This is a genomic window from Novosphingobium flavum, from assembly GCF_014230315.1.
Lineage (GTDB): Bacteria > Pseudomonadota > Alphaproteobacteria > Sphingomonadales > Sphingomonadaceae > Novosphingobium > Novosphingobium flavum.
This window is the reverse complement of sequence record NZ_JACLAW010000001.1, coordinates 171,449-285,235: the sequence shown is the minus strand read 5'-3', so window position 1 is coordinate 285,235 and position 113,787 is coordinate 171,449. Positions and strand designations below refer to the sequence as shown.

General features: G+C 68.0%; 100 protein-coding genes and 1 tRNA gene (2 of these 101 only partly in view). 38 read left to right on the top strand and 63 right to left on the bottom strand.

Annotated features, from left to right (window positions below; genetic code table 11):
- From H7F51_RS01265 to H7F51_RS01240, 6 genes are all read right to left on the bottom strand, one after another.
- Window positions 1–2,323, bottom strand: the 5' portion of a protein-coding gene (locus H7F51_RS01265; protein WP_185662384.1) for a sensor histidine kinase. The gene continues 29 nt to the left of window position 1, outside the view; the window shows 2,323 of its 2,352 coding nt (coding positions 1–2,323); it begins with the start codon at window positions 2,321–2,323; its stop codon lies beyond the left edge, outside the window.
- A gap of 119 nt (window positions 2,324–2,442) precedes the next feature.
- Complete coding sequence (locus tag H7F51_RS01260) at window positions 2,443–2,616, bottom strand: hypothetical protein (protein ID WP_185662383.1); 174 nt, start codon at window positions 2,614–2,616, stop codon at window positions 2,443–2,445.
- A 53-nt stretch (window positions 2,617–2,669) separates the two neighbouring features.
- A complete protein-coding gene (locus H7F51_RS01255) occupies window positions 2,670–2,900 on the bottom strand; it encodes a hypothetical protein (RefSeq protein ID WP_185662382.1) in 231 nt (76 codons plus the stop codon).
- 56 nt (window positions 2,901–2,956) lie between these two features.
- On the bottom strand, window positions 2,957–3,106 hold the full coding sequence (locus tag H7F51_RS01250) for a hypothetical protein (protein ID WP_185662381.1): 150 nt from the start codon (window positions 3,104–3,106) through the stop codon (window positions 2,957–2,959).
- A gap of 47 nt (window positions 3,107–3,153) precedes the next feature.
- Window positions 3,154–3,408 (bottom strand): translation initiation factor IF-1, encoded by a 255-nt coding sequence (infA, locus tag H7F51_RS01245; RefSeq protein WP_185662380.1) that lies wholly within the window; start codon window positions 3,406–3,408, stop codon window positions 3,154–3,156.
- Window positions 3,409–3,411: 3 nt separating this feature from the next.
- Window positions 3,412–3,618 carry a cold-shock protein gene (locus H7F51_RS01240; RefSeq protein ID WP_185662379.1) on the bottom strand — a complete coding sequence of 69 codons (207 nt, stop codon included), beginning with the start codon at window positions 3,616–3,618 and terminating at the stop codon, window positions 3,412–3,414.
- Between the two features lie 285 nt (window positions 3,619–3,903).
- Here H7F51_RS01240 and H7F51_RS01235 point away from each other — a divergent pair, with 285 nt between their 5' ends.
- Window positions 3,904–4,719, top strand: coding sequence for a hypothetical protein (locus H7F51_RS01235; RefSeq protein WP_185662378.1), 816 nt, complete (start codon window positions 3,904–3,906; stop codon window positions 4,717–4,719).
- Window positions 4,720–4,768: 49 nt separating this feature from the next.
- On the opposite strand, the gene H7F51_RS01230 is transcribed toward H7F51_RS01235, so the two are convergent.
- From H7F51_RS01230 to H7F51_RS01215, 4 genes are all read right to left on the bottom strand, one after another.
- Window positions 4,769–5,803: a rhodanese-like domain-containing protein gene (locus H7F51_RS01230; protein WP_185662377.1), complete on the bottom strand. Its 1,035-nt coding sequence runs from the start codon at window positions 5,801–5,803 to the stop codon at window positions 4,769–4,771.
- 5 nt (window positions 5,804–5,808) lie between these two features.
- A complete protein-coding gene (locus H7F51_RS01225; protein WP_185662376.1) occupies window positions 5,809–6,471 on the bottom strand; it encodes a peroxiredoxin in 663 nt (220 codons plus the stop codon).
- Window positions 6,472–6,580: 109 nt separating this feature from the next.
- Window positions 6,581–7,993: an adenosylhomocysteinase gene (ahcY, locus tag H7F51_RS01220; RefSeq protein ID WP_185662375.1), complete on the bottom strand. Its 1,413-nt coding sequence runs from the start codon at window positions 7,991–7,993 to the stop codon at window positions 6,581–6,583.
- A 131-nt stretch (window positions 7,994–8,124) separates the two neighbouring features.
- Complete coding sequence (locus H7F51_RS01215; protein ID WP_185662374.1) at window positions 8,125–8,586, bottom strand: S-adenosyl-L-homocysteine hydrolase; 462 nt, start codon at window positions 8,584–8,586, stop codon at window positions 8,125–8,127.
- Window positions 8,587–8,814: 228 nt separating this feature from the next.
- On the opposite strand from H7F51_RS01215, the gene H7F51_RS01210 reads away from it, so the two are divergent.
- The gene (locus H7F51_RS01210) at window positions 8,815–9,294 is read left to right on the top strand and encodes a peroxiredoxin (RefSeq protein ID WP_185662373.1); all 480 of its coding nucleotides are present in this window, start codon (window positions 8,815–8,817) and stop codon (window positions 9,292–9,294) included.
- Between the two features lie 550 nt (window positions 9,295–9,844).
- Here H7F51_RS01210 and folE read toward each other — a convergent pair.
- The 5 genes from folE to H7F51_RS01185 all read right to left on the bottom strand — a co-directional run bounded on the left by folE (window position 9,845) and on the right by H7F51_RS01185 (window position 14,470).
- The gene (gene folE, locus H7F51_RS01205) at window positions 9,845–10,471 is read right to left on the bottom strand and encodes a GTP cyclohydrolase I FolE (protein WP_185662372.1); all 627 of its coding nucleotides are present in this window, start codon (window positions 10,469–10,471) and stop codon (window positions 9,845–9,847) included.
- Window positions 10,472–10,494: 23 nt separating this feature from the next.
- Entirely contained in the window at window positions 10,495–12,000 is a 1,506-nt protein-coding gene (locus H7F51_RS01200; RefSeq protein ID WP_185662371.1) for a phospholipase D-like domain-containing protein, read from the bottom strand.
- Window positions 12,001–12,088: 88 nt separating this feature from the next.
- Window positions 12,089–13,693, bottom strand: a complete 1,605-nt coding sequence (locus H7F51_RS01195; protein ID WP_221773935.1) for a carboxylesterase/lipase family protein — start codon at window positions 13,691–13,693, stop codon at window positions 12,089–12,091.
- A gap of 192 nt (window positions 13,694–13,885) precedes the next feature.
- A tRNA-Arg gene (locus H7F51_RS01190) sits at window positions 13,886–13,962 on the bottom strand.
- Between the two features lie 46 nt (window positions 13,963–14,008).
- The gene (locus H7F51_RS01185) at window positions 14,009–14,470 is read right to left on the bottom strand and encodes an NUDIX domain-containing protein (RefSeq protein WP_185662538.1); all 462 of its coding nucleotides are present in this window, start codon (window positions 14,468–14,470) and stop codon (window positions 14,009–14,011) included.
- 206 nt (window positions 14,471–14,676) lie between these two features.
- Here H7F51_RS01185 and H7F51_RS01180 point away from each other — a divergent pair, with 206 nt between their 5' ends.
- Window positions 14,677–14,862, top strand: a complete 186-nt coding sequence (locus tag H7F51_RS01180; protein WP_185662370.1) for a Flp family type IVb pilin — start codon at window positions 14,677–14,679, stop codon at window positions 14,860–14,862.
- Between the two features lie 104 nt (window positions 14,863–14,966).
- On the top strand, window positions 14,967–15,140 hold the full coding sequence (locus H7F51_RS01175; protein WP_185662369.1) for a Flp family type IVb pilin: 174 nt from the start codon (window positions 14,967–14,969) through the stop codon (window positions 15,138–15,140).
- 187 nt (window positions 15,141–15,327) lie between these two features.
- On the opposite strand, the gene H7F51_RS01170 is transcribed toward H7F51_RS01175, so the two are convergent.
- The 4 genes from H7F51_RS01170 to H7F51_RS01155 are packed head-to-tail and all read right to left on the bottom strand — an operon-like array spanning window position 15,328 to window position 19,168.
- Window positions 15,328–16,272 (bottom strand): acetyl-CoA carboxylase carboxyltransferase subunit alpha, encoded by a 945-nt coding sequence (locus tag H7F51_RS01170; protein ID WP_185662368.1) that lies wholly within the window; start codon window positions 16,270–16,272, stop codon window positions 15,328–15,330.
- A 10-nt stretch (window positions 16,273–16,282) separates the two neighbouring features.
- Window positions 16,283–17,194: a tyrosine recombinase gene (locus tag H7F51_RS01165; protein WP_185662367.1), complete on the bottom strand. Its 912-nt coding sequence runs from the start codon at window positions 17,192–17,194 to the stop codon at window positions 16,283–16,285.
- Between the two features lie 10 nt (window positions 17,195–17,204).
- Window positions 17,205–19,034: a hypothetical protein gene (locus tag H7F51_RS01160; protein WP_185662366.1), complete on the bottom strand. Its 1,830-nt coding sequence runs from the start codon at window positions 19,032–19,034 to the stop codon at window positions 17,205–17,207.
- Window positions 19,031–19,168, bottom strand: a complete 138-nt coding sequence (locus H7F51_RS01155) for a hypothetical protein (protein WP_185662365.1) — start codon at window positions 19,166–19,168, stop codon at window positions 19,031–19,033. Before H7F51_RS01155 ends, H7F51_RS01160 begins: the two co-directional genes overlap by 4 nt.
- 171 nt (window positions 19,169–19,339) lie before the next feature.
- On the opposite strand from H7F51_RS01155, the gene H7F51_RS01150 reads away from it, so the two are divergent.
- Genes H7F51_RS01150 through H7F51_RS01140 form a run of 3 tightly spaced genes read left to right on the top strand, consistent with a single transcriptional unit; the run spans window position 19,340 to window position 22,436 of the window.
- On the top strand, window positions 19,340–19,918 hold the full coding sequence (locus tag H7F51_RS01150; RefSeq protein ID WP_185662364.1) for a shikimate kinase: 579 nt from the start codon (window positions 19,340–19,342) through the stop codon (window positions 19,916–19,918).
- A complete protein-coding gene (gene aroB / locus H7F51_RS01145; protein ID WP_185662363.1) occupies window positions 19,909–21,012 on the top strand; it encodes a 3-dehydroquinate synthase in 1,104 nt (367 codons plus the stop codon). Before H7F51_RS01150 ends, aroB begins: the two co-directional genes overlap by 10 nt.
- A 35-nt stretch (window positions 21,013–21,047) precedes the next feature.
- The gene (locus H7F51_RS01140; protein WP_185662362.1) at window positions 21,048–22,436 is read left to right on the top strand and encodes a peptide MFS transporter; all 1,389 of its coding nucleotides are present in this window, start codon (window positions 21,048–21,050) and stop codon (window positions 22,434–22,436) included.
- Between the two features lie 20 nt (window positions 22,437–22,456).
- Here the strand turns inward: H7F51_RS01140 and gor are convergent, their stop codons facing one another.
- From gor to pgi, 5 genes are all read right to left on the bottom strand, one after another.
- The gene (gor, locus tag H7F51_RS01135; protein ID WP_185662361.1) at window positions 22,457–23,803 is read right to left on the bottom strand and encodes a glutathione-disulfide reductase; all 1,347 of its coding nucleotides are present in this window, start codon (window positions 23,801–23,803) and stop codon (window positions 22,457–22,459) included.
- A gap of 77 nt (window positions 23,804–23,880) precedes the next feature.
- A complete protein-coding gene (locus H7F51_RS01130) occupies window positions 23,881–24,345 on the bottom strand; it encodes a TadE/TadG family type IV pilus assembly protein (protein WP_185662360.1) in 465 nt (154 codons plus the stop codon).
- Window positions 24,342–24,815, bottom strand: a complete 474-nt coding sequence (locus H7F51_RS01125) for a TadE/TadG family type IV pilus assembly protein (RefSeq protein ID WP_185662359.1) — start codon at window positions 24,813–24,815, stop codon at window positions 24,342–24,344. The genes H7F51_RS01130 and H7F51_RS01125 overlap by 4 nt, the downstream gene beginning before the upstream one ends.
- Before the next feature lie 52 nt (window positions 24,816–24,867).
- Window positions 24,868–26,115: a Tad domain-containing protein gene (locus H7F51_RS01120; protein ID WP_185662358.1), complete on the bottom strand. Its 1,248-nt coding sequence runs from the start codon at window positions 26,113–26,115 to the stop codon at window positions 24,868–24,870.
- 150 nt (window positions 26,116–26,265) lie between these two features.
- On the bottom strand, window positions 26,266–27,780 hold the full coding sequence (pgi, locus tag H7F51_RS01115) for a glucose-6-phosphate isomerase (RefSeq protein WP_185662357.1): 1,515 nt from the start codon (window positions 27,778–27,780) through the stop codon (window positions 26,266–26,268).
- A gap of 228 nt (window positions 27,781–28,008) precedes the next feature.
- On the opposite strand from pgi, the gene lepB reads away from it, so the two are divergent.
- Genes lepB through era form a run of 3 tightly spaced genes read left to right on the top strand, consistent with a single transcriptional unit; the run spans window position 28,009 to window position 30,475 of the window.
- Window positions 28,009–28,863, top strand: coding sequence for a signal peptidase I (gene lepB / locus H7F51_RS01110; RefSeq protein ID WP_185662356.1), 855 nt, complete (start codon window positions 28,009–28,011; stop codon window positions 28,861–28,863).
- Complete coding sequence (gene rnc, locus H7F51_RS01105) at window positions 28,818–29,537, top strand: ribonuclease III (RefSeq protein ID WP_425490990.1); 720 nt, start codon at window positions 28,818–28,820, stop codon at window positions 29,535–29,537. Before lepB ends, rnc begins: the two co-directional genes overlap by 46 nt.
- Window positions 29,538–29,551: 14 nt before the next feature.
- Window positions 29,552–30,475: a GTPase Era gene (gene era, locus H7F51_RS01100; protein WP_185662354.1), complete on the top strand. Its 924-nt coding sequence runs from the start codon at window positions 29,552–29,554 to the stop codon at window positions 30,473–30,475.
- Between the two features lie 29 nt (window positions 30,476–30,504).
- Here era and H7F51_RS18845 read toward each other — a convergent pair whose 3' ends face one another.
- From H7F51_RS18845 to plsY, 5 genes are all read right to left on the bottom strand, one after another.
- Window positions 30,505–32,370 (bottom strand): DUF2141 domain-containing protein, encoded by a 1,866-nt coding sequence (locus H7F51_RS18845; RefSeq protein ID WP_343061158.1) that lies wholly within the window; start codon window positions 32,368–32,370, stop codon window positions 30,505–30,507.
- Window positions 32,371–32,455: 85 nt separating this feature from the next.
- Window positions 32,456–32,635 (bottom strand): hypothetical protein, encoded by a 180-nt coding sequence (locus tag H7F51_RS01090; protein WP_185662353.1) that lies wholly within the window; start codon window positions 32,633–32,635, stop codon window positions 32,456–32,458.
- Window positions 32,632–35,214 (bottom strand): type I DNA topoisomerase, encoded by a 2,583-nt coding sequence (gene topA, locus H7F51_RS01085; RefSeq protein ID WP_185662352.1) that lies wholly within the window; start codon window positions 35,212–35,214, stop codon window positions 32,632–32,634. Before topA ends, H7F51_RS01090 begins: the two co-directional genes overlap by 4 nt.
- A gap of 63 nt (window positions 35,215–35,277) precedes the next feature.
- The gene (dprA, locus tag H7F51_RS01080; protein WP_185662351.1) at window positions 35,278–36,405 is read right to left on the bottom strand and encodes a DNA-processing protein DprA; all 1,128 of its coding nucleotides are present in this window, start codon (window positions 36,403–36,405) and stop codon (window positions 35,278–35,280) included.
- 10 nt (window positions 36,406–36,415) lie between these two features.
- Window positions 36,416–37,006 (bottom strand): glycerol-3-phosphate 1-O-acyltransferase PlsY, encoded by a 591-nt coding sequence (gene plsY / locus H7F51_RS01075; RefSeq protein WP_246447571.1) that lies wholly within the window; start codon window positions 37,004–37,006, stop codon window positions 36,416–36,418.
- A gap of 91 nt (window positions 37,007–37,097) precedes the next feature.
- Between plsY and murI the strand changes: the two genes are divergently transcribed.
- The 15 genes from murI (at window position 37,098) to H7F51_RS01000 (ending at window position 51,104) form a co-directional block, all read left to right on the top strand.
- Window positions 37,098–37,949, top strand: coding sequence for a glutamate racemase (murI, locus tag H7F51_RS01070; protein ID WP_185662350.1), 852 nt, complete (start codon window positions 37,098–37,100; stop codon window positions 37,947–37,949).
- A 37-nt stretch (window positions 37,950–37,986) separates the two neighbouring features.
- Complete coding sequence (locus H7F51_RS01065) at window positions 37,987–38,925, top strand: MBL fold metallo-hydrolase (protein ID WP_185662349.1); 939 nt, start codon at window positions 37,987–37,989, stop codon at window positions 38,923–38,925.
- A gap of 89 nt (window positions 38,926–39,014) precedes the next feature.
- Entirely contained in the window at window positions 39,015–40,229 is a 1,215-nt protein-coding gene (gene hemA, locus H7F51_RS01060) for a 5-aminolevulinate synthase (RefSeq protein WP_185662348.1), read from the top strand.
- Between the two features lie 143 nt (window positions 40,230–40,372).
- Window positions 40,373–40,558: a hypothetical protein gene (locus tag H7F51_RS01055; protein ID WP_185662347.1), complete on the top strand. Its 186-nt coding sequence runs from the start codon at window positions 40,373–40,375 to the stop codon at window positions 40,556–40,558.
- Between the two features lie 199 nt (window positions 40,559–40,757).
- The gene (locus H7F51_RS01050; RefSeq protein WP_425490984.1) at window positions 40,758–41,330 is read left to right on the top strand and encodes a lytic transglycosylase domain-containing protein; all 573 of its coding nucleotides are present in this window, start codon (window positions 40,758–40,760) and stop codon (window positions 41,328–41,330) included.
- Between the two features lie 7 nt (window positions 41,331–41,337).
- Complete coding sequence (locus tag H7F51_RS01045) at window positions 41,338–41,637, top strand: TrbC/VirB2 family protein (protein WP_185662346.1); 300 nt, start codon at window positions 41,338–41,340, stop codon at window positions 41,635–41,637.
- Window positions 41,634–41,915 (top strand): VirB3 family type IV secretion system protein, encoded by a 282-nt coding sequence (locus H7F51_RS01040; protein WP_185662345.1) that lies wholly within the window; start codon window positions 41,634–41,636, stop codon window positions 41,913–41,915. Before H7F51_RS01045 ends, H7F51_RS01040 begins: the two co-directional genes overlap by 4 nt.
- 17 nt (window positions 41,916–41,932) lie before the next feature.
- Window positions 41,933–44,326, top strand: coding sequence for a VirB4 family type IV secretion/conjugal transfer ATPase (locus tag H7F51_RS01035; RefSeq protein ID WP_185662344.1), 2,394 nt, complete (start codon window positions 41,933–41,935; stop codon window positions 44,324–44,326).
- Entirely contained in the window at window positions 44,323–45,519 is a 1,197-nt protein-coding gene (locus H7F51_RS01030; protein ID WP_185662343.1) for a TrbL/VirB6 family protein, read from the top strand. The genes H7F51_RS01035 and H7F51_RS01030 overlap by 4 nt, the downstream gene beginning before the upstream one ends.
- The gene (locus H7F51_RS01025; protein WP_343061156.1) at window positions 45,516–46,280 is read left to right on the top strand and encodes a TrbG/VirB9 family P-type conjugative transfer protein; all 765 of its coding nucleotides are present in this window, start codon (window positions 45,516–45,518) and stop codon (window positions 46,278–46,280) included. The genes H7F51_RS01030 and H7F51_RS01025 overlap by 4 nt, the downstream gene beginning before the upstream one ends.
- A gap of 3 nt (window positions 46,281–46,283) precedes the next feature.
- Window positions 46,284–47,378, top strand: a complete 1,095-nt coding sequence (locus H7F51_RS01020; RefSeq protein WP_185662342.1) for a TrbI/VirB10 family protein — start codon at window positions 46,284–46,286, stop codon at window positions 47,376–47,378.
- Window positions 47,375–48,379 carry a P-type DNA transfer ATPase VirB11 gene (gene virB11, locus H7F51_RS01015; protein WP_185662341.1) on the top strand — a complete coding sequence of 335 codons (1,005 nt, stop codon included), beginning with the start codon at window positions 47,375–47,377 and terminating at the stop codon, window positions 48,377–48,379. The genes H7F51_RS01020 and virB11 overlap by 4 nt, the downstream gene beginning before the upstream one ends.
- Before the next feature lie 88 nt (window positions 48,380–48,467).
- Window positions 48,468–49,823, top strand: a complete 1,356-nt coding sequence (gdhA, locus tag H7F51_RS01010; RefSeq protein WP_185662340.1) for an NADP-specific glutamate dehydrogenase — start codon at window positions 48,468–48,470, stop codon at window positions 49,821–49,823.
- 4 nt (window positions 49,824–49,827) lie between these two features.
- Window positions 49,828–50,358 carry a Pycsar system effector family protein gene (locus tag H7F51_RS01005; RefSeq protein WP_185662339.1) on the top strand — a complete coding sequence of 177 codons (531 nt, stop codon included), beginning with the start codon at window positions 49,828–49,830 and terminating at the stop codon, window positions 50,356–50,358.
- Window positions 50,359–50,690: 332 nt separating this feature from the next.
- Window positions 50,691–51,104: a hypothetical protein gene (locus tag H7F51_RS01000; protein WP_185662338.1), complete on the top strand. Its 414-nt coding sequence runs from the start codon at window positions 50,691–50,693 to the stop codon at window positions 51,102–51,104.
- Window positions 51,105–51,269: 165 nt separating this feature from the next.
- Here the strand turns inward: H7F51_RS01000 and H7F51_RS00995 are convergent, their stop codons facing one another.
- A complete protein-coding gene (locus tag H7F51_RS00995; RefSeq protein WP_185662337.1) occupies window positions 51,270–52,190 on the bottom strand; it encodes a tetratricopeptide repeat protein in 921 nt (306 codons plus the stop codon).
- A 155-nt stretch (window positions 52,191–52,345) separates the two neighbouring features.
- Here H7F51_RS00995 and H7F51_RS00990 point away from each other — a divergent pair, with 155 nt between their 5' ends.
- The 4 genes from H7F51_RS00990 to H7F51_RS00975 are packed head-to-tail and all read left to right on the top strand — an operon-like array spanning window position 52,346 to window position 58,300.
- Complete coding sequence (locus H7F51_RS00990; protein WP_185662336.1) at window positions 52,346–54,805, top strand: cyclic nucleotide-binding domain-containing protein; 2,460 nt, start codon at window positions 52,346–52,348, stop codon at window positions 54,803–54,805.
- The gene (locus tag H7F51_RS00985) at window positions 54,805–55,695 is read left to right on the top strand and encodes a hypothetical protein (protein ID WP_185662335.1); all 891 of its coding nucleotides are present in this window, start codon (window positions 54,805–54,807) and stop codon (window positions 55,693–55,695) included. Before H7F51_RS00990 ends, H7F51_RS00985 begins: the two co-directional genes overlap by 1 nt.
- A 10-nt stretch (window positions 55,696–55,705) precedes the next feature.
- A complete protein-coding gene (locus H7F51_RS00980) occupies window positions 55,706–57,427 on the top strand; it encodes a cytochrome c3 family protein (RefSeq protein WP_185662334.1) in 1,722 nt (573 codons plus the stop codon).
- Window positions 57,428–57,445: 18 nt separating this feature from the next.
- Window positions 57,446–58,300 (top strand): phosphodiesterase, encoded by an 855-nt coding sequence (locus tag H7F51_RS00975; RefSeq protein ID WP_185662333.1) that lies wholly within the window; start codon window positions 57,446–57,448, stop codon window positions 58,298–58,300.
- A gap of 278 nt (window positions 58,301–58,578) precedes the next feature.
- Here the strand turns inward: H7F51_RS00975 and H7F51_RS00970 are convergent, their stop codons facing one another.
- The 10 genes from H7F51_RS00970 to H7F51_RS00925 all read right to left on the bottom strand — a co-directional run bounded on the left by H7F51_RS00970 (window position 58,579) and on the right by H7F51_RS00925 (window position 81,808).
- Entirely contained in the window at window positions 58,579–59,469 is an 891-nt protein-coding gene (locus H7F51_RS00970; protein WP_185662332.1) for a hypothetical protein, read from the bottom strand.
- 117 nt (window positions 59,470–59,586) lie between these two features.
- The gene (locus tag H7F51_RS00965; protein WP_185662331.1) at window positions 59,587–63,576 is read right to left on the bottom strand and encodes a hypothetical protein; all 3,990 of its coding nucleotides are present in this window, start codon (window positions 63,574–63,576) and stop codon (window positions 59,587–59,589) included.
- On the bottom strand, window positions 63,576–65,453 hold the full coding sequence (locus tag H7F51_RS00960) for a hypothetical protein (RefSeq protein ID WP_185662330.1): 1,878 nt from the start codon (window positions 65,451–65,453) through the stop codon (window positions 63,576–63,578). Before H7F51_RS00960 ends, H7F51_RS00965 begins: the two co-directional genes overlap by 1 nt.
- Window position 65,454: 1 nt before the next feature.
- Complete coding sequence (locus H7F51_RS00955) at window positions 65,455–67,410, bottom strand: heme-binding protein (RefSeq protein WP_185662329.1); 1,956 nt, start codon at window positions 67,408–67,410, stop codon at window positions 65,455–65,457.
- Window positions 67,407–68,777, bottom strand: coding sequence for a multiheme c-type cytochrome (locus H7F51_RS00950; protein ID WP_185662328.1), 1,371 nt, complete (start codon window positions 68,775–68,777; stop codon window positions 67,407–67,409). The genes H7F51_RS00955 and H7F51_RS00950 overlap by 4 nt, the downstream gene beginning before the upstream one ends.
- 24 nt (window positions 68,778–68,801) lie before the next feature.
- Window positions 68,802–74,132 (bottom strand): beta strand repeat-containing protein, encoded by a 5,331-nt coding sequence (locus tag H7F51_RS00945; protein WP_185662327.1) that lies wholly within the window; start codon window positions 74,130–74,132, stop codon window positions 68,802–68,804.
- 14 nt (window positions 74,133–74,146) lie between these two features.
- Window positions 74,147–75,925 carry a ShlB/FhaC/HecB family hemolysin secretion/activation protein gene (locus H7F51_RS00940; protein WP_185662326.1) on the bottom strand — a complete coding sequence of 593 codons (1,779 nt, stop codon included), beginning with the start codon at window positions 75,923–75,925 and terminating at the stop codon, window positions 74,147–74,149.
- A 22-nt stretch (window positions 75,926–75,947) separates the two neighbouring features.
- Window positions 75,948–76,676: a hypothetical protein gene (locus tag H7F51_RS00935; protein ID WP_185662325.1), complete on the bottom strand. Its 729-nt coding sequence runs from the start codon at window positions 76,674–76,676 to the stop codon at window positions 75,948–75,950.
- On the bottom strand, window positions 76,663–78,687 hold the full coding sequence (locus H7F51_RS00930; RefSeq protein WP_343061154.1) for a CHASE2 domain-containing protein: 2,025 nt from the start codon (window positions 78,685–78,687) through the stop codon (window positions 76,663–76,665). The genes H7F51_RS00935 and H7F51_RS00930 overlap by 14 nt, the downstream gene beginning before the upstream one ends.
- A gap of 37 nt (window positions 78,688–78,724) precedes the next feature.
- A complete protein-coding gene (locus H7F51_RS00925) occupies window positions 78,725–81,808 on the bottom strand; it encodes a CHAT domain-containing protein (protein ID WP_246447565.1) in 3,084 nt (1,027 codons plus the stop codon).
- A 293-nt stretch (window positions 81,809–82,101) separates the two neighbouring features.
- Between H7F51_RS00925 and H7F51_RS00920 the strand changes: the two genes are divergently transcribed.
- Together H7F51_RS00920 and H7F51_RS00915 are read left to right on the top strand one after the other, a co-directional pair.
- Complete coding sequence (locus H7F51_RS00920; protein ID WP_185662323.1) at window positions 82,102–82,746, top strand: murein L,D-transpeptidase catalytic domain family protein; 645 nt, start codon at window positions 82,102–82,104, stop codon at window positions 82,744–82,746.
- 44 nt (window positions 82,747–82,790) lie between these two features.
- Window positions 82,791–83,948: an aminotransferase class I/II-fold pyridoxal phosphate-dependent enzyme gene (locus H7F51_RS00915; RefSeq protein WP_185662322.1), complete on the top strand. Its 1,158-nt coding sequence runs from the start codon at window positions 82,791–82,793 to the stop codon at window positions 83,946–83,948.
- A gap of 193 nt (window positions 83,949–84,141) precedes the next feature.
- On the opposite strand, the gene H7F51_RS00910 is transcribed toward H7F51_RS00915, so the two are convergent.
- Window positions 84,142–85,611 carry a helicase HerA domain-containing protein gene (locus H7F51_RS00910; protein WP_425490982.1) on the bottom strand — a complete coding sequence of 490 codons (1,470 nt, stop codon included), beginning with the start codon at window positions 85,609–85,611 and terminating at the stop codon, window positions 84,142–84,144.
- A 95-nt stretch (window positions 85,612–85,706) separates the two neighbouring features.
- On the opposite strand from H7F51_RS00910, the gene H7F51_RS00905 reads away from it, so the two are divergent.
- From H7F51_RS00905 to H7F51_RS00890, 4 genes are all read left to right on the top strand, one after another.
- The gene (locus H7F51_RS00905) at window positions 85,707–85,904 is read left to right on the top strand and encodes a DUF4169 family protein (RefSeq protein WP_185662320.1); all 198 of its coding nucleotides are present in this window, start codon (window positions 85,707–85,709) and stop codon (window positions 85,902–85,904) included.
- Window positions 85,904–86,107, top strand: a complete 204-nt coding sequence (locus tag H7F51_RS00900; protein ID WP_185662319.1) for a hypothetical protein — start codon at window positions 85,904–85,906, stop codon at window positions 86,105–86,107. The genes H7F51_RS00905 and H7F51_RS00900 overlap by 1 nt, the downstream gene beginning before the upstream one ends.
- A 144-nt stretch (window positions 86,108–86,251) precedes the next feature.
- Window positions 86,252–86,932: a response regulator transcription factor gene (locus H7F51_RS00895; protein WP_185662318.1), complete on the top strand. Its 681-nt coding sequence runs from the start codon at window positions 86,252–86,254 to the stop codon at window positions 86,930–86,932.
- A gap of 89 nt (window positions 86,933–87,021) precedes the next feature.
- The gene (locus tag H7F51_RS00890) at window positions 87,022–87,174 is read left to right on the top strand and encodes a hypothetical protein (protein ID WP_185662317.1); all 153 of its coding nucleotides are present in this window, start codon (window positions 87,022–87,024) and stop codon (window positions 87,172–87,174) included.
- 9 nt (window positions 87,175–87,183) lie between these two features.
- On the opposite strand, the gene H7F51_RS00885 is transcribed toward H7F51_RS00890, so the two are convergent.
- Genes H7F51_RS00885 through H7F51_RS00870 form a run of 4 tightly spaced genes read right to left on the bottom strand, consistent with a single transcriptional unit; the run spans window position 87,184 to window position 89,756 of the window.
- Entirely contained in the window at window positions 87,184–87,606 is a 423-nt protein-coding gene (locus H7F51_RS00885; protein ID WP_185662316.1) for a ketosteroid isomerase-related protein, read from the bottom strand.
- Window positions 87,603–87,806, bottom strand: coding sequence for a formate dehydrogenase subunit delta (locus tag H7F51_RS00880; RefSeq protein WP_246447563.1), 204 nt, complete (start codon window positions 87,804–87,806; stop codon window positions 87,603–87,605). The genes H7F51_RS00885 and H7F51_RS00880 overlap by 4 nt, the downstream gene beginning before the upstream one ends.
- 4 nt (window positions 87,807–87,810) lie before the next feature.
- The gene (gene fghA, locus H7F51_RS00875) at window positions 87,811–88,644 is read right to left on the bottom strand and encodes an S-formylglutathione hydrolase (RefSeq protein WP_185662315.1); all 834 of its coding nucleotides are present in this window, start codon (window positions 88,642–88,644) and stop codon (window positions 87,811–87,813) included.
- A complete protein-coding gene (locus H7F51_RS00870) occupies window positions 88,644–89,756 on the bottom strand; it encodes an S-(hydroxymethyl)glutathione dehydrogenase/class III alcohol dehydrogenase (protein ID WP_185662314.1) in 1,113 nt (370 codons plus the stop codon). Before H7F51_RS00870 ends, fghA begins: the two co-directional genes overlap by 1 nt.
- Window positions 89,757–89,853: 97 nt before the next feature.
- Here H7F51_RS00870 and H7F51_RS00865 point away from each other — a divergent pair, with 97 nt between their 5' ends.
- Window positions 89,854–90,735, top strand: a complete 882-nt coding sequence (locus H7F51_RS00865; RefSeq protein ID WP_185662313.1) for a LysR family transcriptional regulator — start codon at window positions 89,854–89,856, stop codon at window positions 90,733–90,735.
- Window positions 90,736–90,901: 166 nt separating this feature from the next.
- Here H7F51_RS00865 and cobA read toward each other — a convergent pair whose 3' ends face one another.
- From cobA to H7F51_RS00810, 11 genes are all read right to left on the bottom strand, one after another.
- Complete coding sequence (gene cobA / locus H7F51_RS00860; RefSeq protein ID WP_185662312.1) at window positions 90,902–91,678, bottom strand: uroporphyrinogen-III C-methyltransferase; 777 nt, start codon at window positions 91,676–91,678, stop codon at window positions 90,902–90,904.
- On the bottom strand, window positions 91,675–94,242 hold the full coding sequence (locus tag H7F51_RS00855) for a nitrate reductase (RefSeq protein ID WP_185662531.1): 2,568 nt from the start codon (window positions 94,240–94,242) through the stop codon (window positions 91,675–91,677). Before H7F51_RS00855 ends, cobA begins: the two co-directional genes overlap by 4 nt.
- Window positions 94,243–94,244: 2 nt before the next feature.
- Entirely contained in the window at window positions 94,245–94,601 is a 357-nt protein-coding gene (gene nirD / locus H7F51_RS00850; RefSeq protein WP_185662311.1) for a nitrite reductase small subunit NirD, read from the bottom strand.
- The gene (gene nirB / locus H7F51_RS00845) at window positions 94,601–97,078 is read right to left on the bottom strand and encodes a nitrite reductase large subunit NirB (RefSeq protein ID WP_425490981.1); all 2,478 of its coding nucleotides are present in this window, start codon (window positions 97,076–97,078) and stop codon (window positions 94,601–94,603) included. The genes nirD and nirB overlap by 1 nt, the downstream gene beginning before the upstream one ends.
- A 333-nt stretch (window positions 97,079–97,411) precedes the next feature.
- A complete protein-coding gene (locus H7F51_RS00840; protein ID WP_185662309.1) occupies window positions 97,412–98,671 on the bottom strand; it encodes an alginate export family protein in 1,260 nt (419 codons plus the stop codon).
- Window positions 98,672–98,742: 71 nt separating this feature from the next.
- Complete coding sequence (locus H7F51_RS00835) at window positions 98,743–100,419, bottom strand: ABC transporter ATP-binding protein (RefSeq protein WP_185662308.1); 1,677 nt, start codon at window positions 100,417–100,419, stop codon at window positions 98,743–98,745.
- Between the two features lie 30 nt (window positions 100,420–100,449).
- Complete coding sequence (locus H7F51_RS00830) at window positions 100,450–101,460, bottom strand: ABC transporter permease (protein ID WP_246447560.1); 1,011 nt, start codon at window positions 101,458–101,460, stop codon at window positions 100,450–100,452.
- 28 nt (window positions 101,461–101,488) lie between these two features.
- A complete protein-coding gene (locus H7F51_RS00825) occupies window positions 101,489–102,904 on the bottom strand; it encodes a CmpA/NrtA family ABC transporter substrate-binding protein (RefSeq protein WP_246447558.1) in 1,416 nt (471 codons plus the stop codon).
- A 246-nt stretch (window positions 102,905–103,150) separates the two neighbouring features.
- Window positions 103,151–104,350 carry an ABC transporter substrate-binding protein gene (locus tag H7F51_RS00820; protein WP_185662307.1) on the bottom strand — a complete coding sequence of 400 codons (1,200 nt, stop codon included), beginning with the start codon at window positions 104,348–104,350 and terminating at the stop codon, window positions 103,151–103,153.
- Window positions 104,350–104,928: an ANTAR domain-containing response regulator gene (locus H7F51_RS00815; protein WP_185662306.1), complete on the bottom strand. Its 579-nt coding sequence runs from the start codon at window positions 104,926–104,928 to the stop codon at window positions 104,350–104,352. The genes H7F51_RS00820 and H7F51_RS00815 overlap by 1 nt, the downstream gene beginning before the upstream one ends.
- 114 nt (window positions 104,929–105,042) lie before the next feature.
- Window positions 105,043–106,158: a Rossmann-fold NAD(P)-binding domain-containing protein gene (locus tag H7F51_RS00810; protein ID WP_185662305.1), complete on the bottom strand. Its 1,116-nt coding sequence runs from the start codon at window positions 106,156–106,158 to the stop codon at window positions 105,043–105,045.
- Between the two features lie 233 nt (window positions 106,159–106,391).
- Here H7F51_RS00810 and H7F51_RS00805 point away from each other — a divergent pair, with 233 nt between their 5' ends.
- Complete coding sequence (locus H7F51_RS00805) at window positions 106,392–107,570, top strand: hypothetical protein (RefSeq protein WP_185662304.1); 1,179 nt, start codon at window positions 106,392–106,394, stop codon at window positions 107,568–107,570.
- A 24-nt stretch (window positions 107,571–107,594) separates the two neighbouring features.
- On the top strand, window positions 107,595–108,467 hold the full coding sequence (locus H7F51_RS00800) for a bestrophin-like domain (protein WP_185662303.1): 873 nt from the start codon (window positions 107,595–107,597) through the stop codon (window positions 108,465–108,467).
- Window positions 108,468–108,540: 73 nt separating this feature from the next.
- Here H7F51_RS00800 and H7F51_RS00795 read toward each other — a convergent pair whose 3' ends face one another.
- The 7 genes from H7F51_RS00795 to H7F51_RS00765 form a co-directional block, all read right to left on the bottom strand.
- Window positions 108,541–109,497 (bottom strand): Gfo/Idh/MocA family oxidoreductase, encoded by a 957-nt coding sequence (locus tag H7F51_RS00795; RefSeq protein ID WP_185662302.1) that lies wholly within the window; start codon window positions 109,495–109,497, stop codon window positions 108,541–108,543.
- 38 nt (window positions 109,498–109,535) lie between these two features.
- Window positions 109,536–110,378, bottom strand: a complete 843-nt coding sequence (locus tag H7F51_RS00790; protein WP_185662301.1) for a class III extradiol dioxygenase subunit beta — start codon at window positions 110,376–110,378, stop codon at window positions 109,536–109,538.
- Window positions 110,379–110,380: 2 nt separating this feature from the next.
- A complete protein-coding gene (gene ligA / locus H7F51_RS00785; protein ID WP_185662300.1) occupies window positions 110,381–110,788 on the bottom strand; it encodes a protocatechuate 4,5-dioxygenase subunit alpha in 408 nt (135 codons plus the stop codon).
- 10 nt (window positions 110,789–110,798) lie between these two features.
- Window positions 110,799–111,857 carry an aromatic ring-hydroxylating oxygenase subunit alpha gene (locus tag H7F51_RS00780; RefSeq protein WP_185662528.1) on the bottom strand — a complete coding sequence of 353 codons (1,059 nt, stop codon included), beginning with the start codon at window positions 111,855–111,857 and terminating at the stop codon, window positions 110,799–110,801.
- Window positions 111,857–112,879: an amidohydrolase family protein gene (locus H7F51_RS00775; protein ID WP_185662299.1), complete on the bottom strand. Its 1,023-nt coding sequence runs from the start codon at window positions 112,877–112,879 to the stop codon at window positions 111,857–111,859. The genes H7F51_RS00780 and H7F51_RS00775 overlap by 1 nt, the downstream gene beginning before the upstream one ends.
- Entirely contained in the window at window positions 112,876–113,682 is an 807-nt protein-coding gene (locus H7F51_RS00770) for an NAD(P)-dependent oxidoreductase (RefSeq protein ID WP_185662298.1), read from the bottom strand. The genes H7F51_RS00775 and H7F51_RS00770 overlap by 4 nt, the downstream gene beginning before the upstream one ends.
- A gap of 63 nt (window positions 113,683–113,745) precedes the next feature.
- Window positions 113,746–113,787 carry the end of a LysR family transcriptional regulator gene (locus H7F51_RS00765; RefSeq protein WP_185662297.1) on the bottom strand. It continues 1,134 nt past the right edge of the window, so the window shows 42 of its 1,176 coding nt (coding positions 1,135–1,176); the start codon falls outside the window, past its right edge — the gene reads right to left on this strand; the stop codon is at window positions 113,746–113,748.

Sequence of the window (113,787 nt, the reverse complement as noted above, 5' to 3'; positions counted from 1 at the left end):
CCTGCCCCGGCTCCGACAGCAGTTCGAGCGTGCCGCCATGCGCCTCGATCAGCTGGCGGGCGAGCGGGAGGCCGAGGCCCTGGCGGCGCTCGAACCCGGCGCCGTCAGCGCTGGGCTTGAGGCCCTGCATGGCGCGGGCGAGCGTGGCCGTGTCCATGCCGGCGCCATTGTCGGAAATCACCACGCGCGGCCCCTGCTTCGTGGGCGTCAGGTCGACCAGGATGCGGCCGCCGCGCGGGGTGGCGGCGATGGCATTGTCGACTAGGTGGCCGATCGCACGGGCGAGGCGGCGACGGTCCCCCTTCACCCGGCCCGCGCCGCGATCGCCGCGCAGGTCGAGGGTCAGGCCGCCGTCGCGGATCGCGTGGACGCGCTCTTCCACCACCTTGGTAACGAAGGGCATCAGCTCGATCTCTTCCTCGGCCAGCGGAAGCAGTCCCGCTTCGCTCTGCGAAAGGTCGAGCACGGTCTCGATCTGCTCGCCCAGCCGCTGGACCGAGGTGAGGATCGCGGCAACATATTCGTGGCCCTGCGGGGTCAGGTCTCCGCCGATCCCGGCCTCGAGCAATTCGGCAAAACCGCCGATCGAGGTCAACGGCGTGCGGAATTCGTAGCTCATGTTGGCGAGGAAGCGGGTCTTGACGGCGTCCGCCTCGGTCAGCGCGGCATTGCGTTCGCGCAGGGCCGCTTCGGCCTTCTGGCTGTCGGTAATGTCGAGCACGGTCAGCAGGCCATTGCCGTCCGGCAGGGGAACCCCGGCAAATTCGAGGGTGCGGCCATCGGCGAGGACGACCCGGCCGCTGGTCTGCACCCGGTCGAGCGTGGCGGCGCGGATGACGTCTCCGACCTGCTTCGACTGGACCGGGCGCTTGAGCCGGGCGCCGATCCGTTCGAGCAGGACGTCGACCTTGGGATGGGTGTCGAGGAAATCGGCGTCCAGCCCCCAGTCCTGTGCGAAGCGGCGGTTCCACAGCTGCATCTTGCCGTCGGGCGAAAAGACGCCGATCGATTCGAACAGGCTGTCGAACGTCGCGGCGCGGGTGCGCAGCAGGGTGTCGCGGCTGGCGGAGAGGCGCAATTGCTCGGTCTGGTCCTCCGCGATCAGCATCAGCCCGCCATCGGGCATCGGCTGTGCGACGACGCGCAGATGCGTGCCGTCGGCCAGGGTCCAGGCTTCCTCCTGCGCGGCACTGTGGCGGAACCACCCGGCGCGTTCGCGGCGCCATGCGGGAAAATCACGCACTTCCGGCACCCGGCCGCCATCGCGGGCCATGTCGAGCAACCGCTCGAACGGCTGGGGATCGAGCAGGATCGCCGGCTTCAATCCGAAGATGCGCAGGAACGGCTGGTTGGCGAAAACCAGTTGGCGCCCCGCATCGAACTGGGCGACCCCGGCCGACAGCTGGTCGAGCATCGAGCGCTGGGCATCGCGGAAAGCGCGGAACGAGCGGGCAAGTTCCTCCATGTCCTCGACGTCGACCGCGTAGCCGGCCACCCCTTCCTCGCCCAGCGGCAGGTCGGAGATGCGGTGCGTGCGGCGCTGACCGCCGATCGTGGCGGCGACCATCCGCTCGATCGGGGTGTGGCGTTCGGCCGCCTGCAGCGCGATCTGGGCGGCGGAAAGCCCGTCGATCACTTCGACCAGTTCCGTCCCCGCGGCCACCACGGCTTCGGCGCTTTCGCCCTGCACTGCCGTCACATAGGCGCGGTTGACGAGGCGCAGGCGCCCCTGCCGGTCGCGGAACCACATCGGCATCGGCGCGGCCTCGATCAGGCCGACGAGGGCAACGAAATCGGCGCGGGCGCCGGAAGCTTCCTCGCGCAGGCGAACCAGTTCGCCCTCGCTCTCCGAAAAGTCGAAGACCCAGACCAGCGCGGCGCCGCCGGGCGAGACCTGCGGATCGGCCAGGTGGCCGCGCAGGGACAGCGAACGACGCGAGCCCGCCGGCGTGACGACCATGCGGAACGGCGCGCCGGTTTTCTGGGTGCGGCGAACCGCAGCGATCAGTTCGCCCAGTTGGAGCTGGGGGATGCCCCCGTCCCCGCCATCGGCCTGGCCGAGTTCGGTAAGGTATTGCGGGACCTGGTCGAGCCCGAGCCACTTGGCCAGTTTCGGCGCAGCCTCAATCCGGCCGTCAGCCCGGACGAGCAGCGGAATGGTGGGCGATTCTTCAACCATCCGGGCCAGGCGGCGCCCCGAGCGCATCGCGCTTTCGGCCTTTTTCATCCGGACGCGTGCCGACACCATGACCCAGACCGCCGCAACCGCCCAAGCAGCCAGCAGCAGGCCGATCAGCACCAGCATGGTTTGGGAGAGGATCATCTCCGCTTGGCTATGCAAGCGGCCGCCCGAAGGCAAGCGGGGGATGCCCGGAAATGGGGGAGATCGGCAATCTCGCGGTTACAGGGGCGCCACGAGACGGTGGCCGCCCTGCCCTGCGATCAGCGCAAGGCCGGGCCGGGCCAGACGCTGACGCCGAGTTCGCTGCGCAGGCGGCGGATCCGTTCGGCATAGTGGCCGACAAGATCGAAGCGGCTTCCCGCCAATGCGATGGGCACGAGCGAGGCAGTCATCAGCGCCCGCTGGTGCTGATAGAGCAGTTCGTTGAGGTCCATGACAATTCTCCCGGGATCACCGAGTCAGAGCGTCAACTCATAAACGGCGCGGCTTATGAGATTACGGCTTCGATCGGCGCGCCGTTTTCGGCGAGTTTACGTTCGGCTTCCACGGCAAGACGATTGGCACGGGTTTCGGCAATTCGCGTCTCGCGCTGGGCCAGTGCCTGCCAGGCGGCCCCGGCCGCCTCGTATTTCTGGCGCAGCATGGGCAGATCGGCGCGTTCGGCGGCCTGAGCGCAGAGGTCGGCCTGCAACTGGTAGAAATCACCCGAAACGCTCATTGGCATTCTCCGATCGTGCCTGGGCAGGGCCGGCCTTTCGGCACGGCCCGGCCGGTTCAACCGAGAATGGCAAGCACCTCGCGGCGCAATTCCCGGGCGGTAAGTGCCCCGGCCGAGGGTCGGATCCGGGGAATGTTGCTCAGCTCGCTCAGGCGCTGGGCATAGCGCAGCGCAGAACGGTGAGGGGTATTTCTGGTATCGATCATTGTATCCTGAACGCGTCTTGGCGCGTTTTCTTATGGGTTTGCGGGCGCTAGCGCCTGCGCTGTCCCGGAGGGCCGCCACCCGGTCCGCGTTCGCGGAAGACAATGCGGCCCTTTTGCAGGTCGTAAGGCGTCATTTCGACGCGCACGTGATCACCGACGACCGAGCGGATGCGAAACTTGCGCATCTTGCCTGCGGTATAGGCGATGATCCGGTGGTCGTTTTCGAGGATTACGGCGAAACGGCCGTCGGGGAGGATTTCATCAATCCGCCCCTCCAGCGTGAGAAGGGCCTCCTTGGCCACTCCTCAGGCGTTCTCGAGATTGACCGCCGCCAACTTGCCACGGCGATCGGTTTCGAGCTCGTACTTGACGCGCTGGTCCTTGACCAGGGTACCAAGGCCGGAACGCTCGACCGCGCTGATGTGGACGAAATTGTCAGGTTCGCCGCCATCAGGAGCGATGAAACCGAAACCCTTGTCGGGATTGAAGAACTTGACGGTGCCGATAGGCATGGGATGTTTCCTTCACGAAAACAGTTACCCGCCCGCAACAGCGCGGGCGGAGCTGGCAGCGTGAAATGGAAGGAGGCGCCTTCGCGGCGTCAAATTCCGTCGCAGGCGACGTTAGCCTTGCCCATATGGCGCAAAGCCTGCGAAAAGTCAAGGATTTGGCCAGATCACCGCAAATCGCCATCGCTGAAGCTATTGCATGGAGGTGCAAAAGCATCCGTGCCTGCGCGGCCTGAATTAGCAACTGGGTAAGCCGTCCTGTTGCATGATGTCGACAAAAGCCCGAGTATGCACGCCCTAAAGGGAGAAGAGGATATTCCCGATTTCGTCATCAAGGCTGCGGATCTGCCGGTCCTGAACTACATGTCTTCAGGATACCCGCGACCGCAAACCCTCGAATGGATCGACCGGGGAACGGACCGCAAGCTGCGCCGCTCGACCATCGACATGCTGGCGCGCACCCTGTTCACCCCCGGCATCTCGCCCAGCGTGGCCAAGTTGCACGAGCGGGCGGGGCTGAGGATTTCGTTCGAGACCGAGGCCGAGCGGCTGCGTTTTTCCCATGAGTTCCGCGCGGGTCAAGCCGTGCGCGCCGATGCTTCGGGCCGGGTGGTGACCGCCGTGTTCCGCGACCGCGCGGGGGCCGAACACGCGGTGATCGACCTCAAGGCGGCGGGGGTGCCGGAAGGGGCGATCTCGCTGCTGTGGCGCACCGGCCAGTTCCTCGAGCCCGAGCCGGTCCTGCCGCGCGGGCATTCCCTGCTCAGCGTGGCCGGGGCGACGACAGGCGGCGGCATCGCCGGGGCCCTGCTCGGCATGACCATGCTAATGATCCCCGGCATTGGCGGGGTGGCGGCGGCAGGGGCGCTGGCGGCCACGGCGATCAGCAGCATCGCGGCTTTCGGCTCGGCGCTGGGCGCGACCGGCGGCGCCATCGCGCGGATGCTGACCGACATGGACGTTGACGGGCGCGAGGCCGAGTACTTCGAGGAGCAGGTCGTGCATGGCCGGGTCTTCGTGGCGATCGAACTGGGCAAGACCACGGTGCCGCGCGGGTTCATCCAGGACGTTTTGCTCAAGAGCCGGGGCGTGATGCATTTCTGAGGGCGCGGGTTGCAGCCCGGCGCGTTGTCAGGAGATGCCGCTGCCCGCCCTAGCCCGCCTCGACCGGATGGCCGGCGCCGCGCCAGGCGGCCATGCCGCCATCCAGTGCGACCGCGCGGGTGTAGCCGAGCTCACGCAGGGTGGCCGCCGCGAGGGTGGAGATCTTGCCGAATTCGCAGACGGCGAGGATCTCGATGCTCGGGTCAGGCAGGGCCTCGTTGACGCGCAGTTCGAGCTGGCCGCGCGGGACGTGGATCGCGCCGGGGACGTGGCCGGCGGCATAGGCGTCTTTCTCACGCACATCGAGGATCACGAAATCGTTGCCGCGGCGGCCGAGCCGCAGGCGCAGTTCGTCCATCGGCATGAAGGGTACGCGGGCGCCGGCCTCGGCAAGGAGTTGGCGCACAGTCTTGCCGCCCGACATGTTGGTGCGCAGCGCCTCGGTCAGGTGCGTGGGCGCGGAGAGGTTGAGGCTGTTCATCAGTTCGACGAAGTCCGCCCGCTCGGTCTTGGCGAGGCGGGGATTGGCCAGTCGTTCGTCACCGATCGTGGTGTTGTCTCGGCCCTTGTAGTCATGCGCCGGGAAAACCAGCGTTTCGTCAGGAAGGGTCAGCAGCTTGCCGAACAGGCTTTCATAGAGCTGGTCGGGATCGCCGCTCGGCAGGTCGCTGCGCCCGGTGCCGCCGATGAGCAGGGTGTCTCCGGTGAAGACCCGGTCCTCGACATGGATCGCCATCGAATCGCGGGTGTGGCCGGGCGTGTGAATGATCCGCAGCCGCATCTTGCCGAGGGGGAGCGCATGGCCGTCCTCGACGTGGAGATCGACGTAGGGCGCGGGCGAGTAGCGGTGCATGACCACCGGCACGCCGAACTTCTGGCCGAGCGCGCGGGCGCCGGAGAAGTGATCGGCGTGGGTGTGAGTATCGATCACGAAGCTGACGTGGAGGCCCTGTTTCGCCACTTCGCCGATGTAGCGGTCGACCAGGTCGAGCGCCGGATCGATGATCGCGGCATGGCAGGTTTCGGCGCAGGCGATGATGTAGGACTTGCAGCCCTCCCCATCCCGAAAGACCGCGAAAAACACGCCGCTCAGCCCTTGGGCTGGGGGACGACGCGCAGGTAGGGCGTGACCGCGTTCCAGCCATCGGGGAAGCGCTCGCGCGCCTCGTCGTCGGACACGGCGGGGACGATGATGACGTCTTCGCCCCACTTCCAGTTCACCGGGGTGGCCACCTTGTGCTTTGCCGTCAGCTGGCAGGAATCGAGCAGGCGCAGCACTTCGTCGAAATTGCGGCCCGAGCTCATCGGGTAATTGAGGCTGGCCTTGATCAGCTTGTCGGGCCCGATGAGATAGACCGTGCGGACCGTGGCGTTGTCTGCCGCGGTGCGGCCTTCGGAGGTGCTGCCGGCATCGGCGGGGAGCATCTGGTAGAGCTTGGCCACGGCAAGGTCGCTGTCACCGATGATCGGATAGGTCACCTCTCCGCCGGTCGCCGCGCGGATATCGCCGAGCCAGCGCTCGTGATTGCCCACAGGGTCGACCGAGAGGCCGATGACCTTGCAATTGCGCTTGGCGAATTCGGGCGCGAGGCGGGCGAGATAACCCAGTTCGGTGGTGCAGACCGGCGTGAAATCCTTGGGGTGCGAGAACAGGATGCCCCAGCTGTCCCCCAGCCAATCGTGGAAGCGAATCTCGCCCTGCGTGGTCTGGGCGGTAAAATCGGGCGCGGTACTTCCGATCGAGAGTGTCATGCCATTTCTCCCAGCGCGCCCCAGGCGCAGGGTTCTAGCATGGCGCCCCGATACGGAAAAGGGCGAGGCTGGCGCCCCGCCCTTTCGTTCGCGGCTATTCGCCGGGCGATCAGTAGCGGTAATGGTCCGGCTTGAAGGGCCCTTCCGAGGACACGCCGATATAGTCGGCCTGCTTCTTCGACAGCTTGGTCAGCTTGACGCCCAGCTTTTCGAGGTGAAGGGCGGCGACCTTCTCGTCGAGGTGCTTGGGCAGGACGTAGACGCGGTTTTCGTAAGCGTCGTTGCGGGTGAACAGCTCGATCTGGGCGAGGGTCTGGTTGGTGAAGCTCGACGACATGACGAAGCTCGGGTGGCCCGTGGCGCAGCCGAGGTTGACCAGGCGGCCCTTGGCCAGGACGATGATCTGCTTGCCATCAGGAAATTCGACCAGATCGGTGCCCGGCTTGACCTCGGTCCACTTGTAGTTGCCCAGCGCCGAGATCTGGATCTCGCTGTCGAAGTGGCCGATATTGCAGACGATGGCCATCGGCTTCATCGCCTTCATGTGCTCGGCGGTGATCACGTCTTCGTTGCCGGTGGCGGTGACGAAGATGTCGCAGCGTTTCACCGCTTCTTCCATGGTCACGACCTCATAGCCTTCCATGGCGGCCTGGAGGGCGCAGATCGGGTCGATCTCGGTGACCATGACGCGGGCGCCGCCCTGGCGCAGCGAAGCGGCAGAGCCCTTGCCGACATCGCCGAAACCGGCGACGCAGGCGACCTTGCCGGCCAGCATCACGTCGGTCGCACGGCGGATCGCGTCGACCAGCGATTCCTTGCAGCCGTAGAGGTTGTCGAACTTCGACTTGGTGACCGAATCGTTCACGTTGATCGCGGGGAACGGCAGCTTGCCGTCCTTGGCGATCTGGTAGAGGCGGTGGACGCCGGTGGTGGTCTCTTCCGAAACGCCCTTGATGTGGGCGACCGAGGCCGAGAGATAGCCCGGCTTGCGCTTGAGGAATTCCTTGAGCGCGCGGACGAACTCGATTTCCTCGGCATTGCTCGGCTCGAACAGCGGCTCGCCGGCTTCGACGCGGGCGCCCCACAGGGCGAACATGGTGGCATCGCCGCCATCGTCGAGGATCATGTTGGCGGTCTGGCCAGTGCCGTCATCCCAGTCGAAGATGCGGCCGACATAGTCCCAGTATTCGGCCAGGCTTTCGCCCTTCACGGCGAAGACCGGGATGCCGGCGGCGGCAATCGCGGCGGCGGCGTGGTCCTGCGTGGAATAGATGTTGCAGGTGGCCCAGCGGACATCGGCGCCGAGGGCCACGAGGGTCTCGATCAGCACCGCGGTCTGGATGGTCATGTGCAGCGAGCCGGTGATCCGCGCGCCCTTGAGCGGCTGGGACGCGCCGAATTCGTCGCGCAGCGCCATCAGGCCGGGCATCTCGGTTTCGGCGATACGGATTTCGGCGCGGCCGAAGTCAGCGAGGCCGAGATCGGCGACAACATGATCGGGGGCGACGGCGAGTGTGGTCACGGCAAGCTTCTCCTGAACGGCTCGGCAGCGCGCCGCCCAACGGAAAAGGCGGCGCCATCATGGCACCGCCCTTACCCGTTCCGTCCAAGAATATAAAGATGTCTTTATATGCGACTCGAAGGGTGGCCGGTTCAGCGCCCGGCCATGGCGAATTCGCCGCGCGCATCCGGCGCGAGAAGCTGGTCGGCAGCCTCGTTCAGGGCATCGCGGCCGCGCATGTTGGTAAGGATGCGGGTTGCGACCTTGAGCTCGGCGCAGCCCAGCCACGGGTGCCCCTGCCCGTACTGGTTGGCCATCGAAGTGCTGATCCGGTCAAGCGCGCGGTCTGCCCCCTTCGCGCCGTACTGGGAGACGAGGCCCAAGCGCAGGTCCTTGGCCGCGCCGTTCAGCTCAGCGAGGTGCGCGGCCTCGAAGCGCTGGAATTCGGGCTGAAAATTATCGCGCCCGGTGCGGCAGCGCAGCGACGTTACCATCAGCATGATATCCAGCCGGCGCAGCTTCTCCGCCTCGCCTCCGCGAGCGGCCGAAGCCGGCATGGCGCACAACATTCCCCCTGCGGCAAGCGCCGCGAATGCGATCCCGATCCTGTTCATGTCCCTGGTCTCCACAACGTGGTTTCCCCCACGTGCAGAGGATTGCGGCCGCAACGGTTAATTCCGCTTCACCGGGTGGGTTTAAATCGAAAGAAACCATATTCGGTTCGTCGCATTTTACCTCGGCGGGCGACGCGCGGATGAGTTGTTGCGAATTGCTCGCGCAAGCGCCTATGCCAGCGCCCAGAGATTCAGACCCCGATTCAAACCCTGGAAGGACACAGAACAATGACCATTGCAGTTGGCGACAAGCTGCCCGACGTGAAGCTGATCAAGGCCGGCGCCGAAGGAAACGAGCCGGTGCAGACCGGCGAATATTTCGCGGGCAAGAAGGTGGCGCTGTTCTCCGTCCCCGGCGCCTTCACCCCGACCTGCTCGGCCAAGCACCTGCCGGGCTATGTTGACAAGGCCGCCGAGCTCAAGGCCAAGGGCGTGGACGAGATCGTCTGCACCGCGGTCAACGATGCCTTCGTGATGAAGAACTGGGGCGCGGCCAGCGGTTCGGCCGATGTGACCATGTTGGCCGACGGCAACGGCGACTTCGTAAAGGCGCTGGACCTGACCATGGACGGCACCGGCTTCGGCATGGGCCTGCGCGGCAAGCGCTTCTCGATGATCGTCAACGACGGCACCGTGGAAGAGCTGAACGTGGAAGGCCCGGGCGAATTCAAGGTGAGCGCGGCCGAGTACATGCTCGAGCAGCTGTAAGACTTGGTGCCCCGGTTATGGCCGGGGTGTGCTTGCTTTCCTTCCCGATTACGGGAGGAATTGAGGAGGGCCTGCTCGCGGGCCCTCCTTTTTTGTGGGCGGGGTGGGGCTGCGTGGTTGAATGCAGCGCGCATGGGAAACGTCCGCTATTTGGGTTTCCTCGCCGGAAGCGGCCGTTCCGGAAACGCCGACATTGCGGTCAAAATCCTACCAACCCCGCTCAGCCTGAGCCTGTCGAAGGCCACGCGCTGCCCTCTGAAATGTGCCGACCGTCTGCGGACTGGCCGCATGTCTCGGAGTTGGCGTGCAAGGTAGGGCGACTGGGGCGAGACTTGGCGCGTGGCCTTCGACAGGCTCAGGCTGAGCGGGGTTGGTAGTGGGGCAAGAAGGTCCATTTCCCCCGACTTTCCGGCCTTTCACTCGACGTAGCGCGTGTTCTGAAAGCTGCCGTTGGCGCTCTGCCTCGGACTCGTCGCACCGGGTAGCTGTTGCAGGCCCACCCCCGGCCCCTCCCGCCTGCGGGAGGGGAGTTAAGCGTCGCGCGTGGGGCTCAGCCGTAGCCCATCAGGCTGAGGACTTCCTTGCGGCTGCGCTCGTCCTTGAGGAAGGTGCCCATCATCCGGCTGGTGACCATGCCGACGCCCGGCGTGCGCACGCCGCGCGCGGTCATGCAGGCGTGGTTGGCCTCGATCACGACCGCCACGCCGTGGGGCTTCAGGTTGTCCCAGATGCACTGGGCGACCTCGGCGGTGAGGCGTTCCTGGATCTGGAGGCGGCGGGCGAAGCCGTGGAGGACGCGGGCGAGCTTGGAGATGCCGACCACGTGATCGCGCGGCAGGTAGGCGATGGCCGCCTTGCCGATGATCGGGGCCATGTGATGTTCGCAGTGGCTCTGGAACGGGATGTCCTTGAGCAGGACGACCTCGTCGTAGCCGCCGACTTCCTCGAAGATGCGAGACAGGTGGACCGCCGGGTCCTCGCCGTAACCCTGGCAATATTCCTTCCACGCGCGGGCGACCCGACGCGGGGTATCGAGCAGGCCCTCGCGCGCCGGATCGTCGCCCGACCAGCGGATCAGGGTGCGGATCGCCTCCTGCACGTTCTCGGGCACGATGATCTTGCCGTCGGCGCCCACCGGGCCGGTGCCGTCCTCGTCGGGGCCATCGATACTGCTCATGCGAAACCTCCCTCGAGCCAGCCCTAGCGCGGCCGGCGCAGAAAACCGCCACGGCGAAACAGGCCGCGCCGGCCGCGCATCGGCTCGAACAGTTCGTCGGGACGTTCTGGATCGAGCAGGGCGCTGTCGGCAATCGCCTTTTCAGCCTCGGTGAGCGGACGCAAGTGGAAAGGCTCGAGCCGCTTGGCCGTGCGGGGCCTCTGCTCGATCATTTCGGCCATCGAACCGTGCTCGGCCAGCAAGGGGCCGATCGCCTCGACCGGCAGGCCGCAATGCTCGGCCAGCAGGCGGTGGCGAACATGAGTGATCGTCTCGCGCACCTCGGGCCGATCGTTCGCCGGGCGGCGTGCGTCGATGAACACGTCGGCCTCGGTATCGAGACCCATCGAGCGGTTGTTCCAGTTGGCCGAGCCGATTCGCAGGATCTCGTCATCGACGATCATCAGCTTGGCGTGGACGTAGATCGGCACCGAGCCGGTATAGGGCACGAAGACCCGCATGCGTTTCGCGGGATCGCGCTCGGCCACGGCATGGAGCAGGCGCACGCGGGCCCCGTCCATCGCCGCCTGTTCGAGCCAGCCCTCGGCATTGAAGGGATTGATCAGGATGACCTCGGGCGGATTGGGGCGGGACAGGCGGTGAGCGAGGGCCTCGGCGATGCGGCGCGAGGCGAAGTACTGGCTCTCGGCATAGATCAGGCGCTGGCTGGCGGCGATGTGCTGGACGAACAGGGCCTCGATCTCGCGCACCTCTTCATAGCGGCCGTATTTCGCGGACGTGCGCGAGATGCCGACCTCGACATCGCGGAACTCGGCCTCGAGCCGGGCCGGCCAGGCGCTTTCTTCCTGCGGGGCGCAGGGCTCGATCGGCCGGCCCCCGGCCCGCTTCCAGCGCGCCCGGCCAAGGTCGCCCAGCGCGCGGGCGGCATCGCCTTCCATCAACATCGTCATGTCGTGCCACGGGCCGTAGGGGCGCCGGCTGGGCTTGAGCCGGCGCGGGTCGTGCTCACGGTGCTCGGGCGTGTCCCAGCGGCTGGTGGTCATGTCGATCCCGCCGCAGACCGCAAACCGGTCGTCGATCACCACGATCTTCTGGTGATGCGCGCAGCCGAGCGGATGGGCCGAGTCGAACTTGAAGTCGATCTGCGGGTGGCGGAACCAGCGGATCAGGTCGAAGATCATCGTGCCGCGGAAGACAAACTTGAGCGCGCCGAAATTCCACTTGAGCACGCGCACCTGAAGTGTCCGGTTGCGGTTGACGAGCCACACCACCAGCGCCCCGAGGCGGGCGGGGTGGCGCTTGCGGCTCGGCCGGTTCCACCAGCGGCGGCCGGGCCCGATGCGGACGCGGGTATCGAAATCCCAGCCGATCATCATGATCCGCTGGCGCGCGCGCAGCATGGCATCCTGCATCAGCGAGAAATAAGCGGCGGCATCGACCACGACATGGGCGCGGCTGGCCATGGCGAAGCGCCAGACGCCGGCCTCTGTGCCCTGGTCTTCCGAATCCCCCTGCGGCGGCGAAGTCATCGCATCTCCCTCGACGGCCACGTCTAGCCTTCGCTCTGCATCGGGGAAACCCGGCGCGGACGGGAGCGGTTCCCGCCCGCGACACGGATCAGTGCCCGCGCAGCCGGGCGATCGCCTCGATCCGGGCGTGATAGGGATCGTCGCTCCCCGCATTGCTGCCATCGGGGTTGAACCGCATCAGACGATCCGCAGCGGGATCCTCGCGCGGCCAGGGGGCGAGTTGCTCGCCGCTCGCGGTCTTGCCGTTGGGGTCGAGCGTCTTGACGAAGTTGACCCAGTAGGCGTGGAGCCGGGCGGCGACGGACCTGTCCTCGGCCGTGGTGGCCGCGCCATATTTGGCCGTGACCATGTCCATCGCAAAGGGGATGTCAGTCGCGTGCGGCGGGCCCTCGGTCCATTCGCCCCGCATGGCGTTCGCCACATAGCCGAAGCGGTAGCGCCAGACGGGCAAGCCCTGTGCCGTCATCAGCCGGGCGATGTTGCGGGCATTCTCGTTATAGGAAAGGTCGCGACCCATCTCGCGCAAGACACGGCCCGGATCGGCGGCCGGGGCGACGAGATAGGCGGCCCGCGCTGCTGGCCCGACCGGGGCGAAGGTCGTGGCGAATGCCTCGTCGAGCGTCGGCGCGGTCATCGCGGCGAAGTTGTCGGCCGTGGTCGACCCGATGATCAGCGGGACGCGGGCCTCGCGCGCGGCCTTGACCACTTCCACCAGGCCGCCGGTCAGCAACTTGCCGTCGCCGACCGCGCCGGCAAAGGTCGGGCGCTGGGCGGCGGCGGTGCCGATGTGGATGCCGTCGGTCACTTGCGCCGCCGAGAGGGCGCGCAGCCGGGCAAGGGTCTCGCTGCCCTCGCCCGCGATGCCCCAGCGCGCGGCAAAGGCGAGCCCGGCCTTGTCCGCCTCGGCCGCCGGGGTGGGCGCATTGTTGGCATTGCCGCCCGACTGGATGATCGCCCCGCGGAACAGGCCGCGCGCCAGCGGACTGCCGAGCAGCATGGCGACCTGCCCGGCCCCGGCCGACTGGCCGTAGATCGTCACCTTGGCCGGATCGCCGCCGAAGGCCGCGACGTTGCGCCGGACCCATTGCAAGGCTGCCACGCTGTCCATGTAGCCGTAGTTATAAAGCAGGCCCTTGTCGGCATCGCCGCGGGCGAGCGCGGGAAAGCCGAAGAAGCCGAACCGGCCGACGCGGTAGTTGTAACTGACGAAGACCACCCCGTCGCGGGCGAAGGCATCGCCGGAATAGACATCGGGCGAGGCCCCGCCGTTGACGCTGCCGCCGCCGTAGATCCAGACCATGACCGGAAGCCTGGCCCCGGCGCGGGCGCCCTTGGGCCGCCAGACGTTGATCGTCAGGCAATCCTCGGCGGGAGCCGTGCCGAGCGGGGCGGCATCGCTGGGATAGGGCTCCTGCATGCAATCGTGCCCGAAAGCGGTGGCCGGGCGCAGGCCTTTCCACGATGACGGCGGCTGCGGCGCGCGCCAGCGCAGGGGGCCAACCGGCGCCGCGGCATAGGGAATGCCCAGAAAGCGCTCGCCGCCTGGCGATGCCTCGCCCGCGACCATGCCGGACTGGGTCATGGCCGTGGGCGAAGGATGCGCCGGGGCGGCCGGGACCGGAGCGGCCGAGGCCATGGCAAGAATGGAAATCAGGGCAAGGGGCGCAAGCAGGCCCTTGGGGTAGCGCATCATCCGGTCTCCCGCTTGGTGGTCAGCCCCGGCGTCTTTGCGCCGGTCCGGGCTGCTATAGCAGGGTATGTGCAGGATGTGTCCGGGGCCGGCAGGCAAGTCTATTGCCGGGGCCGCGCGATCAATCACCGGCGGGGCCGGCCCAGGGCGGGAATCAAAAAGGGCGGCACCGCAGTGCCGCCCTGATTTTCCCTATGGCGCGCCCGGAACGATTCGAACGTCCGACCCTCAGATTCGTAGTCTGATGCTCTATCCAGCTGAGCTACGGGCGCCCTTGGGAGCGCCGCCTCTAGGACCGACTCTCCGGCTTGGCAATACCTAAATCGACCCTTGGCCAAGAACTTTTTCAAGCTGCTCCGCCAGCGGGTAATCGAGCGGCGGCATGGCCAGCGCCGAGACCTCGCCGGGGGCGTACCAGCCGATTGCCTCGCCCTCGAGGCAGCGCACTTCGCCCCTCCAGGAGCGGCAGGCATAGAGCAGGATGACCAGTCCAGCCCCTGCCCCGGGCGCCGAATCGGCAAAGCCCACGGGGACAAGCGCGGCTTCGTCGAGCCGGGCACCCAGTTCCTCCTCGATCTCGCGCACAAGGGCGGCGCGGGGGCCCTCGCCCGCCTCGACCTTGCCGCCGGGAAACTCCCATAGCCCGCCGTGATTCTTGCCCAGGGGGCGCTGCTGCATGCAGATCCGGCCATCGGCGGATATGAGGGCCGCCGCGACCACGAGCAGGGTGCTTCGTAGTTGCGCTGGGGAAGAAGTTAAGACTGTCGGGAAATCTTGCATCGTTTGCACCTGCCCGGGCCGCTTCCGCACACTGGCGGCAAAATCGGTTTTTTGCGAGGCTTTAAGCAAAGGGCAACCCCTGCACCTCTAACCTTTCGGCCTGTCCCTGTCGGCATTTTTTGCACGTTAACCCTGCGGTCTAACCCGGCGGTAACGAAACTGGTGCGAAACCAATCTCACAGCGAAATATTCGACGGAACCAACCCATGAAACTCCTGCAGACGCTCCAGTCTCTGTTGCGCGACCAGCGAGGGGCCACGGCCATCGAATACGGGCTGATCTGTTCGCTAATCATGATTGCCATCATGGTAGCGGTCCAGGGCGTTGCCAGTGAAACCAACATCATGTGGGGCCGTGTGGGATCCACGTTGGCCAACGCAACGTCCGGGTGAGAGTGCTTAACCTTTTAATAAGACCTCATAGTTAGAAACACTCTTGCTCCTACCGGTGGGACGGGAAGAGCCGGGTACTTAGACTGCAAACCAGGAGACTAGACATGACCTTCTTCAGCAAGCTGATCCGCGACGAAGCTGGCGCCACCGCGATCGAATACGGCCTGATCGCCGCCCTCATCGCCGTCGCCATCATGACCACGGTTTCGGGCCTCGGCTCGCAGCTCAACACCACCTTCTCGAAGACCTCGTCGCAGCTGGGTACGGCCAACTCGTAATCCGCCGACGCAAGTCACGAAAAGATTGGGGCGGCGGGAATTTCCCGCCGCCTTTTTCTTTGTCTGCAAGAGCTTGCGCCAAAACGCGGGCGACAAAAGAAAACGGGCGCCCGAGGGCGCCCGTTCTGCTTGTGCCTTAATTGCGCCCTGTCGAGCCTGCCTAGCCCTGTCGAGCCTGCTTACAGGTTCAGGCGCCGATGGCGAGGAAGCGTTCCTCGCGCAGCTTGACCAGTTCCGACGGCTTCTTGCGCGACAGACCGTCGAGTTCCTCGCCGATCGCGCGGGCGAGCGCCGCGGCAGTTGCGGCGGGATCGCGGTGGGCGCCGCCGACCGGCTCCGGCACGATCCGGTCGATCACCTTGAGCGCGAGGAGATCCTGCGCGGTCACTTTCATCGCCTCGGCAGCGTCAGGCGCCTTGTCGGCCGTGCGCCAGAGAATCGACGATGCGCCTTCGGGCGAGATCACCGAATAGACCGCATGTTCTAGCATCAGCACGCGCTCGGCGCTGGCCAGCGCCACGGCGCCGCCCGAGCCGCCCTCACCCACGATCGCGGCGACCATCGGCACTTCGAGCGCGAGGCAGGCCTCGGTCGACCGGGCGATGGCTTCCGCCTGGCCGCGCTCTTCGGCCTCGACCCCGGGAAAAGCGCCCGAGGTGTCGACCAGCGTTACAACCGGCAGGCCGAATCGGCTGGCCAGTTCCATCAGGCGAATCGCCTTGCGGTAACCCTCCGGCTTGCCCATGCCGAAATTGTGCTTGATCCGGCTCTGGGTATCGTTGCCCTTTTCATGGCCGATCAGCACGATGCGGCGATTGCCGAGCCGGGCGAAGCCGCCGATGATCGCCTGATCGTCGCCATAGAGCCGGTCTCCGCCCAGCGGCATGAAATCGGTGAAGGCATAGCCGACATAGTCGAGGAAGTGCGGGCGCGCCGGATGGCGGGCGACCTGGGTCTTCTGCCAGGGCGAGAGCGCGGCATAAGTACTGGCCAGCAGGCCCGCGCTCTTCTTTTCCAGCTTCTCGATCTCGGCGGCGAGGTCGATATCGCCATCGACCGCCGTGGCGCGCAGCTCGGCAATGCGCGCTTCGAGCGCGGCAACCGGCTTTTCGAATTCAAGGAAGGAAATCATGCCTGCGCGATTAGTCGCGCTCTGGCCGCTGGGCAAGGAAATTGGCTCTCGAATCCCCCGTAGCCAGCGGATGGCGGGCATTCACCAGCGCCACAAGCCGCGCCGAATCGACGTGAGTGTAGATCTGGGTCGTGGCGATGTCGGCATGGCCGAGCAGGGTCTGGAGCACGCGCAGGTCGGCCCCGCCTTCGAGCAGGTGGGTGGCGAAGGCATGGCGCAGGACGTGTGGCGAGATCTTTTCGGGGGCGATGCCGGTGCGCAGGGCAAGCTCGCGCAGCAGTTGGAACAGGCGCACGCGGGTGAGATGCCCGCCCGCCCCGCGCGAGGGGAACAGATGGCGGCCGCCGGCAGGGCGCAGGGCCAGCCAGCGCGACAGGGCCTGCCGGGCGCGGGTCGAAACCGGGACCATGCGCTGCTGCCCGCCCTTGCCGGTGATCGTGAGGAACGGCGCATCGCGCGGGACGGCATTCAGAGGCAGCGAGACCAGCTCGGTCGCGCGCAGGCCCGAGCCATAGAGCAGTTCGAGCAGCGTCAGCATCCGCACCGCCTCGGCCCGGTCTCCGGCCGCCTCTTCCTCGGCGCGCACCAGCAGGGCCTCGACCTCGGCGTGGGAGAGCAGGCGCGGCAGCGGGCGGCGGGCGCGCGGGCGCGGCAGGGCGGGCGACGGATCGTCGGCGCGCAGGCCTTCATCGACCAGAAATCCGTAGAACTGGCGCAGGGCCGAGCATTTTCGGGCGAGGCTCGACGGGGCAAGGTCGGCCCAGCCCTGTCCGAGCCGGGCCAGCGCCGCGCCGTCGGCCCGGGCGAGATCGCCGATCAGTTCGCCCGCTCCTTCGAGATCGCGGCGATAGGCGGCCAGCGTGTTGGCCGCCGCGCCGCGTTCGGCAGCGAGCATGGCGAGGAAGGTATCGACCGGGTTCATCCGGCCGTTCTCATCCCCGCGCCACGGCCTCGGCGGCGATCATCCGCGCTTCGGCGGAGAGCCCGGCGCGGCTGAGCGCCGCGACGATGTGATAGAGGTTGCGCGCCGTCATCTTGTCCCACCCGTCGCCCTGCATGCCGAGCCCGGCGAGCAGCGCCACCAGCGCGGGATTGCGGTACTGGGCGGCAAGGTCGATCGCCTTCGACCAACGCGTGGCATAGTCCAGCCGGAAGCCGTACTTGCCGGCAAGATCGTTGGCATTGTTCAGCGGCAGCCGGCCGAGCCCGGCCAGTGCGGCGACAAGGAACTGGCTGCGGCGCGAATCGGTGCTCTGGTCGCCGTCGTGGAACTCGTCGATCGCGCCGGTATCGACCGCGGCGCCCCCCGGCGTGCCGACGGCGAGCAGGGCCCAGCCCGCGCTGCCCTTTTCCAGGACCGGCGCCCAGCGCGCGGCATTGGCGTCGAGCCCGGCGGTGAGCATCGAGGAGATCAGGTCGGGCGCATCGTCGGCATAGGCCTTGTCGACCGGGAAGCGCGCGGCGCAATAGGCGGTGAGGACCTGCCGCGAGTGGAGCCGCAGCGGATCGGCGGCATCGCCCCAGATCTCACGCATGGCGGCGAGACGGTCGGCCGGGTCCTGCGCGACATAGGCATCGCGCAGGCGCGCGGCACGGGTGGCCCATTCGCTGTTGTCGGCGTCCTCGTCGTAAACCTGCCCGTAGAGATCGACCAGGGCGGTGGACGAAAGCAGGCCGCGGCCTGCGGCGACATCGGCGGCCGAAGCACGGCCATCGAGCGACAGCATCGGGGCCGTGGCGGCCATGTAGGAATAGGTCGGCGCCGCGTCCTTCATCAGGGCGGCCGGGGGCTGGAGCCCGACCGCGAGGGTCATGGCATAGCGCCACGGGGTCATGTCCTTGACCCCGTCCCACTCGATCTTGACCGCGCGGCGCGCCTTGCCCGCGGCGCCCGCGTATTTCTGGGCCAGCAGCATGTCGATCCGCGACATGGCACCGTAGTAGAACAGCCGGTCGAGCGATGCCATCGAGCGGCTGTCCTCGCCCGAGAAGGCATCGCAGACGGCCTGCAGGACCTGCCACGGCTTGTCTTTCTTCGCCGTGCCCTGCAGCGCGATGACCGGGCAGATGCCGGTGAAGTCGGACGTGGCGACGTAGGAATCGAGGGCCGACTGGGTCAGCGCCGGGCTGAAATTGGCTGTGTCGACATCTTGGACGAGGGCGCGGGCGGCGCTCCCCTCGCCCATCCGCACCAGCAGGGCGGCGCGCATGGCGGCAAAGTCGGCCGGTTCCATCCCGGCCGGGGCATCGAGCCGCGAGGCCAGTGCGCGGCGCACGAGGATATGGCCCCAGCGCGAGACGAAATGCCCCGAATCCCCTTCGAGCAGGGTGCGCACGAGGTCCGGGTTCTGTTTGCGCAGGCCCCACCAGGGCAGGCCGCCCTCACCCTCGTCGATCACGCCGACGCGCAGCATGGCGTGGCGGGCGGCGGGGGGAATGTCGTCCTTGGGCTTGAGCCCGAGCACGCTGTCCAGTTCGTCCGGGCTCATCGCCTCGAGCGCCTCGAGCGAAGGCAGGCCGGACGGCAGGGCGACCGGGCCAGAGCGAGCGGCAAGGCCGGAGGGGATCTGCTGGATGACGGGGGTGGCGGCCGGGTTTGCCGCGGCGGCGGGCGCGGCGGCGCGCGGCGGCGCGGCAGCGGCAGGGCGCGCCGGCTTGTCGAACCCCGGCGGCAGGAGCGATTCGGGCGCGTCCTGCGCAAGGGCGAAAGCCGAGGTGAGCGCGAGGGCAGCGCCGGCGAGGTAGAGGTGGACGTGCTTCACTGCGCCGCTCCCGGTACCGGGATCTCGACCGCGATCTCGCGCACCGGCTCACGCCCGCCATCAACCCAGGCATAGGCGAGGAACGCCGCGAACGCGGCCAAGGCCACAATCAGCCAGAGCTTGCGGGAACGCATCTCTTCTCCTCTGCCAGCTTCATTCGGGAAAGCGGTGAGCGACAATGTGCCTTGCGACATAAGACGCGACTTACGACCGGCCAACCTTCGCAACCTTCCTCAAGCATCTGGGCCGCGCGCGAGAGCGCGACGCTTGCACAGGCGAGTAGCGCAACTATAGGCAGCGCTGCAATGGAAGTCGACGAAACCCGCCTGACGAACGAGGAGATTGCCGCGCTGGCGCGGCGGATCGACCGTCCGCTCGTCCTGGTGGGGATGATGGGCTGCGGCAAGAGCTCGATCGGGCGCAAGCTGGCCCAGGTGCTGGACCTGCCCTTCGTCGATGCCGACGAGGAAATCGAGCGCGCCGCGCAGATGACCATTCCCGAGATTTTCGCGGCCTATGGCGAGCCCTATTTCCGCGACGGCGAGCGGCGGGTGATCGCGCGCCTGCTCGAGAACCCCGGCGCCCGGCCGCGGGTGATCGCCACTGGCGGCGGCGCCTTCGTCAATGACCAGACGCGCGGTCTGATCCTGCAGCGGGCGATCACGATCTGGCTCGATTCGGATGTCGAAACGCTGGTCGAGCGGGTGGGCCGCAAGGACCATCGCCCCCTGCTGCGCGGCGGCGATCCCGCCGAGATCCTGCGCAATCTCAAGTCAGTGCGCGATCCGTACTATTCAGAGGCGCCGATCAAGGTGGTCAGCGGCAAGGCTCCGCAGACCCGGACCCTCGGCAAGGTTCTCAAGGAAATCGATTCATGGCTGTGATCCCGGTCGGCATCGCCGGACGTCCCTACGAAGTGCGCGTGGGCGTGGGCCTTCTCGCCAATGTCGCCGCCGAATGCGGCCCGCTGCTGCGCAAGCAGCGCGTGCCGATCGTGACCGACGACAAGGTTTTCGCGGCCTGGGGCGGCACCGTTGCCGCCTCGCTGGAGGGGGCGGGATTCGAGCCGCGCTGGAAGATCCTGCCAAGCGGCGAGGCGACCAAATCGTGGGCGCACCTTGCCGAGGTGATCGACTGGTTGCTGGCCGAGGAAGTGGAGCGCAAGGACCATGTGCTCGCGCTCGGCGGCGGGGTTATCGGCGACCTGACCGGCTTTGCCGCCGCCGTGCTCAAGCGCGGGTGCAATTTCATCCAGTTGCCGACGACCCTGCTGTCCCAGGTCGATTCGAGCGTGGGCGGCAAGACCGCGATCAACACCGGGGCCGGCAAGAACCTCGTCGGCGCGTTCCACCAGCCTTCGCTGGTGCTGGCCGATCCCTCGACGCTGGACACCCTGCCCCCGCGCGAAGTGGGCGCGGGCTATGCAGAGGTGTTCAAGTACGGCGCGCTGGGCGATGCGGACTTCTTCGCATGGTGCGAGGCCAATGGGCCCGCGCTCATGGCGGGCGATCCGGCGGCGCGCGAATTGGCGATTGCCCGTTCGGTCGCGGCCAAGGCGGCGATCGTGGCGCAGGACGAGTTCGAGACCACCGGCTTGCGCGCCCTGCTCAACCTTGGCCACACCTTCGGCCATGCGCTGGAGGCCGAGACCGGCTTTTCCGACCGCCTGCTGCACGGCGAGGGCGTGGCGCTCGGCATGGTGCTGGCGGCCCGCTATTCGGCGCGGCTCGGGCTCTTGCCCGCCAGCGAGGCCGAGCGCATTCCCGCCCATTTGAAGGCGGTGGGGATGAAGTCGGAACTGGCCGAGCTGGGGCTGGACGTCGACGGTCAGGCGCTGGTTTCCCACATGCTGCACGACAAGAAGATGGACGCGGGCACCCTGCCCTTCATCCTGCTGCGCTCCATCGGCGAGGCCTTCCTCGCCAAGGACGTGAAGCTGGACGACGTCGCCCGGTTTCTTGACGAGCAGTTGAAATAGGATACCCCGGCTCATCAGACCGTTATGGTGAGCCGATGACCCTTTCCGAAGCGACGCCCGAACTCGACCCGGCAACGATCGAGAAGGCGGCCCACGACCGGGCCTTTCTCGGCCACCCCAAGGGTCTGGGCTATCTCGCCTTCGTCGGAGGGTGCGAGCGGTTTTCCTACTATTCCATGCAGACCCTGCTGGTGCTCTACATGGTCAAGTTCCTGCTGCTGCCCGAGCATATCGGCACGGTCTGGGGGCTCGAGTGGCTGCAGGGCGGCTGGTATGGCGGCAAGCAGGGCCAGCCGCTCGCCTCGGCCGTGTTCGGGGACTATACCTCACTGGTCTATCTGACCCCGATCGCGGGCGGCTATATCGCTGACCGGTTCCTCGGACGGCGAACCACCCTGATCCTTGGCGCGCTGGTCATGGCGCTGGGCCACTTCCTGATGGCCTTCCAACCGACCTTCCTGCTCGCCCTCATCTGCCTTGTCATCGGCGTCGGCCTGTTCAAGGGCAATATCGCCAGCCAGGTCGGCGAGCTGTACGCCGCCGAAGACAGCCGCCGGGCCATGGCCTTCCAGATCTTCTACATCGCGATCAACGTCTCGGTGATCGGCGCGCCGCTCATCTCGGGCACGCTGGGCGAGAAGGTCGGCTGGCACTGGGGCTTCGGCACGGCCGGCGTGGTGATGGTGGCGGGGCTGCTGCTCTACCTGAAGGCAGGGCCGTGGCTGCCGGCGGACAATGCGCCCGTGCGCGGCGCGGCGCGCGAACGGCCCGGCCTTGAGCCGGGCGACGGAGCGCGGCTGCTCGCCGTGGTCCTGCTGGTGCCGGCACTGGCCGTGGCGCTGATCACCAACAACCAGATCTTCAACGCCTACCTCGTCTGGGCCGATGAGAAATTCGCGCTGACCTTCTTCGGCCACACCCTGCCGACCAGCTGGATGATCACGATCGACGCGGCGCTCTCTTTCGCCATGCTGGTCTGCGTGGCCGCCTTCTGGAAATGGCGGGCGGCGCGCACCGGCACGGAGCCGGACGAGCTGGGCAAGATGATCATCGGCAGCCTGTTCTCGATCGCCGGCGGGCTGTGCCTGGTGATCGCGGCGGCGACTGCGGGGGGCGGCAAGATCGGGCTGTTCTGGCCGGTCCTGTTCCACCTGCTCAACTCGATCGGCTTTTCCAACATGCTGCCGGTGAGCCTGGCCCTGTTCACCCGCCTCGCCCCGCGCGCGATGAACGCGACCGTGCTGGGGGTCTATTACCTCGCCTTCTTCGCCGCCAACAAGATGGTCGGCGAGATCGGCGGCTGGTATTCGGACATGGACACGGTGCAGTTCTGGCTGCTCCATGTCGGCACGGCCGCGATCGGGCTGGTGGCCTTTGCGGGCTTCCGGCTCTTCGCCGCCCCCCGACTGCTGGCTCACGCCTAGCCGCCGGGGGCAGACCCGGATCAGCGCATCAGCACGAGTTCCTCGGCCATTGAGGGGTGGATCGCCACGGTATCGTCGAACTGGGCCTTGGTCAGCCCGGCCTTGACCGCGATCGCGGCGGCCTGGAGGATTTCCGGGGCATCCGGGCCGATGAGGTGGACGCCCAGAACCCTGTCGCTGTTGGCATCGACCACCAGCTTGTAGAGCCCGCGCTCCATCCGGTCGGCGAAGACGTTCTTCATCGGCCGGAAGTCCGAGGTGTAGACCTTGATATTGCCATAGGCATTGCGCGCCTGCCCCTCGGTCAGGCCGACCCCGGCGAGCGGAGGCTGCGAGAATACCGCGCTGGGAATGCACGAATAGTCCACCGTGCGCGGCTTGCCGCCGAACACGGTGTCGGCAAAGGCATGGCCTTCGCGGATCGCCACCGGGGTGAGCTGGACCCGGTCGGTCACGTCGCCCACGGCATAGATGCTCGGGCAGGAGGTGCGGCTGTATTCGTCGACCGGGATCTCGCCCTTTTCGCCGAGCTGGACCCCGGCACTCTCCAGCCCGAGCCCGTCGGTCTTGGGGCGGCGGCCGGTGGCGACCAGCACGGCATCGGCCGGGAAAGGATCGCGGTTACCGGCCGTGACCATCAGCGAACCGTCCTCCTGCTTCTCCACCTTCCGGATCGGGCACTGGAACTTGTACTCGATCCCGCGCGCCATGGTGATCTGGAGCAGGCGGTCGCGCAGCGATTCGTCATAGCCGCGGAGGATCTGGTCGCTGCGGTTGACGACGGTGACCTGGCTGCCGAGCGCGTTGAAGATCCCGGCGAATTCGAGCGCGATATAGCCCGCGCCCTGGATCACCACGCGGCGCGGCAGTTCGGGCAGATGGAACACCTCATTCGAAGTGATGCAGTGCTCCACGCCTTCGAACTCGGGCAGGACCGGCCAGGCGCCGACCGCGACGAGGATGTATTTCGCGCTGATCTCCCGCCCCGAGGCGAGGCGGACCGCGTTCGGCCCGGTAATCTCCGCCCGTTCGAGGAAGCGTTCGACCTTGTTGTTGCTCAGCGTCTGTTCGTAGAGCCCGTTGAGCCGATCGACATCGCGCAGGACGGTATCGCGCAGCCGCGCCCAGTCGAAGCTCATGCCCTCTACCGACCAGCCATAATGGGCCGCGTCCTGCAGTTCCTCGGCGAAGTGCGATCCGTAGACCAGCAGCTTCTTGGGCACGCAGCCGCGGATCACGCAGGTGCCGCCGACCCGGAACTCTTCCGCCACGGCCACGCGCGCGCCGTGCGAGGCGGCGATGCGGCTCGCCCGGACCCCGCCCGACCCGGCACCGATGACGAAGAGGTCGTAGTCGTATTCAGCCATCTGCCGCTCCTTGTTGCGGAGCGCGATATGGCAAGGGGGGGCGCGTTTTGCCAGTCGGAAACGGCCCGAGCGGCTGCCTACTGCTGGTAGACCCGCCGGGTGTAGGACATGGTGTAGCCCGGCGTGGAGACGAACACCAAGCTCATCGAGATCGTGTAGCTGAGCGAAACGTCGACGTAGCAGGCGCCGTTGTTGTTGCCGAGGGTCACGGTGGGCGTGGTAAGCAGGGCCGTATTGACCCCGAACACGCTCGCGGTGACCTTGCTCTTGATCTGGTCGTTGGTGGGATAGCCGCTCCTGGTCAGGGTCGAGCCCGTGCCGCAGGTTGCCGTGTTGGCCTGACCGGTAAAGACGCTGGCATAGCGCGCGCCCACCTCGACCGCGTTACGCACACCGGCATAGGCCTGAATCGCCATGCCGAGCTGGATCACTCCGAAGATCACCACACCCAGCGCGGGGAAGGTGAGCGCGAATTCCACGGCGGGGCTTCCGGCCTCGTCGCGCCACAGTGCGGCCAGTCGGCGGCGAAGCGGAACGATCATTGGACCCTCACTTCGGCAAAGCCCTTGAGGGCGACCGACGTAACCGCCGACGCATTCGGGTTGCCCACCCTGAGCCGGGACGTGAAAATGGTGCCGAACAGCCAGGTATAGGTGTCGGTGATGGTGATCGAGGCATAGCGCGCCGGCGAGCCGGTAGCGCAGGTTCCGGAATAGGTGCTCTGCCGGGTGCCACCGCATTCGAGCCACATATCCGCCACGACATTGGTGTTGTTGGTGGTGGGATAGCCATAGGCCGTGGCGGCCTCGTCATGGATGATCGTCGTGCTCAGGGAGGTCGTCGACGATTTGTAGGCCAAGGCCATTTCCATCGTCCGCGCCGCCGCCTGCTGGATCTTGATCTGCTGGAGGAAGGCCATCCCGAGGTCCGCGGCCACGCAGGCGAGCATGACCAGAACCGGCAAGATGAAGCTCATCTCGATCACGCTGGACCCGCACTGGTCTCGCCACAAGTCAGCGAGCCTTGGGCAGGCGGGGCGACGGGGTGCGATCGAGCGGCTCATCTCAGTCGACCAGCCGGACCTGGGTGCCAGTGATCGACTGCGATCCGGAGTTGGTGCAATTGTTCTGGATCGTGCTGTTGCCGGTGAAGGTGACCTGCCGCGCCACGATCTGGATGCACTTGGTGTCCATTCCCGTAGTGCCGTTGAACGTCACGTACTGCTTGGGGAAATAGATCGCCCCATCGAGGACCGAGCTGGAATTGCCGTTGATCTTGTTGGTCGTGCCGGCCACGGCGTTACGGTCCTGGTAGAACAGGATCCCCTTGTAGGTGCCGCTGGTCGGCGCGGTGATGTTCAACTTGGCGCCGCCGTTGATATCGGCCGTGGCGACCGTGCTCGCCGCGCCATCTGTCGTCAGCAGGAAGACGCAGCCGGAGCAGTTCACCTCGGCCTGGGCGCCGATGTTGAAGGAGCCCCCGTTGATGATGTAGATGCCCGGGTCCATGTTGGCCGTGCCCTGGATATCCATGCTGGTGTAGCACTGGGTTGCCGGGTTACCGCTGGTATTGACCGACTTGGTCTTATTGGAACCGATCGAGAGCGCCTGGTTGCAGCCGTTGGGGACCGACATCATCGGGAGGCTGGCATAGGGATCGGCCTGGGCGATCGAATAGGAAATCAGCGTGGTGCCGGTCTGGTAATTGCTCGATGCGGGCACATTGCCGACTGCCGAAATAGGCGAGGCGGTCACCTGAGAGCTACCGCCGGCGTAGACCGCAGTAGTGCCCTGCGAATTGGTGGCCACTCCGCAGCCAAGCGTGGCGGTGGTGTTACCGCCGAAGCTGACGCCGGTGGCCGTCGTCGTTTCCAGCGAGATCACGCAATATTGCCCGAACCCGACCGCCGCCCCGGTGGCCTCGGCCGTGATCGTCGGCGTGGACGACATGAACAGGCTGGAGAACGGCAGCGCACGCGAGGTGGAAAGCGCGACCCGCAGAGCCATGGCATTGTTGGCATAAGTGCCGGTGGTCGGCATGGCGTTGTAGGTGACTGTGTTAGTGATGTAGGAATAGCGGCCGAGTTCGGTGGTTGCCGCCGCCGGCCCGGCAGAACCTGCAGCCAAGGCATAGGCGCCCGACAGCGCGGCCGAATCGGCCATCCGCTGAAGCTGGCGCTTCCACAGGGTCCACTGCACCGTATCGGTGGCCAGTCCCGCCCCGCCAATCATCGACATCATGGCAAAGGCGGAGACCACCAGGGCATTGGCCGAGGTGTCCTTCAACAATGCGCGCAAGATCGAGCCAAGCATGGGAACCCCCAGAATCGCGGAAAGACCGAAAAACCTAGCCTGCAGATGGAACAGGCGTCGTTTCGGTTTCCCTCCGAAGGCTGCTTAATCCCAGAGTAAGGTTGCCAAACCGTTTAGATTGTTCCCCATCCGCCTCAGGAAATGCCCTGATCAGGAGATCCCGGCAGCAGCCAGCAAGGCCTCGGTCGAAGGATCGAAGCGGGCGTTCCCCTGCTCGATCTGCTTGGCGATGGCCTTGCCCAGCTCGACCCCGAACTGGTCGAACGGATTGATCCCGAGCAGGACCGCATTGGCGAAAGTGCGATGCTCGTGGAAGGCGATCAGCGCGCCGAGCGTGGCGGCGCCCAGTTCGTCGCAAAGGATCGTGGCCGAGGGCCGGTCGCCCGGATAGGCGCGGGCCGGATCGTCGTTGCCCTGCCCGGCCATCAGCGCCGCCCCTTGCGCGAAGCAGTTGGAGAGCAGGATGCGGTGGTGTGCCGGATCGAGCGTATCGCCCGGCTGGATCGCGGCGATGAAGTCCACCGGCACGATCACCGTGCCCTGGTGAAGCAGCTGGAACACCGCGTGCTGGGCGTCGGTGCCCACGCCGCCCCAGGTGATCGGCGAGGTCGGCCCGTCCACCGGCGCGCCTTCGGCGGTGACGCGCTTGCCGTTCGATTCCATCTCGAGCTGCTGGAGATAGTCGGGCAGCAGTGCGAGGCGTTCGTCATAGGCGAAGACCGCGCGGGTCTGGCAGCCGCGCAGCGCAGAGTACAGCTGGTCGGCAAAGGCGGCGCGCAGCGGCAGGTTGGCGATCCCGTCCGTGTCGCGGAAATGGCGGTCGATCGCCGCGGCGCCTTCGAGCATGGCAGCGAATTCATCCCAGCCAACCGCGATCGCCACCGGGAAGCCGATCGAGGACCACAGCGAGTAGCGCCCGCCGACGCTTTCCGAAAAGGGCAGGATGCGGGTCTCGTCCACCCCCCATTCCACCGCCTTGTCCGGCGCGGCGGTGAGCGCGACGACCCGGCCATAAGGGTCGGTCACCCCGTTCTCGCTGAGCCAGGCCAGGGCCGAATGGGCATTGGTCATGGTCTCGATCGTGGTGAAGGTCTTGGAAGCCACGGCGATCATCGTGGTCGCCGGATCACAGGCGGCGAAGGCGGCTTCCAGCGCCACGCCGTCGATGTTGGAAACAACGTGGACGTCGACCATCGCCCCGTCGCGGGTCAGGGCATCGATCGCAAGGGCCGGGCCGAGTGCCGAACCGCCGATGCCGATGTGGATGAGGTGACGCACTTCGCCCAGAGCGCCTAGGTGGATCGCCTCGACCAGCATGTGCATCCGCTCGTGGAACGTCGCGGCCAGTTCGACCGCCTCTTCGCTCCCCACGCCGCGCTGGGCCGTGTGCTCGGCCGCGCGGCCTTCGGTGACGTTGACGACTTCGCCCGCGAACAGGGCCCGGCGCCGCTCGGCAAAGCCGCGCGCCTCGGCCAGGGCGAGGAAGCCCTCGACATGGGCGGCATCGAGGTGAGTCTTCGACCAGTCGAACAGGATCTTGCCGTCCGGCAGGTCGAGCGAAGTGGCGAAGGCGCCCAGCCGGTCACCGGCGGCGAACAGCTCGGCCAGGCTCGGACGCGGCAGGGCGCGGAGCGTTTCGAGGGCGGCGTGAGCGGCGTCGGTCATCACGGGAACTCCAAGGCAAAGGCACCGGGCGCGCGAATCCACCGGCCGGGCAATTGTCCTTCGCTGGCCGATCTGGCGCCCGCGAGCAAGGCCGCGCGGATGGGCGAGCCTGCAAGCAGACGTATTCGCGGCGCGGCGCGCTCCAGCGCGAGGCCCTTTCCACGGGCGCCCCGCCCGGCTATTGCCGGAACCGCGGGGCACCTCAACAGCTTCCCGGACGGATACCAGATGAACGAAACTTCCACCGAAGCTCCTGTCACGCCGGGAGCCGAGGCCGTCTCCTCCCCGGCGGCCGAAAAGCCCGCCAAGAAGGAGGAGAACTTCTTCGTCTTCCTCGCCAAGCTGGTCGTCCTGGTCCTGGCCTTCCGCAGCTTCGTCTTCGCGCCGTTCAACATTCCCAGCGAATCCATGTTGCCCCGGCTCGAGAACGGGGACTACCTGCTCGCCGCGAAGTGGTCCTACGGCTATTCGCGCTATTCGCTGCCGATGTCGGTGCCGCTGATCCCGGGCCGGATCCTCGCCAGCCAGCCCGAACGCGGCGACGTGGTGATCTTCAAGGCCCCGCCGCTCAACGATACCGACTATATCAAGCGCGTGATCGGCCTGCCGGGCGACCAGGTGCAGATGATCGGCGGCGTGCTTCACCTCAACGGCCAGGCCGTGCCCAAGGTGCGGGTGAGCGACGCGGAGATCGCGGTCACGACCAACACCCATTGCTACATGCCGGTGTTCGAGGCCACGAAGGCCGACGGAAGCCGCGTCTGCCGCTATCCGCGCTTCCGCGAAACGCTGCCGGGCGGCCGCTCCTACTTCGTGCTCGACCTTGGCCAGACGCCTCAGGACGATACCCCGCCGATCCTCGTGCCCGAAGGCGCGATGTTCATGATGGGCGACAACCGCGACAACTCGATGGACAGCCGCTTTCCGGCGACGCCGGGCGGCGGGATCGGGATCGTTCCCCAGGCCAACCTCGTCGGCAAGGCGAGCGTGATGATGTTCTCAACCGATGGCTCGTCGTCATGGGTCAAACCGTGGACCTGGCTGACCGCGACCCGCTGGAGCCGGATCGGGGGCACGTTCTGAGCGTGACCCTGTCTCCCGAAACCGCGGCATTTCTCGGCAAGCTGCTGGGCGAGCCCCCGCGCGAGCCGGCCCTGTGGCTCGAGGCCCTGACCCATGGCAGCACCGGCGAGCCGCGCAATTACGAGCGGCTCGAATTCCTTGGCGACCGCGTGCTCGGGCTGGTCATCGCCGACTGGCTGTTCGAGCGCGGCACTGGCAACGAGGGCAAGCTCTCGCAGCGCCTCAATGCGCTGGTCAGCCGCGACACCAATGCCGCCGTGGCCCGCGCGGTCGGCCTGTCCGCCCACATCCGCCTCGGCAAGCAGGCGCGCGACGATGGCGGGGCCGACAGCGACAATATCCTTGGCGACGTGATGGAGGCCCTGCTCGGGGCCAGCTTCCTCACCCGCGGGTTCGAGCTGACTCGCGGCCTCGTCCGCCGGCTCTGGACCGATGCGGTCGAGGGGCGGGTCGGCCAGCAGAAGCATCCCAAGTCGGCCCTGCAGGAATGGGCTGCCGGCAATCGCCGCAAGCTGCCCGAATACAAGGTGCTCGAACGCACCGGGCCCGACCATGCCGCCCAGTTCACCGTTGCGGTGGCGATCAAGGGCGTTGGCGAGGTCGAGGCGACCGGATCGAGCAAGCAGGAAGCCGAAACCCTTGCCGCGGCCGAGTTCCTGCGGCGGTTCGGATGAACGGGCCACACGACATGACCACTGAAAACACACTCCCCACCCGCTGCGGCCTCGTCGCGGTGCTCGGCGCGCCCAATGCCGGCAAGTCGACCCTCGTCAACGCGCTCGTCGGCCAGAAGGTCGCGATCGTCTCGGCCAAGGCCCAGACGACCCGCGCCCGCCTGATGGGCATCGCGCTGGAGGATTCGGAAGAATTCCGCACCCAGATCATCCTCGCCGATACGCCCGGCATCTTCGAGCCGCGCCGCCGGCTCGACCGGGCCATGGTCAGCGCGGCCTGGGAAGGCGCGGTCGAGGCCGACGCGGTCCTGCTCGTGGTCGATGCCCGCAAGAAGAAGCTCGACCAGATCGAGCACATCCTCGAAGGCCTGAAGAACCGGCGCGAACGCAAGCTGCTGGTGCTCAACAAGGTCGACCAGTGCGTGAAGGAGCCGCTGCTCGCCCTCGCCCAGGAACTGGCCGGGCGGGTGGACTTCGACGAGGTCTATTTTGTCTCGGCCCTGACCGGAGACGGCATCGCCCAGCTCAAGGCGGACCTTGCCAAGGCCATGCCCGAAGGGGCCTGGCACTACCCGGAAGACCAGGTGTCCGACGCCTCGGAACGCCTGCTCGCCGCCGAAATCACCCGCGAACAGCTCTACCGCCAGCTTCACGACGAACTGCCTTATGACAGCGCGGTGCGGCCCGAAAGCTACCAGCACCGTAAGGACGGATCGATCGAGATCCACCAGCAGATCGTGATCGCGCGCGACAGCCAGAAGGCCATCGTGCTGGGCAAGCGCGGCTCCAAGCTCAAGGCCATCGGCGAAGCGGCCCGCAAGGAGCTGTCCGAACTGCTCGAAACCAAGATCCATCTTTTCCTCCACGTTCGGGTGGAAGAGAACTGGGCCGAAAGCCGCGAGATCTACGAAGAGATCGGGCTGGACTGGGTGCGCTGAAGCGCGCGGGCGGCGGCGCAGGCCGCCGCTCAGCGCCTCGCCAGCGGCGAGAACTTCAGGAAGCCGGTGCGATAGTTCATCACCACGGCGGTGCGTGAAAGGCCGCTGCCGGTGACCACCACCGCCGCCTCGCTCGCGCTCGGCAGGCCAAGGCCGATCCGGGGATTGCCGGCAAAGCCGATGCCTTCGCTGGTGAAGTTGAACTTGTGATCGCCGTTGCGGTCATGGAGAACCACCAGCGAATAGGCCCCCGGCCCCGGAATGCGCACGCAGACCGTGGCGGGGCCGCTGGCCGGCAAGGGCTGCTCTACCCGGCGAAACACCTTGTGCTCTGCCACCAGGGCATCGTCGTCATCAAGAAAGTCGTCGTCGTTGGCGGGATAGACCTCGAGCTTGACGTTGCCCACGTGGTCCTTCAGCCCCGCGACGTCGACCAACAGCGCCGGGCCCGGTTCGCCGGGGCGACACAGCCCCTCGGCCTTGCCAAGCTGCGGGCCGGAGGCGACGTAGGATGCGCTGCGCTGCTTTTCCCCGCCGATCTCGACCTTCTGCCGATCCAGCCAGGCAGCATCACACCAGCTTGGCCCTTCGCCGGCCGCATTGGCCGCGCAGGACGGCGGAGCGGCCGACAGGTCCGCAGCCCACCGCGCGGGCCAGGCCATCGGCCGATAGGCGGGGTCCTTGCGCCATGCCGCAACCTGCTGGGCCCAGTCCGGCCCGCGCACGATCGAACGGGTCTTGAACGGCCAGGTGACAACCGAGGCGAAGATCAACAGGCCCAGCAGGATGCGGCCAAACTTGTGCCAGCGCCCGCTGCTCGTCGCAGCGAGGGCGATGATCGCGAGGTCGAACAGCACCTGCGGCACGAAGGTATAGCGTTGGCCGGCAAAAGGCTGGAGGAGCGCCAGGGGCTTGGACAGCGCACCAAGAAAGCTCGCGCCGGCGATCATCGCCCCGGTGGCCAGCAGCCAGGCCGGGGCTTCGCGCCACTTCTGCAGCGCCTTGAACGTGAGCGGGCCGAAGACCGCTGCAATGAGCACCACCGCAATCGCCAGCGAGGTGAACCGCGCAACCGGCGGCTGCATCCAGTCCGCCAGGGCATAGCCCGCGGCCGGAGAGCCCAACGGCGAAGCCACGTGGCGCACCGCGAAATTGGCGAAGAGCTCCACCGGATCGAGGCGGAAATTGCGCACCGAGGTCGGCTCGTAGAAGATCAGCAGCTGGATCGCCGAGCCTGCCGCCAGGGCGGCTGCCTGCACCGCGCGAGCCCCGCTGCGTTCGGCCCAGGCCTTGGCGCCCAGGACCGGCAGAAGCATGATCGCGCTGGGGCCGGTCAACGGCGCGACGAACAGCAGTGCGAGCCGCACGAGGCGAGCCCTGAATCCTTCGGGCACCGTGAAGACCATGACCAGCACTGCGCAGACGGTGAGGTGAAACTGGCTGTGCAGACTGTGGAGCCAGACCTCCTCGGTTGCCGGAACGGTGGCCAGCAGGAACAGGGCCAGCGGCTTGGTCCAGCGCGGCGCCAGCCACGGCTCGCGGCTGGCGATGATCAGCATGGCCGGGCAAGCCTGGAAGAACAGGGCGGTCAGAATCGTGACATAGGGCGCCGATTCGAGCGGCAGCAGCCCCCCCTGCACCAGCCGCGCCGCTACCAGCGTGGAACCCGAGGCAACGATGTTCAGATAGCCGCCGAACGAATGGAACAACGCCTCGCGCCAGGGCATGTGCCAGGCATAGGCGAAGAAGTTGGTCGCTTCCTCGGCATAGAAGCGGCCGTGAAGCACGACCTGCGGCAGGCGAAGCAGCGTCAGGAGCAGGAAGGCCAGCAACAGGAGCGCTGGATGCCGGCGTTCCGGCCAGGCCGGGATGGCCTGTGCTGAATCGATTGCCATTGTTGTGTCTATTATCCCTTCAGACCCGCTTCGGTGCTAACAGAGGCCTCAGGCCCGGTCCAGCCGCCCGGCGCCCCGGCCATCCCTAGCGCAGCTTGGCGATCACGATGCCATGCTCGCGCGCGGCGTCCTTGGTCGATTCCTCGGTGCGGTTGAGGCCCTTGGCGATTTCCTTGAGCCCTTTGCCCTTGCCCGCGAGGGCGCGAAGCTTCTGCAGCTCTTCCGGCTTCCATGGCTGGCGATGGCGCGCAAGCTTCTCGCTCATTCCGCAGGCGCCTTCTTCTTGGCCGGAGCCTTCTTGGCGGCAGGCTTCTTGGCGGCAGGCTTCTTGGCCCCGTCCTTCTTGGGCGCGGCCTTTTTCGCCGGAGCCTTGCGCTTGCCCTTGGCCGGCCCCTTGGCCGCGCGCTCGTCGATCAGGGTGATCGCTTCTTCGACGGTCAGGCTCTCGGGCTGCTTGTCACGTGGCAGCGTGGCATTGGTAGTCCCGTCGGTCACGTATGGGCCGTAGCGCCCGGCCATCAGCTTGATCTCCCCGCCCGAGGTGGGATGGGCGCCGAAAACCTTGAGCGGCTCGGCCCCGGCCCGCGCCCCGCGGCCCGCGCCATTGGCGGCATCGGCCAACTTGGCGACGGCGGCGTTCATGCCGGTCTCGAACACCTCGGCGGTGGAGCGCAGCTTGGCGTACTTGCCGTCATGGGCAAGGTAGGGCCCGTAGCGGCCGATCGAGGCGGTGATCGGATTGCCCGTCTCGGGGTGAGCCCCGATCTCGCGCGGGAGCGCCAGCAGCTTGAGCGCCCATTCGAGATCGAGCTCGGGAATGTCCTTGGGGATCGAGGCGCGCTTGGCCTCCTTGCCGTCACCCAGCTGGATATAGGGGCCGAACCGTCCGGCCCGGCGCACGACTTCGAGGCCCGAGACCGGATCCTTGCCGAGCGCGCCGTCCTCGCCGCCCTCGGCCGAGCCGCCGGGCTGGGCGAACTTGCGGGTGTACTTGCACTCCGGATAGTTCGAGCAGGCCACGAAAGCCCCGAAGCGGCCGCCGCGAAGCGACAGGCGCCCTTCCCCGCACTTGGGGCAGACGCGCGGATCGGCGCCGTCAGCCTGGGGCGGGAACAGGTAGTCGGAGAGGAACTCGTCCAGCGCCTCGGTCACTTCCGAGGGCTTGCGCTCCATGACTTCATCGGACTTGGGCTTGAAGTCGCGCCAGAACTCGGCGAGCACTTCCTTCCATGCGGCCCGGCCGCCCGAAACGTCGTCAAGCTCCTCCTCCATCCCGGCAGTGAACTCGTAAGCCACGTAACGGTCGAAGAACCGCTCGAGAAATGCTGTGAGAAGTCGGCCCGATTCCTCTGCAAAAAAACGGTTTTTCTCGGTCCTGACGTAATTGCGGTCCTTGAGAACCTGCAAGGTCGCGGCATAGGTCGAGGGACGGCCGATGCCAAGTTCCTCAAGCCGCTTGACCAGCGAGGCCTCGGAATAGCGCGGCGGCGGCTGGGTGAAGTGCTGGGCGGCGTCCACCCCCTTCTTGGCCGGGCAATCGCCCTTGTTCATCGCGGGCAGCAGGCCGCTCTCGTCGTCCTCGCCCTCCTGCTTCTGGTCGCGGCCTTCCTCGTAGACCGCGAGGAAGCCGGGGAACTTGATGACCTGTCCGGTGGCGCGCAGTTCGTGCTTGCCGGTCCCGTCGCGCAGGGTGACGGTCGTGCGCTCGATATTGGCCGAGGCCATCTGGCTGGCCATGGCGCGCTTGTAGATCAGGTCGTAAAGCCGTGCCTCGTCGCCCGAACCGTGGCGGTCCTTGCCGAAATCGGTCGGCCGGATCGCTTCGTGCGCTTCTTGAGCATTCTTGGCCTTGGTCTCATAATGCCTTGGTTTTTCCGGAAGATAGTGCCCCGAATAGCGGTCCGAGATCGCAAGCCTCGCCGCCGAGATGGCGCTCGGGTCCATCTGCACGCCATCGGTTCGCATGTAGGTTATCGCGCCGGCCTCGTAGAGCGTCTGGGCGACCCGCATCGTGTGGCTGGCCGAGAAACCGAGCTTGCGCGCCGCTTCCTGCTGCAGGGTGGAGGTGGTGAACGGGGGATAGGGATTGCGCCGGGTCGGCTTGGTCTCGACCTCTTCCACCCGAAACACCGCGCCCTCGACCAGCGCCTTGGCGCGCAGGGCAATGCCCTCGTCACCAAGCGAAAGGCGATCCAGCTTCTCGCCCTCGAAACGGACGAGACGCACCGAAAATTCGGTTCCACCCTGTTCCATCGTGGCGACGACCGACCAGTATTCCTGGGCGCGGAAGACCTCGATCTCGCGCTCACGCTCGACAATCAGGCGCAGCGCCACCGACTGGACGCGGCCCGCGCTCTTGGCGCCGGGCAGCTTGCGCCACAGCACCGGCGAGAGGGTGAATCCGAACAGGTAATCGAGCGCGCGGCGCGCGAGGTAGGCGTCGATCAGGTCCTGGTCGAGCTCGCGCGGCTGTTTCATCGCCGCCAGGATCGTGTCCTTGGTGATGGCGTTGAAGGTAACCCGCTCAACCTCCTTCGGAAGTACGCGACGTTTGGTCAGCAACTCCTTGACATGCCACGAGATAGCCTCACCCTCGCGATCAGGGTCAGTGGCCAGGATCAGACGGTCTGCCAGCTTGGCGGCGTCGGAAATCTCGCGGACCCGGCTCTGCTTGTCGCCATAGAGCTCCCAGTCCATCGCGAAGTCCTCGTCCGGCCGGACGGAGCCGTCCTTGGCCGGCAGGTCGCGGATGTGGCCGTAGGACGCGAGGACCTTGTAGCCCTTGCCGAGATACTTCTCGATGGTCTTGGCCTTGGCGGGCGATTCTACGATGACCAGTTGCATGGGCTGAACGCGGCTTCCTTACGTGTGTACGTGCGCGATGGTGGGCGGCGGTTGCCGGTTGCGTCAAGCCGCGAGGCTGACCCTGCCCCCCGCATGGCGGAGCAGGCGCCCGGCGAGTTCCAGCTCGATCAGCGCCAGTTGCACCGAGGCCGCGCCGGCGCCGGACTGGCGCACCAGTTCATCCACGCTGACCGGCGCGGTGGAGAGCAGAGCCGCAACGTCGGCCGGTTCGGCTTCGACATCGGGTGTGAAATCAGCGCCGACATCGGCCTCGCGGAATGTGCTGCGGGGCTGGCAGGTAAAGCCTTCGAGCAGCTCGATCACCTCCTCGGCCTTCTGGACGAGGATCGCCCCGTCGCGGATCAGCTGGTTGCAGCCGTGGGCCCGACTATCGAGCGGGGAGCCGGGGATGGCCATGACCTCGCGCCCCATTTCACCCGCCAACCGCGCCGTGATCAGCGAACCGGACCGCGGCGCGGCCTCGACCACCAGGGTCCCGGCAGAGAGCCCGGCGATAATCCGGTTGCGCGAGGGGAAGTGGCGGGCGAGCGGCTCGGTCCCCGCCGGCTGTTCGGCGATGAGGAGGCCCGAGGCGGCAACCTGTTCCTGCAGGCCGGCATGTTCGGGCGGATAGGCAATGTCGATCCCGCTGGCGATGACGGCGATCGTGCCGCCGCCCTGACCGGCCCCGGCCAGCGCCCCAGCATGGGCCGCGCCGTCCACCCCGCGAGCGAGACCCGAGACCACGGCATAGCCCGCCTCGGCCAGCGCCGCCGCGAAGGAGCGCGCGAGCTTGACGGCCCCGGCCGAGGCATTGCGCGCGCCGACCACGGCGACGGCGGGACGGTGGAACAGGGCCGCGTCTCCGCGCAGGGCAAGGATCGGCGGGGCCCCGTCGGTTTCGGCAAGGAGGCGCGGATAGTCCGGCGAATCGTGGAACAGGTAGCGCGCTCCGGCACGCTTCACGGCGGCGATTTCTGCCTCTATCCGCTTTTCCGGCGCGGGCCGGTAAGGCGCCCCGCCGCGCGCGGAAAGGCTTGGCAGGGCCTCCACCGCCGCCGCCGCCGTGCCGAAGCGGCGCAGCAGCGCGGCATAGGTGACCGGGCCGACGTTGGGCGAGCGCAGCAGGCGGATCCGGGCGAAAGCCTCGTCCTGCGACAGAGCGGCGGCAGCCGCCACTGGATCGCTCATACCTCGCCGCTCACTTCTTGCTGCCCACTTTCGGTTCGGTCCCGGCGCGCAGGCGGGCGATATTGGCGCGGTGCAGCCACAGGACCAACACTGCGAGCGCGGCAAGGACCGGAGCATAGCCCGCATGGCCCGTGGCCAGCGCGGCGAGCGGCGCGGCGACGGCCGCGCTCATCCCGCCGAGCGAGGACACGCGGGTGAGCGCCAGCATGCCCAGCCAGACCACCGCGTAGACGAGGCCGATCGGCCAGGCGAGGCCAAGCGCTACGCCCATCAGGGTGGCCACGCCCTTGCCGCCCTTGAAGCGCAGCCAGACCGGGAAGCAATGGCCGATCACGGCGCCGAAGGCCGCTGCCGCCTCGAACCCGCCGATGAATTCGCGCGCCAGCCAGACAGCAAGCGCCCCCTTGGCGAGATCGAGCAGCAGGGTGGCCGCGGCCAGCCCCTTGCGCCCGGTGCGCAGCACGTTGGTCGCCCCGATATTGCCCGAGCCGATCGAACGCAGGTCTCCCGCCCCCGTCAGGCGAGTAAGCAGCAGGCCGAAAGGGATCGAACCGAGCAGGTAGCCGGCGACCAGCGACTGGACCAGCATGGCGGCGTTCATGGAATTATCCCCTGTCTTCGTGCCTGTTCGCGCCGGCTCTTTAAGCACGGTCATTGCTTTCGCGCAGAGAAAAAATAGGTATGCCACCGATATGGTCCAACCCGGCGCCGCCACCGGCACTCTTGCCGCCCCCCACTCCGCGCTATCGGCCAACCCGGCAGCGCCGATCCTGCTGTTCGATTCGGGCGTCGGCGGGCTTTCGGTCCTGTCTGAGGTCAGGAAGCTGCTGCCCGAGGCCCCGATCATCTACGCGGCGGACAATGCCGGCCTGCCCTATGGCGAAAAGACCGAGGCCCAGATCGCGGCCCGCGTCTCGGGCCTGCTGGGACGGATGACCGAACGGTTCCGCCCGCGCCTGGTCTGCATCGCCTGCAACACGGCATCGACCATCGCGCTGGCCGCAGTGCGCGAAGTGCTGGAAGTGCCGATCGTCGGCACGGTCCCGGCGATAAAGCCCGCCGCCGGGTTGACCCGGTCGGGCACGATCGGCCTGCTCGGCACCGCCGCCACGATCCGCCAGGGCTACGTCGATCGGCTCGAGGCCGAGTTCGCCGCCGGCAAGCGCCTGCTGCGTTTCGGCGCGGGCGAACTGGTCGGGGCGGCCGAGGCCAAGCTGCGCGGCCATGCGGTCGATCCGGCAGTCTATCGAAGGGCGGCCGAAGGGCTAACCGGCCAGCCCGGCGGCGAGGAGATCGACACGGTGGTCCTGGCCTGCACGCATTTTCCGCTGGTCGAGGCAGAGCTCGCCGGGGCCTTCGGGCCGGGCGTGAGCTTCGTCCACGGCGCGCCGGGGATCGCGAGGCGGGTGGAGTTCCTCACCGGGGGGCAGGACTTCGCCCGCAACCAGACGGATCTTGCGCTGTTTACCCGCGCGGGTGATGAGATAGACCAGTTGCAACCGGCCCTGGCTGCCTACGGGCTCGGCCGGGTCGGAATATTCTGAGCGCGGGGGCGCTGCGGGGGAAGCAAATGCGAGCGGCATGACTCACCGGCTGAATGCCTTGCTGCTGGCTCTCGCGGTGCTGGTCGGGCTACCCTATTACTGGCTGGTCCTGGCCAATCCGGCCCGCGATGTGCCGCGCTATCCGCTGACCATCCAGGCGTTGCGCAACCTGTCGGACGAGATGCACGGAGCGCGGCCGACCGGGCTGACGGTCTATTACACGGCCTGGCGCCGGCTGCCCGGCAATCTCTATGCCGCGGGCAGCGGCATGAAGCGGCGCCAGTTCGGCGTCCTTGCCTGGCGCCTCGACGTACCGGGCCGCGGGCCCATCCTGATCGACAGCGGAACCACCCCCACCCTTGCCCAGGCCATGGACGGGGAAGCCTTCTCGGCAGATATCCAGGCAGCGCTCGATCGGGAATTGGTCGGCGCCAGCCTGATCCTCGCCACCAACGAGCGCCCCCAGCACCTCGGCGGGCTCGCCGCCCTTGCCCGCCGTCCTGCCTCGGCCATGGCGCTGAGCCGGGCCCGGCTGAACCCGGCCCAGGTCCCCGGCGCGCCAAGCTCTGCCGGCGCGGGCTGGCCGCCGACCCTCGTCCTGCGCCCGGCGATCGCCGGCAAGGCCCCCCAGGCGGTCGCGCCGGGGGTCGTGGTCATCCCGACCGGCACGCCCACCCCCGGCTCGCAGATGATCTTCGTGCGCCTTGCCAGCGGCCGCGAATACCTGCTGCCCGGAGACGTGGCCCCCTATGCCACCAGCTACCGCGAACTGCGGCTGCGCTCCAACCTGCTCGACTATGGGGCGGACCGCGCGATGCGCACCGCGCAGATGCGCTGGCTGGTCACCCTGCGGGCGCTGAGGCGCAGTGCGCCGGGCCTGATCATCCTGCCGGCCCACGACATCGACTGGATAAATGACCCCGAAAGCCACATTGGACCAATTGCCAAGGGCGAAGCTGCGGCGGGCACGTCATAAAGCTTCTGGAAAGCCGCGCGTCGATAGGTTATGTGCCCGAGCCGTCGCCGCCTGTGGGATCGGGTGGCATTGCAGGACTAGTCGACGTCGTGAACTACGATCAGATTTTCGATTCCGCGATCGAGCGCCTCCACTCCGAAGGGCGCTACCGGGTATTCATCGACATCCTGCGCAACAAGGGTGCCTATCCCAACGCACGCTGCTTCGCCGGGCACAACGGCCCGAAGCCGATCACGGTGTGGTGCTCGAACGACTATCTCGCGATGGGTCAGCACCCCAAGGTGATCGCCGCGATGGAAGAGGCGCTGCACAATGTCGGCGCGGGTTCCGGCGGCACCCGCAATATCGGCGGCAACACCCACTATCATATCCAGCTGGAAGAAGAGCTGGCCGACCTGCACGGCAAGGAATCGGCCCTGCTGTTCACCTCGGGCTACGTCTCGAACGACGCCACGCTGTCCACGCTCGCCAAGATCCTGCCGGGGTGCGTGATCTTTTCCGATGAGCTCAACCACGCCTCGATGATCGCGGGGATCCGCAATTCGGGCGCCGAGAAGAAGGTGTTCCGTCACAACGACGTCGAGCACCTCGAGCAACTGCTGGCCGAAACCGATCCCGAGCTGCCCAAGCTGATCGCCTTCGAATCGGTCTATTCGATGGATGGCGACATCGCGCCGATCCACGCCATCTGTGACCTTGCCGACAAGTACAACGCGCTGACCTATATCGACGAGGTCCACGCGGTTGGCATGTACGGCGCGCGCGGCGGCGGCGTTTCCGAGCGCGAGGATGCGGCCAAGCGCATCACCATCATCGAAGGCACGCTGGGCAAGGCCTTTGGCGTCATGGGCGGCTATATCGCGGCCGATGCCAAGATCATCGACGTGATCCGCTCCTATGCCCCGGGCTTCATCTTCACCACCTCGCTCAGCCCGGTGCTGGTCGCGGGCGTGCTCGCTTCGGTCCGCCATCTCAAGCAGTCGAGCGCCGAGCGTGATGGCCAGCAGGCCGCCGCGGCCTTGCTCAAGAAGCTCTTCGCCGATGCCGGCCTGCCGGTGATGGACACCGTCACCCACATCGTGCCGCTCATGGTGGGCGATCCGGTCAAGGCCAAGCGGATCAGCGATATCCTGCTTGCCGAGTACGGCGTCTACGTCCAGCCGATCAATTTCCCGACCGTTCCGCGCGGGACCGAGCGGCTGCGCTTCACCCCCGGGCCGAGCCACACGGAAGAGATGATGCGCGACCTTACCGCCGCGCTCGTCGAGATCTGGGACCGGCTGGAGCTGAAGCTGGCGGCCTGATCGCCCGTCCGGACCTCAGACGTTCCGAACATTAAAAATTGGCCATCTGGCAACCCTTTGCGCGACCCCGGGGTTTTCCCGGTCGCAGGGCGTGTCGGAAGTGACCTGACGGCGCGCCCTTTCCCAGCTTGAAAGGGCTATCCATGAAAAAGCTTCTCGTTCTCGCAGCAGCCGGCCTCTCGCTCGGCGCCGGCCTGCCAGCTGCCGCCAATGCCGAAGTGGTGCACCGCACGGTGGTCGTCCACCGCGTCACCCATGTCGAACATCACCGCCGCTGCGTGACCCGCTGGGTGCATCACCGCCGCGTGACCAACTGCTGGCGCGGCTGAGTCCTGAGCCGCCGGGGGGCGACGAGCCCCCCGGACCTTGCCGGCTCGGGACATCGGCCCGCCGATACGTCACGCCTGTGGAAAAGGCTGTGGGCGCGCGGCGGAAAAGCCAATTCCTCCACCGCTTTCGTCGCACCGGGTCTGGTGACCGACCTTCGCCCTCGCCTACCCTGCCGCATCACGACGCGAGGGGGATTTCGTGCGCGCACGGGGCAGGACAGCAGGAGCTTTCGCGGCAGGCGCTGCGCTGGCCTGCGCGCTGGCCGTCCCCGCCCGGGCCGACGTGATGGAAGTGGGCGATGCCGGATTCAGCTGGGTGGCTGGCGGCCCCGTCCACCCCGCCGCAACCTCCATGCCCGCCGCCATCGCCGCGCCCAACCCTGCCCCGGCGCAGTGGCAGGGCCACGTCGCCGCCCTCGCCGCGCGCTATGATCTCTCGCCTTCGCTGCTCGAGGCGCTGGTCTGGCAGGAAAGCCGCTGGAACAGTGCCGCGACCTCGCCCAAGGGCGCGCATGGGCTGGCCCAGCTGATGCCCGGCACGGCGCGTCAGCTCGGTGTCGACCCGCGCGATCCGGCCGCCAACCTCGAAGGCGGCGCCCACTACCTGCGCCAGCAGATCGACGCTTTCGGCGGCGATCTCGAAAAGGCGCTGGCCGCCTACAACGCCGGGCCGGGCCGCGTTGCCAAGGCCGGCGGCGTCCCCAGAATTCCGGAAACACAGGGCTATGTCGCCGCGATCATGGCCCGGCTCGCAGACCCCGTGCGGAGATAAGACAATCATGCGCCGCCTCCTTCCCCTCGCCCTGCTCGCTGCTCCGCAGGCCGCTCTTGCCCAGGCCGTTGCCGCCAATCCGCAGGGCTCGGGGCCGATCGTGGCCGCGCTGGCATGGCTCCAAGGCACGCTGATGGGCAACGTCGCCACGGCGGTGGCGGTCATGGCCGTGGCAGCGGTCGGCTTCATGATGCTGACCGGGCGGCTCAACTGGCGGATGGGCGCGACGGTGATCATCGGCTGCTTCGTCCTGTTCGGGGCGAGCGCGATCGTCTCTGGCATCCAGCAGGCGGCGGCGATCCAGTGACGGCCCTGCGCCACCCCATCCACCGGGCCCTGACCCGGCCGCAGATGTTCGGCGGGGTGACCTACTCCTTCTTCGTGATCAACGCGGCGGTGACCACCGAGGTCTTCCTGATCACCCGCTCGTTCCTCGCCCTGCCGATCGCCCTTGCGATCCATGCTGCCGGCTATCTCGCCTGCCTGCGCGAGCCGCGCGTGTTCGACCTCTGGCTGGCGAAAGTCAGCCGCTGCCCCCGCGTGCCCAACTGGCGGCGCTGGGGTTGCAATTCCTACGCGGCCTGACGGGCAAGGAGGCGCGCATGGCCCTGTTCCGATCCTGGCAGCAGCGCGAGGCCCTGGCGGGGGACCGCCTGCCCTATCGCGCGCTGCTGGGCGAGAACGTGGCCCTCCTGCGCGACGGTTCGGTCATGCTGACCCTGCTGGTTCCCGGTCTTGGCTTCGAGACGGCAGACAGCGCCGAACTTGATGCCCACGCCGCCACCCGCGAGGTTTTGCTGCGCTCGGCGCTCGACGCGCGCTTCGTGCTCTATCACCACGTGATCCGCCGCCGGGTCGAGCCGTCGCTTTCCGCCGCCTTTACCGATCCCGTGGCCGCGCAGATCGACGCGCGCTGGCGCGAACAGCTCGCCTCGGGCCGGATGTTCGTCAACGACCAGTTCGTCACCCTCGTGCGCCGCCCGGCGCGGGGCAAGGCGGGCTGGGCCGAGCGCCTGTCGCGCCGGCTTTCGCGCCGCTCCGAGCCGGATGGCGCCGCCCCGGAAGACCTGCGCGCCCTGCGCCTCGCCGCCGCCGGCATGGCCGCCGCGCTGGGCCCTTACGGCGCACGGCTGCTGGGCGAATACGAGGGCGCGAGCGGGCCTTGCTCGGAAGTGCTGGAATTCCTCTCGGCGCTCTACAACGGCGAGATGAAGCCGGTGCGCTGCCCCGCGCCCGAGACCGACATCGGCCACATGCTGCCCTATCGCCGGATCAATTTCGGGCTGGATGCGCTGGAACTGAAGGGCGCGGGCGGTTCAAGCTTCGGCGCGCTGGTCAGTCTCAAGGACTATCCGGACAGCACAGGCCCGGGCCTGACCGACGCCTTGCTGCGCCTGCCAGTGGAACTGGTGCTGACCGAAACCTATGCCCCGGCTGACCGGCAGGTGGCGCGCGAGCGGATCGATCTGGCGCTGCGCCGCCTGCGCTCGGCCGACGAGGATGCGCTGGCCGAGCGGGCCGAACTTCATGCCGCGCGCGATGCGCTGGGGCTGGGCGCCGTGGGCTTCGGCGATCATCACCTCTCGGTTCTGGTGCGTAGCGAGCGGCTGGACCGGCTTGATCCGGCGAGCGCCGCCGTGGCTGCCGCGCTGGGTGATGCCGGCGCCGTGGCCGTGCGCGAGGAGATCAACCTAGAGCCCGGCTTCTGGGGCCAGATGCCCGGAAACGAGGCGCTGATCGTGCGGCGCGCGCTGATTTCCTCGGCCAATATGGCGGGGTTTGCCTCGCTCCACGGCTTTGCCTTGGGGCAGGCCGAGGGCAACCACTGGGGCGAGGCCGTGGCCGTGCTGGAGACGACCAGCGCGACGCCGTTTTTCTTCAATTTCCATTCCGGTGATCTGGGCAATTTCACCGTGATCGGGCCTTCCGGCTCGGGCAAGACGGCGACGATGAACTTCCTTGCCGCGCAGGCCCAGCGCTTTGCCCCGCGCATGGTGCTGTTCGACAAGGACCGGGGGGCGGAGGTCTTCGTCCGCGCGATCGGCGGGATTTACAACCGCATTGCAACGGGACTGCAAACGGGGTTCAATCCCCTGGCATTGCCTGACAACCCGGAAAACCGCGCCTTCCTGCGCGACTGGCTCGGCGTGCTGCTGGCAGCGCAGGGTTCGGAGGAGCTGGCGACGATCGCCGCGGCGGTCGATGCGGCCTATGCCAACGATCCGCGCCTGCGCCGCCTGTCGCATTTCCGCGAACTGCTCGCCGGGCATCGCCGCCCGCAACCGGGAGACCTTGCCGCGCGGCTCGCACCGTGGCTGGCAGGTGGCGAGCATGGCTGGCTGTTCGACAATGGAGAGGACCGGCTCGACCTTTCGGCGGACACGCTTGGCTTCGACATGACCGCGCTGCTGGACAGCCCCCGGCTGCGCACGCCAACGATGATGTACCTGTTCCACCGGATCGAGGAACGGCTCGACGGGCGGCCGACCATGCTGCTGATCGACGAGGGGTGGAAGGCGCTGGACGACGCGGTTTTCGCCGCGCGGATCAGGGACTGGCTCAAGACGCTGAGGAAGCGCAATGCCCTGGTCGGCTTTGCCACCCAGTCGGCGCGCGACGCGCTCGACAGCCGGATTTCGACCGCGCTGGTCGAGCAGACGGCGACCATGCTGTTCATGCCCAATCCGCGCGCGCGGGCCGAGGACCATTGCACCGGCTTCGGCCTGACCGAACATGAATTGCAGATCGTGCGCAGCCTGCCGCCGCATAGCCGCTGCTTCCTCGTCAAGCAGGCCGATGCCTCGGTCGTGGTGCGGCTCGATCTTTCCGGAATGCCGGAAGTGCTGGCCGTGCTCTCGGGCCGCGAGGCGACCGTGCGGCGGCTGGACGGCCTTCGCGCCGACTATGGCGACGCGCCGGGCGCCTGGCTGCCCGCGCTGACCGGAGCGGATTGGGCGAGCGGCGAGGCTCCGCGCTGGAGCGAGGCAGCCGAATGAGCACTTGCGATCCGCTCGTCCAGTCGGCCTCCGACGGGGTGGCCGCCGCCCTTTCGGCGGTGGACTGCATGGCCGGCGAGGCCACGGCGAGCGCCTTTGCCCGGCTGTTCGGGCCGCAGGGGGCGCTGCTTCCGGCACTGACGATCCTGCTGACGCTTTACATCGCGGTCTTTGCCCTCGCGCTGCTTACCGGGCGTACACGGCTCTCCGTTTCCGCGCTGACCCGGCGCATGATGATGCTGGGCGTGGTCCTGACCTTCGCCACCAGCTGGATCGCCTATCAGGGCGTGCTGTGGAACCTCGTGGTCGGCGCGCCGGACCAGATCGCCAGCCTGCTGGTCGGCACCAAGGGGCAGGCCACGCAGCTTTTCGCCGGGCGGATCGACCTGCTGTTCCAGGCCATCGCCGATGCGGCCGACATGGCCCAGCAGCAGCAGGCCGCTGCCGCTGCGTCGATGCCCGCCGGGACCGCACCGCTTGCCGCGCCCGCCGCCACGGCTGCTTTCGCGCCGTCCGGGCTCGTCTGGATGGCGGCGGTGCTGCTGCTGCTCGGCACGGTGGGGCTGCTGGTGACGGCGCGGATCGTGCTGGCCGTGCTGCTGGCGCTGGGGCCGGTGTTCATCGTGCTGGCGCTGTTTCGCGGCTCGCGCGGGCTTTGCGCGGGCTGGCTGCGCGCGCTGGTCATGGTTGCGGTCACGCCGCAGCTGGCGGTGCTGGGCGGGGCGCTGACGATCGAACTGGCCGTGCCGGTGGTCCAGCGCCTGGCCGGGCCGGAAGGGATCGAGGCGCGGCCCGCCTTTGCCCTGTTCCTTGTCGCGGCAGTCCACTGCGCGCTGATGGCGCTGGCCCTGCGCACGGCGGGGACCATGGTTGCGGGCTGGCGGGTGTTCGGGCTGGCCCCGGATTTCGGCGAGCGCACCGAACGGTCCACCGAGGGCCCTGCCCCGGCCCCGTTGCCGGCCGCCAGCACCACCATGCGGCGCGGCGCGGCGACCGGCCGCACCAGCGAGACCACCGCCGCGCTGATCACGACGACCGCTCACCCAGCGCCCCACGCGGCGCCCCACGTGGCGCCATTGCGCAGCACCTTCACGCCCTCCCCGCTTACCGCGCCGCCCCTGCCCGCCCTGCGCGCGCAGGGCATCGGAAGCCGCTGGCGGCGCCCGGCCAGTCCTTCGGAGATCCTGCGGTGAAGCGCCTGTTACCCCTTCTCGCCCTGCTGGCTCTTCCTGCCCTGCAAACCGGGCCCGCGCTGGCGGCCGACGCAAGGCTTGAACACCGGCTCTACGATCCCGAGGCCGTCGTCCGCCTCGAGGGCCGCGCCGGGGTTCAGGCGACCATCGCCTTTGCCGAAGACGAGCATATCGAGAATGTGGCGATCGGCGATTCCGCGCTGTGGCAGGTGACGCCGAACAAGCGCGCGACCCTGCTGTTCGTGAAGCCGCTGGCGCCGCGCGCCCGCACGAACCTGACCGTGGTGACTGACCGGCGGCAATACTTCTTCGACCTCGTCGCCGTGCCCAAGGGCCGGGCGGTCTACTTGCTGCACTTCACCTATCCGCCCGAGCCCGAAAAGCCGGTTCAGGCCGCTGCTGCGCCCGCCCCGGCCCTGACCGCCGAGGAAGCGCGCCTTGCGGCGGGCGCGGCGCCGGTCGATCCGGCCAGCCTCAACTTCGCGTGGAAGGCCAAGGGCAAGGCCGCGCTGCTCCCGGCCCGGGTCTATGACGACGGCAGTTCCACTTACCTTGGCTGGGCGCCGGGCAAACCGGTTCCGGCAATCCTCGCCCGCAATGGACAAGGGGCCGAGGGGCCGGTGAACTATGCCGTGCGCGAAGACATGATCGTGCTCGACAGCGTACCCGGCGTGCTGGTGCTGCGCTCGGGCCGCGATGTGGCGACGCTCGAACGAGCGGCCCCTGCCCCCTCTGCCAACCTTGCCGCGAAGGTGGACTGACCGATGGCCCGCCAGTCCAATCGCCAGTCCAACCGCCTGCTCCCGCCCGGCGAGGGCGATCCGCGCGAGGGCCAGGGCGCGGAGATCATCGACCTCGCCACCCGCACCGCCCTGCCGCAAGTTTCCCAGCGGCGCGGCGGATCGGACGGGCTGGTCATGCTCGGCGGCGTGGCTTTCGTGGCCCTGATCGGGGCGCTGACCTTCTGGTCGCTGAATGGCCGGCGTGAGGCTCCGGCGGCAGCCGCATCGCAGGTCCGGGCGGATGTGCCGCCGCCGGTCCCGGCGCAGGCGATCACCACGATCCAGCCGCGCCGGGCCGTAGCCCTGCCCCAGCAGCCCGGCGCGGCGGTGAGCGCCGCCGGGCAGGCCGCGCCTGCGGGCAATCCGCTCGGCTCGCCCACCGTGGTGTTCGATGCCAGTTCCTATGCCGCGCCGATCGCACCCGGCATGGCCGCGCCTGCCGCTTTCCCGGTGGCGATCCCGTCCGGCGCCGGCAATGACGATTTCGCCGCGCGTCTTGGCGTATCCGGCAATGGCGCGGCGGTGGCCACGGCCGGGATCAACCCGAAGACCACGGTGAGCCAGGGAACGCTGATCCCCGCCGTGCTGGAAACGGCGATCGACACCGACGTGCCCGGCTATGTCCGCGCCGTGGTTTCGGCCGACGTGCGCTCGTTCGACGGCAGCCGCGTGCTGGTGCCGCGTTCCTCACGCCTGATCGGGCAGTACAAGAGCGGGCTGCAGGCCGGACAGAAGCGCGCCTATGTGATCTGGACGCGCCTGATCCGGCCGGACGGGGCCTCGGTCGCGCTGGGCTCGCCGGCCGTGGGCTTCGGCGGCGAGACCGGGATTGCGGGCAAGGTCGACACCCATTTCTTCGAGCGGTTCGGCTCGGCCATGCTGCTGTCCGTGGTGGGGGGCTTGCAGGCCGTGGCCAGCGGCGGTGCAACACTGGTGCTGGGCGGCGGGCAATCGGCCGCGGCCACGGCGGTGGGGCAGAGCGGCAACATCGGCCCGACCGTGCGGGTGCGGCAGGGCGAGCCGATCCGGGTGTTTACCGCGCGCGACCTCGATTTCTCGAAAGTCTCGCCGGAATGAACGCGGCGGGCGTCGTGGCGCTTGAGCCGGAGGCGGCGCGCTCGGTCTATCTCGATGCCTATCTTGCCCCGCTGCGGCCGTGGCTGGAGCGGGAAAGCGTGACCGAGATCCTCGTCAACCGCCCCGGCGAGGTGTGGATCGAGGATGCCCACCTGCCCGCCATGCAGCGCCACGAGGCGCCTGAGGTGACCGACCTGCTGCTGCAGCGGCTGGCCGAGCAGGTCGCGCGGGTCAGCCACCAGGGGATCAACCGTGAGCATCCGTTGCTCTCGGCCGTGCTGCCGGCCGAGCCGGGAATGCCGCAGGCGCGCATCCAGCTGTGCGGGCCGCCGGCGACGCGGGCGCACTGGGCGCTGGCGATCCGCCGCCACCGCCTGCTCGACCTGCCGCTCGATGCCTATGACCACGGGCCGCTGGCCGCCGCGCGCGCCATGCCATTGCCCGATGCGGCGGCCGAGCCGATCGCCTATCTGCGCGAATGCATCGCGCGGCGGCGGACGGTGCTGATCTCGGGCGGGACCTCGACCGGCAAGACGACCTTCCTCAATGCCATGCTGCGCGAGATCCCGCGCGGCGAGCGGGTGGTTCTGGTGGAGGATACGCCCGAGCTGCGCCTGCCGGGCGAGAACGGCGTGGGTCTGGTCGCAGTCAAGGGCGAGCTGGGCGAGGCGCGGGTGACGGCCGATACCCTGCTGGAAGCAGCGCTGCGGCTGCGCCCCGACCGGATCGTGCTGGGTGAGCTGCGCGGGCGCGAGGTGGTGAGTTTCCTGCGGGCGATCAACACCGGGCATCCGGGGTCGTTCTCCACGGTTCATGCCAACAGCCCGGCCGGGGCGCTGGAGCAGATCGCGCTGATGGCCTTGCAGGCGGGGATCGGACTGACGCGGGGCGATACCCTTGCCTATGCCGCGCAAGTGATCGACGTGGTGGTCCAGCTGGACCGCGCGGACGGGCGGCGCGCCATCGTGGCGATAGCCGAAACGCGGACGCTTTCTGCCTGAGATCGGGCCTATACTTACCGCGATAAAGTCATATCATCCTGTTCAAAATAACGCTCCGGCATCGGGGCGGACGAGTGGGAGCAGGATCATGGCGCTTAACGATCACGTCGATCTCAACGGGTTCATGGACGGCGTGACGCGCCGCAATCCGCATCAGCCGGAATTCTGCCAGGCGGTGCAGGAAGTGGCCGAGGACATCTTCGATTTCATCGAGGACAAGGAGGAATACCACGCCCAGCAGATCCTGCGCCGGATCGCCGAGCCGGACCGGATCGTCTCGTTCCGCGTGTGCTGGGAGGACGACCAGGGCAACATCCGGGTGCAGCGCGGATGGCGGGTGCAGAACAACAATGCGATCGGGCCCTACAAGGGCGGGATCCGGTTCCACCCCTCGGTCAACGAGAGCGTGCTCAAGTTCCTGGCTTTCGAGCAGACCTTCAAGAACGCGCTGACCGGCCTGCCGATGGGCGGCGGCAAGGGGGGATCGAACTTCAACCCCAAGGGCAAGAGCGTGCGCGAGATCATGCGCTTCTGCCAGAGCTTCATGACCGAGCTTTACCGCCACATCGGCGCCGACGTGGACGTGCCGGCGGGCGACATCGGCGTGGGCGGGCGCGAGATCGGCTTCATGTTCGGCCAGTACAAGCGCATCACCAACAATTTCACCGGGGTGCTGACCGGCAAGGGGCTGGAATGGGGCGGATCGCTGATCCGGACCGAGGCGACGGGTTATGGCGCGGTCTATTTTCTCGCCAACATGCTGGCGGTGAAGGGCGAGGACCTGACCGGCAAGACGGCGGTGATCTCAGGCTCGGGCAACGTGGCGACCCATGCCGCGGAAAAGGTGGTGCAGCTCGGCGGCAAGGTGCTGACCCTGTCGGATTCGGGCGGGTTCATCTACGATGCCGACGGGATCACGCAGGAGAAGATCGACTGGGTGAAGAGCCACAAGACCCACCGGCGCGGGCGGATCGAGGACTATATCACGGCCTTTCCCAGGGCGACGTTCCATGCGGGCAAGACGCCGTGGGGCGTGCCGTGCGACGTGGCCCTGCCCTGTGCCACCCAGAACGAACTGCTGGGCGAGGATGCGCGGACGCTGGTGGCCAACGGCTGCCGCGCGGTTTCGGAAGGGGCGAACATGCCGACCGACCTTGACGGGGTTCATGTGTTCAAGGCGGCCAAGCTGCTCTACGCCCCGGGCAAGGCGGCCAATGCCGGCGGGGTGGCGGTCTCGGGCCTTGAAATGAGCCAGAATTCCGAGCGCCGGTCATGGAAGGAGGACGAACTCCAGCAGATGCTCAAGGACATCATGAGCGGCATTCACAAGTCCTGCCTGAAATATGGCGACGAGGGCGGCGGCTATATCGACTATGTGAAGGGCGCCAATATCGCGGGCTTTAAGAAAGTGGCCGACGCGATGCTCGCCTTCGGGGTGGTCTGACCCCGTGGCCGAGGGCGAGGCGCCGCGCAGCTTCACGCCCAATGCGGCGCACCTGGTGCGCACGGCGCTGCAGGCGAACCTGACGCTGAGCCAGATGGCGGATCAGAAGGCGAGCATCCTGATGGGCGCGACCTTCGTGGTCTTTACGCTGGCGGTGGGGCAATCGAGCCGGGGCCATGTCTCGCTGCCTCTGCTGGTGCTGGGGGTGAGCGCCTTTTTCTCGGCCGCCTTCACCATTGCGGCGCTGATGCCCGCCGTGGCGCAGCCGCACGGCGCGGTTTCGGAGCGGGACAATATCCTGTTCTTCGGGATCTACGCCAAGCTTTCCGAGGAGGAATTCGCGGCGCGGGTCATGCCGCTGCTGGGCGACGACGAGGCAATCTACCGGGCCATGCTGCGCGATATGCACCAGAACGGTCTGGTGCTGGCGCGGAAGAAATACCGGCTGCTGGGCTATGCCTACCGGGTGTTCCTGGTGGGGCTGGCGCTGACCATGGCGTGCTTTGCGGCAGAATATGCGGGGGTGTTGGGGTGAGCCTTGGGTGACACGAGTGTCACCCTGCCGGGACGGGCGTTTCTTGTGTAATCAGGTGGTTGCGGAAAAGTGCATGGGTGACACTTCTCCAACTTGAGCGGGTTTGCGGACGGTTGAAAGAGCGCGGGGGCGTGGGCGCCGCGCGCGGTGAGAATGACAAATGGGGCGGATGTAGGAAAGGGTGGGCGCGTCGGCGGGCTTTTCGGATTTTGCGCCCCAAAGCGGACTGACCGGGTGCGCTGACATTGTTGACATAGCCGATGCTCAAAACGCTTTCGCGATTGCGAGCGATGCCCAGCTAGTGTTTATCTTATGGCGATCGGGAGGGCAGCATGCGACCGCAATCAATTATATATTTTGAACGCATCATATTTGGCACACTCATTCTCGGCGTAATCCAGAATTTTTTCGGATGGAACCGAGCTATAGATCTGGTTGCGACGACGCAATCCAATCCAGTATTTTTTATAGTTTTCGTACAAATATTTACATATTTGCTGATCGGAACACTAACGCTACTTGTATCGCGTCGCCGCAGCAAGGTGGCGATGTGGATTTCTATAACAATGTTCGTAATTGGTATTCCAGTGCTTTTTAAGATAGTCGCGAGTGGACTGCTTTTTGGATCGGGGGCCATAACGGCCCTTCAAACCATCGGCCAACTAATTGCCTTCGCCCTGCTCTTCACTTCATCCTCGCGGCATTGGATGAGCGGTGAAGCCCAATCGGTTGAAGTTTTCCAATGACCAACATCCATCCTCTCCCCCAACATTCCGGCCACACGCTGCATTCGCGGGCCGCTCGATAGCCGTCGCCCCGGGCTTGATCCGGGGCCCCGCTGCCTTTCCGCGACGGTGGCGAGGCGGGATCCCGGGTCAGGCCTGGGATGACGGGTGCGGCGGTGCAGAGTTCTACTGCACTCCCAGTACCCCGGCCTCCTGCCGGATGCGTGCGGTCTGGGCCGGGTTGGCGGCGATGGCGGATTTCAGCGCGGCGCTGGCCTTGTCGGGCTGACCCAGCGTGATGCGGCTGCGCATCAGCATGATCCAGCCGTCGACGTTCTTCGGGTCGGCGGCGAATTTGCTTTCGAGGCGGGCGACCATGGTTTCGGCCATCTGGCGTTGCTGGCTGGGAGGGATCGCGGCGGCGGCCTTGAGGTCGGCGGTCGTCGGGCCGGGGATGCCTTGGGCGGCGAGCGGCATATCGGCGCTCGGACCCTGTCCGGCGGGGGCAGCTGGCTGCCTGACTGCGGCGAGGCGGCTTGCCACCTCGATCTTGTGGATCTTGCCGACCTGCTCGATCGTGCGCCTGAGATCCGCTTCCCACGGGGCGCCGGGGGGCGTGTCGGACAGGAGGGCGAGCCAGTCGGTGATGGCGCCTTCGTGATCGCCGGTGAGATCGCGGTTGACGGCGAGGAAGTAACGAGCGCGCGGGTCCTTCGGATCTATGCCGGCGGCCTTGCGGAAGGCGGACAGGGCCTCGGCGGGCATGGGATCGGACTTGCTGGCCATGACGCGGGCTTCGCCGAGCGAGGACCAGACCACGGCGAGGCTGGGCGCGAGGTTGGCGGCCTTTTCATAGGCGCTGGCAGCCTCGGCAAAGCGGCCGGCATTGAACAGGCCGGAGCCGAGGGCGCGCCAGGCGGCCGGGTCTGACGGGGCGTTTTGCGCGGCCTGTTCGAGCGCGGCGAGCGGGTCGGCCGCACTGGCGCTGGCGGCAGCTTCGGGCGGGGCGGCGGGCGTCTTGTTGCGCGTTGCGGTATAGACCACGGCGAAGCCGAGGATGAGCGCCGCGGCGCCAAGAACAAGCCGGCCAATTCGTGGATTGTTCATGGTTATTCTTGCCCCTGCCCTTCCAATTCGACGACCCGCAGGTAATGTCGCAGGAGCGAGATCGAATCCGTTTCCTGATCGGGCGGGTTTGCGTCAGGCGATGCGCGATTGCAATCAGGGGGCAAGCGCGCGGGCCGGGCTGAGTGGGGGACAAGGTGGCGGATCGTGTGCGCGTGGCTATTGTCGGTTCGGGCCCTGCCGGCCTGAGCGCCGCCGCGCGTGCCGCCGCGCTGGGCATGAGCCATGTCCTGCTCGAGAAGACCGACCACCTCTCCGACACGATCTACAAGTACCAGAAGGGCAAGCACGTGATGGCGACGCCATCGTCGCTGGTGCTGCGGTCGGACTTCGACTTTGACGCGGGCAAGCGCGAGGCGATCCTCGGCAAGTGGAACGAGCAGGCCGCCGAGGCGGGCGTGACCGTGCGCTACAAGGCCGAAGTGGTGAAGATCGAGGGCGAAAAGGGTGCCTTTGCCCTGACGCTGAAGGACAAGTCGGTGGTGGAGGCCGAGGCGGTGATCTTCGCCATCGGCACCCAGGGCAATCCCAACACGATGCGCTGCCCAGGGGGGGACCTGCCCCACGTGCAATACCAGCTCGACGATCCGGGCGAATATGTCGACGAGCATATCGTGGTGGTGGGGACCGGGGATGCAGGGATCGAAAACGCGCTGGGGCTGGCGGCCGATCCGGCCCAGCGCAACATTGTCTCGATCCTCAATCGCGGGACCGACTTTGCCCGCGCCAAGGCGGCCAACGTCAAGCTGCTGCAGGAAGCGGCGGCGGCGGGGCGGATTGCGATCCGGCTGGAAACCTCGCCCGCCGAAGTGCGTGAAGGCGAGCTGCTGCTCGACACGCGCGACGGGCAGGAGACGATCCCCTGCGACCGGATCATCGCGCGGATGGGATCAGCGGCGCCGCGCGCTTTCGTGGAAAGCTGCGGGATCGAGTTCACCAGCCCGGACCGCGAGGCCTTTCCGGTGCTCTCCCCGGTGTTCGAGACGACCAAGCCCGGCATCCACGTGATCGGGGCCCTGGCGGGCTATCCGCTGATCAAGCACTGCATGAACCAGGGCTATGACGTGGTCGAGTTCCTGAACGGGAACACGGCGCTCAAGCCTGCCGACGAGCCGATCCTGGCGGAGAAGTTCGCCCCCCTGCCCGGCAGCCGCCCGGTGGACGAATGGCTGGCGCTGTTCGGCTCTAGAATCGAGATTTTCCGCGAGCTTTCGGCGCTGCAGCTGCGCGAGCTGATGCTCGACAGCGAGGTGCGCCCCTTTGCGCCGGGCGAGGCGATTTTCGAGCGTCTCGAGGTCGGCTCCTCGCTGTTCTGCATCGCGCAGGGCGCGGTGAAGGTGGAGGTCAATCCGGCCGATCCCTCGGTCACGGTGGGAATCGGCGAGGGTTCGATCTTTGGCGAGGTGGGCCTGATTTCCGGGCGGCGGCGCGGGGCGACCGTGCGCGCGGCGGAGCCGGTGATCGTGGTGGAGCTATCGCGCAATGCCGCGCTCAAGCTGATCGCCACGGCCCCGGCGGCAGGGCGCGCGGTGACGCGAATCTCGATCGAACGGCAATTGCTCCAGATATTCGGTTCGGGCCTGACGCGCGAGGACGTGGCCGAACTGGTCGAAGGGGCGGAAGTGAAGACCGTGCGCGCCGGGGAAGTCGTGCTGGCCGAGGGGGATTCTCCCGACGCTCCCGGCGGGCAGGACGTCTATATCATCCGGCGCGGCTCGATGATCGTGCAGAAGGCGCTGGGCGGCAAGCAGGTGTTCCTCTCCTACGTGCCGGCCGGATCCTATGTGGGCGAGATGGCGCTGATCGACCATGCCCCGCGCTCGGCCACGGTGAAGGCGGCGATCCGCTCCGAAGTGATCCGCCTGCCGGGCGAGGCCTTTGCCCGGCTGCTGGCGAGGAAGCCCGAACTGCTGCGCAAGGCGCGGGCCGACATGGACAAGCGGCGCGAGGTCAACGCCTTCATCGAGGGGCGCAAGGACAGCTTCTCCGGCGCGGTCGACATGTATTCCGAGACCGCGCAGTTCCTGATCGACAACGGGATCGGCGAGGCGACCGACGCGCTGCTGATCGACGAGACGCTGTGCGTGGGCTGCGACAATTGCGAGAAGGCTTGCGCTGACAGCCACGACGGCCTCTCTCGCCTCAATCGCGAGGCGGGGCGGACCTATGCTCACCTGCATGTGCCGACCTCTTGCCGGCATTGCGAGCATCCGCACTGCATGGCCGATTGCCCGCCCAATGCGATCCGGCGCGGGCCGGACGGCGAGGTGTTCATCGACGAGACCTGCATCGGCTGCGGGAATTGCCAGCGCAACTGCCCCTATGGCGTGATCCGGATGGATGCGGTGCCGCCGAAGAAGCCCTCGCTGCTCTCATGGGTATTCTTTGGCGCCGGGCCGGGACCGGGCGAGCCGAGCAAGAAGTGGCGCAAGAAGAATGCCGGCGGCGTGGAGCAGCCCAAGAAGGCGATCAAGTGCGACATGTGTTCGGGGATCGAGGGCGGCCCGGCCTGCGTGCGCGCCTGCCCGACCGGGGCGGCGATCCGGGTTTCGCCGGAGGCGTTCCTGTCGGTCGCCAAGCTGGCGGAGGATCGCTGATGGCTTCCGCTCCCGCATCTGGCCGTGCACCGGGCGGCGCGCAGGCCAAGCGCCAGATTTCCGCCGATCACGAGGGCTTCCTGCGCCACCGCCGGTTTCGCTGGCTGAAAGTGGCGCTGGTCCTGTGTCTTGCCTGCATTGCCGGATATATGCTGATCGACGTCAAGCCGCGGCCCAACGGCGGTTCGTGGTACGGCTATACGCTGGGCACGGTGGGCGCGCTGCTGATCGTCTGGCTGTCCGTTCTCGGCATTCGCAAGCGGGCGATGACGCGGGGGGCCTGGTCGCTCAAGGCCTGGACCTCGGCGCACGTTTACCTCGGGCTCAGCCTGATCGTGGTGGCGACGTTGCACACCGGGTTTCAGCTGGGGTGGAACGTCCATACCCTGGCCTATGTGCTGATGATGCTGGTGATCGCCTCGGGAATCTGGGGCGTGGCGGCCTATGCTTCGCTGCCCTCCGCGCTTTCGGCCAACCGCGAGGAGCTGACGCAGGAGCAGATGATCGAGGGCATCCGGGCGATCGACCGGCAATTGCACGATGCCGCCCAGCCACTGGGGCGCGAGCATTCCGACCTCGTGCTGGCGGCGCTTGGCGAGGACCTGTTCGGCGGCGGGCTGATCGCGCGGCTTTCGGGCACGTGGAAGCGCTGCGCCACGGCGCGGGCGATCGAGCGCTTTGCCTTTGCCGATGCGCAGGGAATGGGCGATCCCGCGATCGGGCGGGTGGAGAAGCTGCTGATCCGGCGCAAGGCCCAGCTTGACCGGCTGCGCCGCCAGATGCGGCTGCGGGCGCTGCTGGAGGTGTGGCTCTATGTCCACGTGCCGCTGACCGTGGCGCTGATTGCCGCGCTGACCGCGCATATCGTCAGCGTGTTCTACTACTGGTGAGGCGCCCGGCATGACCTTCCGCCTCCGCACCGTGTCGACCACGGCCGATGGCCGCCGGATCGTCCGCGATAAGGTGCTGGACAAGGCCGCGCTCACCGTGGGGCGCCTGGCCGAGAACGACATTCACCTGCCCGATCTCGCGGTCGAGCCGAGCCATGCGCGGATCTCCCTGCTGCCTGCCAGCCGGGTCGCGGTCGAAGCCACCGGCACGCTGGGCTTCGCGGTTGACGGGCAAACCACGCGCACCGCCTCGATCGACGCGCGAACCGGGGCGGAGCTGCGCTTCGGTTCGACCCGGATCGTGATCGGCGAGGAAGAGGGCGCGGTCCTGCTCACGGTCGAGCCGGTGCCGGACAGGTCCGACGTCGATCCCGAGAAGGACGGGCTTGCGCTGAGCGCGGTCCTGCCGGGCAAGCGGCGGCTGGCGTGGATCTTCGCCGCGCTGATCCTCGCCCTGTTCCTCGCCCTGCCGGTGGCGAGCAACCTGATGCGCGCGCCCGACCTCAAGCAGAGCAAGGTGGTGGGCGACGGGGCCTGGACGCCGGGAGCGCTCAGCCTTGCCCACCACCAGCTCGAGGGCAAGTGCGAGGCCTGCCACGTCAAGCCGTTCGAGGCGGTGCGCAACGAGACCTGCCTGTCGTGCCACAAGTCGGTCCACGACCATGCGCCGGAAGCGCGGATCGCGTTGGCTCGGGCCGTGCCGGGGCTTGGCGGGCAGATACTGGGCTCGGTGGCCCATGCCTTCGGCAAGGAGGGCTCCGATTCCTGCGTGGAATGCCACCGCGAGCATGAAGGCATGACGAAAATGGCGGCACCGGCGCAGCAGTTCTGCGCCGATTGCCACGGCTCGCTGAAGGACCGGCTGAGCGATACGAAGCTGGGCAATGCCGCCGATTTCGGCACGCTGCATCCCGAATTCGCGCCGGCGGTGGTGGTCGATCCGGCCAACCGGACCACCAGGCGCGTGTCGCTCGACCAGGACCCGCACGAGAATTCCGGGCTCGCCTTCCCGCACAAGCTGCACCTCGATCCGCGCGGCGGGGTGGCGAAGATGGCGGCCACGCTGGCGGGCGACAGGGGCTATGGCAGCAAGGGCCTCGGCTGCGGCGATTGCCACCGGCCGAGCGAGGACGGGACGCGGTTCAAGCCGATCACGATGGAGCGCGACTGCGAGGCCTGCCACAGCCTGGTCTATGACAAGTTCGGCACGACCTTCCGCAAGCTGCGCCACGGCGACGTCGACCAGGCGATCGCGGACCTGTCGGTGGCCGGGAACACCACCCAGCCGCTGGTGACCGGCCGCGGACGGCCCGGCGCTTACGGCGCGGACCAGCTCTATTTCGCGCGCTTTACCCGGCCGGTGGGCGGCGGGCTGGTGGCAGGGATGCTGGGCAAGGACGGCGTCTGCGGCGAGTGCCACACGGCAACCGTGAAGAACGGGCACCCGGCGGTCATGCCGGTGACCCTGCCGCAGCGCTACATGGACAAGGGCTGGTTCGACCATTCGGCGCACCGGCAAACGCCCTGCGCGGAATGCCATGCCGCGCCCGGCTCAAGCTCGTCGCGCGATGTGCTCTTGCCGAAACTGGCGGAATGCCGCGAATGCCACGTGGGCGATCAGGCGGCGGGGCTGTTCCGCCCGAAGGACAAGGTTCCTTCGAGCTGCGCCATGTGTCATGCCTATCACCCGACCGGGGCCGCGCCCATGGCGGCGCGCCGGGTGAAGCGCTGAAATGGGGGCAGGACGGCCATGCTGATCGGGCAGCTTACCGACATCCACATCGGCTTCGACAAGGGCAATCCCGAGGAGCACAACATGCTCCGCCTGCGCGCGGCGCTGGACAAGCTGGTGAAGGGCCCAAACCGGCCCGACCTGCTGCTGCTCTCGGGCGACCTGACCGAAGACGGCGCGCCGGAGGACTATGCGCGGCTGGCCGAGGCGGTTTCGGTCTGCCCCTTCCCGGTCTGGCCGATGGTGGGCAACCACGATGTGCGCGAGACCCTGCGCGCTGCCTTTCCGCAGACGCCGCCGTCAGCCGATGGTTTCGTGCACTACGTGCTCGACCATGGTCCGCTGCGGCTGGTCGTGCTCGATACGCTGGAAGTCGGCCGCCACGGCGGGGGCTTCTGCGAGGTACGCGCCGCATGGCTGGCCGCGACGCTGGCCGAGGCGCCGGACAAGCCGACGCTGGTCGCCCTGCACCACCCGCCCTTCCCCGCCGGCATCCCGTGGATGGACACCGACGAGCGCGAACCGTGGGTGGCGCGGCTGGCGGGGGCGCTGGATGGGCACAATCAGGTCAAGGGGCTGATCGCCGGGCACCTCCACCGCACGATCCTGTCGCACTGGAACGACCTGCCGGTGCTGGTCTGCCCCTCGACCGCGCCGGCCGTGGGCCTCGACCTCACCCCGATCGACCCCGCGACGCCCGATGGCCGGGTGCTGATCACCGACGAGCCGCCGGGCTATTGCCTGCACCAGTGGACCGGCAAGGACGTGGTGACGCATTTCGAATATGCCGGGGATTACCGCGTTTTCGCGCGTTATGACGCCAAGCTGCAGGGCATGATCCAGGAAATGATCGCGGAGCGGCCGCAGGGTTAGGAGGCTGGCAGGTTTCGCCCGGGCAGCTGCTGCGATTTTTCGGGTTGAAAGCGGGCTGACCGGATACGCGTGCATTGCGGACATTGCGCAACGCAACCCAACCTCCCGGTCACACGCTCGCAAGAGCCGTCGCCCCGGACTTGATCCGGGGCCCCGCTGCTTTTCGGCGACGGTGGTGACGGAAAAGCGGGATCCCGGGTCAAGCCCGGGATGACGGAAGGAGGAACGGTGGCCAACTCCCGGTTAAGGGATCGTCCGCCCCTCAGCCGCGCTTGCCGTCAAAGCTTGGCTTCGCCGTTGTCCGCCGTGGCGGTGACCGGCGGCAGTTCGACCGCGGGCGCGGGCAGCGGCACGTCGAGCACGGTGTTGGCGCGGGCCGAGGCCATGTCGGTCGCCGGGGCGCCGACCTTGCCGGGCTCGATCGTGGGCAGGGCCAGTTCGAGCTGGGCCGAGGCCTGAACCGGGCTATCGAACCCGGCGAAGGCCTGCGAGAATTCCGAATGTTCGCGCGGCGCGGGAACCAGGGCGGCGAGGCCGGAGCGGGCGGCCTTGCGCTTGCTCACCGTATCCTTGGCGGCAGCGGCCTTGGCGGGCGCAATTCCGGCGCTGGCGAGCTTTGCGGCCCCGGCCTTCGCCGCGGCAGCCTTGATCCTTGCGACCGGCGCAGCGGGTGCGAGCGCCAGAGCGGCGCTGTGCTGCGCGCCGACCAGCCGGGCGGGCGCTGCGTGGAACACCGGTTCGGGCCGCTCGACGCGGGCGAGATGCGGGGTCACGATGGCGCGCGGGGCGGGCGCGGGCGCGGCCTTGGCGGCGGGGGGCGCGGCCGGAGCCACGGCGGCCGCGAGCCTTGGAGCGGAGACCGGAGCCGCCTTGACCGCAGGCTTGACCGCCGGCGCGACAGCGAGCTTGGGAGCGGTGAGCGCCGGTGCCTTGGCCGGCGCGAGCGAGGGCGCCGGAGCGACATCGGCCTGAGCGAGCTGGCTGGGCTGGCCAAGATGGAACAGATCGTTCTGCTGCGGCGCCATGATCGCCACACGGTCGAAGCGCACTTCATCGGGCACGGCGGTGTCGAGCCGGTGCTGGGCATAGTAGATGCCAACGCAGTCGGCCACGCCGACGCCGAGGACAATCGCCGTGATCCAGCGCTTCTTCGCCGTGTTCCTCGCCATGCTGCCTCCCTGTTGCCCGCGGGCACCTGCATTCCGGAGCGGCGACCTTACCACGTAAAATTACCAAGGCGAGTCAGGATTCTTCGCAGTGCGGCAAGGACTTTGCCGGTGGCGATTTCAGCGCGAGAGCCAGGCGTTCATGTCGACCGTGTCGCTCACCTTGAAGGGGAAACCCCGGCGGTTGAGGAACAGGGTTTCCATCTCAGGCCGGGTGAAAGGGCGCGAGCCGAGGCGGCCGAAGACGGCGATCTGGCCGCCAGTCTCGTCCACTGCGCGATCGCGGTCCAGCCCCTTGGAGAGGGACAGCGCGGGGCTGGGCGTCTTGGCCCATGCGATCAGCTCGGGCTTGGGTGCGGGCGAGAAGCCATAAAAATTGGGCTGGCTGCCCGGACTGGTCAGCTGGATCACCTTGAGGCCGTTGCGGCCGTCGGCCACGTAGGCGAAGAGGCTGGCATTGGTGGTGCCGACGATGACGTCCTGCGCATCGTTCATCGCCCCGCCGAAGCTGACCTTCTGGTAGAGGGCGGGCGCGAGCGGCCGGGTGATGTTGATGATGGCGAGGCCCTCGGCCCCGGCGGCGACATAGGCATAGGTGCGGGCGAGATAGACCCGGCGCGCATCGGCCAGCGGGACCGTGCCCGAGGGCATGGCGACCGGATTGCGTAGGTCGGTGACGTCGAACAGCTTGAGGCCGTCCTTGTCGGTCACCCACAGGTAGCGGAACTGGATCGCGCTGGCGCGGGCGTCGGTCAGCGGGCGGACGGCCGCCAGCTTCGGGTGCAGCGGATCGTGGAGATCGACCACGACGAGGCCGGCGTCGGCGGTGATATAGGCGACCTCGCCCGCCAGCTGGACGTGGCGCGCGCCCTTCAGCACGTTGTCCGGGTTCCAGGTGACGGCGCGCTTGAGGAAATTGTTGCGCAGTTCGCCATCGGCCAGCGTATCGACATTGACCATGATCAGGCCTTCGACGGCGTCGGTGACGGCGGCGTAGGAATAGATCGGCAGGAAGGCCTGCTCCTGGTTGATGTCACGCAGTTCGGGGGTGTTGCGGGTGGGGGCGATGGCCTGGTTGGTGGGCAGCGCCATGCAGGTGGCATTGGCCGACTTGACCTGAGTCCTGTGGCCGAGCGGGGATGACGGGCCGGACAGGATCGGATCGGACACGCCCTTGTTGGCGATCGAGGCGACGTCGTAGGCCTTGAAGCCCCCGCGCCCTTCGGCGACGAACAGATATTCGCCGCGCAGCTGGACGCAGCCGACCTTATCGCCGGTGCCCTGCACCACGTTGCGGAACTGTTCGAGCGGGACGGTCTCGCCCGAAAGCTTGCCGTCGAAGGTCTTGCCGCGGGTCCAGTTCTTCAGCTCGCGCCCGTTCTGTTCGACGTGCTGGCGGAAATAGTCGGGGTAAGCGTATTTCTGGAGGTAGGAGCCGATCACCGCCTGCGGCTCGCTCCATTCGGTAACGCGGGTGGCCTGGATACCGCCTTCCAGCCCAGTCCAAGCGTTGAGGCCGACGAAGTTCACGAAATTGGTGCCGAGCAGCATGAGCTGGGACATGATCGCGTTGTTGTCGTCCGCCGCCGAGAGGTGGCAGTCGGTGCAGGTCTTGGTCTCGGTCGTCCGTACGGTATGCGGAAAATGGGGGGCGAAGGCCTGGCTGGAGAAGCCGATCGCGCTGATCGGCGGCTGCTGGATGTAGATCCGTTCGCGGTTGACGTTGGTGGAACTGAGCACCAGCGCCGAGGTGGAGCGGACCGGGGCGATCTCGGCGCCCTTGGTGGTCATGTGCTTGCCGAGCTGGAACATCTCGTCACGCGCGACCTGCGGGTTGTAGGTCGCAAAATTGCGCGTCTCCTCCCCCTCATAGCGGTGCATCGTGGTTTTCCAGTTGGCCTCGATGGGGAGGTGGCAGCCGCCGCAGCTCGTGGTCCACGAGAGGTGGCAGGTGAAGCAGGCCATCTTGTCCGGATCGTGGGCGCGCTGATCGAGCGGCACGCCGGGGCCGAAGCGGTACAGCCCGTCGTCAGCCCCGCTCTTGCCCATCAGCTTGGCGCGGGCGGCCCTGGCGTTGAAATAGGGCGAGGCGGGATCGACCGAGTCCTTCACGAGGTGGACGCGCCATTCGAGCTTGGGATCGACGATCGAGCGCTGGACCAGCACGCGGCGGCCGCCCTCGTCCATCCACTCGAAGCGGCGCTGGCCATCGGGGTTGCGCAGCAGCGAGAGATCATTGCCCTTGGGCGGGGCGGCAGGGCCGGAGGTGCGCAGGCTGGGCAGGGCTTCGGACGTGCCGTGGCAGTCCTTGCAGCCGATCTCGATCGCGTTGGCGACCTCGCCGTAGATCAGACCATTGCCGTGAGCATCCTGCGAGAAGTGGCAGTCGGCGCATTGCAGGCCCTTTTCGGCGTGGATGTCCATCAGGTGGACCGCCTTGCCGGGGTTGGTGCCGGGGGGCACAAACTGGCCCTCCCCCTTCTTGCGCCACTTTTCCGGATCGTCGGGCGAGACGATCTTGCCCTCGGCGTCGAGCAGGTTGCCCTCGCGGTCGCGCTTGAAGATGCCGCGGAAGTTCCAGCCGTGGCCGTGATAGTCGGCGAACTGGGTGTCCTTCAGCGTGGGATTGAGATCGTAGACATTGCGAAGGAAATCGAGGTCCGACCACTTGCCGAGCGCGGCGGCCCCTTCGGGATTGCGCTCGTTGGTTTCGCGCACTTCGGCGGCCGTGGGGTACTTCTGCTTTTCCGGCCACATCTTGGGGGCGTCGGATTCGTAGTCCCACATCGTGTAGCCGAGGTAGGAATTCAGAAAGATATTGGGCTGGTGCATGTGGCAGTTCATGCACTGCGCCGTGGGGATCGCGCGGGTGAAGACGTGGCTCAGCGGGTGGCCGCTCTCCTTGACCAGCTCGCCCCCAGCGTGATCATCGACGGAGCCGTGATCGCCCTTGAGCGCGCCGTGGCCGCTCTCGCCGCCTACCTTGACCAGCTTGTCGGCGATGGTCGGATCGGCGGTGATCGTCTGCCCGTCGCGGCCGTATTGGGCATAGGTCAGGCTGTGGCGCGGTTCGCGGTCATTGGCATAGATCACGTGGCAGCCGGTGCAGCCGGAGGAGCGATAGTCACCCGGCTGGTCATTGGTGCCCATGAACCACAGGTAGGGGTCGTTGAGCCGGGTCTTGTGGATGTTGAGCACCGGGATCGCCACGCGCAGGCCCGTGCCGGGACCGCGGTTGGATTGCTTGAGATCGGGGCGGCCCGGTTCCTCCAGCTTCTGGATCGAGCCCGACAGGTTGGGCAGGCCGATCTCGGAAAAGGCCGAGCCGATGGTGCGGCCGCCGCGCTCGAACACGCGGAAGATGTCGCCCGGCGGGATCACGTTCCAGCGCGGCAGCGGGTACATTTCGGCGAGCGCGCCGCGATCCTTCTGCGCCTTGGTGACCGTGCCCGGCGGGGTGCCGGGGGAGACGATCTTGGCCGGTTCGCCCTCGCGGGTATAGGCCTCGCCGAAGAGGTAGTTCTTGAACGGGACGATGCCGTTGTTGTAGCCGGCCCCGCCCCACAGCATGGCGCCGCTGGCCATCAACGAGCGCTCCGAAGCCTCGACCGTGGCGAGGTGGCAGGCGCCGCAGGCCTCGCGCGCGACCCGAAGGTCACCGGGATTGATGAAGCGGACGTATTCGGGCGCTTCCTTGTTGAGGAGCGCATAGGAGCGCGGCGGATTGGCGCTGGACGGATAGTTCCACGAGTGCGGGTAGCGCGGCAGGACGTGGGCCTTTTCGCGCGCGGCGATGTATTGCGGATCGGTGCGCGAGAGGCGGGGATTGCCGCGCACTGCCGCATCGCCGCCGTGGCAATCGGTGCAGCCGAGCTTGACCGCCGGGGTCAGGTGCATGGTCGGCGCATCGCTCTTCACGTGGCACGAGACGCAGCCTTCGGACTTGGCGTCCATCGCCTCCTGCGTCTGGCTGGCGGGCGCGGGCGCCGACTTGGCATAGGTGCGCTGGACCGGCCGCTCCTCCTCGCTGGCAAAGACGGCGCGGTTCGGGCCGAGCAGGAGCGCGAAGGCCAGCAGCAGCAGGGGCAAGGCGAGGCGAAGGGCGCGCATCAGTAGCTCAGGACCGCATTGGCGAGGATGGAATAGTAGTGCTTCTGGCCGCCGGCATTGTCGAACAGGTCACGAAAGCCGCTGCCGGGGAGCAGGACCGCGCCGGAGAGGCGCAGAACGATGTTCTGGTTGGCCTTGGGCCGCCAGACCGCCGAGGTCGACAGGTCCCAGCCGATCGAGGCGGGGATCGAGCCTTCGTTGCGCAGGGTTTCGAGCACGGTCGTTTTCGCGAACCACAGGCGGTTGGCATTGCCGGAAAGGCGGAAGGCGGGGGTCAGGTCGAAGTCGCCCCCTGCCCCGAGCAGCACGGTGCCGGGGTTGTTGAAATTGGACTGGCCCTGATCCTTGGACGAGCGCAGGGAATTGAGGAGGCCGTTGCGGCCCGAGAGGGCGATCACCCGGCCCCCGCCCGCGAAGGGGATCGACTGGCGAATCCAGTAGGAGGTGTCGGCCCCCGCGAAGAGCGGATTCTCGACGATGGCGTCGAAGCCGCCTTCCTTGTCGTCGTAGGGGTCGCCATCACCGCTGGCATAGAGCGCGGAGAGTCGCAGGCGCATCCAGTCATGATCGAGGCTGGCCTCTCCGGCGCCCATGAAGGCGCGGATCGCCGCGCGGCGCCCGGTGAAGAAGGAATTGCGGTCGGACCCGAAGGCGGCATAGGCCTGGGTGGTGAGGTTAATGCGGCCGACGTGGCCATCGAACCCCTGCCCGATGTAGAAGGCATCGTAGGCCCGGCCGCGCAGGGTGCCGAGCAGGGCCGGACGGACCGGGAAGCCGTTGTCGTCGATCTCGATGTCGTCCGCCTCGCGGTTGCGGTTCCAGGTCAAGCTGAGCTGGCCGGTCAGGCCGGGGACGAGGAAATCCTGGCGGTAGAGATTGGCGGTGAAGACCCAATCGTCGCGCGGGCGGGTGGTGGCCTTGTTGAGGCCCGAATTGGTGTCCTTCTCCAGCCGCCAGAAAGCGGCGAGGTTGTATTGCACGCGGTTGTTGTCGCGGTTGCCGAACAGACGCGCGCCGAGCGTCTGGTCGTTGAACAGGAAGCCGCGAAAGTCCGACTGGAAAGGCTGGATGCCGACGCGGATAGAGTCGAAGTCGTAGCGCTCCGACGTGTTCCTGAGGTGATAGTCGACGAAGGCTTCCTGCACGCCGAGCCAGGCGTCGGTGCGGTGCGTGCCCTTGGACGGCTCGACGAACAGGACGCGCCGCTCCGGCACTTTCACGTAGTTGACGTTGTAGGCCAGCAGCAGCTTGTATTCGATGTGCGGCGGCTTGAACGCGGTGTTGCCCTTGGTCAGCCCGAGCCCGGCGAGAAAGGTCTGCGAGAAGACGAAGCTGGCGTCCTTGCCGAAAACGTCGAGCGACTGCGGGCGCGAAGTGGTCTGCACCCCGACCGGGATGGGAAAGGTGCGCGGCTCCAGCACCGTGTCGCTGACGGCGGTGACGGTGAGGAACCAGTCATCCTCCTTGAGGAAGCCGGGACGCTTGCCCTTGGCCAGCGGCAGGTCGCCCTTGAGCACGTTCTGGTGATAGGGGTCGGCCCGGCCGTGGCAGACGTCGCGCATGGCGCTGAACACGGTGAAGAGCGAGCGGTCCTCCCCCCGGGGGCAGAGGCCGGTGAGGATGCGCCAGCGATCGGGGATCGAGATGGTGTCGGTCGGAAAGGCCTCCGGCGGGGGCGCGCGGACGGCGCCGGGATTGTCCTGCGTGACCGGCTCGGGCAGCGGGGCGGCGTAGCCGGGGCGGCGGCGGCCGTCGATCGTCTCGCGGTCTAGCGCGGGGGGCGCGGTCTCCGCCTCGGCGGCGGGCGCGGGCGGCGGGGCGGCCTCGGCCGCCGCCTGCTGGAGCATCAGGGCCGGGAGCAGCAGGAGCGCGCTCACGCTAGAGCCCCTGACACACGTTCTGGTCGGACGTATCGAGGAACGGCGCGAAGGGGCAGGAAATGTAGCGCAGGCGCACCCCGCTGCCGACCGCAACGACCACATTGTCGGCCCGGATCGAAGCCGGGGCATTGGCGATCGCGCCGCCGAGCGCAGTGCTCGCATTGTTGACGCCGAGGAACGAGATCATGTCGTCCTGGTCGATCCCGTCGCCCGAGACGCCGATCGCGCCGACCAGCTGGCTGCCGCGATAGATCGGCACCGAGCCGGGGAAGATCTGGATGCCGTTCTGGAGGCGGTTCTGGCCGCTGACCACGTCCGGGATCTTGGTGCAGCGGCGTGCCGTGTCGGTCCCGCTCGCGCCGATCACGTAGTTCACGTGCTCGGCCAGATTGGTGAGGACCAGCGCCGATTGCAGGCCGGTGGAGAACGGGTTGAACCTGGCGATGGGGCGCGAGAACGGGCCGTTGGCCGTGCCCACCTGACCATCCGGGAAATAGGGCCGCGAGAGGTTGCCGCCGGCGCGGTCGGAAAAGGCGATCTTGCCGGTGAGCGCGGTGGGATCGGCCAGGAAAGTGCGCACGGCGGGGACGAAGCTGCGCACGTCGGCGCTGGGATCGGCGGCAAGGTCACTGCCCGCGCTGGCGCCGGAGAAGAAGGCGGCGGTGCGCGCCTTTTGCAAGGAAACGTCGATCCCGAAGATCGGCGCATCGGGCGAGCGGACCTGGCCGAGCACGGTGCCGCGCGTATCGACCAGCGAGATCGAGACCTGCGCGCGGCTATCGAGCGGCTGGCGGATCTGGGCGCGGGCGCGGGTCATGATGGTGAAGGCCTGGGCCAGCACGGTGCGCACTTCGGCGGCGGTGAGCGCCGTGCCGACTTCGGCGGCGTCGGTCCCCGCCTTGATGGGGAAGCGGGCGTTGCCCGAACCGTCCGAGAGGAGGAAGGCATCGGCATTGGCGAATTCGGTCGTGGTGGCGGCGCGGATGCCCGAGGCCTCGGTTCCATATGCGGTGCCGGCGCGGACGGTGCCGGCGAAATAGCCGGTGATCGCCTCGATCACGCCGAGCGCGGGGATCGTGGCCGCATATGTCGCGGCGGCGACGGTGCCGGCGAGCTGGGTATAGTCAGCATCGGAATAGCGCAGCTGGGTGCCATCGACGTAGATCTTGTCTGCCCGGATCGTGGTCGGGGCTTCGAAGCCGACCGTGCCGGCGAGCGCGATCCGCTCATCGGCGTCTGAATCGACATCGAGGACGTTGGGATCGAGCGAATAGGTGCCGTCGGACAAGACCCCTACCCCGCCGACCACGACGCCGTTCTTGTAGAGCGGGAAGCCGCCGGGATCGGCGCTGAGGCCGAGCGGCGAGCGCTTGGGGCCGATCAGGGCATCGGCGCCCGACACGGCGAAGCGCGCGGCAAGGTCCGAACAGGGCAGCTGGCTGAACTGGACGCCGAACAGCGGGCCGCTCTCCAACCCCGCCGTGGTGGGCGCGGGCGGGAAGTGCTGCTGGACTATCATCGAGGCGGTGCGGCTGGAGAAGGCATTGCCGCCGCTGGACAGGTAGGCCCCGGTGACGGCCTTGGCGATCGCGGCGGCCTCGGCCGGGACGTCGAGGCCCTGAACGTCCTGCCGCGAACCGTCGGGCGCCTCGGGGATATGGGCGTTGGCCGGGGCCCCGGTCATCCGCATGACGGCGAGGACATTGCCGACCCGGTCGGTTACCGCGACGACGGCTGGCTTGCCGTCGGCCTGGGCCTGGGCGGCGGTCTGGGCGAGGATCTTCTGAACCTCGGCCACGCTCAGCGCCTGCTGGCTGGGGACGGTGTAATTGGCCGTGGTCGTGCTCGGCGTGGTCGTGGGATTGGCCGCCGGGGAGGAGCCCGCTCCCCCGCCGCAGGCCGCGAGCGAGAGGAGCGCGAGGCTGGACAGGGCCGTACCGAGAGGGCGGATCATTGCAGCGCGCTCACGGAACGCGCGGCCGCGCCGAGGGCAGTGCGGAACTGCGCGGGATTGTAGCTGTTCGGGCCCTTCACGGCGGCATAGGCGCGGTTGACGTCGGCGCGGATGCCGGCGGCGGCGCCCACCGTTACCCGGCCCTCGCGGACCAGCGCATTGAGCAGGGTATCGACCGCCATGACCGCCTGGACCGAGCCCGCATAGTCAGTGAAACGGGGGCTGATCGCCTGGCCGGCAATGGTGGCGATCACCTTGAAGGCGCTGTCCGGACCGTAGGCGCCGCTCGCCAGCGCCGAGGACAGGGTGCCGGCGCTGGCCGAGAGCCGGCCCGCTGCCGACACCGCCTCGGCCCGGCCGCTGCCCATGGCGGCGTGGAAGGCCTTGCTCGCCGCCTCGAACCGCGCGGCCTCGGCCGGAGCGAGGACGCGGGCGGCGGCCGAGAGCAGGATCATGTTCTCGTCGTTATAGGGCGGCGTGGCGAAGGGCTGCGGGCGGGCGGGGTTCGCCTCGAAGGTCAGCTTGCGCTCGGGCCCGTCTTCGATTCCGCGGTGGCAGGAATGGCAGTCGAAGAAATAGAACTCGGGATAGAGGCCCTGGCTGGCCAGTTTCGGCTGCTGGAACAGCGCGAGCGAGCGGCGCACGGCTTCGGCCTGGCCGACGGCCCAGAGCTTGACGCTGTCGGTCCGCCCCTTGCGCTGGCGGTAGTCGGCATCCTCGTCATGGTGCTGCTGGAGGGCGGAGAACAGGTCCAGCTCGAAGGAGACGCGCGGGTGGCCGGCGGCCATCATCCGGTGCGTGACGAACTGGCCCGGCTGGCTGCTGCCGAAGTGGCAATCGAGGCAGACCCCGGCGCGGACCTGCGGCCGTTCAAGCGGGATGAGCCCGGCCGCGACATTGGCGGCGTGTGTGCCGGCCATGGTGTAGTGGCTGGAAATCCACGTGCCGCCCGAGGGGCCGTGGCAGCTCTCGCAGCCCACCCCGTCGGTCTGCTGATAACGCTCGCCGCGCGCGGCGGCCGGGGCGTCGGTCGAATGGCAGCCGAGGCAGGCCGGGGCCGAGGTGGCATCGCCAAGGCCGAGCGTGGCCGCGATCTGTGCCCCGCGCCGCCCGGCGAGCACGGCATAGGCCCGGCTGTGCGCGCCGCCCTGCGAGGCGGGGTCCTGCCAGTGGGCCAATTCATCCTGCCGCACGACCTTGCCGTTGCCTTCGGGCCGGCCGTGGCAAGTCGAGCCCGCGCAGCTGGCCACGCCTTCGTAGCGCGCGGCGGCATAGGCAACGCCCGCGGCCAGCACGGCCACGAACAACGCCAGCACCAGCCAGACGGCAGAGGGCGCCAGACTGCGGCTACCCCCGGTCGCGGACACGACAGGATTCACAAAGCCCCCCTGTTACCCTTCGCAGTCCTTTTCAGCATCGCAGCGGCGCTGCCACAAGTCATCGTTGCCTATTCCGGTCACCGGTTCATCAATTAGCGGTGGAGAATCCAGCAATGGCGGGGTGCCGTACTGGACCAGCGGCAAGTTGAACACCGAACCCGTTCCTCCGCTGGCGCCGGGAAGGCCGGAGAGCGAATTGCTCGTGAACGGATTACCCGACAGCGGATCGCCGAACAGGACCACGATGGTTTCGCGCGGTTGGATGATCTGCCCCGGCGGCAAGCCGCAGGCCGGGCCGACGCGGCAGCCGTTGATCGTGGAGAGCGGGTTGAACGGCCCGCCGAACATGGCCGGAACGCCGTTTACGGTCACCGCCGTATAGGTCGCAAGGCCGGTCAGCGCCGTGCCCGCCGCATTGATCACGCCGTTGATCGCGAAGGACGGCTGGGCCCCGGCGAGGCCGTTTATCGCCAGCGAATTGGCGGTGAAGCCGCGCCGGTTGGCAAAGGCCGTGTCGGTGCCGCTGTTCTGGATGTAGAGCGTATTGCCCGAGACGGTGAAGACGAGGGCGTTGGCCCGGACCGCGCCGGCGACGTTGATCACCCCGTCGTTCTGGGCGAGCCGGTCGCTCGCCTCGCTGAGCGAGGTGATCCCGCTGAGCGCGGTCAGCGCCGCGCTGGTGCCGACCCGGACGGTGGGCGCGGTGAGGCTGAGGATGCCCGCAAGTGCGCCCGCCTGGGTTTGCAGGACGATCGAGCCGGTATCGGTGACCACGTCGATGAAGGTCCCGGCGGTGAGGCTGAGGCGGTCGGTCGCCGAGCTCATCACCGGGGCGACGGCGCCGATCACGCGGATGCGGCCCGGCGTGGTGACCGCGAAGGTCCCGCCGGTGCCGACATTGCTGGCCGCGCCGTAGCCGAAGCCGAGCGCGCCGATCGTGACGTCACCCGCGGAGACGGCCGAGGCCGGGACCTGCACGGTGATCGACTGGTCGGCGAAGAGGCGCAGGGCCTCGGCCGCATCGAGGCTCCACCCGCTGGCCGCGCCCGCGCCGCCCAGCACCGTGCCCGCGCCCGGTGCCGAGTTGACCAGCAGGATCGTCTGGGTCAGCCCGCGCGTGCCGAGGCGCGCGCCGGCGCTCACCGCGATGTTGGGCGAGGTCACCGTGATCGACGAGCCCTGCGCGATGCCGTTGAAGGTGGCGAGGCCGCCCGAAGTGGCGGTGAAGGCCCCGGTGGCGCCGACATTGGCGAAGGTCAGGCTGCCGGTGGCCGTGGCCGCGAAGGCGCCCGCGCTGGCGGCCGAATTGGCGAAGGTCAGCGATCCGGTCGAGCCGATCGTGACCGAGCCGCCATTGGCCGTGACCGTCCCCGCCGAAGCGAGGTTGGTGACCGCGATCGCGCCCGTGGCAGCAAGCGTAGTCGTGCCATTGGTCGTGGCGCTGCCCAGCGTGATCGCGCTGCCGCTGGCATTGATCGCGCCGGTCGAGGTCAGGCTCGACACGGCGATCGGCCCGGTCGCGGTCAGCGTGGTGGCGGCACCCGAGCTGGTCGCGCCCAGCGTGATGCCCCCGCCGCTCGCCGTGGCGGTGAAGGCACCGCCGGCCGAGAGCAGGCCGATGCCGGTGCCGGCGATCCCCCGGCCATTGAGGATGATCGGCCCGCCGGTGGTGAGCCCGCCGCCCGCCGTGGTGGTGAGCGCGATGTCGCGCGGGGTCTGGACGAAGAAGGTGCCGGCGACCGAGACCGGGACCGCGCCGAGCACGCCGACGAAGCCATTGCCCGCCGCCGCCGTGGTCCCGCCAGAGAGGGCCGAGACACTGAACAGGCTGAGGGCAGAAGCCGCCCGGCCGGCCTGGGCCGTGAACAGCGTGGTGCCCGCGCTGGATGTGCCGCCCGCGCCGCTGGCGTCGAGCTGGAGGGTGCCGATCGAGCGGGTGGTGGCCGGGGCGGCCAGGGTGTCGGTCAGGAGGAAGGCGGCGGTGCCGCCGGTCCCGCCCGCCGTGCCCGCGCCAAAGGCGGTGGCCGAAAGGTTCATGCCGCCGGGCAGGGTGAAGCCGCCGTCAGCAAGGCTGGCCCGGGCCGTGCCCGCCGTGGCCGCGCCGCCCGCGCCCGCCGAGCCCGTGGCCGAGGCGCCGCCCGGGCCGCCGAAGGCCGAGGCCGTAGCGCTGACCGAACTGGCGGAGAGAGTGGCGGTCGACCCCGCTGGCATCAGCAGTTCGGCCAGCGCCGCGCCATTGCTGGCCGCGCCGCCGCTGCCGCCCGCCGCGCCGTCGGACGAATCCATCCCCCGCCCGCCCGTGGCGAAGGCCACGAGCGAGAGGCCGCCGGTGAGGGTCAGGCTGCCGCCCGAGAGCGCCGCCCGCGCCGTGCCGCCGCTGGCCGCGCCGCCGAGCGACGGGAGCGCGCCCGGATCGGCGGCGGCCTGATAGGTGCCGCCAAGACCATTGGCGCCGAGATCGAGCGTGGCGGCGGTGACCGCGCCGCCGCTCTGGGTGAAGAGGGCCTGCCCGCCGATCCCCGCGCCCGATTGCCACGGCGTGGTCCCCGCGCTCATGCCCGAGGCGCCGCCGAGGCCATAGGCCTGGACCGTGACCTTGGCCGCATCGAGCGTGCCGCCGGTGACGCGGATCTGCGCCGTTCCGCCGGTGCCGCTGCCGCCATTGCCGTCGATCCCTCGCAGTTCGGCCGCAGTAAAGCCGGGAAGATCGCTCGCACCGTCATACGGGATGTCGTTGGGGACGGTCGCCTCGCCCTTGGCGTAAAGGCGGACATCGGCAAGGTTCATGTCGGCCCCGGCGCCGAGCGCCTCGATCAGCGCCGTGCCGCCGGTGGCATTGAAGCCGGTGCCGCTGAGCGAACCGTTGAGGTTGAGCCCGCCCGACAGGGCCGAGGCGGAAACCACCAGCGGCTGGGCGGCATTGACCGTGCCATTATCAGCAAAGACCCGCGCCGTGCCGCCGATCGCGCTGCCCTGTACCGTGCCGATCGCGCCATAGGCCTCGGCCCGGACCTCGAACTGGCCGGTAACGTCGAGCAGGCCGCCGCCGCCCGCGCCGACATTGGCCGTGCCGCCGCGCGCCGTGGCCGCCGTGAGCCTCGCCCCGAGGCCATAGGCGCTGGCATTGGCGAGCAGGGTATTGGTCGTGATCGTGCCGCCATTGGCGAAAATGCTGACCTGTCCGCCAGTCATCGCCGGGGCGACCGGCACGTCGCCGGGGCCGGAATCGGCGACGAGATCGGCTCGGGCCTGGGCAAGCAGGGTGTCGGTCACCGTGACCGAGCCGCCGCCGCTGGCCGTGATCGACACTCCGCCCGCGGTGGCGGCGTGGGCCGCCGTGCTGCCGGGGGCGACGAAAGCGCTGTTCTCAGCGGTCAGGGTGACAAGCGAGAGGGCACCCGAGCCGCTGGCCGTGATCGTGACGCCATTGGCCAGCGCCGTAGCGCTGCCGAGCACGCTGGACGCAAAGGCCGGGAGCGCCGTGGCGGCCGAGGTGTCGACCGCGAGCGACGACCAGTTCTGGGTCTGCCCGGCGATCAGCACGCTGGTGCGGCCGCCGATGGCATTGCCGGTGGTCACATTGCCCTCGCCGCCGAAACCGGGAGCGAAGAGCGAGACGGTATTGACCTGAACGGTGCCGCCATTGTCGCGCAGCGCGACCACGCCGCCCGTGCCAGTGCCGCCCGTGGCCGGGCCGGCGGCGGCAAAGGCGCCCCCGCCCTGCCCGAGCGCGGACAGGGTCAGGTCCGATGCCCGCAGCGTGGCCTTGTTGCTGAGCACGACGTCAACCGACCCGCCAGTCCCGTTGCCGCCCGCCTGATCGCCGCTGGTGCCGATGCCGTCGGCGACGACCTGGAGGCCCTGCCCTGCGGCGAGCAGGCCCTGCGAAATGTCGATGGAGACCGTGCCGCCCTGCCCGGCCGCGCCGATGGCGGGGGTCGAGGCCGTGTTGGGCAGGCCGCTGGCATCGATGCTGAGGAGATTGGTGACGGTAAACTGGCCCGGCGCAAGCGTGCCGACGAGATCGCCCGCGACCTTGATCGTCACGTTTTCGCCAACCCGCTTGAATAGCGGCGCGAGGTAGAGCGAATCCTGCGCGGTAACCGTTTCGGCCGCGTCGACCGCGGCGTTGATTGCCGTGCCGCCATAGAGCCGCGCGGTCTGGACGAAATCGACGAAACCGGGCGAATTGATCCCGGCATAAACCGGATCGAGCGTCAGGGCGCCGGTGGCGAAGGCATAGAGCCGCGAGCCGAACTGGGCATTGCGGAGCGTGATGTTGCCGGTGGTGTTCGTGGCCGGCGCGGTCACGGTGACACTGCCGTTATCGAACACCGAGGCATCGGCGCGGGCGGCATCGGCCTGGGTCGTGCTGCCGGCATAGAGCGTGACCGCCGCGCCATCAGTAATGCCGACGGCGGCGGGATCGTAGCCGATGTTGCCCTGCAGCAGCATGGTCAGGGCGGTGTTCTTGGAGACGGCGACCATGGCCACGGTCTTCGCCTCGCCGTCGAGCGAGGCCGCCCCGCCGGTCGTGCCGGTGTGGACGATGCCCTGGCTGTCGCTCGTGCCGACGCTCACTGCGACGTCGATCAGGCCGGCGTTGAAGGTGATCGTGCCGGCCTCGCCCGCGACGAGCGCGGTCATCCCGTCGGAGCGGATCACGCCGCCCTGTTCGATCCGGGGCGCGAAAATGCCGACATAGGCATTGTTGACCGAGAGGTTGGAGGCGCTGATGAAGGCGCCCGGATTGATCCGCACGAAGGAGCCGGGCTGGCTCGCCTGGAGGAAGCCGATCTGGTTGCCGCTCGTCTGGTCGAGATAGAGCGAGCCATTGGCGGCGAGCTGGATGTCGGACGTGGTCAGCAGCAGGCTGCCGACGTTGAACTGGGAGCCCGCATTGGCGATGATGCCATAGGGGCTGTAGAACCAGACGTTGCCGCCCTGGAGCCCACCGAGGTTGGACTGGACCGTGCCGTTGAAGCTGACCGTGGCCGCGACGGCCGCGCCGCCGAACGTGGGGGTGATCCGGTTGAGCACGGTGAAATCGGCCAGCCCGCTCGACACCCCGTCGTGGAAGGTGACGGTATTGCCGGCGGAGAGGAAGTTGACGTCGGTCGCGGCCGCGCTGGCGGCGGGCGCGGTCCAGTTGATCACCGCCTCGGCGGCGTCGATCTGGATGTCGCCGGGCGCGATCTCGGTATAGCCAGATGACGTGGCCGTGTTGATCGAGCCGTTGAAGCCCTGGGCGCGAGCCGCGCCGCCGCCGGCGAGCAGCACCAGCGCCGCCGCCATCGCCGTGCCGCCGCGCAGCTGCGCAGAGGCGCAAGTCCGTGCGATCATGTCCGCCTTCCCCTTCATTGGCTCTTCCACGGCAACAGCCGGGTCGAGAACGTCATCAGCACCCGCGCCGCGCCGAGCTGCGTCGCGCCGGGCACCCGCTCCAGCGGCACGGCGACGAGCAGGTTCACATCGGCATGGTCGCCCCAGCGCAGCCGCGCGCCGCCGCCGGTCGAAACCAGCCGGCGCATCGGCGTGATCCCGCCGTCATTTGTCCAGGCCCAGCCGGCATCGACAAAGGTGTAGGGCTGGATCGCGAACCCGTCCGGCCCGTCGGGCAGGAGGCGGCCCGCGCGCAGCTCGGCGCCGAGGCCGAGCCCGCTGTCCCCCTGCACCGCGCCAGGATCGAAGCCGCGCCCGATCGTGTAGTTGCCGAGCGTGAACTGCTCGAAGCTGAGCAGGCGGCTGGCGCTGTATTGCCCGCGCGGGCTGAGGAGGACGGTGACGCCTCTGAACGGGCGCAGTTCGAGCCGCGCCTCGGCCCGGATCAGGCCGCCCTGCGGATTGGCCGCGAAATTGCTGAGCGGCACGTTGGGCGAGAGGCAGTTGGATAGCAGGTCGCACGGGCGGCTCGCGCCGAAAGCGGCAAGGCCCTTGCGCAGTTCGACCTCGCCGCCGAGGCGCAGGAAGGGATCGGCCAGCGAATGGCCGCCGCGCCCGGCGAGGCTGGCGCCGTCGACCATGTCGAAGCCGAGCTTGCCCCAGCCGACCCTGAGCTTGTCGGTGCTGAGGCGGACCGCGCCGAAATCGATCACCTGATCGACATGGTCGAGACCGGCAGAGCCGACCATGCGCGTGCCCTGCCGCCGGACCAGCGGATAGGACAGCTCTGCGCTGCCGATCCAGGTGCGCGAGGAAAAGGCACCGCCGGCAATGTCGGGCCGGGCGCGGGCATAGACCAGCCGCCCGCCGATCCGCAGCCCTTCGGCGCCGACGGCGAAATCGTGGCTGAGCGAGGCCACGGTCTGCTCGCGCGGCTGGAGAGTGCTGAACAGGCTGGCAACGGTGCGGTCGCCCAGCCCGGTGAGGTCGTTGACGGTGAGCTGGGCCACGGCCCCTTCGCGCCCGGTCGCCTTCGCGCCGAGGTTCTGGCCGCCGACCAGCAGTTCGATGGCGCGGCGGCGCACCGTGACCTCGCCGATCACCGCGCCGGGCGCCGTGCCCGCCGGGCGCAGCTTGAGCCGGACGTCGAAGCCGGGCAGATCGCGCAGCAGCAGCAACTGCCGCTCGGCCTCGCGGATGTTGAACCAGGGGCGGTCGGTCAGCTTCCTGAGGTGAGCCGCGATCTGCGCTTCGGCATGGCCGGGATTGCCGCGCACCTCGACGTCGACCAGCTTGGCGGCGAGCACGTCCATCTGCACTTCGCCGTCTTTTTCGATGCGCTGCGGCGGCACCTGCACGGCGGCGAGGAAGCCGCGCGCGCGCAGGATCGTCGCCGCCCGGTCGCGCACTTCGCACAGGGCGGCGAGCGGCTGTTCCTTGCCCGCGAGATCCTGCCACGCCTCGTCCAGCTCGCCGGCCGGGATGCCGGGAAGGCCGGCGAAGCTGACGCGCGAGAAGGTGACCTTGACCGATGCCATGGCCGGATCGGCCAGCGCGCAGTCGCCCCGCTCGAACCCGCCCTCGACCGAGAGGCGGCTGGGCGGCGTCGGCGCGGGCTGGCCCTGCTGGGCCTCCAGTTGCTCGCGTCCCGGCGCCTCCTGCGCCAAGGAAGCGCCCGGCAGGGCCAGCATCAGCGCCGTGCCCAGCAGGGCAGCGGCCCTCGCGCTGGCTGCGGTCTGCATCGTCGTGGTCATTTCAGCCCCCTTCCCCATCTGCTCAGGGCTGCGTCAGAGTGGACGACAGCAGGTCGAGCTGCGCGGTGCAGCCATTGGCGATCAGCGTGGCGGCCATGGCTTCGGCGTCGGCCGGCTGGCTGGGCAGGACAGCGAACGTGAACTTCGCCGCCGCCGCGCCCTGCGCGAGTTCGAGCACCGAGCCGTCCTTCACCGGGCGCTTGGCCATGTCCCACGATGCGATCATCGCGCCGGCCGGGAAGGCCAGCGGCACCGATGCCGCGCCATCGAGCCTGGCGGAATAGGTGGCGGCCACGCCGGTATCGAGCCGCCACAGCCGTAGCGGCTGCCCCGCCACGAGGCAGCGCTTGCCGGGCTTGGCGAGATCGACGAACCAGAGATTGGGGCTGGCGGCGGGCTCGCTGCCCACCCCGGTGCGCACGGCCCCGGTGCGCACCCGCTGGGCCGAGCGCTGCATGGTCAGCACGGCGAAGGTCGAGGATTTGGCCGGCCCGCCGGCGGGGGCGGCCACTGCGAAAGATCCCGCACCGCGCAGGACGCGGGTGCCCTTGGCGTCGAGCACGGTCACCGTGTCGCCCGCCTTGAGCACGACCGAGCCCTTGTCATCCAGCTTGCGGCCGACCGGGTAGGCCGCCGCCGACGGGCCGGACGATGCCACCACGATCGCCGCCTCGGCAGCGGGAGCGAGCGCCAGCGCGGCGCCAGCGGCAAGCGCGACCTTAAGGATCGCGCGCGGATCAGCCAAGCACATGGGAAGTCACCTCTTCTTGAACGTCGTATCGCTCGATCAATTTCTGCAAGGCCTCGTCAGCCGGATGGCGCGCGGCAACGGCCTTCAGCGCCTCGATTCCGCGCGCCGGATCGGCGGCGTGAAGCGCGAGCGCCTCGCCCAGCGCCTCACGCTCGGCCACGGGAAAATCGGGCCGCGGCTCGAACAGCTCGACGGGCTTGGCCCGGCCGCGCAGGACCACGCTGCCCATCGGCCGCCACCAGTCCAGCCCCGAGCGCTCGGCCAGTTCGCGGCTGGCCATGACGCTGGAGCCGAGCGCCTTGTTGGCGCTTTCAAGCCGGGCGGCCGTGTTCATCGCATCGCCCAGCGCGGTATATTGAATGCGCCGTTCCCCGCCGAAATTGCCGACAACGGCCTCGCCGTAATGCATGCCCACGCGGGTCTTGCCGATGCGCGGCAGACCGGCATCGGCGTTGAGCCTGCGGAATTCCTCGCCCGCCTGCCACATGGCATAGGCCGCCAGCGCGGCGCGGCGGCCATCGTCGTCGCGGGCAAGCGGAGCGCCCCAGAAGGCCACGACGGCATCGCCCACGAACTTGTCGATCACCCCGCCATGGTCGAGCACGACCTTGCTCAGCATCTCGAGATACTGGTTGAGCAGCCGCGCCACCTGCTCCGGCTCAAGGCTGTGCGACATCTGGGTGAAGCCCTCGAGATCGCTGAACACGATGAACAGGGCCTTCTTCTCGCCGTGGAGGGCGAGCAGTTCGGGATGCTCGATGATCTCCTCGGCAATGTCGCGCGGGAGGTATTTGCCGAGCGCATCGTGGGCAAAGCGGCGCTGCTCGGCGGTCGAGGCGCGGGCGGCGGAGGAGACAGCCGCGAACGCCACGATCCAGGCGAGGGCCCAGCCCACGGCAGGCACGCCGAAGGTATCGACGCCGCGCCATTGCAGCCAAACCGGCGCTCCGCCGAACAGGGCGAGCTGGACCGCGATGAACGGCACCAGCCGCCACGGCTTCCACTCAAGCAGGCTGGTCAGCCCGGCGCTGACCACCACCAGCACGGCCAGCAGGGCGAGCATGGCACCCGAGAGCCGGGGCAGCGCCGCGCGGTCTAGCATCTGCGCAATCATCGCGGCGTGGACCTGCAGGCCCGGCACGGCATCGCCGTCGATCGCGGTGAAGGTGGTCGGAACCCGGTCGACATCGACGATGTCGCCGCCGATCAGGACATATTTGCCGCGCACCTGATCGGCCATGGCGGCGGCAATCTCGGGGTCGGCGAAAAGGTCGATCTTGAGGCTCTGCCAGACCGGGCGGTCCTCGCTCACCGGCAAGCGGTAGCGCACGGCGCCGCGATAGCCGGCGAAGCGGTCAACCGCCGCGCGGTCCCCCCCGGCGGCGAGCATGGCCCGGCCGAGCACCGGCGGCAGGCGGCTTTCGACCAGGGGCCAGAGCCGGGTCGCGCCATTGGCGAAGTCCAGCCGGATCGAGGCCGCGCCCGAAGTGCTGCCCGCCAGCCGCCCCCGGAAGGCATCGAGATATTGCTGCTGGTCATAAACGATGTCGGATCGGTTTCCGGCGACGTCGGCATAGGCGATGAAGGTCGGGGTCTTCATGCCGCGCAGCGCGCCGACAAGGTCGTCGTCCTCGTCCTGCGGCTGGTCGAACAGGATGTCGATCCCCACGGCCTTTGCGCCCATGGCATCGAGGTTGCGCAGGGCTTTCGCCAGCAGGCCGCGATCGAGCGGGGAACGCTTCTTGGCCGCGATCAGGGTCTGGTCGTCATAGACCACCAGCAGGACGCGCGGGTCCTGCTCCACCCGGGGCGCGGTGAGATAGGCGCGCAGATCATAGAGCGAGCGTTCGGCATCGCCCACCCCCGGCAGGCGCCACGACAAGGCCGCCAGCGCGAGGGCGGCGAGCAGGATGACGGCCATGATCGCCAGCCGCCTCGGCCCGGCGGCGCGCAGGTTGCGCGCACCGCGTGCCAGCACCCGGCGCGAGGCGCCGGTGATGGCCGGAGTCACACCTGAGCGACTCGGCAAGGCGGGGCGGCTGGCCAAATCAGCGCGCCTGCAGCGGCCGCTCGCCGTCGCCGATGATGGCGAAACCGGCCCAGTAGAACGGGTGCGACGTATCGGCATCGTCCATCAGGGCGACCTGGCTGCGCTGGAGCGCGCCGGCCACGCTTTCGCCCGCCCCTGCCCCCTGGCCCGCGAAGAACCCGCCGATCAGCCGCTCGGTCGCGCGGAAATCGTCGGGCGCGGGCCAGTGGCTGGCGATCACCTGCCGGCCGCCCGCCGCGATGAAGGCGCGGACCAGACCGTCGAGCGCCTGCCCGCCGCCCGAGCTGACCCCGGCTTCGCGCGTCGCCTCGAGGCTGGCCCCGCCCGCCGTGTCGCAGGCCGAGAGGATCACGAGATCGGCATCGAGCTTGAGCGCGAAGATCTCGTCAAAGCGCAGCAAGCCATCGGAATCGCCCCCGCCGAACGAGGTCAGCAGGGCCGGACGCGCCGGGCAGCCGGCGCGCGGCGCGGTGACGAGGCCGTGAGTGGCGAAGTGGACCACCCGGTAATCGCTGAGATCGCTGCGCTGCTCGACCGCGCTGTCGGTAAAGGCCGCGCCCGTGAGCAGGGCCGAGCGGCCGGAGCCGAACAGGCCCGCCGCCTCGGTCAGCTCGGCGGCGGAGACCGGCTGGTTCCAGGTCGCCACCGGCCAGTCGCACCCGGTCTCGAACCCGGTGGCTTGGGCCGCGCCGCGCACGGTCGGCACTTGCGAGACCGCGCCGAGCGGCTGGTTCTGCCCAAGGCCGAGATAGAGCTTCCCCGCATGGCTGGGCGGCGCGGCGCGGGCATCGCGGAAGCTGGCCGCGCTGAGCGCCGTGCTGACGGCGGTCTTGCGGCCAAGCCAGCCGATCCCGCGCATGTCGAACTCGTCCCCGCCCGCGGCGACGCGCTGGTTATAGGCGTCGACCCCGGCACTGTCGGCCAGCAGCAGGTTGAGCGGGAGCTGCAGCATGGCCCCGTCCGGCTCGAACACGAGGTGCGAAGTGCCGGCAAGGTCGCCGCGCACCGGGCCGAGCAGGGCGTCGGACAGGGCCGCATCGGCGGCAAGGTCGAAGGGATAGGTCGAACGCACGCCGTTGACCGTGACCGAGATCGAATCGCGCAGGGTCGAGACGAGATCGGCCAGTTCGGCCGAACTCTTGCCGATGCGCCAGCCGCGCCCGCCGGTGGGCGTGACCAGCACGGCGTAGGTCCGCTCGCCCAGCGTCACCAGCTTGAGATAGGCCTCGCCCGGGCGCAGGGTCTTATGCAATTCATCGAGCGTGACGTAGCCGCGCGCGACCGCGCGGTAGCGAGGGAAAGCCGAAAGCGCCGAGGCCAGCTGGACCTGCGCCGCTTCCAGCCGGGCTTGCTCGGCGGCGAGCGCGGCCTGTTCGCCCGCAAGAGCCGTCCGGTCGAGGTTCAGGCCGGAAAGGCGCGCCTGCTGCACCCGGTTGCGCTCCAGATCGCGCGAGGTGGCGAGCGAGCGGCGGAACAGGGCCGAGGCCTCGTCGCTGCCGCCTTCCAGTTCGCGGGCGAGCTGGGATAGGGTTTCGGCGGCGCCCGGCCGCTCGACCAACTGGCTCGCGAGCAGGAGGTCTGACAGGTCCTGCGGCGAAGTGGCCCCGCCGCTCACCAGGTGGTCGAACCACGGCCGGATCAGGTTGCTCACCCCGACCAGCGCGTCGCGGCTGCCGATGGTCGAGGAAACCAGCCCGCGGTAGAGGCCGCGCGCCTCGTCGGTGCGGCCGTGGCGGATCAGGAAACCGGCGAGCCGGGCCCGCGCCGTGCCGACCGAGGCCGAATCCGGGTACTGCGTGGCGACCAGCGCCTCGGCCTCGCGGTAGAGCCGTTCGGCCGCGCCAAGGTCTCCGGCGGCCTCGTTGCTCTCACCGATCTCGGAAAGGATCTGGGCGCGCAGGCGGGTGACCGAAATCACCCGGCCGTCACGCACCGCCGCCGCCCGCGCCTCGGCCTTGGTCAGCAGGCTGCGCGCCTCGGCGCTGCGACCGGCCATGCGCTGGGCCGTGCCGGCGATGGCATCGGCCTGGGCATCGGCAATCTCGGCCCGCTCGGCCGGGGTCAGCTTGACCGTGACGCCCATGATCGTTGCCATGTCGGCGGCCGTGCCGGTGCCGAGGCCCTGCGCGGTGGCCGCGTCGATGGTCACCGCGCCGTCTCCGGCGGTGATGCCCGCCGCCGAGGAGGGCATCGGCCGCGCGAGGATTTCCGGCACGGCGGCCAGATCGCGGCGGTTGAGCGCGTCTATCGCCTCAAAATTGCGGGCGAGGCGCGCCTGCACCGGGTCGATCCCCGGCATGGCGTGGGCTTCGCCGAACAGCTTCGCGGCTTGGTCGAACTGGCCGAGGTTGGAGAGCTGGAGCGCCTGGTTGATGATGCGTTCATGGCGCCGGGCCGCGCTGTCGGCCGTGCCCGCGCCGACTTCGCCCGCGACGGCGGAGAACAGCTGGGCGCTTTCGGCATAGGCCCCGGCGGCGTTGCGGCGATAGCCCTGCCCGATCAGGCTATCGGCATCGGCAAGGCCGGCCTTGGCCTGGAAAAAGGCATTGCCGCCGCCGCTGCCAAGGCTGGCGGCGGTGACTTCGCCCGGCACGAGCCGGTCCTCGGCAAGGCTGGCGAGCGCCAGTTGCAGCGCGCTGTCATAGGCCTCGAGCCCTTCGACCACCCAGGTTCCGCGCGATGCTGTGCGGACATAGCTGCGATAGGCAAGGCCGCTGGTGCGGCCCCGGCAGGACTGCGCCTGCGCGCCGAGCGGACCGGGAGCAGCGGGGCCCGTGCAGTCCAGCTCCTCGCCCAGCCCGGTGCCCGGCGCGGGGCGGCTGCCATCGCGCACGAAGGCGGCCATGCCCACGGGGCGCGCCACTTCGCGGCAGAGCAGGGCCCAGCGCCGGTCATAGACCGAGCGGCGGCCGGCGGCGGCGCTGATCCCCTGCGCCTCGCAGACCTGACCGCGATTGCCGATCCGGAACGAATCCGCCAGCGAGGGAGCCTGTCCTTCCGCCGCCTGAAGCGGCACGGCCCCGGCTGCGGCCATGATGCCCGCCAGACCTCCCAGCCACGATCGCGCCTTGATGCGCCTCATGTCATGTCCCCCTAACCGGCAGTGATTCGCCCTAATGCGCCGTAACTTACAGTTGCACCGGGCGTAATGCCGCTGTCCAGCAGCAGCCCGGCTTCATCCCCTATTTGACCGCGCTGTGTGGCAAGACTTGGTTGTTTGCGCCAATGGTTCCCCCGGCCCGGCGCAAATTCACCACGCTTCGCAGGCGTTAACCTTGAATATCACCTGCCGCTTGCGCAATCATGGCCATGGACGGCGCGCGAATGGCGCTCAGACCAGTACAACAACGATAATCGCTTCGGGATCGCAAGAACATGATGATCAGCCGGCGCCGCATTCTGGGCGCCACCGCCGCAGGCGCCGCCGCGCTCGCCCTTCCCCGCAGCCTCGCGCCGGAAGAGGCCTTCGCCGCTCCGCTCGATTTCACCGAGACCGCCGTCGGCGCCGACCGGTTCTCGTCACTCCTGCTGCCGCAGGCCCGCGCCGCGCTCGATCGCCACGCCGGGATGATCGCCGCGCGCGACATGGTCGGCCTCGTCGACTTCTCCGCCCCGTCGAAGGCGGCGCGGTTCTACCTCGTCGACATGCCGGCAGGGCAGATCGTCTCCACGCACCTCGTCGCCCACGGCCGCGGCTCGGACCCGGGCAATCGCGGCTGGGTTGAACGGCTGTCCAACCGACCCGGCTCCAACGCCTCGTGCGATGGGGCTTTTCTCACCGGCGATGCCTATTCCGGCGAGCATGGCCGCTCGCGCCGCCTCCAGGGTCTCGATCCGCAGAACAACATGGCCGAGAGCCGGGCCATCGTGATCCACGCGGCGGACTATGTGAGCCCGGCCATGGCCAATTCACAGGGCCGGGTCGGCCGCAGCCAGGGCTGCTTTGCCGTATCGCGCGCCGAGATCGGCGACGTGCTCGAACTGCTCGGCCCCGGAAGGCTGCTTTACGCGGTGAAGTGAGGCCAAGCCTTCACAGCGGCGCGGGGGGCCGCTAGTCCCCCATCATGCGCGCGCATCCAGTCTACGCCGGGATGGGGCTGACCATCTTCGAATATATGTCCGGCCTGTGCCGCGACGGCAGCCGGGTCAATCTCGGCCAGGGCTTTCCCGACGACTTCGGCCCGGCCGAACTGCGCGATGCCGCCGCCCGCGCGCTGAGCGAGCGGTCGAGCCAATATCCGCCGATGGCCGGCGTGCCCGAACTGCGCGAGGGCGTGGCGGCCTTTTATGGCCGCACCCAGGGGCTCCCCCTCGCGGCCGAAAACGTCATCGTCACCTCGGGCGCGACCGAGGCGCTGACCGCGGCGATCCTCGCCCTGGTGAGCGCGGGCGACGAGGTCCTGCTCTTCGCGCCGAGCTATGACCTTTACGCGCCGATGGTGCGCCGCGCCGGGGGCGTGCCGGTCTTCGTGCCGCTGCGCCCGCCGCACTGGCGCTATCTCCGCGAGGAGATCGAGGCGCGGATCACCCCGCGCACCCGCGCCCTGATCCTCAACGATCCGCTCAATCCCACCGGCTCGGTCGCCAGCGAGGCCGAACTCGCCATGCTGGCCGAGATCTGCCTGTCGCGCGATCTCGTCGCCATCTGCGACGAGGTGTGGGAGGCCGTGCGCTTCGACGGCAAGGTCCATCGCTCGCTGCTGGCCTTTCCCGGCATGGAGAGCCGCACGGTGAAGATCGGCTCGGCGGGCAAGCTGTTCGGCCTGACCGGCTGGAAGATCGGCTGGATGGTTGCCGCCCCTGCCCTCGCCGCCGTGCTTGGCCGGGCGCACCAGTTCCTCACCTTCACCACCATGCCCGCCACCCAATATGCCGTGGCCGAAGGGCTCGCCGTGGCGGACCTCATGGCCGCGCGCCTCGCCGGCTGGGCGGCAACGCGTGATCACCTGAACGGCCTGCTCGCCGAAGCTGGCTTCGCCGCGCTGCCCGGCCCCGCCACGTGGTTCACCTGCATCGACCTTGCCGCCAGCGGCATAGCGCTCGACGACGCGACTTTCAGCGAGCGCGCCGTGCGCGAGGCGCTGGTGGCGACGATCCCGATTTCCGCCTTCCTCGAACAGGGCGAACGCACCGCGATCGTGCGGCTGTGCCATTGCAAGGACATGGTGACGCTGAGCGAAGGGGTGAGCCGCTTGGAGGAGTTCCGGCGGAAGCTGGCCTGAATCTTTCCGCGAAGCGGTTTCAAGGTCTGAAGACAATGCAGGGGTTAACACCCCTGCACCCCAATCCGTCTTCCGGCGATGGTGCAACGCGCGGGTCGGCCTTCCACGCGAGATCAGCGCCGGGAGACGTTCCGGGGTCTGGGGCAACGGCCCCAGGACTTCCTCTTCTGACCTTTCCTGCGCCGCGCGCGGCTTAGTCCACGGCGGCCGTGGTCGCGCCAATCGCGGGAATGCCGATCGAGCGGCGGCCACCGAAGTCGGTGCGCATGGCGATCAGGCCGGCCTTTTCATAGTGCTCGAGCAGGCGGCGGATGCGGCCGAGCGAATTGGTGCCGTAGATCCGGCACAGTTCCTGATCGTCCGGACAGGGCAGGCCGGTCTGGGCCGCGCGGGCGATGACGAGGAAGGGGGCGATAAGATCGTCGGCAAGGCCGTTCGCGGCGCTGACGATGGCGGCCCAGCCCGGATCGCGCGCATCGACCCCGGCCACGGCAAGGGCAAAGCGGCGGCGGAAGGCGGTGATGTCGAGCCCGTGGCCGGCGATCCGGGCCATGCGGCAGCGCACGGTGAAATCCTGGAACAGAGTGGCGACCGGCTGGAAAGTGCAGTCCGCCTCCTCGGCCATTTCGGCAAGGATGGCGTCGATCCCAGCGCTCTGTTCCTCGGCGGCGAACAGGCTGGGCTCTACCGGGGGCTCGACCGGCTCCTCGCCCGCGGGAACGAAGCTTTCGATCTGTTCGAGCAGTTCGCCGCTTTCCACCGGCGGCATTTCGACCTCGGCAATCACGCGCGGCAACGGTTCGGCGGCGAGCGGCTCGGAGAGCAGCAGGCTTTCCATGTCGGCACCCTGCGCCGTGGGCAGCGGCATCAGGCCGTGCACCACGTTCTTGGCCCCGGTCTTTACCGCGCCGATCTTCACGGCGACCGGGCGGCGGCTGATCGCGGGCCCAAGGCCGAGGAAGTGGCCGCGCGCAAGGTCGCGGATCTGCTCGGCCTGGCGGCGCTCCATGCCGAGCAGGTCGGCGGCGCGCTGCATGTCGATGTCGAGGAAGGTGCGGCCCATCAGGAAGTTGGAAGCCTCGGCGGCGACGTTCTTGGCCAGCTTGGCCAGGCGCTGGGTGGCGATGATCCCGGCAAGGCCGCGCTTGCGCCCGCGGCACATCAGGTTGGTCATGGCCGAGAGGCTGATCCTGCGCACCTCGTCGGTCACGTCGCCGGCGGCGGCGGGCGCGAACATCTGCGCCTCGTCGACCACGACGAGCGCGGGATACCATTCCTCGCGCGGGGCATCGAACAGGGTGTTGAGGAAAGTAGCGGCGCAGCGCATCTGGGCTTCGAGCTCAAGCCCGTCGAGCGCGAGGACAACCGAGGCGCGGTGCTTGCGAATGCGCGCGGCAAGGCGAGCGATCTCGTCCCCGGCATAGGCGCTGCCATCGATCACCACATGGCCGAAAGGTTCGGCCAGGGTGACGAAGTCTCCCTCCGGATCGATCACCACCTGTTGGACCAGGGTGGCGCTTTCCTCCAGCAGGCGGCGCAGCAGGTGCGACTTGCCCGAGCCGGAATTGCCCTGGACCAGAAGGCGGGTGGCCAGCAGTTCCTCGATGTCGACGCTCACGGGCGCGCCATTGGGCTCAGTGCCGATGAGGACGGAAGCGTTCACCATCCCGCTCTGGCCTATTGCCCCCTGCCCGCTCAACCGGCCACCCCGGCTTATCCCCAATGGCGCGACCGGACGTTTCAGGCTAGGCTCGCCCCATGGCCGAGATCGTCAACCTCCGCATGGCCCGCAAGGCGAAGGACCGCGCCGCGCGCGAGGCCGAGGCCAGCGCCAACCGCGCCGCCCATGGCCGAACCAAGGCGGAGCGGCGCGCGGCCGAGGCGGAACGCGAGCGCTTGCTGCACCGGGTCGAATCCGCCCGGCGCGAGCCCCCGCGCGAAAAGGACGCGAACTGATGCGCAGCACGTCCGACGAGGTGACGGTGCGCCTGTATCATCTTGATACGGTTGCAATGGGCGGCGCCGCGACCACCTTGTTCTATGGCCCGCTGTCTGCGGCCCTGCGACATGCCGCGCAGCAAGCATCTGATATTCAAGATGATCTCTGGATCGCGACAGACAACGACGTCGTGGCTTACCGCGATCTCGCGGAGGGTTAATGCCCGCAGAACGCGGCTGCTTACCTTCATGTGAACAATTGTAAACTTCCCCATTGGGTCCGGTGAAATGCGCCGATTTCCTGCTAGTGAATAAATCGGTTGCACTTTTCCGAGGGAGGTTCGTCGCACGATCGACGGTCGCATATGAAGGTTGCAATACTCGACGACGAACCCGCCGTGCGCGCTGAATTGTCAGCTCTGCTATCCCCCGCCGGCTTCGAATGCTCCAGCTTCGGCAACGGCCGCGCGTTCATGCGCGCGCTGCACCGCGAGACGTTCGAGCTGTTCGTGATCGACGGCAACCTGCCGGACCTGCCGGGCATCAACGTGGTCGAGTGGATCCGCAACCAGATCGGCGGCCAGCCACCGATCATGCTGCTCACCCGCTATCCCTCCGACGACGTCATGGTGGCTGCCCTGCGCGCCGGGGCAGACCTTGTCGTGGCCAAGCCCTTCCAGCCGCCGGTGCTGCTGGCCAAGCTGGAAGCCCTGGCCCGGCGTTCGTCGAGCAAGCGCTCCACCGAGAGCTTCGGCGCCTACGAATTCGACCTGACCAGCAAGGGCCTGCGCAAGCGCGGCGACATGCTGCACATCACGCCCAAGGAGTTCAACCTTGCGCTGCTGCTGTTCCGCAACCTCAACCGGGCGGTTTCGCGCACTTACATCCTCGAGACGATCTGGGGGATCGACCCCGACCTCTCGACCCGCACGCTCGACATCCACGTTTCCAAGATCCGCGCCAAGCTCGGACTCAAGCCCGATGGGGGGTTCCGCCTCGCCCCGGTCTACGGCTACGGCTACCGGCTTGAAGAGCTGCGCGCCTGAGCAATCCGGCAGGCCGCCCCGCGCGGCGCGACGAACCGCGCAACTTCCACTCCCCTCGTGCGTTGATCGCCCAGCTAGGAGGAATGGCCATGATGACCCGTGAAGACCGCCGCAAGGAACTGGCCGTGCTGGTCGGCGAGATGCGCGATCACCCCTCGGCCGACCACACCGAGATGCGTGAGCGCGCCTGGGTGCTGAGCCGGATGATGGGCCGTATGATGGGCGGACAGGCGCATCGCTGATCTAGCGGATCAGGCTCCGACCTGGGCCATCCAGTCCGCAAGATTGTAATAGACACTGACCCGGGCGATCACTCCGTCCGAGACGGAGAAGAACGCGCCCGCCGGCAGGACGTAGCGCTGGCCGGAAGCTTCCGGCAGCCCCTCGTCAGTGGCGAGATACTGGCCGTGGACGACGAATTCGGCCGCCGCCCGCGCCCCGTCCTCGCTCGCCATCACCACGATGTCGTCTAGCCGCTCGGCATAGCAGCGGTCCATGTGGGCGAGGAACGCGGCGAAGGCCGCCTTGCCGAGCTGACGCGCGCCCTGGTTGATGTCGTGCGCCACTTCGTCCGACAGGCAGGCGAGCATCCCCTCGCTGTCGCCTGCGTTGAAGGCGACATAGTAACGCTCGATCAGGGCCAGGGTGACCGCCCTGCTCGCGGGGTTGATCATTGGGCCTGCTCCAGCCGTTCCACGGCCCGGGCCGCGATCGGATCGAGCCCGGCGCGATTGGCCAGGATCGCCGCTTTCATGCGCGGGTCCCAGAAATCGACCAGATGCTGCGCGGTCTTGGCCACCGCAGCCGCTTCGCCTTGCGAAGCGAGGTTGCGGGCGATCTGGTTCGCCATCCGCACGAGATTGTCCCGGTCCATCAGCTCAATCCTCCAGCCGCGCGGCATGCCAGCGCAGATGCTCTGCCATGAACGAGGAGATGAAGTAATAGGAATGATCGTAACCGGACTGGTAACGGATCGTGGCCGGAATGCCCGCAGCCGCACAGGCCGAGGCCAGAAGTTCGGTTCTCAGCTCGCCGGTCAGGAACTGGTCCGCCTCGCCCTGGTCGACCAGCAGGTCCGGCAGGCGCGCGCCATCCTCGATCAGCGCGCAGGCATCGTAGGCACGCCAAGCCGCGCGGTCCGCACCGAGATAGCCGCCGAGCGCCTTTTCGCCCCACGGGCAGGCCATCGGCGAAACGATCGGCGCAAAAGCGCTGACCGAGCGGAACCGTCCCGGATTGCGCAGGGCAATGGTCAGCGCGCCGTGGCCGCCCATCGAGTGGCCGGTGATCCCCTGCCGCGCCATGTCGACCGGAAATTCCGCTGCGACCAGCGCGGGCAATTCGTCCTCGATATAGGAGCGCATGCGAAAATGCTGGGCCCACGGTTCCTCGGTCGCGTCGACGTAGAAGCCCGCCCCCTGCCCGAAGTCGTAGCCCTCGGCGTCGGGTACGCCTTCACCGCGCGGGCTGGTATCGGGCGCGACGAACACAATCCCGGCCTCGGCGCAGGCTGCGCGGAACTCGCCCTTTTCGGTGACATTGGCATGAGTGCAGGTCAGGCCCGAAAGGTACCAGACGACCGGCAGCTTCGCGCCTGGCGCGTGGTCCGGCACGAAGACCGAAAAGGTCATGTCCGTGCCGGTTGCCGCGCTGGCATGGCGATAGACGCCCTGTGTGCCGCCGTGGCTGCGCCATGCCGAGACCTGTTCCATCAGTAGACGATCACGCTGCGGATCGACTGGCCGGCGTGCATCAGGTCGAAGGCGGTGTTGATTTCCTCCAGCCCCATGACGTGGGTGATCATCGGGTCGATCTCGATCTTGCCGGTCATGTACATGTCGACGATCTTGGGCACGTCGGTGCGGCCCTTGGCCCCGCCGAAGGCCGTGCCCCGCCAGTTGCGTCCGGTCACCAACTGGAACGGACGGGTGGCGATTTCCTTGCCCGCCTCGGCCACGCCGATGATGATCGACGTGCCCCAGCCGCGATGGCAGGCTTCCAGCGCTGTGCGCATCACCTCGGTGTTGCCGGTGGCATCGAAGGTGTAGTCCGCCCCGCCGTCAGTCATCAGCACGATCTTGGCGACGATGTCCTCGCGGCTCATGCCCTTGGTATTGAGGAAGTCGGTCATGCCGAAGCGGCGGCCCCACTCCTCGCGGTCGGGGTTGATGTCGACGCCAATGATCTTGTTCGCGCCGGCCAGCCGCGCGCCCTGGATCACGTTGAGCCCGATCCCGCCGAGGCCGAAGACCACGACATTGTCGCCCACCTGCACCTTGGCCGTGTTGATCACCGCACCGACGCCCGTGGTCACGCCGCAGCCGATGTAGCAGCTCGACTGGAACGGCGCGTCCTCGCGGATCCTGGCCACGGCGATCTCGGGCAGGACGGTGAAGTTGGAGAAGGTCGAGCAGCCCATGTAGTGGAAGATTGTCTCGCCGCGGTAAGAGAACCGGCTGGTGCCGTCGGGCATCAGGCCCTTGCCCTGCGTCGCCCGGATCGCGGTGCACAGGTTGGTCTTGCCCGAAAGGCACGACTTACACTGGCGGCATTCCGGCGTGTAGAGCGGGATCACGTGATCGCCCGGCTTCACGCTGGTCACGCCCGCGCCCACCTCGCGCACGATCCCGGCGCCTTCGTGGCCGAGCACGCTGGGGAAGATGCCCTCGCTGTCGAACCCGTCGAGCGTATAGGCGTCGGTGTGGCACACGCCGGTCGCCATGATCTCGACCAGCACTTCGCCAGCCTTGGGCCCTTCGAGGTCCAGTTCGACGATCTCGAGCGGCTGCTTGGGCGCGAAAGCAACGGCGGCGCGGGTCTTCATGGCATCCTCCTCGGAAATTCAACGGCGCCTCTGTATCATTGCGCCAAAGCGGGTATAATCCCCTGTATCTGGATTTCTATATTTCACAGGCGGCATAATGGACCGAGGCTGGACCGGCATCGACGAACTCGTGGCCATTGCCGAAACGGGCAGCTTCGTCGGCGCGGCCCGGCGCCTCGCCCTGTCCCCCTCCCATGTCAGCCGCGCCATTGCCCAGCTTGAGGATCGCGTCGGCGCCCGTCTGTTCGAGCGCACGACCCGGCAGGTCCGCCTCACCCCCGCCGGAAGCTCGGTGGTCGAACGCTGCCGCCGCCTGATCGACGAGCGCGAGGATACCCTGCGCTTCCTGCGCTCGCGCGAGGAAATGGAAGGCGCGATCCGCCTCACCTGCTCGACCGCGCTGGGCGAACGCTTCGTCACCGCGCTGTTGCTGCGCTTCCTTGCCGAATACCCGCGCATCTCGGTCAAGGTCGAACTGAGCAACCGCGTGGTCGACATCGTGGGAGAAAGCTTCGACGTCGCCATCCGTACCGGCCATCCGGCCGATGATCGCCTCGCCGCCCGGCAGGTCGCCGCGCGCGAGCTCGTGGCCATCGCCGCCCCGGCCTATCTTGAACGCCATGGCGAGCCGCTGCATCCTGACGACCTTGCCGCCCACGCCTGCCTCGTCGGCACCAGCACGACCTGGCACTTCCGCGACGGCGCCCAGAAAATCGTCGTCGCCCCGTCCGGCCGCTGGACCTGCAACTCGGGCGACACGGTAGTCCAGGCCGCCCTTGCCGGGCTCGGCGTGGGCCACCTGCCGCGCTACTACGTGGCCTCCCACCTCGAAGCGGGCACGCTGGTCGAAGTGCTGGGCCGCTACCGCGAAGGGCCGGAGCCGATCTGGGCGGTCTATCCCGCGCGCCGCCCGCTGCTGGCGAAGGTGCGCGCGCTGCTCGATCTGCTGGAGCAGGTATTGCCCGGGATGATGGTTTAGTGGAGTAAGTGATTCTGGGGCCAAGGGCCCCAGACCCCACGCCGCCTTCCGACGCAGCCCTAGCGTGGAGGGCTGCCTATCACACCACCCTATCGCCGGGAGACGTTCGGGGTGCAGGGATATTAACCCCTGCATTGACTCAAACTTTTGCCCGCTCGGCGAAAACTCAGCCGATCCGTTCCACTTGAGCGGATGCATCGGCCATCACCGGATCTACCGCCGCGCCCATCGCCTGCCCGATCAGCAGCAGTGCCGGACCATCGCCCAGCGCGGTGCGGGCGGCGAGCGCGAGGAGGTCGAGGCGGGTGCGGAAGATGCGCTCTTCCGGCAGGCTGGCATTCTCGACCATGGCGACCGGCGTATCGGCCGCAAGCCCCGCGGCGATCAGCTTGGCCGAAACTTCGGCGGCGGCGGCCTTGCCCATGTAAACGGCAAGGGTGGCCTGCGGGTCGGCAAGGGCCTGCCAGTCGAGGTCGAGATCTTCGCCGGCCTTGGCATGGGCCGTGACCAGCGTGAGGCGGCGGGCGAGACCGCGCAGGGTGAGCGAGGCGCCAAGGCTGGCGGCGGCGGCACTGGCGGCGGTGACGCCGGGGCAGATCGCAACGGAAATTCCGGCGGCGCGGCAGGCGTCGAGTTCCTCGGTCGCCCGCCCGAAGACCGACGGATCGCCGCCCTTCAGCCGCACGACCTTCTCGCCCTGAAGAGCGGCAGCGACGATCAGTTGGTCGATCGTCCCCTGGTCCTTGGAATGGCGGCCCGAACGCTTGCCGACATGCACCAGTCGGGCCTGCGGGGCTAGGTCCAGCACCCCCGGCCCGACCAGTGCATCATAAAATACCACGCTGGCCTGCCGCAGCAGGCGCTCGGCCTTGCGGGTGAGCAGTTCGGGATCGCCCGGACCTGCGCCGACCAGCCAGACCTTTCCAGAGGTAAAGTCGCTCATTCCGCTGCCTCCAGTTGCATTGCCTGCAACAATTTCGCGATCGCCGGACGGCAAGAGCCGCAATTCGTGCCTGCGCGGGTGCACTGGCCCACTTCGGCCACGGTGCTGGCCCCGCAGGCGGCGATGTCGTTCTCGCCGATACCATGACAAACGCAGACCACCGGCCCGCGATCCGGCATGCCGACCGAGGGGCGCGCCGCCAGCAATTCGTCGGCGTTCGCCTCGGACAGGCCGAGTTGCCCAGCGACCCATTCGCGCGAGGGCAGGACCCCGCGCCGGGTCAGGTAGAGCGCCGCCTCGAGCGAGCCATCGGCGCCGGTCACCGCGATGCGGCGCATCCCGCGCACATGGTCGGCCACCTCGATCCGCTCGCCCGCCGGCAGCATCGCGCTGACGTCCACCGTACCGAGCCCGGCCAGCTCCATCAGCCAGCCGCCCTTGACCGCCGAGCGGGTCCACCACAGCAGCCCCTCGGGCGCGACCAGTTCGCGCACCACGAGGAAGGCGCGCCATTCGGGCAAGACCGCCTCGATCCGCGCCGGGCTGTTCTTGAAGCCGGGCTGGCCGGAAACGGGATCGACCCGCTGGCTGGGCAGGCGGTTGGCGCGCCCCTCGCCCGCATTCACGTCGGTCCAGTGCATCGGCACGAAGACCTCGCCGCGGCGCTGGCTGTCGGTCACCTTGACGCGGAAGGTGGCCGTGCCGCTGGGCGTGGTGATCTTGACCAGCCCGGCATCGGCAATGTCATAGAGCGCGGCATCGGCGGGGTGGACTTCGGCCAGCGGCTCGCGCCGGTGCTGGGCCAGTGTCGGCGACCAGCCGGTGCGGGTCATGGTGTGCCACTGGTCGCGGTAGCGCCCGGTGTTGAGGATGAGCGGAAAGGCCGGATCAACCGCGCTTGCCGCGATCGGCGCCACGGCGATCAGCCGCGCCTTGCCGTCAGCCGTGGGGTAGCGCTCGCGCAGCGGCAGCGCCCCGCCCCACTGGAACGGCGCCATGTCCTCGTATTCCTCGTCGCTCAGCCCGGCCTTGTCGGTCAGGTCCAGAACCTTCCCGCGCTTGGCGGCAAGCGCGGTCATCGCGGCATATTCGCGGAACACGGCGGCGCTGTTCGCCCAAGCGAAGGCATCGCCCCAGCCCAGCCGCGCGGCCACTTCGGACATGATCTTCCAGTCCGACTTCGCTTGGCCCGGCGCCGCGAACAGGGCGCGCTGGCGGCTGACCCGGCGCTCGGAATTGGTCACGGTCCCGTCCTTCTCGCCCCAGGCGAGCGCGGGCAGCAGGATCTCGGCAAAGCGGCCGGTGTCGGTGTCGGCGATCGCCTCGGAGACCACCAGCGTCTCACACCGCTCCAGCGCCTCGCGCACGAAGCCCGCGTCGGGCAGCGAGACGGCGGGATTGGTCGCCATCACCCAGAGGAACTTGATCCGCCCGTCATGGACCGCGCGGAACATCTCGACCGCCTTGAGGCCGGGGCCGGTGCAGATCCGCTCCGCAGCCCAGAAATCGGCGACCTCGGCCAGTTCCTCGCCGGAAAAGCCGAGGTGGCAGGCGAGCATGTTGGCCAGCCCGCCCACTTCGCGCCCGCCCATGGCATTGGGCTGACCGGTGATCGAGAACGGCCCCGTGCCGGGCAGGCCGATCCGGCCCGTGGCAAGGTGCAGGTTGGTGATGGCGTTGCCCTTGTCGGTCCCCTGGGCAGACTGGTTCGCGCCCATCGAGAACATGGTCACCATCTTCGGGTGCGCGGCAACCAAATCGACCAGTTGCTCGAACACTTCCGGCGAAACCCCGGCGCTCTCGGCCGAGCCTTCGAGCCCGTCCCAGAAGCCCTCGGGCGCGGCGACATGCTGCGCCAGATAGGCCTCGTCGACCAGCCCGCGCGCCTTCAGTTCGCGCAGCACGGCATTGAACAGCGCCACGTCGCCATCGGGGGCGACCGCCACATGCAGATCAGCCTGCTCGGCGGTCTCGGTGCGGCGCGGGTCAATCACCACGATCTTCGAGCCGCGCCGGGCGCGACTCTCCTCGATCCGCTGCCACAGCACCGGGTGGCACCAGGCCGTGTTCGAGCCGACCAGCACGACAAGGTCGGCCTCTTCAAGGTCGGTATAGGAACACGGCACCACGTCCTCGCCAAAGGCGCGGTTGTGCGCGGCCACCGCGCTCGCCATGCACAAGCGGCTGTTGGTGTCGATATTGCCGCTGCCGATGAAGCCCTTCATCAGCTTGTTGGCAACGTAATAGTCTTCGGTCAGCAGCTGGCCCGAAACGTAGAAGGCCACGCTGTCCGGCCCATGCTCTTCGATGCAGGCCTTGAGGCGGGCCGAGACGAGGTCCAGTGCCTCGCCCCAACCCGCCGTCCGTCCGGCGATGACGGGGTGGAGCAGGCGACCCTCCGGGCTCACCGTTTCGCCGAGATGGGTACCCTTGGAGCAGAGCTTGCCGGCATTGGCCGGGTGCGCCCCATCTCCCTTGATCTGCACGCTGCGCTCACCGGTCACGCCAGCGGCAATGCCGCAGCCGACCCCGCAATAGGCGCAGGTTGTGCGGACCGTGCGCAAGGTCACGCCGCCTGCGGCTCGGGCGCCTTGGCGCCGACCACCGCACTGCGCAGCAGGTAGATGCGGCCAGCATCGACCCTGAGCGGGATCGTGGGCACGCAGCCCTTGTCCTCGCCCTGGGCCTCACCGGTCTTGAGCGAGATGTTCCAGGAGTGCAGCGGGCAGGTCACTACCGTGCCGTGGACGATGCCCTGGCTGAGCGGGCCGTGCTTGTGCGGGCACTTGTTGACCAGCGCGAAGAACTCGCCGTGCGTGGTGTGGAACACGGCGATCTCCTCGCCGCCGCGCACCGGCAAGGTGCGCGCGGTACCGGGGGCGATCTGGTCCACCGGACCGATATCGAGCCAATCGCCAATCATTACAGGGTCTCCAGCTGAAGCGGGCGCACCTCGGCGAGGTGCTGGTGCAGTTCGGCATGCTTGCCCGCGGCGCGCTCGGCCCACGGATCGTCCTGCATGAACTGCTGGGAATAACGGAAGCGCGCGGCCAGGACCGGCACCGACTGTTCACTGTCGAGCAGGGCCTTCTTGACGTATTCAAGCCCGACCCGCTCGATCCACGGCGCGGTGCGTTCGAGATACCAGGCCTGCTCGCGGTAGAGCTGAACGAAGGCCGCACAGACGTCCATCGCCTCCTGCTCGGTCGAAACCTTGCAGAGCAGGTCGGTCGCCCGGACATGGATGCCGCCGTTGCCGCCGACATGCAGTTCGTAGCCCGAGTCCACGCAGACCACGCCGAAATCCTTGATCGTGGCTTCCGCGCAGTTGCGCGGGCAGCCCGAGACGGCAATCTTGAACTTGTGCGGCATCCAGGAGCCCCAGGTCATCCGCTCCAGCTTCACGCCAAGGCCGGTCGAATCCTGGGTGCCGAAGCGGCACCATTCCGAACCGACGCAGGTCTTCACCGTACGCAGCGACTTGCCGTAGGCATGGCCCGAGACCATTCCGGCCGCGTTGAGATCGGCCCAGACGGCGGGCAGGTCTTCCTTCTTGATCCCGAAGATGTCGAGCCGCTGGCCGCCGGTGACCTTGACCATCGGCGCGTTGAACTTCTCGACCACGTCGGCGATGGCGCGCAGCTCGCGCGGGTTGGTGAGGCCGCCCCACATCCGCGGAACCACCGAATAGGTGCCGTCCTTCTGGATGTTGGCGTGCATCCGCTCGTTGACGAAGCGGCTGCGCTGGTCATCCTCGTACTCGCCCGGCCATTCGCACAGCAGGTAGTAGTTGAGCGCGGGGCGGCACGAGGCGCAGCCTTCCGGCGTCGACCAGTGCAGCTCCTGGAACACCTGCGGCAGCGCCTTGAGGCTCTTCTCGCGGATTAGGCGGCGCACGTCGTCATGGCCGAAGCTGGTGCACTTGCACAGGGTCCTGGCGCCCTGCTGCACCTCGTCGCCGAGGGTCAGCGCGAGCAGGCTCTCGACGAGGCCTGTGCACGAGCCGCAGGAGGCGCTGGCCTTGCAGGTGGCGCGGACGGCATCGAGGCTGCACGCCCCGGCCTTGATCGTGTCGACGACCTTGCCCTTGGTAACGCCGTTGCAACCGCAGATTTCCGCATCGTCGGAAAGGGCAGCAACGGCCGCATTAGGGTCCGCGAGCGCACCCCCGGACGCAAAGGCCTGGCCGAAGATCAGGGCCTCGCGGATGGACGAGACATCCTCGCCCTTCTTGAGCAGGTCGAAATACCACGAACCGTCGGCCGTATCGCCGTAGAGCACGGCGCCAACCAGCCTGTCGTCCTTGACGACCACGCGCTTGTAGACCCCGCGCGCAGCATCGCGCATCACGATGTCCTCGGCGCCGTCGCCGCCGGAGAAGTCACCGGCCGAGAACAGGTCGATGCCCGAGACCTTGAGCTTGGTCGAGGTGACCGAGCCTTCGTAGCCCGAAGGCACGCCGCAGGCGGCATCGGCCAGTGCGCGGCACATGTCCCACAGCGGGGCGACGAGGCCGTAGCAGGCCCCGCGGTGCTGGACGCATTCGCCAACGGCAAGGACCGCCGGGTCGGAGGTGACCATGTGGTCGTCGACCATGATCCCGCGCTCGACCTCGAGGCCGGCGGACTTGGCAAGGCCGGTGGCCGGGCGGATGCCCACGGCCATGACGACGATGTCGGCCGGGATCTCGCGCCCGTCCTCAAGCCGGACGCCCGCGACCTTGCCGTCCTTGCCGATGATTTCCTTGGTGTTGGCCCCGGTCAGGATCTGCTGGCCCCGGCGCTCCAGTTCGGCCTTGAGCAGCCAGCCAGCCGCCTCGTCGAGCTGGCGCTCCATCAGGGTCGGCATCAGGTGGATGACCGTGACGGTCATGCCGCGCAGGTTGAGACCGTGAGCGGCTTCGAGGCCGAGCAGGCCGCCGCCGATGACCACGGCATGGCCGCCGCCGTTCTGCTGGCCGGCCTCGGCCGCGGCCAGCATCTTGTCGACGTCGTCGAGGTCGCGGAAGGTGACGACGCCTTCGAGGTCCTTGCCCGGAACCGGGATGATGAACGGATCAGAACCCGTGGCGATCAGCAGGCGGTCATAGGGCTCGACCCGGCCGGACTTAGCCACCACGGTCTGGGTCGCGCGGTCGATCGAGACGACGGGGTCGCCCGAGACCAGCGTGATCGCATTGTCCTCGTACCAGGCCATCGGGTTGATCACGATGTCGTCGAAGGCCTTCTCGCCCGCGAGCACCGGCGAGAGCATGATGCGGTTGTAGTTCACCCGCGGCTCGGCCCCGAAAATCGTGATGTCGAACCGGCCGGCATCGCGGGCGAGGATTTCCTCGACCGCGCGGCACCCGGCCATGCCGTTGCCAATCACCACCAGCCGTTCGCGCAGCTGCGCTGGCACCTGGCTTTCGTTCAAGTTCGTAGGGGCGTTCACCTGGTCATTCCCTTCCAAGTCGCGCAAAACAAAAAAGCCGCCCGAACCGGTCCCGTGAAGGGAGGTCTGGGCGGCGACGTTGCCACGCGATGTAAAGCTGTCAGCGTGAGGGGTTGATCGCCCGTCCTTGGACGCTCCTCAGCACTTGCATTTCCAATAACCGATTCGCCTTCCCGAGGGCAAGCTTTTTTCGCACTGCAACATATCGAAACGCACAGTTACGCATCGGGCGCACCGCGAGGCGCGCCCGTTCCGGTGCGGCCGGCAGCTCTCGGCTGCCGGCCGCCCTCCCCCAATCCGTCAGTAGGCGAAGTCGATCTGGAGCCAGAGCTTCTTCGTATCCACGCCGAAGCCCTGGGCCTGGTAATTGGCGTACTTGGCCGAGACCAGGTAGCGCTTGACCTTGAAGCCCAGCGTCGCGTTCCACTCGGTGCCGTAGCGCAGATTGCCGTAGTCGCTGTCGAACTGGTGATAGGTCACCGCCGCGTTCAGGCCCGGCAGAGCCTTCACCCCGTCGAACTTGTAGGCGATCCCGCCATACAGGTCCTGCAGGCCGCCATAGGCCGCCGTCTGCGGGGTGGTCAGGAACAGGTCGGCAAAGCCATTGAACTTGTGGAGCGTGGCCATCGGGGTCTGGAACGACTTGCCGGCCTTGGCATCGCCGCCGAGCAGCTCGTAGCCGGCGGTCACCGTCAGCGCCTTGCCCGCGAGCGCGGCTTCGGCGGCCACGTAGTCCGCCTTGTAGCGCACCGGGTTGGTGCCATAGTCGGTCTGGCGGGCATAGCTGCCGGCAAGGTTCAGCTTCCATGCCTTGGTCAGCGGCAGGCTGGCCGTGGCACGGCCGCCGTAGCTGGCCGACGAGTTGGCGAAGAAGAACGCCTCGTCATAGGACAGCAGGTAAGAGAAGGCCTTGGCGTTGACCGGGCCAAGCTTCATTCCGGCCCCGGCGAAAACGAAGTCGCCGCCGTAGGACTGGCGCGGCCCGGCATCGACGCCGAAGATCGAGCGCTGGGCATTGGCATAGGTCACGTCGAGCGAGACCGGGCCCAGCGTGGCTTCGCCGCGCACGGCATCGAAGGTCTGCTCGTTCTGGCGCCAGGCGACCGAGCCGACGAAGCGCTGGTCATCGAGGTTGATGCGCTGGCGGCCGATCGTGATCGCGCCCTTCTTCGTGCGATAGGCGATCTGCAGGCGGTTGAGGTCGATGTTCTCCGGATCGGAAACGACCGCATACTGCGTCCGGCGCTGGTGGCTCGCCACGGCGAACGGGAAGGCGTTGTAGCTGTTGTCGATCCCCAGCGTGCCCTCGCCCTCGGCGAGGAACGACAGGCCCGACTTGCTCTTGATCTCGAACCCGGCGCGCAGGCGCATGGTCACGGCATCGGCATCGACCGTCGGGGTATCAACCCCTTCGTAGCGCAGCCGTCCCTCGATGATCGGATCGAAGGTCAGGCCATCGGCGAACTTCACCGGATCGCCCGGCGCGGCATGAGCCGCCTGGGCGCCAACCATCGTCAGCGGCAGCGCCGCGAGCGCTGCCACGAATTTGCGATTCCCCATCTCATGTACTCCCCTGATTGCCCGGGTCCTTCCCGGTGCCGATCAGACATCCTCTCTGATGCGATGTTCGTTCAGGCCGCTTTGACGCCCGGCCCGTGATCATATTCGGCCAGGAAGTGCAGCACCTCCTGGCGGTAAGCGTAGAACTGCGGATCCTTGAGCAGCGTCTTGCGATCACGCGGACGCGGCAGGTCGACCTTCAGGATCTTGCCGATCGTGGCGCGCGGACCATTGGTCATCATCACCACGCGGTCGGCCAGCAGGATCGCCTCGTCGACGTCGTGCGTGACCATGATGGCGGTGACCTTGGTACGGTTCCAAACCTCGACCAGCACGTCCTGCAGGTCCCAGCGGGTGAGGCTGTCGAGCATGCCGAAGGGCTCGTCGAGCAGCAGCAGGCGCGGCGAAAGGGCGAAGGCGCGGGCGATGCCGACGCGCTGGCGCATCCCGTTCGACATCTCGGCGGCGAGCTTGTCCTTGGCATCGGCCAGGCCCACCCGGTCGAGGTAGTAGTCCACGATCTCGCGGCGCTCGGCCCGGCTGGCGTGGGGATAGACCCGCTCCACCCCGAGGCTGACGTTCTGGCGCGCGGTCAGCCACGGCATCAGGCTGGGGGCCTGGAAAACCACGGCCTTGTCCGGCCCGGCCACGTCGACCTCGCGGTTGTCGAGGATGATCGAGCCCTTGCTGATCGGGTTGAGGCCCGAGGCCATGGTCAGCACGGTCGACTTGCCGCAGCCCGAGTGGCCGATCAGCGAGACGAATTCGCCCTTGTCCATCAGCAGGTTGAAGTTCTCGACCACGGTCAGCGGCCCCTTCGGGGTCGGGTAGACCTTGTGGAGGTTGTAGAACTCCAGGTAGCGCCGGGCATTGTTGCCCTTGGCCGCGTCGACGTAGGCCTTGGGCAGCGGCGCAAGATCGAGCGGGGTGATGTTCGGCAGGGTCTCGACATTGCTGTCCGTGGCCGCTGCGGCGACCAGCGAGCCGAGATAGTCCACGATCTGCGTGCGCAGCGCCCGGAATTCCGGGCTGTCGTTCACCGCCTCGCGGTCACGCGGCCGCGGCAGGGTCACGTCGAAGATCTGGCCGATCCTGGCCGCCGGCGCCGGGGTGAGCACGGCCACCCGGTCGGCCAGCAGCAGGGCCTCGTCCACGTCATTGGTGACGAGGAGAATGGTCCGCTTCTCCTCGTACCTGATCCGCTCGATCTCGTCCTGCAGCTTCGCCCGAGTGAGGGCATCGAGCGCGCTGAGAGGTTCATCGAGCAGCAGGATTTCCGGTTCCATGGCCAGCGCCCGGGCCACGGCGACGCGCTGGCGCATGCCGCCCGAAAGCTGGGCCGGCTTGCGCTCCATCGCATGGCCAAGGCCGACCAGCTGGACCTTCTGCTTGATCAGCGCCTTGCGTTCCTCGGCGCTGCGGTCCTTGTGGACCGAGTCCACCGCCAGGGCCACGTTCTGCTCCACCGTCAGCCAGGGGAACAGCGAGTAGGACTGGAACACCAGGCCGCGATCCTTGCCCGGCCCGCTGACCGGCTGCCCCTTGAGCAGGATCTCCCCGCCGTCCGGCTCCACCAGCCCGGCAATGGTCGAGATCAGCGTGGTCTTGCCGGCGCCGGAGAACCCGAGGATCGCGATGAACTCGCCCTCGCGGACATCGAGGTCGATCCCGCCGAGGACCTCGGACACGCCGCCGGTCTTGCCGCTGTAGCGCTTGGTGACGTTCTTGAGCGAGAGGATGTCGGCCATGGCGATCACTCCTTCAATAGCGGGCTGGCGTCAGACCGTGCGGTTGCGGGAAACGAAGGCTTGCATCGCCATCATGACCCGGTCGAGGATGAAGCCGATCACGCCGATCGAGACGACTGCCACCATGATCCGGGCGAGCGACTGCTGGTTGCCGTTCTGGAACTCGTCCCACACGAACTTGCCGAGGCCCGGGTTCTGCGAAAGCATTTCGGCGGCGATCAGCACCATCCAGCCCACGCCGAGCGAAAGGCGCATGCCGGTGAAGATGTAAGGCAGCGAACTGGGCAGGACGAGCTTGGTCAGGCGCTGGGCCCACGACAGCTTGAGCACCCGGCCGACGTTGATCAGGTCCTTGTCGATCGAGGCCGTGCCGATCGCGGTGTTGATGAGCGTCGGCCAGAGCGAGCAGAGCATCACCACCACGGCCGAGATCACGAAGCTCTTCGACATCGAGGGGTCTTCGCTGGTCATCGAGGCCGAGACCACCATGGTCACGATCGGCAGCCAGGCGAGCGGGCTGATCGGGCGCATGATCTGCACCAGCGGGTTGATCGCGGCGTTGAACTTCTTCGACATGCCGGCGATCAGGCCGAGCGGCACGGCCGCGATCGTGGCGAGGGCAAAACCCATGCCCACAGTCTTGAGCGAGGTGAAGACCTGGTCGACGAAGGTCGGCGCCCCGGTCCACGAACCGCCGGCCGCCTCGGCCGCCGCCTGTTCGGCGCGGGCCGCCGAATATTCGCCCAGCAGCCCGGTAAAGGCGGTCCACACATCGCCCGGCCCCGGCAGGGTGCCGAGCGACGTGTTGACCAGCGGCGCCAGCAGCGCCCAGAGGGTCAGGAACACGGTGATCCCCAGCACCGGCGGCCAGGCCGCGTCGAAGGCCTGGCGCGCGGTCGGCACCTTGAGCCCCTCGGGGATCAGACGGGCCAGCGGGCTGGCCTTCGCCTCCGCAGTGGGGGCGACTGCCGCCGCGTCCGCGGGGGCCGCGACTTCTTGATCCATCTCGAACTGTTCCTTGCGAAGCGGAGCGGCAGTCATTTTCCGTATTCCTTCTTGCAGGTGAAGCTTACTTCACGCCCGCCGGGGTCACCTTCTGGCCGTCCTTCAGGCCGATGGCGAAGCTGGCGGCATAGGCGGCGGGGTGGTGAGCGTCGTAAGACACGCCATCGATCGCCTTGCGGGTGTAGGTGCGGTACCCGTCGGTCTGCGGGAAGTCCTCGGCCTTGGCCTTGCCGGCCGCGACCAGCGCCTTGGCCGCCTCGTCATAGAGGTCGGGGCGATAGACCGACTTGATCGTGTCCATGTACCACTGATCGGGCTTCGCCTCGACGATCTGGCCCCAGCGGCGCATCTGGGTCAGGTACCAGATGCCGTCGGAGTAGTAGGGATAGCTCGCGCCATCCTTGAAGAACATGTTGAATTCCGGCGTGTCGCGGGTGTCGCCCGCGCCGAAGGTGAACTTGCCGGTCATCGAGGCGAGCAGCACGTCCTCGTCGGCGCCGACGTAGTTCGACTTGGCCAGCATCTTGACCGCCTCGGCCCGGTTCTTGCCGCCGTCGGCGTCAAGCCACTGCGAGGCGCGGATCAGGGCGCGCAGCAGGGCCTGAACCGTCTTCGGGTTCTTCTGGGCGAAGGCTTCGGTCATGCCAAAGACCTTGTCGGCGGTGGTCCCGGCGATATCGGGATCGACGATGATCGGCACGCCGATCTTCTTCTTCACCGCGGCCTGGTTCCACGGTTCGCCGACCGAGTAGCCGCTGATCGTGCCCGCTTCCATGGTCGAGGGCATCTGCGGCGGCGGGGTCACCGAAAGCTGCACTTCGGCGCCGGTGGTGCCGGCCGCGTCACCCGGCAGGTAGTAGCCCGGATTCAGGCCGCCCGCGGCGAGCCAGTAGCGCAGCACGTAGTTGTGAGTCGAAACCGGGAAGACCATGCCCATCTTGAAGGGCTTGCCCTCGGCCTTGGCCTTGGCCACGACCGGCTTCAGCACCGAGGCCGAGACCGGCATGATCACCTTGCCGTCCGGCCCCTTGGGCAGGCTGGCGGCGATCTGCTCGTAGACCGCGTTGGAAATGGTCACGCCCTTGCCGTTCATGTCGAGGCTGAAGGGGGTGATCAGCTTGGTCTTGGCCCCGATCCCGGCGCCCGAGGCGAGAATCTGGCCGGCCAGCATGTGCGAGGCGTCGAGCTGGCCCGAGACCACACCGTCAAGCAGGACCTTCCAGTTGGCCTGCGGCTCGAGGGTCACGTTGAGGCCTTCCTCGGCGAAGAAGCCCTTTTCCTTGGCCACGACCAACGGGGCGATGTCGGTCAGCTTGATGAAGCCGAGCTTGAGGTTCGATTTCTCGATCCCGTTCGCGGCCGCAACCTTGGCGATGTCGCCGGTGTCGCCCGCAGGGGCCTGCCCGCCCTTGCCGCAGCCGGCCAGCGCCACGCTCGCCATCATCGCCACGATCATGCCGCGACGCCCAAATCCGCTCATCAACCCGTTCCCCGTCATGCTCATGTGCATTCCCCGTCGTGAGCGTAGGACAACGCGAAAAAGCCGCCTCGATCCGCCCCCGGCGTGGGAGCGGTTCGGGCGGCGACGTTGCCACGCGATGTTGCGATGTGGAGGCGATGCGCTGGTTCGCCCGTCCTTGGGCGGCGCCGTTCGCGTCCTGCCGTTAGGAGTAAGCGATTCGCTGCAGCGCGCAAGAGAATTTTGCGTCGCAGCAAACCTTTTTTATCAGGTCTGCCGTTCGATATATCCCGCAAGATCAGCCGGATCGAAGGCAATTCCGTCAAAGAACTGATTTCTTTCCAATACCATAGCACCCTGTTGAGCCGTCACCGCGGTGCGCCGCTTGAGGCTACCTTCCACCTTCGAACTCGCGCCCGGAAGCGGCTCGCCGGTGCCCAATAGTGCACTGCGGTACACGTCGGGACGAAACACACGAGCGGCCAGTGCCGCATCCTCGGGCGAATAGGGCAGTCCATCCCAGCGAACCATTTGGGTGTAGAGCCACTCGGCCTGACTCACCCATGGGAAGTTCGCGGCCTCACGATATTGGAACATGAAATCCGGGAAATGAACCAGATCACCACCTTGGCGCAGCAAGAGCCGATCGGAGATCGCGCGCCGAATCAGCGTGGGATTGCCGTCGAGATAGGCCGGCCGCGCCAGGATTTCGGCGTTGGCATCCCAGTTTTCCGGATCGACGAAATGGCGGCCGGCACGGACCAGCGCGCGGATCAGCGCCCTCACCTGAGGCCGCTTGTCCTCCAGCACAGGCTGGCGCAGGGCGAGCACCTTTTCCACCCCGCGCCGCCAGACCTGCGCCGTCGCCAGCACGATCTGGCCTACGCCGCGCTCGACCGCGACCGAGTTCCACGGTTCGCCCACGCAGATCGCGTCCACCTCGCCCGCTTCCAGCGCGTCGGCGCAGAACGGCGGCGCGACCGTGGTAAACTCCACGTCCGTGTCGGGCCGAATCCCGCTGCCGGCCAGCCAGTAGCGCAACATGTAGTTGTGGCTCGAATAGCGATGGACCACGCCAAACCGCAGCTTGCGCGGGCTGCGCTTGACGATTGCGGCCAGCTTGGCCCCGACCGTGGCCGGATCGCCGAGTTGGCCCTGCCCCACGATCTGCTGCGCCAGGTCGGGCCGGAACGTGATCGCATTGCCGTTGAGGCCCAGCACGAAGGGGACCGACAACGGCTGGGCTGGCCGCCCGCGCCCCAGCGTCGTGGCAATGGTCAGCGGCGCGACCATGTGCGCGGCATCGGTATGGCCGTAGAGCAGGCGGTCCAGCACCGTCGCCCACGACAGGTCCCGCACCAGCCGCAGGTTCAGCCCTTCGTCCTCGGCAAAGCCGTGCTCCAGGGCGAGAATCGGTAGAGCGGCGTCGACCAGGGGCAGGAACCCGATGGCAAGGCTGTTGGGCATCACATTCCCCCCATCAACTGGCGAGCGGTTATGACCGCTTCGGCAATATCGACGATGCGCCGTCCCTGGTTCATGGCGGTCTTGCGCAGTTCTGCATAGGCCTGCGGCTCGGAAAAGCCGCGACTTTCCATCAGGATACGCTTGGCCCGGTCGATCGATTCGCGCTCGGCCAGCTTGCCCTTCGCTTCTGCCAGATCGGTCTGCAGCCGCGAGAAGGCATTGAAGCGCTTGACCGCGAGATCGAGGATCGGCCGGATCCGGTGCGCCGCGAGGCCATCGACCACGTAGGACGAAACCCCCGCGTCGATCGAGGCCGATGCCGCCTCGTCGTCGCTCTCGTCGACGAACATCGCGATCGGGCGGTCCAAGGCCCGGCTCACCGCGAAATATTCCTCCAGCACGTCGCGCGAGGGGTTGCCGAGGTCCAGCAGCACGATGTCCGGCTCGATCTCGCCAATGCGCGCGACGAGGCCGCGCCGCTCCGTGACGACGAAGATGTCGCAATCCTCCAGTTCGGCGAGACCCTCGTGGATCACGGCCGCGCGCGAGGCGCTTTCGTCGACAATGGCTATGCGCATGGATCGTTATTGCACTGCATCATGGGCGGAAGGCAATGCCTTCCCGGCGCAAACCTGCACCGTCTGCGATCGAAAAGTCGCAGGCCCCTTTCAAACCAACATGTTACGCCTGCTTCAACCCAGCAGGCGCGGGCTCACCACCTTGCCGCCCTGGGTCAGGCGCACCGCCTCGCCGATCTCGGCATCGAGCACGGGCTGGCCCTGCTCCTTGTCCCAGAAGGCGGAGAGGAAGTTGTAGAGGTTGCGCGCGAACAGGGCCGAGGCATCGGCCGGCAGGGTCGCCGGCGTGTTGGAATAGCCGAAGATCTTGACCCCGTGCCTGACCACCACCTCGTCGGCCTTGGATCCCTCCACGTTGCCGCCTTGGGCCACCGCAAGGTCGAAGATCACCGAGCCGGCCTTCATCGAGGCGATCTGCGCGTCCGAAATCAGGCGCGGCGCGGCGCGGCCGGGGATCAGCGCCGTGGTGATCACGATGTCCTGCTTGGCGATATGGCCGGACACCAGCTCGGCCTGCGCCTTCTGGTATTCCTCGCTCATTTCCGTGGCATAGCCGCCCGCGCCCTCGCCCTCGATCCCGGCCACGCTCTCGACGAAGATCGGCTTGGCCCCAAGGCTGACGATCTGCTCCTTGGTGGCCGAGCGCACGTCGGTCGCCGAAACCTGCGCGCCGAGGCGCCGCGCCGTGGCGATCGCCTGAAGGCCCGCCACGCCCACGCCCATGACGAAAGCCTTGGCCGCGCTGATCGTGCCGGCGGCGGTCATCATCATCGGGAAGGCCCGGCCATAGAGGTTGGCCGCCTCGATCACCGCCTTGTAGCCCGACAGGTTGGACTGGCTGGAGAGGATGTCCATCGACTGTGCCCGCGTGATGCGCGGCATGAATTCCATCGCCAGCGCCTCCAGCCCGGCGGCGGCATAGGCGTCGATCCGCCCGCGCTGGCCAAAGGGATCGAGCCCGGCGACGACCCAGGCCCCCGGCGCCGCGGCGGCCAGCGCGGCCGGGTCCGGCCCCTGCACGCCCAGCACGATACCCGCGCCCCTGACCGCATCGGCCGAAACCTCCGCACCCACCGCTGCATAGTCCGCGTCGGCAATCGAGGCACTTGCCCCCGCGCCCGACTCGACCGCCACTTCGGCGCCCAGCGCCTTGAACTTCTTGACCGTTTCCGGCGTTGCCGCCACGCGCGTCTCACCCTCGGCGCGCTCTTTCACAACTGCGATCTTCACCCAGCATCCCCCGAACTCGTGCGGCTGGCCCGCCCGGCCCTGATGGCTAGCACAGTTTCATCTTTCGCCAAGCCCCAGTGCCGCCCCGCCGGGCCGGAAAGGCCATGGGGTCGATCCCGGACCATGTCCAAAGGGGGTAGAACCGCAGTAGTACCGGCAAACAAAGCGGATTGATTCGATAATAGTGTCGGATTTTGTTACACTGCCGGGTCAACATCCGGGGGGTGCGAGTCGTGGACAACGAGTTTACGATAGCGGGACACGGCCCGGCCTGGTCCCTGACCAAGCCGGTTCTGGTTGCCGTAGCCGTCGTCGGGGGAATGAGCGCACAGGCCGTTCCCGAGCACAGTAGCCTCGCCACCGGCCAGTTCGGCCCAGGCGCAGGCGCGGTGCCCCACTTCTCGCTCGGCGCATTGCCGGATGCCCAGCCTTCAGTTCTGGCGCTTTCAGTGCTGGCGCCTTCCGTTCCGGCATCTTCCGTTCTGGCGCCCGCCGCTCTTGCGGCCCCGGCCCTCGCCGCCCCTGCCGCGCCGCGTTCCGCCGGCCTTGCCCATCCGCGCTCCCCGGTGCTGGCGAGCACGGCCGCGCTGGTTCCGCCGCCGGCGGCGCTGCGGCAGAGCATCACGCCCGCCGGCGCTCCGCTGGCGACCGACCAGACCGCCGCTCCGCAGGCCGAGGTGCAGACCCTCGCCCCCCTCCCCGCCGCGCCCAGCGCGAGCGAGGTCGGCCAGGCCCTCGCCCAGCCGCTGGTCACGACCGGCGCGCCCACGCTGGAACTCCACGCCGCCGGCCTGATCGTCACGGCGGCGCCTCAGCCCGCCGCCTCCGCGCCCCGGTTCGTGGCCGAGCCGGTGGTCCAGCCGCTCCCCGCCGCAGCGCCCAAGCTGGTCGAGGCGGCCCCGCCGCCGCTCCCCTCTGCCCCGGCTGCCCCCGCCTTGGCGGCCATCCCCGTGCCGCCGATCGCCCCGATCGGCTACGACCTGGCCGCCGCCCGCCCTGCTCCCGCCGCCGCGTCGCCCGCACCGCGCACGCAGCTGGCCGATACCATCCGGCGCAAGCCGCTGAGCCGCTTCGCCCCCACCACGAAAGCCAAGGTGCCGCTCCGCCCCGCCGGAACGACCGCGCCCGGCTATGCCGTCCGCAACGACAATATCGAGTTCTCCCTCGCCGCCCGCATCAACGGCGAGCCGAGCGGTGCCCTGCCGCTGCGCGTCTCGCGCGACGACCGGCTGTGGCTGCGCCTCAGCGACCTGCTTGGCCTAATCAAGGACCGGATGCCCGCCGGCGAATATGCCCGGCTCGCCGCCGCCCCCGGCGCCGATGACTATGTCGAGTTCGAGACCATCCGCCGCGCCGGCATCGACCTGCGCTACGACGCGGCAAACAACCGGATCGATCTCGGCGTCGAGTAGCTCTCCAGCCGAAGGGCGGATGCAGTGCGGAACCTGTTGATCCTGGGCGGCGCCCTGGCGCTATGCCTGCTCGCGGCCTTCGCCTATCCCGGCGGGACCGACTACGGGGAGGACATCGTCACCCTGCGCAATGTCAGCAGCCTGCTGTTCTCGATCCTCGCCGGGTTCTTCGTCGCCTTCCTGCTCAACCGCTTCGCCACGATCCGCTCGCTGCTGACGCGCGAGAGCACCATGCTGATGCAGCTCTACAAGCTGGCCCAGGCCTTCGGGCCGGACTTTGCGGGGGCCGTGGCGAACAGGATCGACACGTACCTGATCGTCCGGTTCGACGAGGAAAACTACTTCCGCTTCACCGCGCGCGGCCGCGACGCGCTCTTTTCCATCTTTGACGACCTCGCTGCCCTCCCCCCGCTCGACAACCAGAACATCACCTCGATGCACCGCAACTTCGTCACCACCCTGCGCGAGGCGATCTCGCTCCGGCGCGAGACCATCGTCACCGGCACGATCACCGTCAGCCGGATGCAGTGGTGCCCGCTGCTCATGCTGGCCGTGATCCTCGTGACCTCGCTGTTCTACCTCAAGTCCGGCAGCACGGTGTCTTCTGTCCTTACCGCGATCCTCGCCTTCGCGATTTTCCTCATCCTCTTCGTCATCAAGGACCTCAGCGACCTCAACCTTGGCGGCGAATTCCTCAAGTTCGAGACGATGGAGCGGGTCTTCGAATTCATCGGCAAGCAGCGCTACTATCCCGCCGCCCAGCTCCGCTCCGGCGTGGTGCCCGACGACGTGACCCACCTGCGCCTCGGCGTGGGCCCGGGGCATCGCTATTCGGAAAAGATCGTCAACGTCTCGCTGGAAGACGCCTGCCGCCTCGCCCGCGACCATCCGGGCTGAACGCGGCCCACCCCAACGAAAAAGGCCCGGGACAACGCCCGGGCCTCTCTCACTTCGCAATTGCGCGCCCGGTTCAGGACCAGCCGTCCTGCGCCTCGAGGCTCGCGGCGAGTTCGCCGATCACGCGGTAGCAATCGAGCACCGAGCCGACCGAGCTGTTCGGCTGGCGCTTCTCGCGGATCGCGGCAACGAATTCGCGGTCCTGCAGCTCGATCCCGTTCATCGAAACGGCAACCTTGCTGACGTCGATCGGCTCTTCCTTGCCGTTCACGAGGTCGTCGTAGCGCGCGATATAGGTGTCGCTATCGCCGATGTAGCGGAAGAAGGTGCCGAGCGGCCCGTTGTTGTTGAACGAGAGCGAGAGGGTGCAGATCGCCCCAGTCTCGGCCTTGAGCTGAATCGACATGTCCATGGCAATGCCCAGAACCGGGTGCCTGGGCCCCTGCAGCACGTTGGCGGCAACGATCTTGCCCGACTGGTAGGCGAACAGGTCGATGGTGTGGGCCGAGTGGTGCCACAGCAGGTGATCCGTCCACGAACGCGGCTCGCCCTTGGCGTTCATGTTGGTCCGGCGGAAGAAATAGGTCTGCACGTCCATTTGCTGCAGGTTGAATTCACCCGCCTTGATCTTGTTGTGGACGTACTGGTGGCTCGGATTGAAGCGGCGGGTGTGGCCGACCATGCAGACGAGGCCAGTTTCCTGGCTCTTCTTCACCACGGCCTCAGCCTCGGCCCAGGAATCCGAAAGCGGGATCTCGACCTGGACGTGCTTGCCCGCGTCCATGCAGGCGATCGCCTGCTCGGCATGCATCTGGGTCGGCGTGCACAGGATCACCGCGTCGACATCGTCGCGGGCCAGGGCATCCTCAAGATGCTCCGACGAGTGCTTCGCGCCGTATTTGGCGGCGACGGCGGCAGCCTGCTCGCCCGTCCGGCTGATGATCGAGACGATCTCGACCCCGTCGATGTTCTTCAGGCCATCGAGGTGCTTTTCCCCGAAGGCGCCGGCTCCTGCCAGGGCAATACGCATGTCTTGCTTCCCTTCTTTTTAACTTGTCGCGCTGCGCGTCATTCCACCGGTTCAAGCACGAGGTGCCCGATCGCGGTGTTGCTGCAGGGCACGTGATAGTGCCGGTGCAGGCAGCGGGTTTCCTTGCCAAGCGCGCCGCGCATGATCAGCCACATCACCATCTCGATCCCTTCGGAACCGGTCTCGCGCAGGTATTCGATGTGGGGGATATGGCGCAGTTCGTCAGTCGTGCCGATCATCTTGTCGAGAAACATGTTGTCCCACTCGGCATTGATCAGCCCGGCGCGCGGCCCCTGCAGCTGGTGGCTCATCCCGCCCGTGCCCCAGACCTGCACGTTGAGGTCTTCAGGGAACGACTGGATCGCGCGGCGGATCGCCTCGCCCAGCAGCCAGCAGCGGTTGCCCGAGGGCACCGGGTAAGTCACGACGTTGACCGCGAGCGGGATGACCTTGCACGGCCATGCGTCGGTGTGGCCGAACATCATCGACAGCGGCACGGTCAGGCCGTGGTCGACGTCCATCTCGTTGATGATGGTCATGTCGAAATCGTCGAGGATCAGGCTCTGGGCGATGTGCCAGGCAAGATCCGGGTGGCCGATCACGTCGGGCACCTTGCGCGGCCCCCAGCCCTCGTCGGCCGGCCGATAGCGTTCGCCCGTGCCGATCGCAAAGGTCGGGATGATGTTGGCATCAAAGGCCGAGGCATGGTCGTTATAGACCAGCAGGACCACGTCGGGCTTCTCCTGCTTTTCCCACTCGCGCGTCCAGTCGTAGCCCGCGAAGATCGGCCCGAAGTAGTCGTCCTTGTCCTTGCCCATGTCGTGGGCAACGCCCAGCAGCGGCACGTGGCTCGATGCCACGCCTGCGGTAATCCGTGCCATGTTCAGCGTGCCTCTCTAATGGACCGGACGCCTTCGGGCGAGCGGCCGCCGGCGTTCATCATCGCCTGGTATTCCTCCACGCTCATCCCGGTCATCGTGCTGACTGCCTGAAGGAAGCTCAGCCCGTCGGTGGAGAACACCTTGGCGAGGAAATAGATGTTGCCGCCAAGGTCGAGCATCCGGTTGTAATCCCGGTCGAGCACGGCCTGCTTCTGCTCCTCGGTCATCGGCCACTCGTCGATATACGCGCGCTCGTTCGCCTTCCACCGCTCGCGGTTCTCGGCCTTCATCAGGCTCATGGCGAACTGGTTGAGGTGATAGCCCTGCCGGGCGCGCGCCGCGGTATAGACCCGCGTGCCGGGAATATCGTCGAAGTCGGCGGTATATTCGTGAACGTCCGGGCTGTTCATGACATCGCTCTCAGGTTGCGGGGGTGAGCGCCGGTTCGGCCTGCCCGGCACGGATGGCGCGGGTGATCGCCTGACGCGAACGGGTGCCGCCCTCGTCGATCCGGTAGGCGGAAAGCTTGAGGTCGGGGTTGGCGAGGATCGCCTGCTGCTGGGCCTCGAGGATCACCTTGTCCTCGGCAAAGACCCCGCCCTGTTGGCGCTTGAAGCGCGCGGTGAAGCCGGGATCGTCCAGTGCGAAATTGCGGGCCATGCCCCAGAAGTAGTGGTGGCTGGTCTCGCTCTCCGGGGTCATGAAGTCGATCACCATGCCGCGCACGCCCTGGTCATGGCTTTCCAGCGTGGCCCCGGCCTCGACCGGGGCAACCCCCACGTCGATCATCACCGAGGCGGGCAGCGCGAAGCGGCAGATCTGCCAGCGGTCGACCAGCCCCGGCTGCCCCAGCGCGGCGCGCCAGAACGGCGGCGCGTCGATCCCCGGCATCCACCGCTCGACCACGACCTCGGCTCCGTCCACGCGGGTCTCGATCGGCGCTTCCAGGATCTCGGGCTGGCCGATCGACCCCGAATGCACATGCGTTTCGTGCGTCAGGTCCATCAGGTTGTCGATCATCAGGCGGTAGTCGCAGCCGACATGGTAGTAGCCGCCGTCGAACACCCAGCCCGGATCGCTGCACGGCCACAGGTCCGGGATCAGCGCCGGGTCGGCCTTGGCCTTGTCGCCGATCCAGATCCACACGAAGCGGTGCCGTTCATGGACCACGAAGCTTTCGGTGCAGATCCGGCGGTTCACCGGATCGGTCTTGAGCGGCATTTCCTCGGCCACGCCGTCGGGCCCCAGCTTGAGGCCGTGATACTTGCAGCGCAGCGAATCCCCCTCGCGGATGCCCATCGACAGCGGCAACAGCCGGTGCGGACAGGCATCGCGCAGGGCGACGACCGATCGGTCGAGCTTGCGATAGAGCACCACCGGCACGCCGCAGATCGTGCGCGCCAGCGGCGCGCTGTCGATCTCGGCGTCCCACCCGGCAACATACCAGGCGTCGGTGAGCCAGGTGGTGCTCGTCACCATCACAAACCGCGCTGCTTCAGCTTGGCGTCGAGGCGCGGGAAGACCTTGCGGGCATTGCCCTCGAAGATCGCGTGGCGCTCGGCGTCCGAGATGTCGAGCGCGTCGACATAGCGCTTGGTGTCATCGAAATAGAAGCCCGTGGTCGGGTCGATACCGCGCACCGCGCCGACCATTTCCGAGCCGAACAGGATGTTCTTGTTTTCGATCACGTCGGCCAGCAGGTTCACGCCCGGCTGGTGATAGACGCAGGTGTCGAAGAACACGTTGTTCATCAGGTGCGTGTCGAGCGCCGGCTTCTTGAGCATGTCGGCCAGCCCGCGGTAGCGGCCCCAGTGATAGGGCACGGCCCCGCCGCCGTGCGGAATGATGAAACGCAGGGTCGGGAAGCGGCTGAACAGGTCGCCTTCAAGCAGCTGCATGAAGGCCACGGTGTCGGCCGCGATGTAGTAACCGCCGGTGGCGTGCATCGCCGGGTTGCAGCTGCCCGAGACGTGGATCATCGCCGGCACGTCCAGCTCGCACATCTTCTCGTAGAAGGGGAACCAGTACGGGTCGGTCAGCGGCGGGTGCTTGAAGTGGCCGCCGCCCGGATCGGGATTGAGGTTGCAGCCGATGAAGCCCATGTCGACGCAGCGTTCCAGCTCGGCGATCGAGTTGGTCAGGTCCGCCTCGGGCGACTGCGGCAGCATGCAGACGCCGACGAAGGTTTCCGGATAGAGCGCGACGACCCGCGCGATCAGGTCGTTGCAGGCGCGCGCCCACGGCACGGCGACCGACTGGTCACCCACGTGCGGGGCCATGGCGCTGGCGCGGGGAGAGAAGATCGTCAGGTCCGCGCCGCGTTCCTTGATCAGGCGCAGCTGGTTGGCCTCGATCGTCTCGCGGATCTCGTCGTCCGAGATTTCCGGATAGGCCGGCGCAGCCTCGCCCGCCTTGAAGGCGGCGACCTGCGCCTCACGCCAGGAATCATGCCCCTTGGGCAGGACGGTATAGTGCCCGTGGCAGTCGATGATCAGGCTCACGCGGTTCTCCTCTGGAAAGTCTGGCCCGCCATGGCGCGCTGGCGCACGACGGTGCCCTCGGTCATCACCGGATCGACCCCGAGCGAGCGCAGGGTCTTGCACGATTCTTCCATTTCCGCCGCCCGGCGCAGGCCGTGCGTGGTCATCCGTTCGATATTGTAGTCCGCCTTGTCGCCCCACGGCTTCGGCTTCTCGCTGGCGTCGAGCGAGGCGAGCACCTCGTCGGTCACCCCCGCCGCCTCGGCCGCCAGCATCATCTCGGCGGTCAGCGCTTCCATGCCTTTGACCATGACCGAGCGGATCATCTTGATCGCGCTGGCCCGCCCGATCTCGTCGCCCACCACGCGGGTATTGGCGAAGCCCGCCGCATTGAGCAAACTCTCGGCCTCGGCCGCATGCGCACCCGCCAGAAGCAGCGGCACGGCCAGCCGCGCCGGATCGACCGGGGCCAGCACGGCCACGTCGACATAGCGGCCGCCCGCCGCCTCGATCAGCGCCGCCGCCTCGCGCTTGGTATCCGGGGCGACCGAATTCATGTCACACCAGATCGCGCCACCGGCCAGCAGGCCAGCGCACTGCCGGGCCGCGTTCACCGCCTCGTCGGCCGTGACCAGCGAGAGCACCAGCCCCGCGCTGCCCAGCGCCGCCTGCCGCCCCTCGGCGGCATGGACGCCCAGTTCCGCCATCACGGCACTGCGCGCCGGATTGATGTCGAACGAAGCGGCGCGCCCGGCCCAACCGGCCGCACGGGCGAACGTCGACGCGGCTTCGCCGAAGCCGATCAGGGCAATTTGACTCTCCATGGCGCCATTCCCTGCCCACGGGGCGCGGCCGAGGCCAATGAAATGCCCGCGCCGCCAATAAAATTATACGAAGTTCATCAGCCCGGCGGGATTCTTCAGCTCGGC

Coding starts and splice junctions, on each gene's coding strand:
- H7F51_RS00920 (WP_185662323.1), top strand. CDS start 82,102: ATGATGATCAGCCGGCGCCGCATTCTGGGCGCCACCGCCGCAGGCGCC.
- folE (WP_185662372.1), bottom strand. CDS start 10,471: ATGAGCAGTATCGATGGCCCCGACGAGGACGGCACCGGCCCGGTGGGC.
- H7F51_RS00790 (WP_185662301.1), bottom strand. CDS start 110,378: ATGGCACGGATTACCGCAGGCGTGGCATCGAGCCACGTGCCGCTGCTG.
- H7F51_RS00945 (WP_185662327.1), bottom strand. CDS start 74,132: ATGATCGCACGGACTTGCGCCTCTGCGCAGCTGCGCGGCGGCACGGCG.
- H7F51_RS00830 (WP_246447560.1), bottom strand. CDS start 101,460: ATGACTGCCGCTCCGCTTCGCAAGGAACAGTTCGAGATGGATCAAGAA.
- H7F51_RS01020 (WP_185662342.1), top strand. CDS start 46,284: ATGGCCCGCCAGTCCAATCGCCAGTCCAACCGCCTGCTCCCGCCCGGC.
- H7F51_RS01090 (WP_185662353.1), bottom strand. CDS start 32,635: ATGAGCGAGAAGCTTGCGCGCCATCGCCAGCCATGGAAGCCGGAAGAG.
- H7F51_RS01260 (WP_185662383.1), bottom strand. CDS start 2,616: ATGGACCTCAACGAACTGCTCTATCAGCACCAGCGGGCGCTGATGACT.
- H7F51_RS01255 (WP_185662382.1), bottom strand. CDS start 2,900: ATGAGCGTTTCGGGTGATTTCTACCAGTTGCAGGCCGACCTCTGCGCT.
- H7F51_RS00865 (WP_185662313.1), top strand. CDS start 89,854: ATGGACCGAGGCTGGACCGGCATCGACGAACTCGTGGCCATTGCCGAA.
- H7F51_RS01175 (WP_185662369.1), top strand. CDS start 14,967: ATGACCTTCTTCAGCAAGCTGATCCGCGACGAAGCTGGCGCCACCGCG.
- dprA (WP_185662351.1), bottom strand. CDS start 36,405: ATGAGCGATCCAGTGGCGGCTGCCGCCGCTCTGTCGCAGGACGAGGCT.
- gor (WP_185662361.1), bottom strand. CDS start 23,803: ATGGCTGAATACGACTACGACCTCTTCGTCATCGGTGCCGGGTCGGGC.
- H7F51_RS00980 (WP_185662334.1), top strand. CDS start 55,706: ATGACCTTCCGCCTCCGCACCGTGTCGACCACGGCCGATGGCCGCCGG.
- H7F51_RS01225 (WP_185662376.1), bottom strand. CDS start 6,471: ATGACACTCTCGATCGGAAGTACCGCGCCCGATTTTACCGCCCAGACC.
- H7F51_RS01035 (WP_185662344.1), top strand. CDS start 41,933: ATGGCCCTGTTCCGATCCTGGCAGCAGCGCGAGGCCCTGGCGGGGGAC.
- murI (WP_185662350.1), top strand. CDS start 37,098: ATGGTCCAACCCGGCGCCGCCACCGGCACTCTTGCCGCCCCCCACTCC.
- H7F51_RS01195 (WP_221773935.1), bottom strand. CDS start 13,693: ATGATGCGCTACCCCAAGGGCCTGCTTGCGCCCCTTGCCCTGATTTCC.
- H7F51_RS00975 (WP_185662333.1), top strand. CDS start 57,446: ATGCTGATCGGGCAGCTTACCGACATCCACATCGGCTTCGACAAGGGC.
- H7F51_RS00870 (WP_185662314.1), bottom strand. CDS start 89,756: ATGAAGACCCGCGCCGCCGTTGCTTTCGCGCCCAAGCAGCCGCTCGAG.
- H7F51_RS01120 (WP_185662358.1), bottom strand. CDS start 26,115: ATGCTTGGCTCGATCTTGCGCGCATTGTTGAAGGACACCTCGGCCAAT.
- H7F51_RS01150 (WP_185662364.1), top strand. CDS start 19,340: ATGGAAGTCGACGAAACCCGCCTGACGAACGAGGAGATTGCCGCGCTG.
- H7F51_RS00890 (WP_185662317.1), top strand. CDS start 87,022: ATGATGACCCGTGAAGACCGCCGCAAGGAACTGGCCGTGCTGGTCGGC.
- H7F51_RS01130 (WP_185662360.1), bottom strand. CDS start 24,345: ATGATCGTTCCGCTTCGCCGCCGACTGGCCGCACTGTGGCGCGACGAG.
- H7F51_RS01215 (WP_185662374.1), bottom strand. CDS start 8,586: ATGAACAGGATCGGGATCGCATTCGCGGCGCTTGCCGCAGGGGGAATG.
- H7F51_RS00915 (WP_185662322.1), top strand. CDS start 82,791: ATGCGCGCGCATCCAGTCTACGCCGGGATGGGGCTGACCATCTTCGAA.
- H7F51_RS00885 (WP_185662316.1), bottom strand. CDS start 87,606: ATGATCAACCCCGCGAGCAGGGCGGTCACCCTGGCCCTGATCGAGCGT.
- era (WP_185662354.1), top strand. CDS start 29,552: ATGACCACTGAAAACACACTCCCCACCCGCTGCGGCCTCGTCGCGGTG.
- H7F51_RS01240 (WP_185662379.1), bottom strand. CDS start 3,618: ATGCCTATCGGCACCGTCAAGTTCTTCAATCCCGACAAGGGTTTCGGT.
- H7F51_RS00795 (WP_185662302.1), bottom strand. CDS start 109,497: ATGCGTATTGCCCTGGCAGGAGCCGGCGCCTTCGGGGAAAAGCACCTC.
- H7F51_RS00925 (WP_246447565.1), bottom strand. CDS start 81,808: ATGAGGCGCATCAAGGCGCGATCGTGGCTGGGAGGTCTGGCGGGCATC.
- H7F51_RS01030 (WP_185662343.1), top strand. CDS start 44,323: ATGAGCACTTGCGATCCGCTCGTCCAGTCGGCCTCCGACGGGGTGGCC.
- cobA (WP_185662312.1), bottom strand. CDS start 91,678: ATGAGCGACTTTACCTCTGGAAAGGTCTGGCTGGTCGGCGCAGGTCCG.
- lepB (WP_185662356.1), top strand. CDS start 28,009: ATGAACGAAACTTCCACCGAAGCTCCTGTCACGCCGGGAGCCGAGGCC.
- H7F51_RS01200 (WP_185662371.1), bottom strand. CDS start 12,000: ATGACTTCGCCGCCGCAGGGGGATTCGGAAGACCAGGGCACAGAGGCC.
- ligA (WP_185662300.1), bottom strand. CDS start 110,788: ATGAACAGCCCGGACGTTCACGAATATACCGCCGACTTCGACGATATT.
- fghA (WP_185662315.1), bottom strand. CDS start 88,644: ATGGAACAGGTCTCGGCATGGCGCAGCCACGGCGGCACACAGGGCGTC.
- H7F51_RS00900 (WP_185662319.1), top strand. CDS start 85,904: ATGCGCAGCACGTCCGACGAGGTGACGGTGCGCCTGTATCATCTTGAT.
- H7F51_RS01165 (WP_185662367.1), bottom strand. CDS start 17,194: ATGAACCCGGTCGATACCTTCCTCGCCATGCTCGCTGCCGAACGCGGC.
- H7F51_RS00905 (WP_185662320.1), top strand. CDS start 85,707: ATGGCCGAGATCGTCAACCTCCGCATGGCCCGCAAGGCGAAGGACCGC.
- H7F51_RS00840 (WP_185662309.1), bottom strand. CDS start 98,671: ATGGGGAATCGCAAATTCGTGGCAGCGCTCGCGGCGCTGCCGCTGACG.
- H7F51_RS00815 (WP_185662306.1), bottom strand. CDS start 104,928: ATGCGCATAGCCATTGTCGACGAAAGCGCCTCGCGCGCGGCCGTGATC.
- H7F51_RS01140 (WP_185662362.1), top strand. CDS start 21,048: ATGACCCTTTCCGAAGCGACGCCCGAACTCGACCCGGCAACGATCGAG.
- H7F51_RS00770 (WP_185662298.1), bottom strand. CDS start 113,682: ATGGAGAGTCAAATTGCCCTGATCGGCTTCGGCGAAGCCGCGTCGACG.
- H7F51_RS01155 (WP_185662365.1), bottom strand. CDS start 19,168: ATGCGTTCCCGCAAGCTCTGGCTGATTGTGGCCTTGGCCGCGTTCGCG.
- H7F51_RS18845 (WP_343061158.1), bottom strand. CDS start 32,370: ATGGCAATCGATTCAGCACAGGCCATCCCGGCCTGGCCGGAACGCCGG.
- H7F51_RS01180 (WP_185662370.1), top strand. CDS start 14,677: ATGAAACTCCTGCAGACGCTCCAGTCTCTGTTGCGCGACCAGCGAGGG.
- H7F51_RS01235 (WP_185662378.1), top strand. CDS start 3,904: ATGCACGCCCTAAAGGGAGAAGAGGATATTCCCGATTTCGTCATCAAG.
- H7F51_RS01185 (WP_185662538.1), bottom strand. CDS start 14,470: ATGCAAGATTTCCCGACAGTCTTAACTTCTTCCCCAGCGCAACTACGA.
- H7F51_RS00825 (WP_246447558.1), bottom strand. CDS start 102,904: ATGAGCGGATTTGGGCGTCGCGGCATGATCGTGGCGATGATGGCGAGC.
- H7F51_RS00835 (WP_185662308.1), bottom strand. CDS start 100,419: ATGGCCGACATCCTCTCGCTCAAGAACGTCACCAAGCGCTACAGCGGC.
- H7F51_RS01000 (WP_185662338.1), top strand. CDS start 50,691: ATGCGACCGCAATCAATTATATATTTTGAACGCATCATATTTGGCACA.
- H7F51_RS01065 (WP_185662349.1), top strand. CDS start 37,987: ATGACTCACCGGCTGAATGCCTTGCTGCTGGCTCTCGCGGTGCTGGTC.
- plsY (WP_246447571.1), bottom strand. CDS start 37,006: ATGAACGCCGCCATGCTGGTCCAGTCGCTGGTCGCCGGCTACCTGCTC.
- H7F51_RS00955 (WP_185662329.1), bottom strand. CDS start 67,410: ATGATCCGCCCTCTCGGTACGGCCCTGTCCAGCCTCGCGCTCCTCTCG.
- gdhA (WP_185662340.1), top strand. CDS start 48,468: ATGGCGCTTAACGATCACGTCGATCTCAACGGGTTCATGGACGGCGTG.
- H7F51_RS01170 (WP_185662368.1), bottom strand. CDS start 16,272: ATGATTTCCTTCCTTGAATTCGAAAAGCCGGTTGCCGCGCTCGAAGCG.
- virB11 (WP_185662341.1), top strand. CDS start 47,375: ATGAACGCGGCGGGCGTCGTGGCGCTTGAGCCGGAGGCGGCGCGCTCG.
- H7F51_RS01250 (WP_185662381.1), bottom strand. CDS start 3,106: ATGATCGATACCAGAAATACCCCTCACCGTTCTGCGCTGCGCTATGCC.
- aroB (WP_185662363.1), top strand. CDS start 19,909: ATGGCTGTGATCCCGGTCGGCATCGCCGGACGTCCCTACGAAGTGCGC.
- H7F51_RS01055 (WP_185662347.1), top strand. CDS start 40,373: ATGAAAAAGCTTCTCGTTCTCGCAGCAGCCGGCCTCTCGCTCGGCGCC.
- H7F51_RS00880 (WP_246447563.1), bottom strand. CDS start 87,806: ATGGACCGGGACAATCTCGTGCGGATGGCGAACCAGATCGCCCGCAAC.
- H7F51_RS01045 (WP_185662346.1), top strand. CDS start 41,338: ATGCGCCGCCTCCTTCCCCTCGCCCTGCTCGCTGCTCCGCAGGCCGCT.
- nirD (WP_185662311.1), bottom strand. CDS start 94,601: ATGATTGGCGATTGGCTCGATATCGGTCCGGTGGACCAGATCGCCCCC.
- H7F51_RS00780 (WP_185662528.1), bottom strand. CDS start 111,857: ATGGTGACGAGCACCACCTGGCTCACCGACGCCTGGTATGTTGCCGGG.
- pgi (WP_185662357.1), bottom strand. CDS start 27,780: ATGACCGACGCCGCTCACGCCGCCCTCGAAACGCTCCGCGCCCTGCCG.
- H7F51_RS00895 (WP_185662318.1), top strand. CDS start 86,252: ATGAAGGTTGCAATACTCGACGACGAACCCGCCGTGCGCGCTGAATTG.
- H7F51_RS00970 (WP_185662332.1), bottom strand. CDS start 59,469: ATGGCGAGGAACACGGCGAAGAAGCGCTGGATCACGGCGATTGTCCTC.
- H7F51_RS00995 (WP_185662337.1), bottom strand. CDS start 52,190: ATGAACAATCCACGAATTGGCCGGCTTGTTCTTGGCGCCGCGGCGCTC.
- H7F51_RS00940 (WP_185662326.1), bottom strand. CDS start 75,925: ATGACCACGACGATGCAGACCGCAGCCAGCGCGAGGGCCGCTGCCCTG.
- H7F51_RS00820 (WP_185662307.1), bottom strand. CDS start 104,350: ATGCCCAACAGCCTTGCCATCGGGTTCCTGCCCCTGGTCGACGCCGCT.
- H7F51_RS01210 (WP_185662373.1), top strand. CDS start 8,815: ATGACCATTGCAGTTGGCGACAAGCTGCCCGACGTGAAGCTGATCAAG.
- H7F51_RS00965 (WP_185662331.1), bottom strand. CDS start 63,576: ATGCGCGCCCTTCGCCTCGCCTTGCCCCTGCTGCTGCTGGCCTTCGCG.
- H7F51_RS00935 (WP_185662325.1), bottom strand. CDS start 76,676: ATGTGCTTGGCTGATCCGCGCGCGATCCTTAAGGTCGCGCTTGCCGCT.
- topA (WP_185662352.1), bottom strand. CDS start 35,214: ATGCAACTGGTCATCGTAGAATCGCCCGCCAAGGCCAAGACCATCGAG.
- H7F51_RS00985 (WP_185662335.1), top strand. CDS start 54,805: ATGGCTTCCGCTCCCGCATCTGGCCGTGCACCGGGCGGCGCGCAGGCC.